Annotated in this window: 115 protein-coding genes, 6 tRNA genes and 1 pseudogene (1 of these 122 running past the window's edge); 57 read left to right on the forward strand and 65 right to left on the reverse strand. The window is 55.8% G+C overall.

Features of this window, described 5'->3' with window-relative positions; translation table 11 throughout:
- Window positions 1-387 (forward strand): transposase (locus tag H5T64_01255; protein MBC7262970.1); only part of this gene is annotated, 387 nt, incomplete at its 5' end.
- On the opposite strand, the gene H5T64_01260 is transcribed toward H5T64_01255, so the two are convergent.
- From H5T64_01260 to H5T64_01270, 3 genes are all read right to left on the reverse strand, one after another.
- The gene (locus H5T64_01260) at window positions 353-946 is read right to left on the reverse strand and encodes a CPBP family intramembrane metalloprotease (GenBank protein ID MBC7262971.1); all 594 of its coding nucleotides are present in this window, start codon (window positions 944-946) and stop codon (window positions 353-355) included. The two genes, H5T64_01255 and H5T64_01260, sit on opposite strands and share 35 nt — an antisense overlap.
- Window positions 947-1,056: 110 nt before the next feature.
- On the reverse strand, window positions 1,057-2,100 hold the full coding sequence (gene ltaE / locus H5T64_01265; GenBank protein ID MBC7262972.1) for a low-specificity L-threonine aldolase: 1,044 nt from the start codon (window positions 2,098-2,100) through the stop codon (window positions 1,057-1,059).
- 73 nt (window positions 2,101-2,173) lie between these two features.
- A complete protein-coding gene (locus tag H5T64_01270) occupies window positions 2,174-2,425 on the reverse strand; it encodes a glutaredoxin family protein (protein MBC7262973.1) in 252 nt (83 codons plus the stop codon).
- Window positions 2,426-2,619: 194 nt separating this feature from the next.
- Here H5T64_01270 and H5T64_01275 point away from each other — a divergent pair, with 194 nt between their 5' ends.
- Together H5T64_01275 and H5T64_01280 are read left to right on the forward strand one after the other, a co-directional pair.
- The gene (locus tag H5T64_01275; GenBank protein MBC7262974.1) at window positions 2,620-4,194 is read left to right on the forward strand and encodes a PAS domain S-box protein; all 1,575 of its coding nucleotides are present in this window, start codon (window positions 2,620-2,622) and stop codon (window positions 4,192-4,194) included.
- 63 nt (window positions 4,195-4,257) lie between these two features.
- Entirely contained in the window at window positions 4,258-4,971 is a 714-nt protein-coding gene (locus H5T64_01280) for a response regulator transcription factor (GenBank protein MBC7262975.1), read from the forward strand.
- A 72-nt stretch (window positions 4,972-5,043) separates the two neighbouring features.
- Here the strand turns inward: H5T64_01280 and H5T64_01285 are convergent, their stop codons facing one another.
- The 6 genes from H5T64_01285 to H5T64_01310 all read right to left on the reverse strand — a co-directional run bounded on the left by H5T64_01285 (window position 5,044) and on the right by H5T64_01310 (window position 12,151).
- A complete protein-coding gene (locus tag H5T64_01285) occupies window positions 5,044-5,838 on the reverse strand; it encodes a response regulator (protein MBC7262976.1) in 795 nt (264 codons plus the stop codon).
- 48 nt (window positions 5,839-5,886) lie between these two features.
- The gene (locus tag H5T64_01290) at window positions 5,887-6,774 is read right to left on the reverse strand and encodes a methylenetetrahydrofolate reductase (protein ID MBC7262977.1); all 888 of its coding nucleotides are present in this window, start codon (window positions 6,772-6,774) and stop codon (window positions 5,887-5,889) included.
- Entirely contained in the window at window positions 6,755-7,450 is a 696-nt protein-coding gene (locus H5T64_01295; protein ID MBC7262978.1) for a methylenetetrahydrofolate reductase C-terminal domain-containing protein, read from the reverse strand. Before H5T64_01295 ends, H5T64_01290 begins: the two co-directional genes overlap by 20 nt.
- Window positions 7,447-9,546, reverse strand: a complete 2,100-nt coding sequence (locus tag H5T64_01300; protein MBC7262979.1) for an FAD-dependent oxidoreductase — start codon at window positions 9,544-9,546, stop codon at window positions 7,447-7,449. Before H5T64_01300 ends, H5T64_01295 begins: the two co-directional genes overlap by 4 nt.
- Before the next feature lie 321 nt (window positions 9,547-9,867).
- Window positions 9,868-10,521 (reverse strand): response regulator transcription factor, encoded by a 654-nt coding sequence (locus tag H5T64_01305; GenBank protein ID MBC7262980.1) that lies wholly within the window; start codon window positions 10,519-10,521, stop codon window positions 9,868-9,870.
- Entirely contained in the window at window positions 10,490-12,151 is a 1,662-nt protein-coding gene (locus H5T64_01310) for a GAF domain-containing protein (GenBank protein ID MBC7262981.1), read from the reverse strand. The genes H5T64_01305 and H5T64_01310 overlap by 32 nt, the downstream gene beginning before the upstream one ends.
- Window positions 12,152-12,755: 604 nt before the next feature.
- Between H5T64_01310 and H5T64_01315 the strand changes: the two genes are divergently transcribed.
- The 7 genes from H5T64_01315 (at window position 12,756) to H5T64_01345 (ending at window position 17,987) form a co-directional block, all read left to right on the forward strand.
- Window positions 12,756-13,451 (forward strand): zinc metallopeptidase, encoded by a 696-nt coding sequence (locus tag H5T64_01315; GenBank protein MBC7262982.1) that lies wholly within the window; start codon window positions 12,756-12,758, stop codon window positions 13,449-13,451.
- Window positions 13,452-13,604: 153 nt separating this feature from the next.
- Window positions 13,605-14,057: an Hsp20/alpha crystallin family protein gene (locus tag H5T64_01320; GenBank protein ID MBC7262983.1), complete on the forward strand. Its 453-nt coding sequence runs from the start codon at window positions 13,605-13,607 to the stop codon at window positions 14,055-14,057.
- A 191-nt stretch (window positions 14,058-14,248) separates the two neighbouring features.
- Window positions 14,249-14,776 (forward strand): archaemetzincin family Zn-dependent metalloprotease, encoded by a 528-nt coding sequence (locus H5T64_01325; protein MBC7262984.1) that lies wholly within the window; start codon window positions 14,249-14,251, stop codon window positions 14,774-14,776.
- A gap of 16 nt (window positions 14,777-14,792) precedes the next feature.
- Complete coding sequence (gene arfB, locus H5T64_01330; GenBank protein MBC7262985.1) at window positions 14,793-15,212, forward strand: aminoacyl-tRNA hydrolase; 420 nt, start codon at window positions 14,793-14,795, stop codon at window positions 15,210-15,212.
- 5 nt (window positions 15,213-15,217) lie between these two features.
- Entirely contained in the window at window positions 15,218-17,773 is a 2,556-nt protein-coding gene (locus H5T64_01335; protein ID MBC7262986.1) for an SMC family ATPase, read from the forward strand.
- Between the two features lie 64 nt (window positions 17,774-17,837).
- A tRNA-Pro gene (locus H5T64_01340) sits at window positions 17,838-17,914 on the forward strand.
- 1 nt (window position 17,915) lies between these two features.
- A tRNA-Gly gene (locus H5T64_01345) sits at window positions 17,916-17,987 on the forward strand.
- A gap of 114 nt (window positions 17,988-18,101) precedes the next feature.
- On the opposite strand, the gene lexA is transcribed toward H5T64_01345, so the two are convergent.
- Complete coding sequence (gene lexA, locus H5T64_01350) at window positions 18,102-18,761, reverse strand: repressor LexA (protein ID MBC7262987.1); 660 nt, start codon at window positions 18,759-18,761, stop codon at window positions 18,102-18,104.
- A gap of 332 nt (window positions 18,762-19,093) precedes the next feature.
- Here lexA and H5T64_01355 point away from each other — a divergent pair, with 332 nt between their 5' ends.
- From H5T64_01355 to arcC, 7 genes are all read left to right on the forward strand, one after another.
- On the forward strand, window positions 19,094-19,843 hold the full coding sequence (locus tag H5T64_01355) for a FadR family transcriptional regulator (GenBank protein ID MBC7262988.1): 750 nt from the start codon (window positions 19,094-19,096) through the stop codon (window positions 19,841-19,843).
- Window positions 19,844-19,871: 28 nt separating this feature from the next.
- On the forward strand, window positions 19,872-20,279 hold the full coding sequence (locus H5T64_01360) for a hypothetical protein (protein ID MBC7262989.1): 408 nt from the start codon (window positions 19,872-19,874) through the stop codon (window positions 20,277-20,279).
- A complete protein-coding gene (gene pyrB, locus H5T64_01365; protein MBC7262990.1) occupies window positions 20,245-21,069 on the forward strand; it encodes an aspartate carbamoyltransferase in 825 nt (274 codons plus the stop codon). The genes H5T64_01360 and pyrB overlap by 35 nt, the downstream gene beginning before the upstream one ends.
- A 94-nt stretch (window positions 21,070-21,163) precedes the next feature.
- The gene (locus H5T64_01370) at window positions 21,164-21,577 is read left to right on the forward strand and encodes an amidohydrolase family protein (GenBank protein MBC7262991.1); all 414 of its coding nucleotides are present in this window, start codon (window positions 21,164-21,166) and stop codon (window positions 21,575-21,577) included.
- 23 nt (window positions 21,578-21,600) lie between these two features.
- On the forward strand, window positions 21,601-22,560 hold the full coding sequence (locus H5T64_01375; GenBank protein ID MBC7262992.1) for an amidohydrolase family protein: 960 nt from the start codon (window positions 21,601-21,603) through the stop codon (window positions 22,558-22,560).
- A gap of 83 nt (window positions 22,561-22,643) precedes the next feature.
- Complete coding sequence (locus H5T64_01380) at window positions 22,644-23,600, forward strand: dihydroorotate dehydrogenase (protein MBC7262993.1); 957 nt, start codon at window positions 22,644-22,646, stop codon at window positions 23,598-23,600.
- Window positions 23,601-23,714: 114 nt separating this feature from the next.
- Window positions 23,715-24,692 carry a carbamate kinase gene (gene arcC / locus H5T64_01385; GenBank protein MBC7262994.1) on the forward strand — a complete coding sequence of 326 codons (978 nt, stop codon included), beginning with the start codon at window positions 23,715-23,717 and terminating at the stop codon, window positions 24,690-24,692.
- A gap of 154 nt (window positions 24,693-24,846) precedes the next feature.
- Here the strand turns inward: arcC and H5T64_01390 are convergent.
- The 5 genes from H5T64_01390 to H5T64_01410 all read right to left on the reverse strand — a co-directional run bounded on the left by H5T64_01390 (window position 24,847) and on the right by H5T64_01410 (window position 25,727).
- Window positions 24,847-24,929: transfer RNA gene (locus tag H5T64_01390), tRNA-Leu, on the reverse strand.
- Window positions 24,930-24,973: 44 nt separating this feature from the next.
- Window positions 24,974-25,045, reverse strand: a tRNA-Cys gene (locus H5T64_01395).
- 4 nt (window positions 25,046-25,049) lie between these two features.
- A tRNA-Gly gene (locus H5T64_01400) sits at window positions 25,050-25,124 on the reverse strand.
- Window positions 25,125-25,129: 5 nt separating this feature from the next.
- Window positions 25,130-25,202 (reverse strand) — tRNA-Phe (locus tag H5T64_01405).
- Window positions 25,203-25,268: 66 nt separating this feature from the next.
- Window positions 25,269-25,727 carry an Rrf2 family transcriptional regulator gene (locus H5T64_01410; protein ID MBC7262995.1) on the reverse strand — a complete coding sequence of 153 codons (459 nt, stop codon included), beginning with the start codon at window positions 25,725-25,727 and terminating at the stop codon, window positions 25,269-25,271.
- A 211-nt stretch (window positions 25,728-25,938) separates the two neighbouring features.
- Between H5T64_01410 and H5T64_01415 the strand changes: the two genes are divergently transcribed.
- The 8 genes from H5T64_01415 (at window position 25,939) to H5T64_01450 (ending at window position 31,880) form a co-directional block, all read left to right on the forward strand.
- Window positions 25,939-26,763: a response regulator gene (locus H5T64_01415; protein ID MBC7262996.1), complete on the forward strand. Its 825-nt coding sequence runs from the start codon at window positions 25,939-25,941 to the stop codon at window positions 26,761-26,763.
- A gap of 39 nt (window positions 26,764-26,802) precedes the next feature.
- On the forward strand, window positions 26,803-27,180 hold the full coding sequence (locus tag H5T64_01420) for a response regulator (protein ID MBC7262997.1): 378 nt from the start codon (window positions 26,803-26,805) through the stop codon (window positions 27,178-27,180).
- Between the two features lie 16 nt (window positions 27,181-27,196).
- Entirely contained in the window at window positions 27,197-27,613 is a 417-nt protein-coding gene (locus H5T64_01425) for a response regulator (protein MBC7262998.1), read from the forward strand.
- Window positions 27,610-28,068 carry an NAD(P)H-dependent oxidoreductase subunit E gene (locus H5T64_01430; protein MBC7262999.1) on the forward strand — a complete coding sequence of 153 codons (459 nt, stop codon included), beginning with the start codon at window positions 27,610-27,612 and terminating at the stop codon, window positions 28,066-28,068. The genes H5T64_01425 and H5T64_01430 overlap by 4 nt, the downstream gene beginning before the upstream one ends.
- Entirely contained in the window at window positions 28,061-29,329 is a 1,269-nt protein-coding gene (nuoF, locus tag H5T64_01435; GenBank protein MBC7263000.1) for an NADH-quinone oxidoreductase subunit NuoF, read from the forward strand. The genes H5T64_01430 and nuoF (H5T64_01435) overlap by 8 nt, the downstream gene beginning before the upstream one ends.
- A 31-nt stretch (window positions 29,330-29,360) precedes the next feature.
- Entirely contained in the window at window positions 29,361-29,738 is a 378-nt protein-coding gene (locus tag H5T64_01440; GenBank protein MBC7263001.1) for a response regulator, read from the forward strand.
- 142 nt (window positions 29,739-29,880) lie between these two features.
- Window positions 29,881-30,360, forward strand: coding sequence for an ACT domain-containing protein (locus H5T64_01445; GenBank protein MBC7263002.1), 480 nt, complete (start codon window positions 29,881-29,883; stop codon window positions 30,358-30,360).
- Between the two features lie 128 nt (window positions 30,361-30,488).
- A complete protein-coding gene (locus tag H5T64_01450) occupies window positions 30,489-31,880 on the forward strand; it encodes a HAMP domain-containing histidine kinase (protein MBC7263003.1) in 1,392 nt (463 codons plus the stop codon).
- A gap of 69 nt (window positions 31,881-31,949) precedes the next feature.
- Here the strand turns inward: H5T64_01450 and H5T64_01455 are convergent, their stop codons facing one another.
- The 23 genes and pseudogenes from H5T64_01455 to uvrB form a co-directional block, all read right to left on the reverse strand.
- Entirely contained in the window at window positions 31,950-32,420 is a 471-nt protein-coding gene (locus tag H5T64_01455; GenBank protein ID MBC7263004.1) for a cyclic nucleotide-binding domain-containing protein, read from the reverse strand.
- A gap of 86 nt (window positions 32,421-32,506) precedes the next feature.
- The gene (gene hypE, locus H5T64_01460; protein ID MBC7263005.1) at window positions 32,507-33,526 is read right to left on the reverse strand and encodes a hydrogenase expression/formation protein HypE; all 1,020 of its coding nucleotides are present in this window, start codon (window positions 33,524-33,526) and stop codon (window positions 32,507-32,509) included.
- Between the two features lie 2 nt (window positions 33,527-33,528).
- A complete protein-coding gene (hypD, locus tag H5T64_01465; protein ID MBC7263006.1) occupies window positions 33,529-34,614 on the reverse strand; it encodes a hydrogenase formation protein HypD in 1,086 nt (361 codons plus the stop codon).
- The gene (locus tag H5T64_01470; GenBank protein ID MBC7263007.1) at window positions 34,601-34,855 is read right to left on the reverse strand and encodes a HypC/HybG/HupF family hydrogenase formation chaperone; all 255 of its coding nucleotides are present in this window, start codon (window positions 34,853-34,855) and stop codon (window positions 34,601-34,603) included. Before H5T64_01470 ends, hypD begins: the two co-directional genes overlap by 14 nt.
- A 1-nt stretch (window position 34,856) precedes the next feature.
- Entirely contained in the window at window positions 34,857-37,265 is a 2,409-nt protein-coding gene (hypF, locus tag H5T64_01475; protein ID MBC7263008.1) for a carbamoyltransferase HypF, read from the reverse strand.
- A 47-nt stretch (window positions 37,266-37,312) separates the two neighbouring features.
- Window positions 37,313-37,909, reverse strand: coding sequence for a molybdenum cofactor guanylyltransferase (locus H5T64_01480; protein ID MBC7263009.1), 597 nt, complete (start codon window positions 37,907-37,909; stop codon window positions 37,313-37,315).
- Between the two features lie 9 nt (window positions 37,910-37,918).
- The gene (gene fdhD, locus H5T64_01485) at window positions 37,919-38,695 is read right to left on the reverse strand and encodes a formate dehydrogenase accessory sulfurtransferase FdhD (protein MBC7263010.1); all 777 of its coding nucleotides are present in this window, start codon (window positions 38,693-38,695) and stop codon (window positions 37,919-37,921) included.
- A 126-nt stretch (window positions 38,696-38,821) separates the two neighbouring features.
- Complete coding sequence (locus H5T64_01490; protein ID MBC7263011.1) at window positions 38,822-39,598, reverse strand: formate/nitrite transporter family protein; 777 nt, start codon at window positions 39,596-39,598, stop codon at window positions 38,822-38,824.
- 242 nt (window positions 39,599-39,840) lie between these two features.
- Window positions 39,841-42,609: pseudogene (fdhF, locus tag H5T64_01495) on the reverse strand (formate dehydrogenase subunit alpha).
- Window positions 42,596-43,099 carry a hydrogenase maturation protease gene (locus H5T64_01500; GenBank protein ID MBC7263012.1) on the reverse strand — a complete coding sequence of 168 codons (504 nt, stop codon included), beginning with the start codon at window positions 43,097-43,099 and terminating at the stop codon, window positions 42,596-42,598. The pseudogene fdhF and the gene H5T64_01500 overlap by 14 nt, the downstream one beginning before the upstream one ends.
- A gap of 87 nt (window positions 43,100-43,186) precedes the next feature.
- Window positions 43,187-44,614, reverse strand: coding sequence for a Ni/Fe hydrogenase subunit alpha (locus H5T64_01505; GenBank protein MBC7263013.1), 1,428 nt, complete (start codon window positions 44,612-44,614; stop codon window positions 43,187-43,189).
- A 12-nt stretch (window positions 44,615-44,626) separates the two neighbouring features.
- Window positions 44,627-45,172, reverse strand: a complete 546-nt coding sequence (locus tag H5T64_01510; GenBank protein ID MBC7263014.1) for an NADP oxidoreductase — start codon at window positions 45,170-45,172, stop codon at window positions 44,627-44,629.
- 14 nt (window positions 45,173-45,186) lie between these two features.
- Complete coding sequence (locus H5T64_01515; GenBank protein MBC7263015.1) at window positions 45,187-46,968, reverse strand: molybdopterin-dependent oxidoreductase; 1,782 nt, start codon at window positions 46,966-46,968, stop codon at window positions 45,187-45,189.
- A 112-nt stretch (window positions 46,969-47,080) separates the two neighbouring features.
- On the reverse strand, window positions 47,081-50,131 hold the full coding sequence (gene nuoF, locus H5T64_01520) for an NADH-quinone oxidoreductase subunit NuoF (protein MBC7263016.1): 3,051 nt from the start codon (window positions 50,129-50,131) through the stop codon (window positions 47,081-47,083).
- Between the two features lie 32 nt (window positions 50,132-50,163).
- Window positions 50,164-50,535 carry a (2Fe-2S) ferredoxin domain-containing protein gene (locus tag H5T64_01525; protein MBC7263017.1) on the reverse strand — a complete coding sequence of 124 codons (372 nt, stop codon included), beginning with the start codon at window positions 50,533-50,535 and terminating at the stop codon, window positions 50,164-50,166.
- A gap of 51 nt (window positions 50,536-50,586) precedes the next feature.
- Window positions 50,587-51,138, reverse strand: a complete 552-nt coding sequence (locus H5T64_01530; GenBank protein ID MBC7263018.1) for an ATP-binding protein — start codon at window positions 51,136-51,138, stop codon at window positions 50,587-50,589.
- Entirely contained in the window at window positions 51,139-51,606 is a 468-nt protein-coding gene (gene nuoE, locus H5T64_01535) for an NADH-quinone oxidoreductase subunit NuoE (protein MBC7263019.1), read from the reverse strand.
- 20 nt (window positions 51,607-51,626) lie between these two features.
- Window positions 51,627-52,376, reverse strand: coding sequence for a PHP domain-containing protein (locus H5T64_01540; GenBank protein MBC7263020.1), 750 nt, complete (start codon window positions 52,374-52,376; stop codon window positions 51,627-51,629).
- Between the two features lie 44 nt (window positions 52,377-52,420).
- Window positions 52,421-52,765 (reverse strand): serine kinase, encoded by a 345-nt coding sequence (locus tag H5T64_01545; protein MBC7263021.1) that lies wholly within the window; start codon window positions 52,763-52,765, stop codon window positions 52,421-52,423.
- A gap of 25 nt (window positions 52,766-52,790) precedes the next feature.
- Window positions 52,791-53,636, reverse strand: a complete 846-nt coding sequence (locus tag H5T64_01550; protein MBC7263022.1) for a CBS domain-containing protein — start codon at window positions 53,634-53,636, stop codon at window positions 52,791-52,793.
- Window positions 53,637-53,801: 165 nt separating this feature from the next.
- On the reverse strand, window positions 53,802-54,203 hold the full coding sequence (locus H5T64_01555) for a hypothetical protein (protein MBC7263023.1): 402 nt from the start codon (window positions 54,201-54,203) through the stop codon (window positions 53,802-53,804).
- A gap of 329 nt (window positions 54,204-54,532) precedes the next feature.
- Entirely contained in the window at window positions 54,533-55,414 is an 882-nt protein-coding gene (locus tag H5T64_01560; protein MBC7263024.1) for a radical SAM protein, read from the reverse strand.
- Window positions 55,415-55,529: 115 nt separating this feature from the next.
- Complete coding sequence (uvrB, locus tag H5T64_01565; GenBank protein MBC7263025.1) at window positions 55,530-57,611, reverse strand: excinuclease ABC subunit UvrB; 2,082 nt, start codon at window positions 57,609-57,611, stop codon at window positions 55,530-55,532.
- Between the two features lie 202 nt (window positions 57,612-57,813).
- Here uvrB and H5T64_01570 point away from each other — a divergent pair, with 202 nt between their 5' ends.
- The 8 genes from H5T64_01570 to alr all read left to right on the forward strand — a co-directional run bounded on the left by H5T64_01570 (window position 57,814) and on the right by alr (window position 65,714).
- The gene (locus H5T64_01570; GenBank protein MBC7263026.1) at window positions 57,814-58,935 is read left to right on the forward strand and encodes a site-2 protease family protein; all 1,122 of its coding nucleotides are present in this window, start codon (window positions 57,814-57,816) and stop codon (window positions 58,933-58,935) included.
- A gap of 412 nt (window positions 58,936-59,347) precedes the next feature.
- On the forward strand, window positions 59,348-60,490 hold the full coding sequence (locus H5T64_01575) for an ABC transporter substrate-binding protein (protein ID MBC7263027.1): 1,143 nt from the start codon (window positions 59,348-59,350) through the stop codon (window positions 60,488-60,490).
- Window positions 60,491-60,628: 138 nt separating this feature from the next.
- On the forward strand, window positions 60,629-61,534 hold the full coding sequence (locus H5T64_01580; GenBank protein ID MBC7263028.1) for a branched-chain amino acid ABC transporter permease: 906 nt from the start codon (window positions 60,629-60,631) through the stop codon (window positions 61,532-61,534).
- A 10-nt stretch (window positions 61,535-61,544) separates the two neighbouring features.
- Window positions 61,545-62,504 (forward strand): branched-chain amino acid ABC transporter permease, encoded by a 960-nt coding sequence (locus H5T64_01585; protein MBC7263029.1) that lies wholly within the window; start codon window positions 61,545-61,547, stop codon window positions 62,502-62,504.
- Window positions 62,485-63,252 (forward strand): ABC transporter ATP-binding protein, encoded by a 768-nt coding sequence (locus H5T64_01590; GenBank protein ID MBC7263030.1) that lies wholly within the window; start codon window positions 62,485-62,487, stop codon window positions 63,250-63,252. Before H5T64_01585 ends, H5T64_01590 begins: the two co-directional genes overlap by 20 nt.
- On the forward strand, window positions 63,252-63,974 hold the full coding sequence (locus H5T64_01595) for an ABC transporter ATP-binding protein (protein ID MBC7263031.1): 723 nt from the start codon (window positions 63,252-63,254) through the stop codon (window positions 63,972-63,974). The genes H5T64_01590 and H5T64_01595 overlap by 1 nt, the downstream gene beginning before the upstream one ends.
- 184 nt (window positions 63,975-64,158) lie before the next feature.
- Window positions 64,159-64,515: a hypothetical protein gene (locus H5T64_01600; GenBank protein MBC7263032.1), complete on the forward strand. Its 357-nt coding sequence runs from the start codon at window positions 64,159-64,161 to the stop codon at window positions 64,513-64,515.
- A 29-nt stretch (window positions 64,516-64,544) separates the two neighbouring features.
- Window positions 64,545-65,714 (forward strand): alanine racemase, encoded by a 1,170-nt coding sequence (gene alr / locus H5T64_01605; protein MBC7263033.1) that lies wholly within the window; start codon window positions 64,545-64,547, stop codon window positions 65,712-65,714.
- 35 nt (window positions 65,715-65,749) lie between these two features.
- Here alr and H5T64_01610 read toward each other — a convergent pair whose 3' ends face one another.
- Both H5T64_01610 and H5T64_01615 read right to left on the reverse strand, forming a co-directional pair.
- Window positions 65,750-67,093 carry a hypothetical protein gene (locus H5T64_01610; protein ID MBC7263034.1) on the reverse strand — a complete coding sequence of 448 codons (1,344 nt, stop codon included), beginning with the start codon at window positions 67,091-67,093 and terminating at the stop codon, window positions 65,750-65,752.
- Between the two features lie 109 nt (window positions 67,094-67,202).
- Entirely contained in the window at window positions 67,203-68,282 is a 1,080-nt protein-coding gene (locus tag H5T64_01615) for a homoserine dehydrogenase (protein MBC7263035.1), read from the reverse strand.
- 113 nt (window positions 68,283-68,395) lie between these two features.
- Between H5T64_01615 and H5T64_01620 the strand changes: the two genes are divergently transcribed.
- A complete protein-coding gene (locus tag H5T64_01620; protein MBC7263036.1) occupies window positions 68,396-71,266 on the forward strand; it encodes a hypothetical protein in 2,871 nt (956 codons plus the stop codon).
- Window positions 71,267-71,332: 66 nt separating this feature from the next.
- On the opposite strand, the gene H5T64_01625 is transcribed toward H5T64_01620, so the two are convergent.
- The 5 genes from H5T64_01625 to H5T64_01645 all read right to left on the reverse strand — a co-directional run bounded on the left by H5T64_01625 (window position 71,333) and on the right by H5T64_01645 (window position 76,864).
- Window positions 71,333-71,962 carry a nicotinate-nucleotide adenylyltransferase gene (locus H5T64_01625; protein ID MBC7263037.1) on the reverse strand — a complete coding sequence of 210 codons (630 nt, stop codon included), beginning with the start codon at window positions 71,960-71,962 and terminating at the stop codon, window positions 71,333-71,335.
- Window positions 71,959-73,221, reverse strand: coding sequence for a GTPase ObgE (obgE, locus tag H5T64_01630; protein MBC7263038.1), 1,263 nt, complete (start codon window positions 73,219-73,221; stop codon window positions 71,959-71,961). The genes H5T64_01625 and obgE overlap by 4 nt, the downstream gene beginning before the upstream one ends.
- 125 nt (window positions 73,222-73,346) lie before the next feature.
- Window positions 73,347-73,625: a hypothetical protein gene (locus H5T64_01635; protein MBC7263039.1), complete on the reverse strand. Its 279-nt coding sequence runs from the start codon at window positions 73,623-73,625 to the stop codon at window positions 73,347-73,349.
- 93 nt (window positions 73,626-73,718) lie between these two features.
- Complete coding sequence (locus H5T64_01640; protein ID MBC7263040.1) at window positions 73,719-74,789, reverse strand: tetratricopeptide repeat protein; 1,071 nt, start codon at window positions 74,787-74,789, stop codon at window positions 73,719-73,721.
- A 47-nt stretch (window positions 74,790-74,836) separates the two neighbouring features.
- A complete protein-coding gene (locus H5T64_01645) occupies window positions 74,837-76,864 on the reverse strand; it encodes a DUF4910 domain-containing protein (protein ID MBC7263041.1) in 2,028 nt (675 codons plus the stop codon).
- On the opposite strand from H5T64_01645, the gene H5T64_01650 reads away from it, so the two are divergent.
- The 19 genes from H5T64_01650 (at window position 76,853) to H5T64_01740 (ending at window position 94,245) form a co-directional block, all read left to right on the forward strand.
- A complete protein-coding gene (locus tag H5T64_01650) occupies window positions 76,853-77,068 on the forward strand; it encodes a hypothetical protein (protein MBC7263042.1) in 216 nt (71 codons plus the stop codon). The two genes, H5T64_01645 and H5T64_01650, sit on opposite strands and share 12 nt — an antisense overlap.
- Window positions 77,007-78,677 carry a DUF5107 domain-containing protein gene (locus tag H5T64_01655; protein ID MBC7263043.1) on the forward strand — a complete coding sequence of 557 codons (1,671 nt, stop codon included), beginning with the start codon at window positions 77,007-77,009 and terminating at the stop codon, window positions 78,675-78,677. The genes H5T64_01650 and H5T64_01655 overlap by 62 nt, the downstream gene beginning before the upstream one ends.
- Window positions 78,678-78,715: 38 nt before the next feature.
- Entirely contained in the window at window positions 78,716-80,044 is a 1,329-nt protein-coding gene (locus H5T64_01660) for a tetratricopeptide repeat protein (GenBank protein MBC7263044.1), read from the forward strand.
- Between the two features lie 21 nt (window positions 80,045-80,065).
- Complete coding sequence (locus H5T64_01665; protein ID MBC7263045.1) at window positions 80,066-80,380, forward strand: DUF3467 domain-containing protein; 315 nt, start codon at window positions 80,066-80,068, stop codon at window positions 80,378-80,380.
- Window positions 80,381-80,397: 17 nt separating this feature from the next.
- Window positions 80,398-81,048 (forward strand): haloacid dehalogenase, encoded by a 651-nt coding sequence (locus H5T64_01670; protein MBC7263046.1) that lies wholly within the window; start codon window positions 80,398-80,400, stop codon window positions 81,046-81,048.
- Window positions 81,041-81,292, forward strand: coding sequence for a hypothetical protein (locus H5T64_01675; GenBank protein MBC7263047.1), 252 nt, complete (start codon window positions 81,041-81,043; stop codon window positions 81,290-81,292). Before H5T64_01670 ends, H5T64_01675 begins: the two co-directional genes overlap by 8 nt.
- Window positions 81,293-81,297: 5 nt before the next feature.
- A complete protein-coding gene (locus H5T64_01680; GenBank protein MBC7263048.1) occupies window positions 81,298-81,981 on the forward strand; it encodes a L,D-transpeptidase family protein in 684 nt (227 codons plus the stop codon).
- Window positions 81,978-82,508 carry a Dna2/Cas4 domain-containing protein gene (locus H5T64_01685; protein ID MBC7263049.1) on the forward strand — a complete coding sequence of 177 codons (531 nt, stop codon included), beginning with the start codon at window positions 81,978-81,980 and terminating at the stop codon, window positions 82,506-82,508. The genes H5T64_01680 and H5T64_01685 overlap by 4 nt, the downstream gene beginning before the upstream one ends.
- 103 nt (window positions 82,509-82,611) lie before the next feature.
- Entirely contained in the window at window positions 82,612-83,874 is a 1,263-nt protein-coding gene (locus tag H5T64_01690) for a histidine--tRNA ligase (GenBank protein MBC7263050.1), read from the forward strand.
- Complete coding sequence (locus H5T64_01695; protein ID MBC7263051.1) at window positions 83,850-84,716, forward strand: NAD(+)/NADH kinase; 867 nt, start codon at window positions 83,850-83,852, stop codon at window positions 84,714-84,716. Before H5T64_01690 ends, H5T64_01695 begins: the two co-directional genes overlap by 25 nt.
- Window positions 84,713-85,234: a hypothetical protein gene (locus tag H5T64_01700; protein MBC7263052.1), complete on the forward strand. Its 522-nt coding sequence runs from the start codon at window positions 84,713-84,715 to the stop codon at window positions 85,232-85,234. Before H5T64_01695 ends, H5T64_01700 begins: the two co-directional genes overlap by 4 nt.
- A gap of 20 nt (window positions 85,235-85,254) precedes the next feature.
- Entirely contained in the window at window positions 85,255-87,003 is a 1,749-nt protein-coding gene (gene recN / locus H5T64_01705) for a DNA repair protein RecN (protein ID MBC7263053.1), read from the forward strand.
- Window positions 87,004-87,006: 3 nt separating this feature from the next.
- A complete protein-coding gene (locus H5T64_01710; GenBank protein MBC7263054.1) occupies window positions 87,007-87,459 on the forward strand; it encodes an HIT family protein in 453 nt (150 codons plus the stop codon).
- Window positions 87,446-88,525, forward strand: a complete 1,080-nt coding sequence (locus H5T64_01715) for a M20/M25/M40 family metallo-hydrolase (protein ID MBC7263055.1) — start codon at window positions 87,446-87,448, stop codon at window positions 88,523-88,525. The genes H5T64_01710 and H5T64_01715 overlap by 14 nt, the downstream gene beginning before the upstream one ends.
- A gap of 35 nt (window positions 88,526-88,560) precedes the next feature.
- Window positions 88,561-89,430: a phosphatase PAP2 family protein gene (locus tag H5T64_01720; GenBank protein ID MBC7263056.1), complete on the forward strand. Its 870-nt coding sequence runs from the start codon at window positions 88,561-88,563 to the stop codon at window positions 89,428-89,430.
- 265 nt (window positions 89,431-89,695) lie between these two features.
- Window positions 89,696-90,247, forward strand: coding sequence for a sigma-70 family RNA polymerase sigma factor (locus H5T64_01725; GenBank protein ID MBC7263057.1), 552 nt, complete (start codon window positions 89,696-89,698; stop codon window positions 90,245-90,247).
- Window positions 90,244-91,965, forward strand: coding sequence for a hypothetical protein (locus H5T64_01730; GenBank protein ID MBC7263058.1), 1,722 nt, complete (start codon window positions 90,244-90,246; stop codon window positions 91,963-91,965). The genes H5T64_01725 and H5T64_01730 overlap by 4 nt, the downstream gene beginning before the upstream one ends.
- A gap of 29 nt (window positions 91,966-91,994) precedes the next feature.
- Window positions 91,995-92,975 (forward strand): hypothetical protein, encoded by a 981-nt coding sequence (locus H5T64_01735; GenBank protein MBC7263059.1) that lies wholly within the window; start codon window positions 91,995-91,997, stop codon window positions 92,973-92,975.
- Window positions 92,976-93,096: 121 nt separating this feature from the next.
- Window positions 93,097-94,245: a hypothetical protein gene (locus H5T64_01740; GenBank protein ID MBC7263060.1), complete on the forward strand. Its 1,149-nt coding sequence runs from the start codon at window positions 93,097-93,099 to the stop codon at window positions 94,243-94,245.
- Here the strand turns inward: H5T64_01740 and mnmG are convergent.
- The 4 genes from mnmG to H5T64_01760 all read right to left on the reverse strand — a co-directional run bounded on the left by mnmG (window position 94,238) and on the right by H5T64_01760 (window position 98,076).
- Entirely contained in the window at window positions 94,238-96,193 is a 1,956-nt protein-coding gene (mnmG, locus tag H5T64_01745; protein MBC7263061.1) for a tRNA uridine-5-carboxymethylaminomethyl(34) synthesis enzyme MnmG, read from the reverse strand. The two genes, H5T64_01740 and mnmG, sit on opposite strands and share 8 nt — an antisense overlap.
- A gap of 5 nt (window positions 96,194-96,198) precedes the next feature.
- On the reverse strand, window positions 96,199-96,792 hold the full coding sequence (locus H5T64_01750) for an NUDIX hydrolase (protein ID MBC7263062.1): 594 nt from the start codon (window positions 96,790-96,792) through the stop codon (window positions 96,199-96,201).
- A gap of 147 nt (window positions 96,793-96,939) precedes the next feature.
- Window positions 96,940-97,155 (reverse strand): cold-shock protein, encoded by a 216-nt coding sequence (locus H5T64_01755; protein ID MBC7263063.1) that lies wholly within the window; start codon window positions 97,153-97,155, stop codon window positions 96,940-96,942.
- Window positions 97,156-97,359: 204 nt separating this feature from the next.
- A complete protein-coding gene (locus tag H5T64_01760) occupies window positions 97,360-98,076 on the reverse strand; it encodes a TVP38/TMEM64 family protein (GenBank protein MBC7263064.1) in 717 nt (238 codons plus the stop codon).
- Between the two features lie 113 nt (window positions 98,077-98,189).
- Between H5T64_01760 and H5T64_01765 the strand changes: the two genes are divergently transcribed.
- The 3 genes from H5T64_01765 to H5T64_01775 all read left to right on the forward strand — a co-directional run bounded on the left by H5T64_01765 (window position 98,190) and on the right by H5T64_01775 (window position 100,853).
- Entirely contained in the window at window positions 98,190-98,933 is a 744-nt protein-coding gene (locus H5T64_01765) for a class I SAM-dependent methyltransferase (GenBank protein MBC7263065.1), read from the forward strand.
- Window positions 98,934-98,947: 14 nt separating this feature from the next.
- A complete protein-coding gene (locus H5T64_01770; GenBank protein MBC7263066.1) occupies window positions 98,948-99,610 on the forward strand; it encodes a hypothetical protein in 663 nt (220 codons plus the stop codon).
- 82 nt (window positions 99,611-99,692) lie between these two features.
- A complete protein-coding gene (locus H5T64_01775) occupies window positions 99,693-100,853 on the forward strand; it encodes a CapA family protein (protein MBC7263067.1) in 1,161 nt (386 codons plus the stop codon).
- A 6-nt stretch (window positions 100,854-100,859) separates the two neighbouring features.
- Here H5T64_01775 and H5T64_01780 read toward each other — a convergent pair whose 3' ends face one another.
- The 11 genes from H5T64_01780 to def form a co-directional block, all read right to left on the reverse strand.
- Complete coding sequence (locus H5T64_01780) at window positions 100,860-101,465, reverse strand: GNAT family N-acetyltransferase (protein ID MBC7263068.1); 606 nt, start codon at window positions 101,463-101,465, stop codon at window positions 100,860-100,862.
- Window positions 101,466-101,486: 21 nt separating this feature from the next.
- The gene (locus tag H5T64_01785) at window positions 101,487-101,984 is read right to left on the reverse strand and encodes a hypothetical protein (protein MBC7263069.1); all 498 of its coding nucleotides are present in this window, start codon (window positions 101,982-101,984) and stop codon (window positions 101,487-101,489) included.
- Between the two features lie 46 nt (window positions 101,985-102,030).
- Window positions 102,031-102,684: a glycosyltransferase family 2 protein gene (locus H5T64_01790; protein MBC7263070.1), complete on the reverse strand. Its 654-nt coding sequence runs from the start codon at window positions 102,682-102,684 to the stop codon at window positions 102,031-102,033.
- A 169-nt stretch (window positions 102,685-102,853) separates the two neighbouring features.
- Window positions 102,854-103,153 (reverse strand): hypothetical protein, encoded by a 300-nt coding sequence (locus H5T64_01795; protein ID MBC7263071.1) that lies wholly within the window; start codon window positions 103,151-103,153, stop codon window positions 102,854-102,856.
- A complete protein-coding gene (locus tag H5T64_01800; protein ID MBC7263072.1) occupies window positions 103,150-104,523 on the reverse strand; it encodes a hypothetical protein in 1,374 nt (457 codons plus the stop codon). The genes H5T64_01795 and H5T64_01800 overlap by 4 nt, the downstream gene beginning before the upstream one ends.
- A 69-nt stretch (window positions 104,524-104,592) precedes the next feature.
- On the reverse strand, window positions 104,593-104,781 hold the full coding sequence (locus tag H5T64_01805; protein ID MBC7263073.1) for a hypothetical protein: 189 nt from the start codon (window positions 104,779-104,781) through the stop codon (window positions 104,593-104,595).
- 150 nt (window positions 104,782-104,931) lie between these two features.
- Complete coding sequence (locus tag H5T64_01810) at window positions 104,932-105,873, reverse strand: ABC transporter permease (GenBank protein MBC7263074.1); 942 nt, start codon at window positions 105,871-105,873, stop codon at window positions 104,932-104,934.
- On the reverse strand, window positions 105,855-106,943 hold the full coding sequence (locus tag H5T64_01815) for an ABC transporter permease (protein ID MBC7263075.1): 1,089 nt from the start codon (window positions 106,941-106,943) through the stop codon (window positions 105,855-105,857). Before H5T64_01815 ends, H5T64_01810 begins: the two co-directional genes overlap by 19 nt.
- Entirely contained in the window at window positions 106,940-108,442 is a 1,503-nt protein-coding gene (locus tag H5T64_01820; protein MBC7263076.1) for an ABC transporter ATP-binding protein, read from the reverse strand. Before H5T64_01820 ends, H5T64_01815 begins: the two co-directional genes overlap by 4 nt.
- A gap of 135 nt (window positions 108,443-108,577) precedes the next feature.
- Window positions 108,578-109,789 (reverse strand): BMP family ABC transporter substrate-binding protein, encoded by a 1,212-nt coding sequence (locus H5T64_01825; protein ID MBC7263077.1) that lies wholly within the window; start codon window positions 109,787-109,789, stop codon window positions 108,578-108,580.
- Window positions 109,790-110,194: 405 nt separating this feature from the next.
- Window positions 110,195-110,770, reverse strand: coding sequence for a peptide deformylase (def, locus tag H5T64_01830; protein MBC7263078.1), 576 nt, complete (start codon window positions 110,768-110,770; stop codon window positions 110,195-110,197).
- A 135-nt stretch (window positions 110,771-110,905) separates the two neighbouring features.
- Here def and H5T64_01835 point away from each other — a divergent pair, with 135 nt between their 5' ends.
- Window positions 110,906-112,357 carry a hypothetical protein gene (locus H5T64_01835; GenBank protein ID MBC7263079.1) on the forward strand — a complete coding sequence of 484 codons (1,452 nt, stop codon included), beginning with the start codon at window positions 110,906-110,908 and terminating at the stop codon, window positions 112,355-112,357.
- On the opposite strand, the gene H5T64_01840 is transcribed toward H5T64_01835, so the two are convergent.
- The 5 genes from H5T64_01840 to H5T64_01860 form a co-directional block, all read right to left on the reverse strand.
- A complete protein-coding gene (locus tag H5T64_01840; protein ID MBC7263080.1) occupies window positions 112,343-113,014 on the reverse strand; it encodes a phosphoribosyltransferase in 672 nt (223 codons plus the stop codon). The genes H5T64_01835 and H5T64_01840 overlap by 15 nt on opposite strands.
- Window positions 113,015-113,087: 73 nt before the next feature.
- Window positions 113,088-113,561: a TIGR00725 family protein gene (locus H5T64_01845; GenBank protein MBC7263081.1), complete on the reverse strand. Its 474-nt coding sequence runs from the start codon at window positions 113,559-113,561 to the stop codon at window positions 113,088-113,090.
- On the reverse strand, window positions 113,558-114,148 hold the full coding sequence (gene thpR / locus H5T64_01850; GenBank protein MBC7263082.1) for an RNA 2',3'-cyclic phosphodiesterase: 591 nt from the start codon (window positions 114,146-114,148) through the stop codon (window positions 113,558-113,560). The genes H5T64_01845 and thpR overlap by 4 nt, the downstream gene beginning before the upstream one ends.
- 2 nt (window positions 114,149-114,150) lie before the next feature.
- Window positions 114,151-114,987 carry an amidohydrolase gene (locus H5T64_01855; protein ID MBC7263083.1) on the reverse strand — a complete coding sequence of 279 codons (837 nt, stop codon included), beginning with the start codon at window positions 114,985-114,987 and terminating at the stop codon, window positions 114,151-114,153.
- Between the two features lie 108 nt (window positions 114,988-115,095).
- Window positions 115,096-115,343 carry the 3' end of a polysaccharide deacetylase family protein gene (locus H5T64_01860; GenBank protein MBC7263084.1) on the reverse strand. 754 nt of this gene lie beyond the right edge of the window, so only the last 248 of its 1,002 coding nucleotides appear in the window; the start codon falls outside the window, past its right edge; its stop codon occupies window positions 115,096-115,098.

Here is a 115,343-nt window from a genome sequence, read left to right on the forward strand (position 1 = left end):
CTGATCCAAAACCACAAAGGCCATTGTGAGGAGAATGCACATGTCGAACGCTCTCACCGCACCGATGACGATGAATTCTACATCCCCAGAGCGCTTGCTATTCACAGCGAGCGGGATTTGCTCGATGAAGCCCTGGGCTATCTCTACTACTACAACAACGTGCGAGAACACTCCTCTCTGGGCTACCAAACACCCTTTGCCCACCTCAAGGAGCAACTGCCAGAGATCGATGAGAACATCAGGTTGGTCGTACCTTTTATGCTCGACAAAGTCGCCGTTGAACTAGGCCCTTGGAGTGGATACCATGTGCTGGCACAGCACCCCCTGTGCCCGCCTCTCTTTGGGGTGGCGATCACGGAAAGAGAGCTCCAAATCGCTGTAGAATAGGTGGCAGGCCCAGGAGTAAGAAATTTGCTGCTGCTTGGCAGGCTGCGCTGGCGGCTAACCCGTAGCGTTCTGCTACATAGCCGTAAATGAGGCCCAATAGCCCTGTCGCTACCATCAGGGTTAGCAGCACTGCCCAATACATTGCTGCTCCAGTGATCACGTATATGCCTTGCGCTAAGCCGAACAAGGCTGCTGCTGCGGTCAAGCCCTTCTCCCGCTGCAAGAATCCGCGGAAGAATAGCGCTTCTACAAGCGGCGTGATGAATACCGCCCTTTCAACCAATACGAACAGATCCTTTGACCCATAGAATCGCTCACCCGTTGCTCCGAAGAACGAGGGCGCAAATAGTACGAATGGAAGCCCTACCAGCGCGCCGATTGCCAGCCCCTGTATCACTTTCGATAGGCTGTAATCCACTGGCAATTGGCGGCGGTCGGCGTAGAGGAGCACCCCAGCCAATAGCACTAACCTAAGCAGTGCCAACCGCAATTGCGGATCGAAGTTCCAGGTGGCCAGACCCACACCTACAAACGCAGCGAACACCAAGTAAGGGTCCATACGCGAACTCGCTGATGAGAATGGTCCTATAGGAGGTGTTCGTTGCGAAGTCTCCGCACTCAGATCTGATAGGCGGCTTCGTCGTCCAGAGCGAGACGGGCGTTTGGCAGTCATGGCCTTATTTCTAAAACCTTTCGGGCGGCCATCAAGGTATACTCGATGTCTTCACCCTCGATGCCGTAGTGTGTCACCGCCCGTACCTTGGCCCCGCCTATGGACAACATCTTCACCCCTTCGCGAGCCAACTGCTCAACGAAAGCGGTTGCCGTCACCTTGCGGCTATGCACTTCGAAAATCACGATGTTGGTTCGTACCGTGTCGGGGTCCAAAGTGATGCCTGGCAAAGCGCTTAATCCCTCGGCCAACCGCCGCGCGTGAGCGTGGTCGTCCGCCAGTCGCTCTACCATTGTCTCTAAGGCCACTAACCCTGCGGCGGCCAAGACCCCGACTTGACGCATCCCTCCCCCCACCATCTTGCGATTCCGCCGTGCGCGCTCGATGAATTCTTGCGAGCCGCATAGTATCGACCCCACCGGGCAGGACAATCCCTTGGAGAGACAGAACATTACTGAGTCTGCGGGGGCTGCCAGGTCCTGTGCCTCGACACCCAAAGCGATTGCCGCATTGAAAATCCGTGCCCCGTCCAGATGCAAGGACAGTCCATGCCGATGGACTAACTCACCTACTGCCTGCATGTAGTCCACTGGTAAGACTGCCCCACCGCAACGATTATGCGTGTTCTCCAGGCATACCAGGCGGGAGATAGGATAATGTACATCGGGCGCACGGATGGCTGCCTCAAGGCTCTCCAGAGGCAGCGTACCATCGGGCCGGTTGGGGACAAGGCGAGGCTGTATTCCCCCCAGCGCTGCTGCGCCACCTACCTCATACATGAACGTGTGAGCCTGATCACCCATGATGACTTCATCACCGCGCCCGCAATGGGTGAGAATGGCTACTAAGTTGCCCATCGTGCCGCTGGCAACGAACAGTGCTGCCTCCTTGCCCATCCGCTGCGCTGCAACTTCCTGCAGTCGGTTGACCGTAGGGTCTTCACCGAAAACATCATCTCCCAGTTCTGCCTCGTACATAGCACGGCGCATCTCGGGTGTAGGTAGAGTGACCGTATCACTGCGCAGATCCACTACTCGCACCGTAGGCCTCCTCCAAGAATGCACTCGCAGAATAGATCCGGCTTTAGCACAACCGGCTTTCCTTGCCCATGGCTCAGGCTGTGTTCAGTAATTCCTCAATCTTCTGTGGGTTATAGCCGATGACCATCTGGCCATCGATTAAGATCACCGGCACTGATCTTTGTCCCGAGATCTCCACCATCTCACGTGCACGTTCTCGGTCTTGCAATACATCGTAATTAGTATACATAATCCCTTTGCCATCCAGCAGCGCTTTCGTCTTGGCGCACCAAGGACAGGTAGACGCGGTGTAAATAATGACTTTTTTCTGACGACCTTCGGTCATGATTGGACTCCTTTCAATGTGGGCGAAAGCGATCCCCAAGGGAGGATCTAGCGGGCGTTACTTTGAATTTTACACAGAGGTAAAAGAAAAGCAAACCACAAGGCACGAAGGAACTCTCATTGTGACATAACGTATCATTGATTGACTCGCGACCGAAAATGCGGTATCCTTTTGGTAGCGAGGGCCATCTTCAAATGGAAGACTACAGGCTGCGCCAATGTGAATATTTGCTCAGCATCAGCCGGGCGATGACCTCCAAACTGGATTTGTCGTCGCTCCTGCAACTAATCATCGAAAGCAGTGTTGAAATCCTGCGGGGGCAGGCCGGGCTCATTGCCCTGCGAGATCGCAATGGCCAGTTTCGAGTCGCTGCCAGTTATGGCCTACCTTATCACGCTATCCCCCTCTTCAGCCCTCTGCTAATTGACATTCCCTCTTATCCCTCCCTCTCGTCTGGGGGGCGATGGCACATCCCCAACCTTCGCTACAGGTTGGAGTTGGCCACGACGGCAGCAGGTATTGGCCTGCGTCAGGTTGTTGCTTTGCCTTTGAGCATTGAGGATGAACTCATTGGCGTCATTTATGTTTTCCGTGCTTTTGACACCGCCTTTTCGACCAACGATCGTAAAGTGCTGGCCAGTTTCGCTGACCAGGCAGCCATCGCCGTGCGCAATGCAAGCCTTTACCAAGCGGTAGACGAAGAGCGTCGCCGGCTTGACGCCATTCTCCGGCACAGCGCTGATGGGATCATGATTCTGGATTCGCAACGCCGCATTGAGACCATGAACCACGCTTTAGCCCGCATGACCGGCTGGCTGCCTGAAGAGGCCATTGGCCAACCTTGCCAGCGGGTCTTGGCATTGCGCAATCGTCAAGGGGTAGATCTATGCGCCTCTCAGTGTCCCTTGCGAGACGTCTACGGCCGAGAGACTCTCCACGTGGAAGGCGAGATTGTGCGCCCAGAAGGTGTTACCACCAGCGTTAGCATCACCTACACGCCCCTCTTCGATGCAAGCGGTGAATTAGTTAACATTATCGGAAACGTGCAGGACATCACCCGTTTCCGTGAGGCTGAGGAGATGAAAAGCACGTTCATCTCCGCCATCTCCCACGAGCTCAAGACCCCGGTGGCACTCATCAAAGGCTATGCGGGTACGCTGCGTCGTGAGGACGCACAATGGGATACCGCTACTTTGCGCGAGGGCTTATCTATCATTGAAGAGGAAGCCGAGCATCTGGACCATCTGATCAACAATCTCTTAGATGCCTCGCGTATTCAGGCCGGGACGCTCAAATTGCAGTTGAGTGAGGTGAACCTCTCTCAGATTGCAGCGAAAGTCGTGGAACGTTTCCAGACTCAAACCAAAATTCACCAGATCTACCTGAACTTTCCATCGGATTACCCGTTTGTCTTAGCCGACGAGGAGCGCATGCGCGAGGTGTTCGGTAATCTCCTAAGCAATGCCATCAAATACTCACCCGATGGGGGAGACATTATCGTGGGTGGCTGGGCCGACAAGAACTGGGTTTATGCTTATGTGGCCGACCAGGGCGTTGGTATTAGCGCAAAGGAACAGGCGAGATTGTTCGAACCATTTTATCGCGTGGACTCAGTGACCACCCGCCGCACACATGGAGTGGGCTTAGGACTTTTCCTGGTGCGCGCCATTGTCGAAGGTCACGGGGGACGAGTATGGGTGGAGAGTACGCCGGGGAAAGGCTCGACCTTCACCTTTATGTTACCCCGGAAAGGAACGGAGACTGGGTGAGTTTTTCCATTCGTAAAAGCGGATCTTAGGCACTGGGGAGGGGAACCTGTGGCAGAGATGAGGATATCGCCGCCTGAGAAAAAACTCGTTCTCGTGGTGGATGACGAGCCTCGCATGGTGCGCTTCGTGCGCATGAACTTGGAATTAGAAGGTTACCGCGTTAGTGAGGCGTCGAATGGTTTGGAGGCTATTAACAAGGTGCGCGAGGAGTTGCCGGATCTGGTGATCCTAGATGTGATGATGCCTGATATGGACGGTTTTGAAACGCTGGAGCGTATCCGCCAGATCTCCAGTGTCCCCGTCATCATGCTTACTGTCCGCGCTGATGAGGAGGATAAGGTGCGTGGGCTGGAGTTGGGGGCAGACGATTATGTTACCAAACCTTTCAGCCCTCGCGAACTTACCAGTCGGGTGAGAGCGGTGCTGCGACGTGCGGAAATACCTGCACCGGTTGACAAAACTGCGATCCAGATTGACGAGGACCTAACAGTAGACTTCCAACGGCGTGAGGTGATCGTGCGGGGGCAACGCGTCCACCTGCGTCCCACCGAGTATCGGCTGCTTTATCACCTGGTGAATAATGCTGGCTGGGTGATGACTCACGAGATGCTGCTCTCGAAAGTGTGGGGCTACGAATACCGTGATGATACCCAATTGCTGCGCCTCTACATCACCTATCTGCGCCAGAAAATTGAGCCCGATCCCTCCAACCCCAAGTACATTTTCAACGAGCGGGGGGTGGGGTATCGGTTTGTGGATTTTCGGAAAACGCAGTAAAGGCCCCGCACCCCACCCATTGGGTGCCGAGAAGCAGAGCCTGCCGTCTCTACACCCCCGCTTGTCCCAAGATCACGCGCTTGCTGCCAAGGATTCGTGAAAGTGCTTCCCCTTGTACACAGACCGTATCCCGTCCACGAGTTGAGAACTGGCGCCTCTTTTAGGGATAAAGCCATAGGCCCCCGCTTGCCCAGCAGCCAGCAGGTTCTCCCTGTCATCGTACTGGGTCAAGATCAGGACTTTAGCCCGAGGACATTCCTTGCTGATCTGTTTCGCTGCTTCCAGCCCACTCATTATCGGCATCACTATGTCCATCAGTACTACATCGGGGAACAACTGGAGCGTTTTCTTGACCGCCTCTTGGCCATCAGTGGCTTCTCCCACCACCTCCATATCTCTCTGAAGGGTGAGCACAGCACGAATTCCCTCTCTGACCACAGTATGGTCATCTACCACTAGGACTTTGATCCTCTCGGTCACTGTTTCCAACAGCCTTTGGATTCGGGGCACAAGCATGGCCGGCTCAATCGGCTTGGTTACATAATCTTCGGCTTCCATCTGCATCCCCTCGTCCCGCCTCCACCCTTTGACGAGCTGCTTCTCAGGAGGAGCATCAATTACTAGGAGCGGCAAGTCCTTAGTCCTGGGATCATGTTTGAGCCATTGATGGAACGCAAATGCGTCTCCACGAGGGGTGATTGTACCGAGTACAACGGCATCGAATTCTTCCCCTTTGATCACATCCTGTGCCTGCGCTTTGCTGCCAGCGGTGCTCACTCGGTAAGATCTGGCTTCTAAGGTCACCCGTAAAGCGTCCACAAATTCAGGCTCGTCATCTATGACTAAGATCCTTTGTTGGGTTTTCATGTTCATTTTCCTCCTTTGAACTGATATGACTTTGAAAAAACACGCCGTTTACAAGTCCGCTGCCTCTAAGATCTCTGGCACAACCCTCTCATTCCCCACAGCCATAATGTGTACCCCGTGACACAACTTTTCCTCTTTGATTGCTTTTATGGTCCTCGCAGCGATCTCAATCCCTTTCTGAAGGCCTTTGCCCTTTTCCACACCAGCGAACTCATCTATTATGAATTGAGGAACAATAACTCCCGGGACATTCTCATTCATATATCGGGCCATCCTTGCGGAGGCCATGACTATAATGCCTGCCAAGATCTTGACCTGAAACTGAGAGGCGAACTGCATAAATCTACGCAGGCTGTCTAAGTCATATATGCCTTGGGTCTGAAAAAATTGAGCTCCCGCAACAACCTTCTTTTCGAACTTAATGAGTTGTGGCTCAATGAAGTCTGCTGCGGGATGAACAGATGCACCTATGCAGAATTCCGGAGTGCCCTTGAGGTCGTTCCCACCCATATCTTTACCAGATTCCATAATTCTGATCATTTTCAGCAATTGCACTGAGTCTAGATCGAAGACAGGCTTTGCCTCCTTGTGATCCCCGACATCAATGGAATCGCCAGTGAGACAGAGCACATTCCGGATGCCTCGAGAGTACGCCAAGAGAAGATCTGCTTGGAGCGCCAGACGGTTGCGGTCACGGCAGGTTACCTGGAGGATCGGTTCACCACCTAGTTCCTTCACCAATAGACAGCCACCGAGTGATGGGAAGCGCATCACTGAACTCTGATGGTCCGTAACATTGATGGCGTCCACCTTATCTTTGAGCATTTCAATCAGATGAACCATCTCTGAGACGTCCGCCCCCTTAGGAGGACCGACTTCTGTGGTCACCAGGAATTTATCGGAGTTCAGTTTTTCCTCAAATAGCGATTTGGCCATTGCTCTCACCTGGTTCTACCTTGACCCTGCTCACTATTCTTCTTGGTCTAGGGATCGTTCGGAAGTTTCTGGGAGGATAATATCGGCGCATCTTCTCCAGTTGCCCTAATCTTTCCAGACGCCGGTAAATGAGGACCCAAGCACAGTCTATTTCTCTATTCGCCTCACATTTGCCGTTTTTGGTGCCGGCGCAGGGGCCATTGAGTATGCCCTTTGTACATCGAGTGATGGGACAAATACCTGCTGTTTCGTCCAACCTACAGTCCCCACAAGCGGCACACCGCTCATCCCAAATCCCCCATTCGCTGGTCATGCCCATGAAAGAGGTGTTGACCCCGGGCAGGACGGGCGTATCGGGAAAACGTTCGGCGATGGCCTGTACTCCTATACCACATCCTAACGAAAGGACGGCATCTACCTCTGAGATCCTGTCTGCAACCAGGTCGAGAAACTCGAAATCGCACTGGCGTTTCACCGTGTATTCCACGAAATCGTGAACATTGGTCCCGCTTCTGGCCTGGGCAACCTGCAACGCGCCATGGAGAAAAGAGACCTCTCGTTCACCACCGGCACCGCAAACGGTCATACACGTGCCACAACCGAGGATTAGCACCTTCTCATAAGGTGCAATCATCTGCCCTATTTCTTCCAGCGGTTTCTGCTCTGCGACGATCAAATTCTCACCTCCTGCTTTATTGCTGCCGCCAAGCAAAGTCTGCCTATCTGCGCGGTAAAGTGATCCATCGCCATGACGGGGTCCTCATCCGTGGTTCGAAGGTGAAAAGTCTGCAGGCGCTCCGGTTCCAGGCCGAGTTGAATCAGCGCCTTTCTGACCTTCTCCACCCGCCGCAGTACCCAGAAGGCAGTGTTTTCCCGAGCACATTGCTCTCCGCACCCGGCAACGAAGACACCTTCCGCACCCATTTCAAAGGCGCGCAGTAGATGTTCTTCTTCCACCTTGGCTACACAGAGAACGGGTACTATCCAGATGCCGGCTTTCGCTTCCCTCCATAAACCAGCGAGCGCGCCTGTCCCAAAAAGCCCGTATTGGCAACAAAAACCTATGATCAGGGGTCTGTGCATCGTCTGCGCTGCAGACCGAAGGGCGTGATCCAATTCCTCGGCGATATGCCGCCGATCATGGGGTTTCCGTAAGATAAGAACTTTGGCTGGACATTGGGCAACGCATGTGCCACAGGCTAGACATTGGTCAGCAGGTATGTGCACCGTGCCGCCTTCATCCAGATAGGGCACGTGATAAGGGCAGGCTCGCAGGCAGGTGAGGCAAGTGGCACATCTGTCTTGGGATAGGATCTTTGCACCCATACCGCAACGCAAGCATCTTCTGGCCTCAGCGACCGCGGCTTCCCAGTTGTAGATCAATTCTACGGGCTGGAAGTTCCTCACCCTCGTTTCTGGAGTGAGCAGTGGCGGATCGAGTCGGCCAACCTTTTTAATCATCTCCACGGTTTTTGGCAGAAGATCACCACTCAGGGTTTCTTTTGTTTCTCTTTCGAGTGATGGGTATTTATGTTGGAGAAATTCGTCAATGCGAAAAGCGGCTTGTCTGCCGGTTGCTAAAGCCTGGGTCACGGTGGCTGGTCCGGTTACGGCATCTCCTCCTGCGAAAACCCCCTTCCGATTGGTGAGGAGCGTGACAGGGTCAATCTGTATGGTGCTGCCCCTGCCGATGCGGAGACGAAAATCATCAGGGATCTGGGGAGCCTGTCCGATTGCTGTGATCACTGTGTCGAATTCCATGTCAAATTCACTGTCTTGGATTGGCACTGGCCGTGGCCTGCCACTTGCATCCGGTTCGCCGAGCATCAAGCGTATGCAAGTTACTCGTAATTGTTTGTTCTCCCGTGCTATCTTGGTTGGCGTCACAAGGAAAAGGATCTTCACTCCCTCTTGTGCAGCCTGTTCCACTTCTGTTGGATCCGCGGGCATTTCTGCTTGGCTGCGACGGTAGAGGACCTTGACCTCGTTCGCGCCTAATCGAAGCGCGGTGCGGGCTGCATCTATGGCGACGTTGCCCCCACCTACCACCGCAACCCTTGGTCCCACCGAAGGTTTGAGTCCAAGATTAACTTCGCGTAGGAAGGTGGCCCCATCCACTACTCCAGGACTATCCTCTCCTTCGATGCCCATTCGGAGGCTTTGATGAGCGCCCACGGTGATGAAAATCGCCTTGTAGCCCATCTCAAAAAGCAGGTCCAGTGACACCACCCGGGTGTTTGTCCTGATTTCGACCCCCATTTGAATGAGCCGTTGGACTTCAGTATCCAGTACGTGGCGGGGAAGGCGGTATTGAGGGATGCCGACCCGTAACATGCCACCCAACTGCGAGTGGGCCTCGAAGATAGTGACTGCATAGCCCAGTTTTCTCAGATAATAGGCTGCGGCCAAACCTGCCGGCCCAGATCCCACGACAGCGACCTTTTCGTCATGGGTGGTGGTAGCCACCTCGGAGATCATTCTGTCGCCACCGAATTCAACAGCGAATCTCTTGAGTGCCCGGATGGCGACTGGCTTATCCACCTGTCCGCGTCGGCACGCGTCTTCACAAGGATGGGTGCACACGTAAGCACAGATAGAAGGGAAAGGGTTACCGTCCCGGATAACCTGCAGCGCTTCCATCACTCGCCCTTGAGCAATTAAGTCCACATATTCCCTGATTTCCATGTGTAGGGGGCAAGCGGTTTGGCAGGGCGGTATTAGGGTATCGTCCGTTGAGACCTTTTTGGCGGTATACGCGTCTGTTAGATGCATTTATCGCTCCTCGTCTTGCACTGGAGGAATATTGCACACCTTCGCTTGCCGGATAGCACAACCTCCATCCATCGCGCGGGCTCTTGTGCATTTCAAAAGGGCGAAAATGTCTCTACAAACTTCAAATGAGGGAACTCAACCATATAATAAGGGATCTTGTGATTCCCAGAAACGGGTTTTCCCCTGGAAATAGGAGAATGGAAACCCTGAATCCTACTGGAATAGGCTCCATTTCGGGGTGTGAAAGACCCGATCAAGATGTGAGAGGGATTTTATGAAGGGAATACTACAGGAGTAGGGCCAAAAGGATTGTTTTCGTTCCTACAAGGTCACGATGCCTTTGCGAATAGCATATCGGATGAGGTCCGCCTTGCGGTGGATATCCAATTTGGCCATTAGGCTGGTTCGGTATCCTTCCACTGTTTTGGGGCTGAGGACCAAGATATCTGCTATCTCGCGGGTAGTGCGTCCCTCAGCGATGAGTTTGAGCACTTCCCTTTCTCTGTCTGTCAACTGTTGGTAAGGATCATCCTTTTCCCACAGGGCTGCTCTCTGCTGATAGCCTTCGACAAAAACTCTGGCTGCTGAGGGGGAAAGGAAAGAATCCCCACGGTAAACAGCGCGGATCCCTAGAGCAAGTTCTGAAGATGCCGCCAGTTTACTAATGAAGCCCCGCGCCCCAGCCTCAATCATAGCGAAAATATGCTCTTGATCATCGTACTGCGTCAATGCTAATACTTTGGTATTTGGAAACTCCTTGTGTATCCTGCGCATCGCTTCTATACCGCTGATCATTGGCATGGCGATATCCATGAGCACTACATCTGGTAGAAGTTGCCTCACCTTCTCCAGGGCTTCCTTTCCATTGGATGCTTCGCCCACTATCTCTATGTCAGCAACGAGTGCAAGCAGAGAACAGATGCCATCTCGCACGATAGTGTGATCATCTACTACCAACACCCTTATTTTCCGCATCTGTTGTGCTCCCAATTAATGGAACCTCCGCGATGATCTTTGTCCCACGCCCCGGTTGCGACTGAACCGAGCAGGTGCCACCCACCAGGGTTACCCGTTCCTTCATGCTGAACAAGCCCACGCCTCGGCCTGTCTTTTCCACCTTGGTGATTTCCTGAACGTCAAAACCTTTGCCATCATCTTCAATGCGTAATACGCATCTCTGGGCGTCACACTCCAGGTCTATGAAGACGTTTTTCGCCTCCGAATGTTTTAGGATATTGTTTATGGCTTCCTGGGTGATGCGGAAAAGCGCTACTTCGATTTCTGATGGCAAACGCTCTCCTCCTCGGGCTTGCATAGATGCATTGATTCCCACGGGCTGAAGCCATGTCTCCACATAGCGCCGAATCGCTGGGAGGAGACCGAGTGTATCCAACAAAGTAGGACGGAGGTCGTTGATGAGTTTGTTGATCTCCAGACTGGCCTGCACCGCCAGGGAATGGGTCTTTTTCAACCCCTCCTTGATCCTGGCGTCTTTGATATCGCTCATCTCGGTCATCTCCATAATTGCTTGGAGATTCAGGGCTAACCCAGTGAGAGTCTGGCTGGTTTCGTCGTGTAGTTCGCGGGCGATCCTCTTTCGCTCTTCCTCTTGTGCCGTAAGGGCGTATTGAAGCAGCCTTTGGTATCTTTCTGTAGCATTGCTCAAACGTTCATATAGCCTGGCTTGTTCAATGGCCGTACCGAGTTGGTAACCGATTAAGTCCAAGAGGTACATATCCTCAGTGGCAAATTGACCTGGCATGTGGCTGGCGATATTCATTACACCTACTACTTTATTCTTTGCTCTTAGTGGGACACTGACAAACCCCTTCAGGCCTTCGGCACTCACGAGGTCGAGACGCGCTGCGCGAGGGTCTTCAGAGATGTCTCTTACCAAAATGGGTTCCCCGGTTTGGGCTACCTTCCCCGCTATTCCCTCCCCCAGGCCGAGTTGCATTTCCTCGACGTATTTCGCTGACAGGCCCCGTTGCACTTGGTAACGTAGTTTCTGAGTGCGTTCATCCAAGAGCAGGATCCCCCCGATCGTTCCGTTAACGATCTCCAGAACAGCATCTAGGGCCACATTCAGGACGGCGTCCAAATGTTGTAGCCCACTCACAGCGCTTGAGATGCGATTCAGGGCTAACAGTTGGTGGTGCCGTCTTAGGATCTCCCTTTCCAGTTCTCTTTCTGCCGAGACATCCCTTCGCATCTCGATCAGGGCATTAATACCACCGTCACATCCCTTGAGCGGGTACATGGTGAGTTGAACGTACTTACCAAGGGTGTCGGCGGCTAAGGTACGGGAGGGATGAACAAGCCGGGTCTGTTTACCGGTCTCCATTACTTTTCTGAGAGGACAGTCCCACAGGGGTGCGCCGCAAGGCCTATCTCTACCCTCGAGAATCTCATAGCAGTACCTGCCCAATGGCGATGGGGTATCTTCGGGTAGCCTGCGACGCGCGGCAGAGTTCACAAACAGGATGTGATATCCGCTGTCCACAATAAAAACTTCGTCCTCCAGGTTATCTATTACTTCTTGCAGGCCGATTCCCAACCCTGAAGACTTTACGACAGATTGATCGGTATCTTTGCTATGGCGCATCTCACTACCTCCACTCGCGTCACTTCGCGCTTTCATACGTTGCGAACGAGAACGTCCTTCGTTGGAATGCAGAATTCACGACGTATTAAAGCGAACAGGGCAAGCAATAACACACAATCCGCCCAAAATTATATATTATCCCGCGTCCAGGGGCAAAAGATTTCTTTGTTGTTCGCCCTTATACTCCATAGCATTCCATTATAGTTCTAGCGCTCTTCATATGATAGTCTAACACATCGCGAGTATAAGATAGGGTACACGTTTCATTCGGGGAAGTAAGACTATGTCACATATCTGTGCGAATTGCGGCATACCCATACATTGGCAACCCACTTTGGTAGATGGCATCGCCTATTGTTGCGTGGGCTGTGCTGGAGGTGGTCCTTGTACGTGCGACTACAGCCATTTGCCACAGTGGGGCGATTCTGCCTCCCTTATTCAGATACGCCAGACGCGCACCATCATTCGTCTTGAGAGCAGTCCCGAAGGAGAGGAGAATGAGCGTCACTGACGGCTGTTTCAGTTTTGTTTTTCCGCATCAGTTGGTATAAAATAAATCTAAGCATCATTGTTCGAAGTATCAGCCGGAGGAGGTGCAAAAGATATGTTCTGGTTTGACCCGATGTATCTGGTTTTCGCCTTGCCTGCACTTTTGTTGGCATTCTACGCCCAGATAAAGGTACAATCCGCTTACAACACGTATTTGCGCATCCAGAATCGCCGTGGTATCACAGGTCTGCAGGCAGCGCAACAGTTACTCCTTGCCAACGGCTTGGGGCACGTCAACATTGAAGGTGTGCCTGGCCAGTTGACCGATCACTACGACCCGCGCAGCGATACGTTGCGACTGAGCGAGCCCATTGCTCGCGGTAGTTCGGTGGCAGCCCTGGGTGTCGTGGCCCACGAAATTGGTCATGCTTTGCAGGACAATCAGCAATATATGCCCATGCGTCTGCGCACAGGCCTGGTGCCCATAGTGAACGTAGGGTCTTGGTTGGGCCCGATCATCTTTTTCCTAGGCCTGCTGATGCAGATAGACAGTATCGCTTGGTTGGGCCTGGTCCTGTTCGCTGGGGCTGCCTTCTTTGCCGTTCTCACTTTGCCCATTGAACTGAATGCCAGCCAGCGGGCCATGCGGATGCTGACGACAAGCGGGTTAGTCGTGGATGCAGAGGAGGCGCGCGGGGCGCGGGCTGTGCTCGACGCCGCCGCTCTCACCTATGTTGCTGCCGTAGCCCAGGCAATCTCTACGCTGCTGTACTATAGTTTCTTACTGTTGAGTGGGCGGCGTCGGCGCTAAGCCAACTAAGGGACCGCGTTGTTCCTCATGTGCTTTTGCAAACCCACGAACACGTCTAATACAACTCTAATGTTGCTCTTGTGCTAATCTAACAACGATTGTGTATATTTGCAGGCGGAAAGATAACCCGTTGTTAGAAAGGAGGGATGTGCTATGTCGAGCCTGATCAGATGGGAACCTTTTAGCGAATTAATGAGTCTTCGAGAGGCTATGGACCGCCTTTTCGAGGAGAGCTTCGTCCGCCCGCGCGCAGATTGGCTACAGCCATTGTGGGGAGGGACCCTGGCGGTGGATATGTACGAGACGAAAGACGAAGTCGTCGTCTCCACGGCCGTACCCGGGGTCAAGCCAGAGGATATTGACATCACCATCACGGGCGACACCCTGACCATCCGGGGTGAGACCAAGATGGAAGAGAAGGTGGAGAAAGAGAATTACATCCGCCAGGAGCGACGTTATGGTGCCTTTTCCCGGTCCCTCACTCTGCCAGCGGGTGTGGTGGCCGACAAGGCCCAGGCTCACTTCGAGAATGGCGTGCTGACCCTGCGGATTCCGAAAGCCGAGGAGGCCAAGCCGAAGACCATCAAGGTCCAAGCCAAGAAGTAAGTTCGCTCATCTCAACGGGGGAGGTCAGAAGACCTCCCCCGTTGATTTTTGGCTGCTTAGAAAGAGGCATGCGTATCGATTGACATGCACTCGAAGGCGAGAGTATAATGTAAGTGTCCCGATTCTCGAACGGAAGATGGCAGCCTGTCAAACTTATCTTCGAGTTTTGGGAAGGATGCACAAGCGGTGTGATGGAGCGTATCAGTCTTGTCCCCATCGGCGAGATCGAACAGGAAGTATTGATGGTCCTGGCAGCCGCACTGCCCAGGACTTTTGGCTGGCCCTACATCCTTGAGCTGCCCCTACCTGCTCCGGACTATGCCTTCGACCACCGCCGGGGCCAGTATCGCGTCGAACCAATCCTCGACCGGCTGAGGGCGCTGCCACTCGAGTCGGCACGAGTACTGGGTGTGGTGAATGTGGATCTTTATACACCAGGCCTCAACTTCATTTTCGGACAAGCCACGATGGGTGGCCGTGATGCTCTGATCGCTTTGCCACGTCTGCGCCCGACTTTCTACGGATTGCCAGACGACCCAGTCTTATATCACGAGAGGGTGGTGAAGGAAGCAGTGCATGAATTGGGGCACACTTTCGGATTGCCACATTGTCCCGATGTCCTGTGCGTGATGCACTTCTCGAACACCCTATCTGATACGGATACGAAGGGAAAGGAGTTCTGTGTCCATTGCCGACGACGGCTTATCGGCCGAATCTAATCGTCGCGACGATACTCTGCCTGGGCCCAGCGTAGTCATTCCATTATCAGAGTTGCACTACCGCTTCTCACACAGCAGTGGACCGGGCGGTCAGCATGTAAACCGCACTGCCACGCGAGTGGAACTCTTATTCGATGTCCGTAACTCTCCCAGCCTGGATGAGCAGCAACGCGAACGCGTCCTGACAACATTGGCCTCATACATAGACAAAGACGGCGTCCTACACCTTGCATCATCGGCTTCTCGCAGCCAGTTGCGCAACCGCGAGGAGGTCACGGTGCGGTTCATGACGCTGATACGCCGTGCTCTGCGTTTGCCCAAACGGCGCCGACCGACGAGACCGACTCGGGAATCTCGGGAGAGGCGGTTGGCGGCCAAACGGCGCCGGAGCCAGATTAAGCAGGAGAGAACACAGCGCGTTAGGTACGAGGAGTAAATGGTATGATTCCCTTGAAACTGAAACTTCGCAATTTTATGTGTTATCGCGGTGACATCGAACCCTTAGATTTCGAAGGCATCCATCTGGCTGTGTTGACCGGCGACAACGGCCACGGCAAGTCGGCTCTTCTGGATGCCATGACTTGGGCATTGTGGGGCAAATCCCGCGCCCGCCACGATGATGACCTAGTTTCCCTGGGCGAGACGGAAATGGCAGTCCAGTTTGATTTCCTGCTGGGCAATAACCATTACCGCGTCGTCCGCAAGCGCGATAAGGCAAAAGGCGGCCACTCATCGCTTGAGTTCCAAGTGCGAGCCAACGGCCATTTCCGCTCTATCAGCGAAGCCACGCTCCGTGCTACACAAGAGAGGATCACGTCCACCCTTCGTATGGACTATGATACCTTCATCAACTCCGCTTTTCTGGTACAGGGGCGGGCGGATGAGTTTACACTGCGCCCACCCGCGGAGCGAAAACGCGTGTTGGCGGAAATCTTGGGCCTGGGCCTATATGACGTGTACGAAGAACGAGCCAAAGAGCGAGCGCGGGCCTGTTTGGAGCAGGAACGGCAGTTCGAAGCACTGATTGAGAGTACGGATCGAGAACTGGCAAAGCGCCCCCAGTATGAGGAGGAGCTAACTCGAGCCGAGGCGGAGGTGGCATCTCTCAACGCTAAGGTTAAGGAGGGGGAATCGGTGCTCTCCGAGATCCGGGAGCGAGTCCAAGAGTTGGAACTGAAACGCATGCAACTATCTGAGTTGGAGAAGCGTCTGGCAGAAGGCGAGCGGAGCCTACGAGAAGCCCAGCAAGCGGTTGCGGAGCACGAAGAGCGCGTCATAGCCTATGAGACTGCTTTGGCGCGTCGGGAGGAGATTGAAGCAGGCTACGCAACCTGGCACCGTGCTCGGCAAGTGGATGAAGACATGGGTCGGAAACTCTCGCAGTTGGTAGCGCTCAATGAAGAGAAAAACCGCTTGGAAAGAGTCATCGCCGAGGCTCGGAATCGGCTGGAAATAGAACAGCGCCTATTGGCTGAAAAAAAGGCTGCGCTTGAGCAACAAGAGGCCGCACTCCCTGAACTGGAGATCAGGCTAGCCGAGGCTCAGGCTGAAATAGCACGCCTGGAGGCTCTGAATGTCGAGCGCGAGGGATTGTTACGCCGTATCCAGGAACTGAACAGCGAAGTGGTGGCCCTGAAAGCAGCCAACGCACAATTGAAAGAGGAAATGCAATCTTTGAAAGAGCGGCTCGGATTATTAGAAGTCGCCAAAGCGAAATGTCCTCTCTGTGGACAAGATCTGGCGGAGCAGGATCGAATACGCCTGGTCGACGAGTTCAAAACCGAGGGCAAACAGAAGGGCGGCCTATATCGGGAGAACTTGGCGCGCCTTCAAGAACTGGGTGAGCAAACGGAAACTCTGAAGGACCGGGTAGCCGAGATCGAGCACGCGTTGCGGGATCAAGCGGTCGCTCAGGGGCGTGCTGCGATGGCACAAAAGGCAGTGGATGACGCTAAGGCCGCAGTTCGAGAACTAGTCGGTATCCGGGCGACCTTGGCCGCGCTTGGGGAGCGACTGGCGGCAGGAGACTATGCGATGGAGGAACAAGCCCGCTTAGCACAGGTGATGGCGCAAGTGGCGGCGGTGGGCTACGATGCGACTGTTCATGAGCGTGCACGTCAGCAGAGGGAAGAATACGCTCCATTTGAGACCTTGCAGGCTGAATTGGAGGCGGCGATCCGGTTACTGGAGACAGAGCGCGTGGCGTTGGAGAATGCACGGCGGCGTGTCGAACGGGAAACAGAGATTATGGCTGCTGAACGAGCGCGGGCGGATGAATTGCGGGCGGCTTTAGCCGAGCAACCCCAGGTTGTTTCGCGGTTACAGGCCGAAACGGAAACGCTGGAGGGTCTACGGACACAAGAAGCCAAAGCCCGGCTTGTCCTGGGTGCGGCACAACAGAAGCTAGACTATGCCGAACATCTGGAAAAGGAGCGGGAGAAATATCTTCAGGAGCACCAGCACGTCGCCAAAGAGCGATCTATCTACGAGGAACTGCGATCTGCCTTCAGCAAACGTGGCCTACAAGCGATGATTATCGAGAGCGCTCTGCCCGAGATCGAGGATGAGGCCAATGCTCTGTTGAGCCGTATGACCGAAGGGCGCATGAGCGTCCGTCTGGAGACACAACGAGAGGCCAAGACGGGCGACACTCCCATAGAGACCCTCGATATCATTATCTCGGATGAGTATGGGCCCCGGGGCTACGAAATGTATTCGGGGGGCGAGGCTTTCCGCGTCGATTTCGCTATCCGCATTGCTTTGAGCAGGCTGCTGGCTCGCCGCGCTGGGGCTCAACTCCAGACCCTCATCATTGATGAGGGCTTTGGCAGCCAGGATGCTCAGGGTCGAGAGCGTTTGGTGGAAGCGATCAAGTCCATAGAACAAGATTTCGCGCGTATTCTGGTGGTCACCCATATCGATGAATTAAAAGATGCGTTCCCCGTGCGCATTGATGTGTTCAAAACGCCAGCGGGCTCGCGATTTAGCATCAATTAGTTCGTGCGGGGACATAGTTTTGACCAAATCGATGAAAATGCTTTATACTATTAATACAAGGTATCGGGGCGTGGCGCAGACCGGTAGCGCGCAGCGTTTGGGACGCTGAAGTCGGAGGTTCAAGTCCTCTCGCCCCGACCAAGCGGGTGTAGCTCAGTGGTAGAGCTCCTGCCTTCCAAGCAGGCTGTCGCGGGTTCAAATCCCGTCGCCCGCTCTAATACAAATGGCCCACCTAAACCAAGGTGGGCCATTGTGTTGCCTCTGAATCTCATTCTAACGTTTGCAAAGGGGCTTGGTCATGATTCAATGGGTCACGAGGAGTTCTCCATCAGGTAAGATGGCGAACAACCATTACGACCTTGCCCTGGACCTCGAGATCACCAGCGTGCACAAAGATCGGTTGCACAGTTGGGTTCTCTGGCTGTAAACGTACCCGGTCCTTACCTTCGCGGAAGTAGCGCTTGAGCGTAGTTTCGCCACTGCTTTTGATCCATGCCGCTACCATATCGCCATTGCGCGGCTCCGCGTCCCGCAACATGACTACAATATCACCATCATTAATGAGTGCGTCGATCATAGAGTCACCTTTCACCTTGAGCGCAAAAAGCCTGCGGGGGTCTCCGACAAATTCGGGCATGAGTTCGCGAGTCAGCGTAACGGACTCATCTGAATCGAACATGGGGAAATCAGGATCGGGCAGTGGTACAGGGCTGTTGGCAACGATCACACCGGATATTGGCAAACGCACACAAGGCAGGTTCTCCTCTCCCTGGCGTTGCACTTTCAAGATAATGCCCCGGGCGATGTCCCGCATTCGCTCAATGTAACCTTTGCGCTCCAGGGTGTCCAAATGGTGCTTGACTACTGAGGTAGATGAAATATCGAGCGCCTCGGCGATCTCGCGGATAGTTGGCGGGAACTCGTGTTCTTTAGCGTATTCAAACAGGAAATCCAGGATTCGCTTCTGGCGAGGGGATAATTCTTCCATATCCGCTCCTTCGTCTCTAGTAGATGCACAGATGACGAACAAATCGGTGAATTTATTTATATTTTGACTTGGGCATCTATCCAGAAGTATAGCACAAGTGTTCTAATTTGTCAAATTGAGATGGACACAAATGAAAAATGTAGCGGCGATTTGACAAAAACGGCGATATATGGTATCCTAGACCTGTCTGACAGGTAGACGACTAAACAGGCAGACATCTTCCGATGGTCAATCTGTCTGCTTGACATCGCGTCGAACAGATGAAGCGGACGATGTTGTCGTGAAAGGCACGTAGGGCAAGCCCAAAGAAGTCTTTTTGCAACCTCGGAACAATGGAGCAGAGGAAGAGCCCACAATTAAACTTTTTGAAGGTAGGGCCAATTCGCCTTTTCGAGCAGGTTGCCGAGCAGATTCGCGCTCTCATAGTTGAGGGACATCTGCAACCAGGGGATAAACTGCCCAGTGAGTTGGAGCTCAGCGAAGCACTCGGTGTCAGCCGGGCGTCTATCCGTGAGGCATTGCGTGCGTTAGAGTCGAAAGGGTTAATTGAAGTTAGATCTGGGGCGGGTGCGTTTGTCGCATCACGCCCCTTTTCGTTGTTCTCCGCCTCGAGCGAAGCCGTCGAGTGGCTGATAAAACAGCGCGAGTCATTGCTGCAACTCCTTGAAGTCCGAGAAAGCGTGGAAGGCTTAACGGCCTCTTTGGCAGCAGCCTCTGTGTCCAGCGAATTGCTGGAAAAATTGGGTCAGGTTGTTCGAGAGCAGGAAAAATTGTCGGGGACACTGTCTGCTCTCGATCGGCAGGTCGAGTTAGACATCCGTTTTCACGAACTCATCGCTGAGGCGAGTGGTAATACCATAGCAGAAGAGATCGTGGATGCGATTGTGGCCCGTTTTTGCGATAGCAACCGTGCAATACTGTATCTTAACAAGGGAAACCTCGAGAAGACCATAACGGAACATCGTCGCGTCATCGAGGCCCTGGCTTCTGGAGATCGCGTCAAAGCCGAGGCCGCTATGCGCGCCCACATAGCCAGGGTGCGAGCAGACATCGAAAAAGTAGAGCAGGAATCGGAACAGTAATCAGTTGAAGCATGGAGGACAGGAGGTCATGACTTCTAAGACGGAGATTCGGACGATCAGCAAAATCGTAGATTCAATTGGGTTCCAGGGTCACAGCCTGATCTCCATTAATGATCTTTCCAACGATCAAATCTACGGCCTCTTTGAGTTGGGTCGGCTCCTGGAGCCTTGGAACCGTTCTGGCATTCATTTGTTGACTGGCAACGTGATGGCCACCCTTTTCTTTCAGCCCAGCACGCGGACGAGAATGAGTTTTGAGACGGCGATGCACCGGCTGGGCGGCGCCGTCATCACCGAGACCACGCCTCTTATCTCCTCATCAATCGCCAAGGAAGAGAGCCTGGCAGATATGTTGAAAGTGGTCTCCAAGTATGCTAACGTGATCGTGATCCGGCACCCGAATGCCGACGAGGCAATGTGTGAGTCACGTAAATAACGCGACCCTTTTCTACGAACCCTCCACTCGAACCAGACTCTCATTTGAAAGCGCTATGCTGCGACTCGGTGGTCAGGTGCTTTCTGTAGCCGAAGCCACGGCCTCAAGTAGTGCTGCCAAAGGAGAAACCCTCTACGACACGGGCAAGATGATCGAGAGCTATGCCGATGTTGCGGTTATTCGGCATCCCCGGAAGGGAAGCGCCGCAGAGCTGGCCGAAGGCGCCAGTATCCCGGTCATCAACGCTGGCGATGGCGCAGGCCAGCACCCTACGCAGGCCCTGCTGGACCTCTACACGATACGGAAAGAGAAGGGCAGGCTCGAGGGTTTGACAGTGGCGCTTGCCGGTGACCTAAAGTATGGTCGCACCGTCCATTCCCTGGCGCCATTACTGGCATACTTCGGTACGCGTCTCTTCTTTGTTGCGCCGCCAGAACTGGCGATGCCAGCGGAGATCACCGCCGGGTTGCGTGAGCGAGGTGTCGAAGTCGTGGAGACGAGTGATTTGAGTGATGCAGTGCGTGTGAGTGACGTACTGTATATGACGCGCCTGCAGAAGGAACGTTTTACTGATCTTGCTCAGTATGAGGCACTGAAGGGTTCATATATCGTGAATAGAGAGGTGATCGACCGTGCCAAGCCTGGGTTGACCGTGATGCACCCTCTGCCGCGGGTAGATGAGATCGCGCCAGAAGTGGATAGTTATCCCGGTGCTGCATATTTCCGTCAGGCCGCCAACGGTGTGCCGGTCCGCATGGCCTTGTTGGCTTTGGTTACTGGTCAAGCATGAGAAAGGTTCTCGTCGTCTTGCTGGGTTCCGAACCAACGTGCTGAACGGGGCCCGGTCCACCCTAGAGGTGCGGTGGCAGACGTGAGTTGGAGCAGTGAAAGTGGAGAAGGTGGATTTAGTAGTCAGATCAGGAAAAATCGTCCGCTCAGATGGCATTTTCGAGGCAGGGATAGCGGTTAAGGATGGGAAGATCGTCGCTATCGGGGAAGATTATTTGCTCCCTAAAGCCAGCCAAACGATAGATGCCAAAGGCAAATTTGTGCTGGCGGGTGTGATTGACCCCCACGTGCACATGAGAGAGCCTGGGATTGTGGAAAGGGAGGATTGGATCACAGGCACCATGGCTGCTGCCGCAGGAGGGGTTACCACTGTGTTGGATCACCCCAATACTATACCCCCGGTGAACTGTGCCAGAAATTTGCTAGCCAAAAAAGAACTAGTTGCTGGCAAAGCACTGGTTGATTTTGTCTATTTGGTGGGAATGGCGCTACGAGCATTGAGAACATAGCGGAGCAGGCTGAAGCCGGAGCAGTGGCCTTCAAAACTTTCCTGTGGCCTTATCCTGACCGCAAAGACGAGTTCGAGGGCCTTACGTGCACCGATGATGATACCCTCCTCGACATTTTTGAGGAGGTGTCAAAGACAGGCCTGATCCAGTCTTTGCATGCAGAGAGCAAGCCCATTGTGGATCATTACACCAAAAAACTCGTTCGCGCAGGCCGCAGAAAGCCTATAGACCATGAAGACTCCAGGCCGGTTTTAGCAGAAGTGGAAGCCGTTTCTCGAGTCGTGCTTTTCGCTATCGAAACCGGAGTGAGGCTTAACATCCCTCACATCAGCAGCGGATCAGCTGCAGCAATAGTGAGAGAGGCAAAAAAGAGGGGTTATCGGAATATCACTGCCGAAACATGCCCTCAATATCTTTGTTTGACCAAAGAGCGCATGTTGGAGGTAGGGCCTTATGCTAAAGTGAATCCTCCTCTCCGCTCTCGAGAGGAGCAAGAAAAACTCTGGGAGTGTCTGCTGGACGGTACGATTGATACCATAGGCAGCGATCACGCCCCCCTTTTGCCAGAGCACAAAGAGAGAGGGTGGGAAGATATTTTTGCTGCACCGGCCGGTAGTGCGGCGGTGGAATTTTCTCTACCAGTGATGCTCACCGCAGTTCATCAAGGCCGAATCGACCTGCAAACTCTCACCAAACTAATGTCTGAAAACGTGGCCAAACTCTACGGACTGTACCCACAGAAGGGAGTCATTCAGGTTGGCTCCGACGCCGATTTAGTTATCGTGGACATGGGAAGAGAAATGACCATCGACCGACGCAGGGCACAGACCAAACAAAAAGATGCTGCACGCATGTTCGATGGCTGGCGTGTAGTGGGTGTCCCAATTATGACCATTGTCCGAGGTGCTGTGGTCATGTGTGATGGGGAGATAGTGGGTAGGCCTGGGTACGGCAAATTTATCTCTCCTTTGAAAGCGAGGTGAATCCCCGGGCTATGCCTGTTTTTCCCCATCCAGAGAGCGCAGTTTGACCGGTGGGTTACCAGATTTCTGACTAGAAGATGGCTGTGACCGCGTGTTGTGCATCTAATCGAAAGCGATTTCGCGACGTCTTGGCTATTCGTAACCCGGTTATACTTGGCTCTGGGCCTCCTGGTCACAGTGCCAAAGGTCTTGTTCGATATGGCCAGTATGCCGGAGCTGTGGTAAGCAAATCAATCACTTTCCTGCCACGGAAGGGCAATCCCCATCCCCGTGTTGTCAGTCTAGGGAATTTTGGGCTAATCAATTGGGAGAACCTTCCGAACCCGGGCTACAAGCGATTTGCCGATGAATTGCGCGCTGCTAAGGCCCAGTGCAAGTGTCCAGTTATTGCTTCATTGGGCCCTTCTCACAATATAGACGAACTCAGGACGATGGCTTTGAGCTTCGAAGAGGCGGGCGCTGATGCATTAGAGTTGAACTTTAAATGGGGCTTCGACCCGAATACCGGTCAAACTCGGTATAACATGCAGGCTGGCAAAGAGGGCTTTGAGAGCACCTCCATTTTTGAGATCATTGTAACGCTGAAGAAAGCAGTGTCTATACCCATCATTGCCAAACTCGCGGCCTTGGCTGGCGATCTCGTGAATAACGCCAAGGCGGCAGAATCGGCAGGTGCTGATGCGATTACCGCTATCAATACCATTTTCCCGGCGATGAAAATAGATATCACGCGGCAAAAACCAGCTCTCTCCACCTGTTTCGGTGGCTTATCTGGTAAGTCAATACTACCCTTATCCGTGGCTACAGTGTATAGGATCTACGAAGCAGTGAATATACCGATCATTGGCTGCGGCGGTGTGACTTCTGGAGAGGATGCCCTAGAGATGATTATGGCCGGGGCGGATGCCGTTCAAATTTGCACTGCCGCGATGGTGGAGGGCCCCTCTGTTTTCCGGCGCATCAACGATGAAATAAATACGTTAGTGAAGGGGATAGGGTTCGGTTCCGTGAATGAGTGCCGCGGGGTGGCACATCTCTAAATACGCGCAATGGCTGCTGTGAGATTTCTCTCAGGAGCTGGCATTATTGGCCTATATTGGCCAATCGAAATGGAATAATCTATCAATACAATTAACAATTAAGGAGGTTGGACAATGAGGTTACTGATAGCTTTGGGCGGTAACGCGATAAAGCAAGCTCACGAGCAAGGCACCGCGGAGGAACAATTCAGGAACTGCGGGGTAACCACCAGATTCATTGCTGAGATTGTCGGCAGAATGGAAGAGGATGACCGGCTGATCATAACCCATGGCAATGGTCCGCAAGCAGGCAACCTTTTGGTGCAGCAAGAGATGAGCAAGGGTGTCGTACCCCCTCAGACGATGGACATCGTTGGAGCGATGACCCAAGGGCAGATAGGTTATATGCTTCAGCAGACGCTGATGAATTACCTGAAAGATAAAGGTTTGGATGTGCCTGTGTGCGCGGTAGTGAATCAAGTGTTGGTGAGTGGGGATGACCAGGAGTTCATTGGCGAAGCGGCTTCGAAGCCTGTGGGGAACTTTTTCACCGAGGAGGAAGCCAAGAGACTTAAGCAAGAGCATCCGGAGTACATCATAAAGAAAGTCAAACCGAATGGGGAGAGAGTTTGGAGGAGGACAGTACCATCTCCCGATCCAATAGCCAACGTGGAGAGCGAAGCGATCAAGCGGATGGTGGATGCAGGCATCGTTGTCATTGCATCCGGGGGTGGGGGGATACCAGTGGTGTTAGATGAGAGAGGTCACTATCAGGGTGTGGAGGCGGTGATAGATAAAGACCTGGCCGGAGAGCGATTAGCGGAGGTGGTCAATGCGGACGTCTTCCTGATTTTGACCGATGTGGAGAAGGTGAAGTTGAACTTTGGCAAGCCTGATGAGAGGGAGATAGACCGGATGACGATATCGGAGGCCAAGAGATATCTGGCAGAGGGGCATTTTCTTGCCGGGAGCATGGGGCCCAAGGTCAAGGCGTGTATAAGGTTCTTAGAGTGGGGTGGGGAGACGGCGATCATAACCTCATTGGATAAGGCAATCGATGCTTTGGAGGGCAGGACTGGTACCAGGATTGTGCGAGATCGCGTTAAGAATTGAGGCGTGGTAGAGGCCTTTGCATGGCTCGATAGAGGCAGGGTTTGGACATATTAGTGCAAAAGAAAAGGGTCTCCTGCAATGGGAGACCCTTTATGCTATTTACACAAACTGGTTGTGAGACAAATGTCTGCAATTGGCGTGCAACCTATTGTAGTGGGGCGGGAGGGATTCGAACCCTCATGGAGTTGCCTCCAGCGGATTTTAAGTCCGCAGCGTCTGCCGTTTCGCCACCGCCCCAAAATGAAAAGAGCAGCCTCGCTACCAGCCCCAAAAACATACAGAGGCGACGATCGGATTTGAACCGATGATCGGGGTTTTGCAGACCCCTGCCTTAGCCACTTGGCTACGTCGCCCCACTGGAGCGGAAGACGGGATTCGAACCCGCGCCCCTCTCCTTGGCAAGGAGATGCTCTACCGCTGAGCCACTTCCGCCCATATGCCGAGGCCCAGAATTGAACTGGGGACACCTTGATTTTCAGTCAAGTGCTCTACCATCTGAGCTACCTCGGCTATCCCATTAGCTGCTTGTATTAATTTTATACGATGTTCGGGATATTGTCAAAATTAGCGCGGCGCTCACGACTGGCTACCCTGTGCAGCCCGAGCCTCTCTGGCTTTGTGCAAGGCGAGGGATTCGCTTGCCAGCATACTGAATGTAGTCCCATCCAGTGTTTCCAACAACTGTGTTTGGGCTGTTTTCAGTACTCGCGCGACGGCGCAGGTTTCCACGCGCGGGCATCCCTCCTGAATGTTCAGACACCGGCTCAGTGAAATCGGGCCCTGCAACGCTTCGATGACCTGGCGCAGTGTGATCTCACAAGCGGGCCGCGCCAAAGAGAATCCTCCTTTCACACCCCGATGTGAGTGAACCAGACCCCCTTTGGCTAGATCCTGAAAGATCTTGGCCAAGTAACTTTCTGGTATATCCTGGCTTTTGGCGATTTCATGGAGCAAAGTTACCTTCTCAAACGGCTGCGTAGCCAGATACAAGATGCCAAGTATGCCGTAGTCTATCCCCCGGGTTATTTTCACAATCTGGACCTCCCTTTGCGTGCGAGAAATTTGTTCCCGCTGAGATTGTAATGCAAGAATACCGAGAACACAAGCGCAATGTGCTCTCTTAACGCGCCGTGAACCAGAGGGCCTATGGACGAATTCCATCATATTTTCACATGAACTTGACGAAATTCGTGATCTGTGGTATAATTACTAACGAAAGGAGCGGAAATTACCTTTGGGATATGCGATGGATGCGATAGACCGCCAAATCATCGCCTTGCTGCAAACGGACGGACGTATGTCCAACGTGGACATCGCGCGCACCATTGGCGTCGCAGAGGCTACCGTGCGCAAGCGGATTGACCGCTTGCTGAGCGAGGGCCTAGTGCGTGTTGTGGCCATGCCAGCCGTAGATAGATTGGGCTTGGAAGTCGAAACAGTCATCATGCTCAAAGTCGATCTTGGACAAGTTGCCCGCATTGGCGAACAATTGGCAGCCATGAAAGAGGTGCGGTCCGTCAAATATACCACTGGCGAATACGACATTATCCTAGAGGCAGTTTTCCCTTCCGATGAGGATTTGCTCCGATTTTTGACCAGCCGCCTTGCCAGAATACAAGGCATCCGAGCCACTGCTACCTCTCACGTCTTGAAGAATGTCAAACAATCTAGCGACTGGATACTGCCGCGGGAAGGCCCTCCCCTCATCCTGATTGTGGATGATGACCCGGATTTCGTCGAGGCCAGCCGGATCGTGTTAGAGACCGCCGGTTATCAAGTCATCTCGGCGACCAGTGGAGAACAAGGGTTGCGTGCAATGCGCCAGGCACGGCCAGATCTTGTGATCCTCGACGTGATGATGAGCGGTATTTTGGATGGGCTTGACGCCAGCATGCGGATGAAAACAGAACGTGACCTTAGAAGAACGCCAGTATTGATGATCTCTTCTATTACCACTTCTGATTACGCTGCGATGTTCCCCACTGATGAATACGTTCCGGTCGAGAACTTTCTCTCTAAGCCAGTGAGCCCCAACCAGTTGTTGGCAGAGGTCAAGCGGCTATTGGAATAGCAGTAGGAGTTACATCCCACATTTCTACAAGGAGGTGATATGGCCAAAATCTTAGTGGTTGACGACGATCCAGATTTCGTGGAAATCACGAGAACGATTCTAGAGGCGAACGGCTATGAGGTGAGTACGGCGGCCAACGGCGATCAGGCACTCAACTCGATGCGCAAAGATGTCCCAGATCTGGTGCTGCTGGACGTGATGATGTCCACCCTACTGGATGGGCTTAATTTGAGCCACGTCATGAGCGGAGATCCTGTGCTCAAACAAGTGCCGATCATTATGGTCTCTTCTATCACCGATAGCCCACATGCAGGCATGTTCCCTACAGATGAGTACATACCCATTGATGCTTGGATCTCCAAACCCGTCCAACCCGATGATCTTCTGAAGAAAGTTGCGCAGTACATCAAGAAGTAGCCGAGGAGCCGACCCAATGCCCCCTGTAGGTAAAATCCTAGTGGTGGACGACGACCCAGACTTTGTGGAGTACACGCGCATTGTGCTCGAGTCCCAAGGGTATCAGGTGCAAACTGCTGCCACGGCTGAACTGGCTCTTCAGATGATGCGCGAAGACAAGCCAGACGTCGTGCTCCTCGATGTGATGATTTCCTATGTGTTGGACGGCTTGAATGTCACGCGGCGAATGCGTGATGACCCAAATCTCAGAGATGTGCCTGTGATCATGATCTCGGCGATCGTGAGCAGAGAGGAGGCAGGGCTATTTCCGACAGATGAGTATCTATCTGTGGATGCATTCCTGACCAAACCCATTGACCCAGCTGATCTGCTGAAGCAAGTGGACAGGCTAATCCAACGCCGCAACAACGGCGGGACAAAAAAGGAGGGATGATGGAACCAGAAGTTAGGGTGGCCGATCCGGCCAGACGTTCTATGCTGTTGACTGCTCTTTACATAGCCCAAGAACAATATGGCTACTTGACCAGAGATGCCATCGAACGTGTAGCCAACCGGTTGGGGCTTCCTTTGACCGAAGTGTATTCGATGGCCAGTTTCTACACCTTGTACCGCACCCAACCCACGGGACGCTACGTACTGCAGGTCTGCGAAGGACTCTCGTGCCACTTGGTGGGTGGCGCGGAACGACTGGTTGATTACCTGCGCAAGAAACTCGGCATCGAAGTTGGTGAGACAACCAAAGATGGTCTATTCACGCTGCAGACTGTGCAATGCCTGGCCTCCTGCGGTACGTCTCCGGCCATGCGCGTGAACGACGCGCTCTACGAAAACATGACTGCAGAGAAAGTGGATGAATTAATCGAGACGCTAAGGGGGTACCATGTTTGAGAAAGTTTTGACGCGTAATTTTGGCTTGCCCCGGTCGGAAACCATTGATGTCTACATAGCCAATGGCGGCTACCAGGCTCTCCCCAAGGTGCTGCGCGAGTACACACCGGAGCAGGTGATCGAGATCGTTACCGCTTCGGGATTGCGCGGCCGCGGCGGTGCTGGCTTCCCGGCGGGCAGAAAGTGGAGTTTTATGCCCAAGGATCCAGACATCGAGAAATACGTCTGTGTAAACACAGATGAGGGAGAGCCCGGCACGTTCAAAGACCGCGAACTGGTGGAGAAAGACCCCCATCAAATTATCGAGGGCGTGATTATCGCCAGTTATGCGGTCGGCGCCCACCGCGCCTTTGTTTATATCCGCGGGGAATTCTTCCTTGGCGTAAAGCGCTGGATTAAGGCCATTGATGATGCCTACGCCAAGGGTTTCCTGGGCAAGAATATCTTGGGTAGTGGCTTTTCCTTAGATCTATCTGTGCACCGCGGCGCTGGCGCTTACATTTGCGGTGAAGAAACTGCCCTGATCGAATCGTTGGAGGGCAAACGTGGTGAGCCCCGGAAGAAGCCACCTTACCCTGCAAGCGTGGGCTTGTGGGGCAAACCGACCCTGGTGCACAATGTAGAGACGTTGGCCAATGTCCCCCATATCATCAACCGGGGTGCTAAATGGTATACCAGCATGGGCACACCTAAGAGCACTGGCCCCAAGATTTTCTGCGTTAGCGGGCATGTCAGGAACCGCGGCATATTCGAACTGCCACTTGGAGTACCCTTGAGGGAGATCATTTACGAGCATGCTGGTGGGATGGCTTTCGACAAAAAGTTGAAAGCCATCATCCCTGGCGGTGCTTCCACGCCTATGCTCACGCCGGACCAGATAGATATCACTATGGATTTTGAATCGCTGGAGGCGGCCGGAAGTATGCTTGGGACCGGGGCGATCATTGTTATGAATGAAGATACTTGCATGGTGGATGTGGCGCGGCGGTTGATGCATTTCTTCGCCCACGAGTCCTGTGGACGTTGCACGCCTTGCCGAGTGGGCACACATCACATGCTGAGTATTCTGGAGCGCCTGGAGCATGGCGAAGGCAAGCCAGAGGATATGGAGAGCTTGGAGGAAATCGCCCGAGGCATGCGGGGCCTGACTTTTTGTCCGATGGGAGATGCGGCAGCAAACCCAATTCTGAGTGGGCTGAAACTCTTCCGGGATGAATATGAATATCATGTCAAACAAAAACGCTGCGCTGTCGCGGCATAGTGAAAAGGTGACCTGTGGTGAGGAGGAAGATATGGCAAAGATTCTAATTGTGGATGATGACCCAGATTTTGTGGAAGCCACGCGTATGACTCTGGAAGCCAATGGTTACCAGGTGATCAGCGCTGGCAGCGGAGATGAGGGCCTGGCCAAAGTGAAAGCAGAAGCACCAGACTTGGTGATCCTGGATGTGATCATGTCATCGGTGTTAGATGGCTTGAGCATGAGCCAGCGCATGCAGGAGAACCCAGAGCATAAGAGAATCCCTATTTTGATGGTTACCTCTATTGCCAACACGGACTACGCAGCGCTGTTCCCGACTGACGAATACATTAGCATCGATGGCTTTCTCTCTAAGCCAGTGCCACCGGCTGTCTTGTTGCAACGCGTTGCGGAACTGTTGGGTCGGTAAAATCCAAGATCCTCCCGCAGGTTTCGTCTCCAGAACTTCGCCCTGCGGGAGGATCGGACTACCACGGGAACGCATTTGGATTCACTACTGCAGTACACCAGTGAGCGTTGTTTTGTTTGATGGTGAGTAGGAGGATAGTGATATGCCCAAACCGAAAATCAAAGCCGGCGGTATAATTCGCAATGAACATCTGGCTAAAATAGGCGTTTTTTCTGCCCCTGACCGATGTGGCCTGGCCTGTGATGTGCTACGCGCTCTCGGGGATCGAGAAATCAACGTTGAATTCATCGTCCAATGTACTGACCTGGCAAATAACAGCCATATTGTCTTGTGCGTACGGGAAGATGTGCTCGATGCAGCTCTCGCTGCACTCAAGCCTGTGCAAGCCACGGTAAGGGCACAGGACATCGTCAGCCAGCGCAACATGGCTGTCATTTCCATCTTTGGCCCCGATTTCCGAGAGCGGCCCGCCATAGCAGCGGCAGTTTTTGAGGCCATGGCTTCCGTAGGGATCAACATCATAGCGATCAGCACCTCCATTTCTACGGTCTCGTGCCTCATTGATGGCGATAAGGTGGACGATGCCGTAGTGGCCTTACGGGATCACTTCGAACTCCCTTGAACTGCGCTTGGAGTCACTGGTCAGGATTCTTTGTCTGTAACATCTGACTCTTGAATCTCACGCTTTCACATATTCAACCTGAGGGTATTAAAAGGCTGTGCCTGAATCGGCAAGGGAAGGGGCTGGACATGGCTGACGTGTTGCATACACCTACCGAGCAAGAATTAAGGGATCGGACAGACTGGCTGATCCGTGCCCGTTGGCTTGTGGCTTCTGGTGAACTTTTCGTTGTCTTGGTGGCGAACTACCTCTTGCCCGAAACTTTGCCGATGCTCTCCCTTCTGGCCACGATAGCGAGCCTTTGTATATGCAACACCATTTTCACCTTTTACTCCCAGCAGTTACGCTCCGTGAGCGCCTCTTCCCAGCATTACGTTCGCTTCACTCACTTTCAACTCACATTCGACATTCTATTTCTGACGATCTTCCTGCATTTCTTCGGCGGATTAGAAACGCCTTTCTTCATTTTCTATCTCATCTACGTAGTCATCGCTAGCATCCTCTTGCCCAACAAGACCGCTTTCATCTATGCAGGTTTAGTCAGCCTGTTCTATCTCGCCTTGCTCATTTTGGAGTGGCGGGGCTTGATCCCTCACTACAACCTGGCTGGGTTCCGCATCCCGATACGATTCCAACAGCCCATTCACATCTTCACTGCCGTCTTCACCTTGGCCGCCACCGCTTTCCCGACCGCGTATTTCGCCTCCAACATCGTGGCTCGGTTAAACGAAAGGGAAAAGGAGTTGATCGAAGCCAACCTATCCTGTGAGACGAGAGCCCAGGAACTGGCGGAACTGAACGCCCGACTAGAGAGATTGGAAAAGGATAGGTCCCAGTTCATTCGCTTGGTCACGCACGAACTACGAGCCCCTGTGGCTGCCATCCAAAGCTATCTTCGACTGATCCTGGAGGGTTACGTTCCACCCGAGAAGCAACGAGAAATCATCGAGAAATCGGAGCGGCGGGCGCTGGAGCAATTGGCTCTGATTAGCGACCTGCTGGACCTGGCACGATTGCAAGAGCGGCGGGAAGAGGAACGTAAAGTCGAACTAGTGGATGTAGCCGAGGTCTTGCAGGGTGTCACAGACTTAATGCAGGCCCGCGCCGAGGAAAAGGACCTTCTGTTCACAGTGCAGATAGACCCTGGTGTGCCACCAGTACAGGCTAACCTCGAGCATGTTAAGCAACTGTGGACAAACCTCATTAGCAATGCCATCAAGTACACCGAACCCGGCGGCATCGTAGTGGTTAGCCTATCGCAAAATCCCAATTATGTGGTGGGAATGGTGCGTGATACAGGTATTGGCATGACCCCAGAACAGTTGGCGCATATTTTCGAGGAGTTCTACCGCACGGATGAGGCGAAGGCAATGGAGCGCCAGGGTACTGGTCTGGGCCTTTCTATCGTCAAACGCATTGTGGAAACGTACGGTGGAAGAATCTGGGTGGAGTCAGAAAAGGGTAAAGGCAGCAAGTTCAGTTTTGCCTTGCCCAAGGCACCGTCACGAAAGGGTATATAGTCCAAACAGGGAAGACAGCTATCCACCAGTGGATGGTCGTTTTTTCCTCAATACTAGAATACTAGCCCTCTACAACGCACCCATCACGCGATCCAATTTTAAGCCTTTGGCTTGTCTCAATCGCTTGCTGATTACTTCTGCCAGTTTCTTCATCACTACAAATCCGATGTGACTGTCCTGTTCCATTAACCCGTTCATGGCTTTGCCCTCAATGGCGATGAGGCGAACATCGCTGATGCAACGGGCAGAGGCAGTAAGTCGGCGCGGCCTCACCAGTGCTGACCAGCCGATTACATCACCCGGTTGGTCTACCACAATCGTAGTATCCTGGCAGGCATCCGGCTGGGGGCAAACCTCGTATTCCAGGCTCACCTTGCCTTCTTGGAGGATATACAGCATATTGGCTTCTTCACCCTTGCTGAAAATATACGCTCCTTTGGCGTGATGTTCCTCGCGGCACAAGGGGATTATTTTCTGCAAGTCTTCGTCTCCCAACTCGGAGAATAACTCACTTGCTCGCAATGTCTCAATCTTGACCATTGTGTCTCCTCATTAGATATCAGGCTGATGCTTTAGCGCGCCGTATTCTACCTCACCGGCTACTCTCAGGCAATTCCATGTTTCATTCAACAGATTCGTGGCAGTTGCGCACCGGTGAGCATCTCCAAAACCCGATGGGCACCGAGGGTAGTGCGTAACACGACGCGCCTGGGGTGCGCCGAGGTGACGCGGCCGATCACCGCGGCCTGCTGGCCGTACTGGTGTCCGTGCATTGCTGCCAGGACAGAGTCTTCGGCTGGGGGCGGCACGATGGCTACCAATTTGCCCTCATTGGCGACATAAAGTGGGTCCAGTCCGAGCAACTCGCAGGCAGCCTTTACGCCCTCCGGTACTGGTATACAGGCTTCTTCTATCTCAATCCCTACCTGGCTCTGGGTGGCAAGTTCATTGAGCGTTGTTGCCAAGCCACCGCGTGTGGGATCGCGCAGACAATGGATGCGAGCGTCTGCTTTTAACATTGCGTCTACGAGGCCGTTCAGCGGGGCGCAATCGCTGTTCAGGGGGAATGAGAAACGCAATCCTTCACGCTGGCTGAGAATAGCCAGGCCGTGAGCCCCAATAGGTCCGCTGAGAATGACCACGTCACCTGGCTGCGCGTTGGCTCCGGAGATGGAAATCCCCGCTGGTAGCACACCTATCCCTGCCGTGTTAATAAAGAGCGAATCGGCGCTACCTCGATCCACGACTTTGGTGTCGCCAGCGATAATCTCTACACCAGCCTCGCGCGCTGTCTGAGCCATGGAAACCACCACCCGCTCCAGATCCACCAGTGGCAAGCCCTCCTCCAGAATGAAGCCCGCCGTCAGATAGAGTGGCTGTGCGCCTACCATTGCCAAGTCGTTAACCGTGCCACAAACGGCGAGTCTGCCAATGTCCCCACCAGGAAAAAAGATCGGTTGGACCACATAACAGTCGGTGGTCAGTGCTAGTCGCGTTTCGGTGGACGCGGTCAAAGCCCAAACCGCTGCGTCATCTTGTCTATCAAGCCATGGATTTCGGAAGTGCTTGACAAATACAGCGCGGATCAAGTCGTGGGTGAGTTTACCCCCGCTACCATGAGCCAGGAGGATAGTATCCTGAGACATCTTCATGCCTCGCCATACTGCGCGTAAGCCGCACAGGCTCCCTCGCTGGAGACCATACATGGTCCGACGGGATGCTCCGGCGTGCAAGCCCCATCGAAAAGGGGACACTCTGGCGGTTCGACAACCCCCCGCAATACTTCACCACAAAGGCACCCCCTCGGTTCCAGACTCGAGTGGACGGCGACTGGGAATCGGCGTGTGGCATCGAATGCGGCGTATTCGCTGCGGAGTGACAAGCCGCTATCGGTCACAGAGCCAAGGCCACGCCATTCTGCTGCACTCACCTGAAAGACCTGCTGCATCATTTGTTGGGCTACAAGATTGCCCTCCGGACGCACGCTGCGCCTGTAGGCATTGCTTACTGCAGGTGCGCCGCGTTCAACCATATCTACTAAGGCGTAAACCGCTTGCAGGATATCTAACGGCTCGAAGCCAGCGATGGCACAGGGAATACCATAATCACGGGGTAAGAAATGCCAGGCGTTTGAGCCGATAACTGTGGTGACGTGCCCCGGACCGATGATGCCAGAAAGTTGCACCTCGCCTGCCTCTAAGATTGCTTTCATCGCCGGAGGAGTCAGTTTGTGTAGCGAGAAGATGGAGAAGTTGTCTAAGCCTTCGGCCTGGGCCTGTAAGACCGCTGCCGCCACTGTCGGAGCGGTGGTTTCAAACCCTATGGCCAGGAAAATCACCTGGCGGTCGGGGTTCGCTCGTGCGATGGATAGAGCGTCCAGGGTAGAATAGACCATACGTACATCTGCGCCTTGTGCTTTGGCGTCTTGCAGGCTGCCCTGGCTACCCGGCACGCGCATCATATCGCCAAACGTGGTCAGGATCAGATCTGGTAAGTGGGCCATGGCGATAGCCCTGTCCAGATCGGTGCTGGCCGTAACACAAACGGGACAGCCGGGGCCGGAAAGCAGTCGAATGGAGGGCGGCAATAATTGCCGCAGGCCGAACTTGAGAATCGCATGCGTATGTCCACCACAGAACTCCATCAAGCGGATGGGACGTGAGGAACGGTTGTGGATGGAGGTCAGCAATCGCTGTACTGCGCCTGGGTCTCGGAATTCATCAATGTATTTCACCGTTTTGCTCTTCTCGTTCGCGTGCTGTGAATTCCTCCAGTTCCTGGAACAATCTCAGCGTCTCTCGTGCCTCCTGCTCGTCGAGAACATTGATGGCGAACCCAGTGTGTATCAGCACATAATCACCAACGCTAACTTCGGGGGTGAGCACCACGCTGATTCTGCGGCGCACGCCACTGAGATCCACTTCTGCTTCCTGTCCTTCAATAGATAAAACCCGTGCGGGTACAGCCAGACACATCTTATATATCACCTCGGCTGGAAAAGTGGGCGATCAGAGCCTGACCGAGTGACAGCCCTCCATCGTTGCAGGGCACCTGACGATGTAAGAGGACATGGAACCCTTGGGCTCCGAGTGCATTTACGGTGAGGCGGAGTAGTTGCCGGTTTTGAAAACACCCGCCGGAAAGTGCCACGTTGTTTAGCCCCCTCTCGTCACGCATCCGTTGGCACATCTTGACGATCATCTGCGTCACCGTGTTGTGAAAGGCGGCGCTGATTTCAGATGAGGATTTACTTGCTTTTACTGCTTGGACGAGCGCTTCCCATAGCGGTTCGAGGCGCACGATATACGTTCCTCTGTCATAATCAATGGCGAAGGGGTATGAATCGGACTTCTGGATATCACCGGCAATCATCTCTAACTCTGTGGCTGCCTGTGCCTCATAGGTCGCCTCCGGACAGATGCCAAGTAACGCGCTCACAGCGTCGAACAACCGTCCGCAGGAGGAGGTCAGAGGTGTGTTGATGCCCTGCTCTACCATCTGTTGCACAACCCCGATTTCCTCGGCGGGAACCGAAGCGACAAATGGCAGGTCGTGAATTTCACCGAGGCACTGGTACATATAGGCAAGAGCCGTGCGGTACGGCTTATGGATTGCCGCATCTCCCCCAGGTAAAGGCAGGTATTGTAAGTGCCCGTAACGCTCGAACGAGTGATAGTCTGCAATCAGGAACTCGCCGCCCCAGATATGCCCATCGCTTCCGTAGCCTGTTCCATCCAGTGCCACACCGATGACTGGGCCAGCAGTCGGCTGCCAATCGTTGTCAGCCAGACAACTGGCGATGTGGGCATGATGGTGCTGAATCGCGAAAAGGGGTAAGTTTTCCTTTTGCGCTCGCTCTTGGGCGTAGCGCGTTGCCAGATAGTCGGGATGCATGTCGCAGGCGATCGCCGCTGGTTTGGCCCGAAACAAGTGTTCGTATAGGGCTACAGTGGCTTCAAAATGGGCCAGTGTCTCCATGTTCTCCAGGTCGCCGATGTGTTGGCTGATGAATGCGTAGCGATCTCGGGTCAGGCAAAATGTGTTCTTCAATTCGGCACCGCAGGCCAGGATGCGCCCCAGCGGGAAAGCCAACCGTACAGGCGATGGGGCGTACCCTCTGGCTCGACGCAACGGTTGTGGCTGGTCAGCCAGTGGCACAAACCACACGCTGTCATCGTAACGGGCATAGATATCTCGGTTATGCAATAAGAAAGCGTCGGCGAGCGGGCTCAGCCGGCGAATGGCCTCTTCATTATCTTTGGCTATGGGTTCCTCAGATAAGTTCCCACTGGTCATCACCAGAGGCCGGCCTACTTCCTGCAATAAAAGGTGGTGCAAGGGAGTGTACGGGAGCATCACGCCCAGATAGCGGTTGTTTGGGGCCACGGCCCGAGCCACTGTCGAACCATCACGCCAACGCAGGAGCACAATCGGGCTGGCTGGCGAGGTGAGTAAGGCGGCTTCTTCCGGGGTAACCCAACAGTGCCGTTGTACTTCGTCCATCGTAGCCATCATCACCGCTAACGGCTTGTGAGGACGGCGTTTGCGCTCACGCAGGCGTTTGACTGCTATTTCGTTGGTTGCATCGCAGGCCAGATGGAACCCTCCGAGACCTTTCAGGGCGATGATAGCCCCATTCTCGAGCAGGCTACTTACCTGGCGGATGACGGCGCTGTCGTCAAAATTCGTAGTAACGACTCCAGTCGCTGTTGACGCAGATGGAGCGACCGAAGCCGCCGTCGTGGACCGTGTATTGTCCACTAACCATAGGTGCGGGCCGCATACTGGGCAGGCGTTGGGTTGCGTGTGAAAACGACGGTTGGTCGGGTCGTCATATTCAGCCTGGCAGATGGGGCACATATGGAATTCGCGCATAGTCGTCTTCGGGCGATCATACGGGATGTCCTCGATAATGGTGAAGCGTGGCCCACAGTTAGTACAGTTAATGAACGGGTACGCATAGCGCCGGTCCTGAGGGTCGAATAACTCGCGCAGGCAGTCGGTGCAAGTAGCGATATCCGGTGATACCAGTTGGTAGGCATCTGCCTGGGGCAGACTCGGCAGGATAACGAAAGACTCGTGGCCGTTGGGTGATACCTCTGTGATGGAAATGGTCTCGATGTGTGCCCGCGGTGGTGCTTGAGATGTCAAGGCATGGACGAAAGCGTCCAGAGCATGCCCGGAGCCCTCCACCTCGATCTCCACACCTGCCGACGTGTTGCGCACCCAGCCGCGCAGACCGTGTCCGATCGCCAGGTTATACACAAAGGGGCGGAACCCCACGCCCTGGACGACACCGGTGATCTCGATGCGCTTCGCATTATATTGACATAATGGTATAGTTACAATCTCTCGGGTTTTCACTTTTTTGTCTTCTGTTGTCATTTCCGTAACTACTTTGTGCCCCGGCAATTCCGCTAACTCTTAGTTTTCTATGATTGGCTGTGCAGTAACCTTTTGGCCATTTCTAAATCTTCCGCAGTGTTGATGTTAAAGAAAGAGAGATGCTTAGGATCAAGAGTATCTACTTCGCTCTCCGTAACATATCGCACCCTCACCTCGGGGAAAAAACTCACAATGCGCCGTTCTCCAGAGCGTAGCAACTTCTCGATTGGCCGCATACACGCTTTGCTGTAAACGGCGTGCAGTGGCTCTGTCTTGCCGTAGGTGCTCGGGATCACCACATCGAAATCGGCGGACAATAGAATTATATACCGCAGGAGCGGTAGGTTCAACAAGGGCATGTCGCAGGCCACAAACAGTCCTCGCTCATAGCGCATCGCCCGCAAACCGGTATAGATGCCACCCAGAGGACCTGTGTCTGGATAAGCATCTGGGATACTGCGAGCCCGCATCCCTGCGAATTCTGGTCTTGCGTTCGCCACCACCAAGAGGTCATCGCTCAAGGCGCTCATAGTATTGAGGATGCGCTCCAGCAGCCACTCACCATCTATCTTGAGCAGGGCTTTGTCCACGCCCAGACGCTGACTCTTTCCACCCGCTAGCACTACTGCGCTGACTTTCAGCATAATCTCTTCTCAAGGTGTACTCTGGAGTTCCTGGGGATTAAGGTTTTGCCCGAGCGTCTCCAGAATTCCAGATATACGATGAGGATGTGTGTAGACGGTGAACCTGTCGCCTCTGGCAAAGCAGACGAGCGTTACCCCAGACCTATCAGCCAACAATATCCCTGCGTCTGTTGAAGCCGCTTTAGATATGATAATCGGGACGCCCGCGTTGGCAACTTTGGCGATCATACCTGCTGGTTGCCTGCCGGTGCAGCCGATGACGCATCTGGAGAGATCTATGTCATGGAGGAGAGCAAAACCTACCACCTTGTCAATAGTATTGTGTCTTCCAATATCACTGCTGCGCGCAACCAACTCTCCGCCTTGGAAAAGTACAGAGCAGTGGACGCCGCCTGTCTTCTTCCAGATCTCCGACTCGATCTGTCCGATGATTCTGAATACATCTTCCTGCTCAATGACGAGGGGTGAGTGTACAACCCTGGGCAACCCCCTTACGCCAATACAACCCGAAGACCTGAGTTCGTAGTCAACTTCTATCTCGGTTGGTGCATACACCCTTATGTCGTTTGCAAAGACGCGGACCTCGGTAATGTCTTGGGCTAGCCCCTCACACACCACAAACCCTGCCCCTAACTCTTCTAGTTGATCAGGGCTAGCAACGATCTGGGCAAGCGGTGCGTCGTTCAGGTATAAGCGAAAAGTGTCTTCAGTGCAGACTACATCCTTGAACGGTGTGATTGTATTCCCCTTTACTTGAATGGCCGCATGTCCTTCGTAGAGCCTCATCCATTTGCCTCCTGGGATCTCTCTCCGAGTCTCCACAATTATACTGCTATCAGGGAAATAGCAAGCGTGTGGCACAATGCCACACCCTTGCTACCGTCCCTAATAACGGAGCGATCAAGAACTTCCTTACTTCAGGCCGTATAACCACCAGTAGATGGTGCCTACGAAAAAGCCGCCCCCAATGATATTTCCGATGGTCACCGGCAGGAGGTTGGCTACGAAGAAGTTGACCCAGTTCGCCTGGGTTGCCCCGTAGAAAATGCCCAGCGGGATGAAATACATGTTGGCGATGCTGTGCTCAAAGCCGATGGCCACGAAGGCCATGATTGGGAACCAGATGCCCAGGATCTTGCCAGCGATATCCTCCGCAGAGACAGCCAACCAGACTGCCAGGCAGACCAGCCAGTTGCAACCGATGCCCCGCCAGAGCGCTTGGGCAAACGTGAGGGCTACCTTGCTGTCGGCAATCCCCCTTACACCGGTCAAGAACGGGTCCTTGGCAAAAATACCGCCGGCGTAACACAAGTAGGCCAGGAAGATAGAGCCAATGAGGTTGCCAATGTAAACAAGCACCCAGTTCCTGGCTAGTCCTGACCACTTAGAAACGCCCTTGTAGCAACCTGGGGGCACGAGGGCGGTGTTGCCGGTGAAGAGTTCCGAACCGGCGATGATCACAAGCATCAGGCCGACCGGGAAGGTGCCACCAAAGACCAACTTGGATAGCCCTACTAACTCGGGGGCCGTGATGCCTTTGCCGGTGGCGATGGCCACCGTGCCGCCGAAGGCGATGTAAGCGCCGGCCAAGAAACCAAGCACTAACAGTCTAAGTGGTTCGGTTTCGGTCTTGGCCTGGGAGATGGCGCATGCCGCCTCGACGATTTCAGCGGGTTTTTTGAAGCTCATTTTGATTCCCTCCTTTTTGCTAGATTATTTATAAAGCGAAATGGCTTCAAAACGCACTTCGTGCCTTATATCACTTCTCTGTGGAATGAACGCCATACACTTCCACACGAATATGCTCTTCTACCCGAAATTGACGCCCCTGCTGGGCACCCAAGAGACCAGAGCATCTCACTTTGTGCTCTGACCGTAAGTTACAGCAGTGGGAGCGAAATATTTCATTTCTCGCTCCCACTGCTATTGTCTCATGCCTTCTCGATGCGGACAGCCGCCACCTTATACTCTGGGATTTTTGACACCGGATCTAGCGCAGCGATAGTCAGCAGGTTCGCTGCGGCTTCACGGAAGTGGAAGGTCATGAACACCACCCCTGGATCCGGTCGGTCAACCACCTCCGCCTTGGCTACGACTTCGCCACGGCGTGAAGTGACTCGCACTAGATCACCGTCCACAATACCCAATCTCTCGGCATCCCTGGGGTTGATCTCCACTGTGCCCTCAGGATAGAGCTGGTTCAGGCCGGGGATACGGCGGGTGATGGTACCGCTGTGATAGTGATACAGCACGCGCCCTGTGGTCAGCACGAGGGGATATTTCTTATCTGGCACTTCCTTCGCTGGTGCCCACTCTACCGCGTGGAACTTGCCCAGTCCGCGTGAGAATTTGCCCACATGCAAAATTGGCGTGCCCGGATGATCGGGAGCGGGACAAGGCCACTGTAATCCGACCTGCTCAATCCGATCATAGGTGATGCCCCCGTAACTTGGCGTCACAGCGTTGATTTCAGCCATGATCTCGCGTGGGTGTGTGTAGTCCCAACTGGCGAACTTTGCCTTCGATCTATCTATGCCCAGACGCGCTTCGACTCGCTTGGCTAAATCACAGATGATCTGCCAGTCGGGGCGGGCGTTGCCTATGGGCTCGATGGCCTTGCGTACCCGCTGTACACGGCGTTCCGTGTTGGTGAAAGTGCCATCTTTCTCGGCGAAGGACACCCCAGGCAACACTACGTCGGCCAATTCCGCGGTCTCGCTCATGAAGATTTCCTGTACCACCAGAAAATCCAGACTTTGCAGGCATTTGCGGACGTGGTTGATGTCGGGATCGGTCATCATCGGGTTCTCGCCGAGGACGAACAAGGCTTTAATGTCGCCGGCCTCGGCAGCATTGATCATCTCCACGACAGTGAGGCCAGGCTCTGTAGATGCGGTGCTGCCCCATGCTTCTTTGAACTTGGCTTGTGCTGCTTCATCTGCAACCCTCTGATATCCGGGGTAAAAGTTCGGCAAGCAGCCCATGTCACAGGCACCTTACACATTGTTTTGGCCGCGCAGGGGGTTCACTCCACCCCCAGGCACCCCCATGTTGCCAAGGAGCATTTGCAAATTGGCCGTAGAGAGCACATTCTGGTGCCCTTTGGTGTGTTGGGTGATACCCATAGCGTAGATCAGTGCCCCAGGGCGGTTAACCGCGAGCAGTCGTGCCGCCTTGCGGACATCATCCGCTGGCACGCCAGTGATCTCTTCCGCATATTCTGGCGTGTACTTCTCCAGAACTGTCTTGAGTTCTTCAAAGCCTTCTGTGCGGTTGGCTACGAACTCTTTATCGTACAGATCCTCGGCGATCAACACATGCATGATGCCGTTCAGTAGGGCAATATCAGATCCCGGCTTATGCTTAAGGTGAAGGACGGCGACGTCGGCCAGTGGAATATCGCGTGGATCGGCCAAGATCAACTTGGCTCCGTTACGCGCCGCCTGTCGGAGGCGCATGCCAATCACCGGATGTTGCTCCGTGGTGTTAGAACCGATTACCAAATAGGACTTTGCTTGGGTGGTAATATCCTCAATGGAGTTCGTCATAGCACCCGAACCGAACGCGGCGGCCAGACCGGTCACCGTGGAGGAGTGTCAAAGACGAGCGCAGTGGTCAACGTTGTTCGTCCCCAGCACCGCTCGAGTGAACTTCTGGAGGAGATAATTCTCCTCGTTGGTGCATTTGGCGGAACTGAGGACGGCGATAGCGTCGCCACCATGCTTTTTCTTAGTCTCTGCGATTTTCTCAGCCACCAGGTCTAGAGCCTCGTCCCAAGAGGCTTCGACGAACTTCCCGTTTCGTTTGATCAGCGGGGCTACTAACCGATCGGGATGATTCACAAAATCGTAGCCGAACCGGCCCTTCACACAAGTCCAGCCGTGATTGACAGGAGCATCCCAATAGGACGTTACCCGAATGATTTTGCCGTCCCTTACGTTGAGGTCAAACTGGCAACCGACGCCGCAATAGCCACAAGTAGTGGTAACCTTTTTCATTTCCCAAGTGCGTCCCAGTCCTTTAGCGCCTTTAGGTGAAAGGGCACCCGTGGGACATACTTCCACACACATGCCACAGAATTCACAAGGTGAGTCCTCAAGATAGCCATCTTTTGCTGTACCAGGTTTGGCCCGGAAGCCACGATACAGCATTGAAATGGCCTCAACACCGTTGATGTAACTGCAAGCGCGCACACAGGCCTGGCATACCACACATTTATTGTAGTCTCGCTCAATGAAAGGGTTGGGGTCGCTGATAGGATAGTGATGCTCCTCACCCCGATAGGGCGACTCTTTGATGCCCAACTCATAGGCGAGATCCTAAAGCGTGCAGTTGCCCGCCTTCTCGCAAGTCATGCAGTCGAGCGGATGGTCTGAAAGCAATAATTCCAAAACAAAGCGGCGCAGCGCCACGATACCGGGGGTATGCGTCTTAATGCGTATACCTTCTGCCACGGGATAGGTACATGAGGTCTGAAAGGATGTAACATAGGTGGTCTCAGTGGTCCCATCAGCGTTTTGCTTGACACGAGGAATCCCTACTTCCACCAAACAGAGGCGACACGCTCCAATATCAGGCAGAGCAGGATGATGACACAGGGTGGGGATCTTGATTCCCATGGCGGTGGCTGCTTTAAGGATTGTGTTACCCTCTTCCACTTCCACTGCCCGGTCATCGATTGTGAATCTAATCAGTGGCATCGATCTCCTCCCGCTTTGTCAGTTGTAAGATCTGTTCAACCGCTGGTTGCACCAGCGTCTCAGTGGCCGTAGAAAGGCCACGGTGGAAATCGAACTCGTAACCCCGGATAGACACAATGTGGCCCGTAGGCTTTCGATGGTGGAGTGCATCGAGCAACGCAAGGAGCATCGCTGGATTCATGTGGTGGGTGAACGCAGACGCGGCATATTCCGGCAGCACGTGCGCGCAATGCAGATCATCCAGGTCTTCGCGGATGTGTGCATCCACGAAGACGATTTGATCGTAGTCCACCAGCAGGTCCACCAATTCGGGCGATAATTGCATGAGAAAAACAGAATCTGTCTGAGCGCCGAGTGCTTCTAAGCCCGTTTCGTCTTCATGCAGAATCTCTTGCCCCAGGCGCTGGCGCAGGCTGTTGATCGCATAGTATGCAACGCCATCATCGGCGCGGTCCAGATTGCCGTAGCCAATGACCAGGGAGCGAGGCATCAGACCCCCACCAAAGTGACAAAGAGGGCAAGGGAGCGAACCGGTTTATGTTCGCCCCCTTGCGTTGGGCTCGTCCAGGCTGTTACACTAACGAGCGATGCGATCCAGCACAGTGCCATCGGCTGCCACCAGGGTGATCTCCAGCGGCATTTGGCCGATAGCGTGGGTGGAGCATGAGAGGCATGGATCGTAGCAGCGGATCGCTGCTTCCACTCGGTTGAGCATACCTTCGGTGAGTTTCGTGCCGTCCACACAGGCCTTGGCCACCATCCCTGCGGATGTGTGCATAGCCCAGTTGTTGTTGCCCGTGGCTACGATGAGGTTCACCCTAGTCAATAGGCCGTTCTCGTCGGTGTCATAGTCGTGGAAGAGGGTCCCTCTGGGGGCCTCGATCACGCCCACTCCGTGGCCAGTTACCTTTGTTCCGGGATAAGCGCGCACGTCGGTGGACATGATATCTGGATCATCCAGCAACTCGCCGATGTGCTCCAAAGCGTAGAGAGCTTCGATCAGTCGGGCATAGTGGTAGTACAGGGAGCCCTCCACTGGCTTGCCGTTATTGATTTTCTTGAATTGCCGGAATTCTTCATCGGCCAGGGGTGTGCCGATCTTGTCCACAACGTTCAGACGTCCCAATGGGCCCACCCGATATGCTCCTTGTGGCCACCCTAATTTGCGGTAATAGGGGAACTTTAGGAAGGACCAGGGTTCCACGTGTTCGGCTACGTACTCTAAGTAGTCGTTTGGCTTGAATTGTGCGAGCAACTTGCCTTGGGCATCCCTAACGCGGATCTCACCGTCGTAGAGTTGAAGCCCGCCTTCCTTATCCACCAGACCCATGTAGTTAGATGGGAAGGAGGCGAAAGTATTTGCTAGTTCCTTGTTAGCCTCCAGCCAGCCCTTGGCGATACCAATCGCCTCTTGGACGTAGCTGACCATGGTCTCGCGTTCGGCGGCGATCTCATCGCGGTCCTTTGCACTGAGTGGCGCGCTTACCCCACCGGGGACGGCGAAGTAAGGATGCACGCGCTTCCGGCCAAGCCGCTCGATGATCTGCTGCCCGTAGCGGCGTAGGTTCACCGCTTTCAGAGCCAGTTCGGGGTTTGCCTTGATGATTCCAAATACATTCCGGGTAGCCGGATCGGCGTCAAACCCGAAGACTAGATCGGGTGCAGCCAAGTGGAAGAAATGCATGCAATGCGACTGTACCACTTGACCCATGTGCATCAGTTCCCGCAGCAGTTTGGCCGGACGTGGCGGCTCTACACCGGCCACGCCGTCGCAGGCTTTGGCTGAGGCCAAATGGTGGCTGACCGGACAGATGCCGCAGATGCGCTGGGTGATTTGCGTCATCTCGAAATATGGGCGGCCTTCGCTAAATTTCTCCACCCCGCGAAACTCGTCCACGTGGAAGAAAGTCTGCTGTACTTTGCCCTTGTCGTCCAAATGGATCGTGACCCGCGCATGTCCCTCAATGCGCGTCACTGGTTCGATGGTTATTTTTTGAGCACCCATAGTGTTCTCCTCTTAGTCATACTTGAAATGCTCAGGTGGCAGAATCACAGGCATGCGTCCCGCGAGCAACTCTGAAAGCGCGTAGAAAAGGGCGTCTGCACTGGGTGGGCAACCGGGGATGAAAAGATCCACCTTTACCACCTTATCAACGCCTGTAACTACATCCAGCGGCATTCCGAGTTCTGGTGAATCGGGAATGACGCCGTCCACAACGCTCTCAGCCTCTAAGTAAGCGCGCTTTAACGCCGCTTCGGTGCCAACCAGATTGCGCGAGGCGACAATGCCACCAAAGGTAGCGCAGTCACCCACTGCGATGAGGATTTTGCAGCGTTCACGCATTCTCTTGGCCACCTCAACATTGTGCGTGTTACTGATCGCACCGGTGAGGATGCCAACGGTTACGCCGTCTTCTGGCGGATGCTTTAGGTCTGTGACCGGGCTTGATGTGAATTCCACCGCTTCCAGCAACTGGACAATGCGTTCGTCAATGTCCAGTAACGACATGTGACATCCTGCACAGGCGGCTAGCCAATCCGTGGCGACTTTGACTTTTGCCATCGTGGGTTCTCCTTTCACTCAAGTTCCCGGGCTGCACGAGCCGAGATCTCGTCGAGGGTGCCGAAACTCTTGCCCAGTTTCCCTGCCAGCAGGGAGAGGATCTCCCAGTCTGGCTTTGCTTCTCCCTTGGGTTCGACTGCCTTATTGACCTGCTGCACACGACCCTCTATGTTCGTCAGGGTGCCTTCTCGCTCTGACCAGATAGCCATGGGCAGCACTACGTCTGCCTTCTTGGTCAGGGGCGATTCATAACTAGTCTGCACAACGACAAATGCATTGGGGCCGAATTGTTTGAGCATATCCTTGCCGTCCCAATCCTGCTCGCCGACGAGGACAAACACTGTTTCGGCGGAGGATGGATCGAACCCGTTGCTCAACCCGAAGGCCGCGGCAGCGTATGTATTCACGCCGGGTTCAAGCGCGATGAAGACGGCCTTTTCACCCAACTTCCCTAACGCTTTGATGGTCTTATCTGTGATAGCGGGACCATACAGAACCACTGGATGCACGGCACGCTCTGCTAGTTCTACAGCCTTATTGACCTCGTCCATCTTCAAGTGCATGGAGGCGAATGGAGCAAGGCCATTGTCCTTGCTGTCCACTATGATCAGCCGTGCCCCTTTATCGACAGCGCGCTTGACGAGAAAAGAAGCAACCGGCTGGTCTTTAGCGGGATCTGCACTAACCACAAGGATGATATCACTCGTGGTGACATCTGCGAGTGAGCCTCCTGACTTCTCCGACAACTTCGTTGCAACCCCGTTGAGCAGGCCAATGTTGGTGACCCTCAATTCCTCACGGAACAACTTGCCCAGTAGGTATAGCGCCTCGTTGGTAGCGTTGGTTGTGGTTAATACGCCCAGATTCTTGCCTTTGGTGCTACGAATTTGCTCGGCAAGTGCTTCCAAGGCTGTGTCCCAATCCGTCTCCTTTAACTTGCCGTTTTGCCGGAGCAAGGGTTTGGTTACACGCTGGCGCTCATCGTAGAGCGGGTTGAAGCGCCCTGCCTGGCAAAGTAGCCCTGCGTTCACAGGGGCGTCCCAATCCCCTTCGATGCGCAAGACGTTGCCACCGCGCGTTACGATCTCCATACCGCAGCCGATACTGCACTGGCTGCAGACGCTCTTAATGTGCTCCGTCTCGACATCACGCCCCATAAAGGCACTGCGTTTGTCAACCAGAGCGCCGGTGGGACACACTTGCAAACAGGTGCCGCAAGAGACACAGGACGATTGGCCGAAGGGAACGTTCATATCGGCGTGGATCATGGACTCTGCACCACGTTGCCGTACGCCCAAGGTGTGATTCGCCACCAGTTCACTGCAGGCGCGCACGCATCGTCTGCATAGAATGCAACGGTTGTGATCCATAAGGAAATAAGCACGTGTCGCATCCACAGGGAACCGCTTTGTGTAGGTAGGATAAACCCAGTGGTCAACGCCGTAGCGGTACCCCAGAGACTGCAATTCGCAGTCCCCGCTCATCTCACAGTACATGCAGTAGTGGTTTCGCTCCGAAAAAAGCAGGTCGAGAACGAATTTTCGTGCTTGAACCACCTGTGGGGACTCGGTCTGCACCTCCATTCCCTCTGTAACGGGGAATGTACATGCCGTCTGCAAAGTGCGTTGTCCCTTGATCTCTACGAGACACATTCGGCAAGCACCGATTGGGGCCAGAGCAGGGTGGTGACAAAGAGTCGGGATGTCAATCCCTGCCCCCTGTGCGGCCTCAAGAACGGTGCTGCCGGCCGGCGCACTGACCTTTTGGCCGTTGATTGTGATATTGACCATTGCCATCTCAGAGCCCAGCCTCCTTTCTAAGTTTTATTTTAGGTTATCTTTTGGCTGGGGAAAAGTCGCCATTGACATCTCCCCTACCCTGTGCGCCATATTCCGTTGTTTTCGGAGCCTAAAACTCTTCCAGGTCGCAGCGCAGACAGCGCTTGGCTTCCTCACGCGCTATTTCCTCGCTGAATCCCAACTCGATCTCGTGGAAATTCTTGACCCGCTCCGGCGGTGCCTGAGTTGGCATCTCAGGCCGTTTCGCCTCAGCATACTCTTCGCGGTTATAGGTCAGTTCAACCGTGCGATAGGCCAGCCATTCTTCTTTGGATTGTGGGTGGCCATCCTGCAAGTATTCATCCACCGCCATGGCCACCTTGTTGCCTTGTGCTACTGCCTCGATCACGGTTGCAGGACCCAGCACCGCGTCGCCAGCAGCGAAGGCACCCGGCCGCGAGGTATCCAGTTTCCTGCCCACCTTGAACGTGGAATCGCGGTTCACCTCTGGGCTATCACCGTTCAGGCACGACAAATCGGGTGACTGCCCAATGGCCGGAATGACGATATCCACGTCCATGACATACCCTGCTCCTTCGATGGGCACTGGCCGGCGTCTCCCGCTCTTGTCGAATTCGCCCAATTCCTGTGGTTGTAGTTCCAGCCCCGTGACTTTCGTGTCTCCTAAGACGCGGATGGGATTGGTCAGGAAATGGAACTGGACGCCCTCTTCTTCCGCCTCTCGTACTTCAAGGTCTTGCGCCGGCATCTCCGCCCGTGTGCGGCGGTAGATGATGTGCACTTCGGAGGCGCCCAGACGGAGGGCTGTCCGCGCAGCATCGATGGCGGAGTTACCCCCGCCAACCACAGCCACGCGTTTGCCTTTCATCTTGGGTGGCTTACCGAGCGCTACATCCTTCAGGAACGCGGTAGCGTGCATGACCCCGCTCAAGTCTTCGCCAGGCACACCCAGTCGGCGGCTGCTGTGCGCACCGATCGCCAGGATGACCGCGTGATAGCCCATTTTATCAAATAACTCATCCAAAGTAAAGTCTTTGCCTAACGCCGTGTTCAATACGATCTCCACGCCGGCGCGCTTGATGTGGTCGATCTCGGCGTTGAGCACATCGCGTGGCAGGCGGTATTCTGGAATGCCTAAAGCCATCCACCCGCCGGCAACGGGTGCTGCTTCGTAGACGGTTACTTTGTAGCCCCATTGTGCCAGGCGCAAAGCCGCTGTCAGGCCGGCTGGCCCTGCGCCTACGATGGCAACCTTCTCCGTCTTGGCTTCTTCGTTGCGTGGCGGTATCCATGGGTTCATAATCTCATGATCTGCCATGAAGCGCTTCAATTGGCGGATGGCTACTGGCTGATCCAGTTCGCCGCGACGGCAGCGCCGCTCGCAGAAGGCTGGACAAATGCGCCCGCAGATCAGGGCAAATGGGTTGCGCTGGCGATGTACTTCGAGCCCTTCGGCGTATTTGCCCTGGCTGATCAGGGCCACATAACTGGGGACATCCACGCCTGCAGGGCAGGCATTGGTGCACGGTGCTCTGACCAGCGCTTTGCACACCCCGGCCGGACAGCGCTTGTCTAAGATATGTGCCTCGAACTCCTCGCGGAAATAGCGCAACGCGGCTTTTACCGGACCTGGGGTGAGTTGGCCCAGCGCGCACAACGAAGCCGATTCCATGCCCTGTGCGATTTGTTGGATGGTGTCCAGGTCCTGCATCGTTCCTTTGCCTTCCGTGATGCGAGTCAGCACTTCCAACAGGCGCTTACCGCCAACTCGGCAGGGCACACATTTGCCACAGGATTCGGCCGTAGCAAAGTCCAGGAAGAATTTGGCGAACTCGACCATGCAGGTAGTCTCATCTACCACGATCATGCCGCCGGAACCCATCACTGCGCCCACTTCCTTGAGCGAGTCAAAATCTACTGGCACATTGAGCGCTTCGACGCCCAGGCAGCCGCCCAATGGGCCACCGGTCTGCACGGCCTTGAATTTCTTGCCGTCGGGGACTCCCCCACCGATGTCAAAGATGATTTCGCCCAACGTGATGCCCATCGGCACCTCGACCAAGCCGGTGTTATTGATCTTGCCCGTTAAGGCAAAGATGGCTGTTCCGGTGCTGCGCGGTGTGCCGATGCTGCTGAACCAATCTGCACCTTTGAGGATGATTTGCGGTACATTGGCGTAACTCTTGACGTTGTTGATATTGCTGGGCTTACCCCACAGGCCGGAGACAGCGGGGAAGGGTGGCCTGGGGCGAGGCTCACCACGGCGACCCTCAATGGATGCCATCAGGGCCGTTTCCTCTCCGCAGACGAAAGCGCCGGCGCCCTCTTTCAGTGTCAGGTGGAAAGTATGTCCGCTTCCCAAGATGTTTTCGCCCAGCAATCCGTATTCGTGGCACTGCTCAATCGCCATCTTGATGCGCTTAATGGCCAGAGGATACTCGGCACGGCAATAAATGTAGCCCTGATGCGCACCGATGGCATAACTGGCAATGATCATCCCCTCAATGACACTGTGGGGGTCTCCCTCCAGTATGCTGCGGTCCATAAATGCACCGGGGTCCCCTTCGTCCGCGTTGCAAATGAGGTACTTCGGCTCGCCTCGTGCTTTGCGGCAGAACTCCCATTTCAGACCGGTGAGGAAGCCTGCCCCGCCGCGCCCGCGTAAGCCAGACCGTTTGACCTCCTCAATAACTTGGTCTGGGGTCATCTCCGATAGCGCCTTGCTCAGCGCGGCATAGCCGTCTCGGGCGATGTACTCATCAATGCTTTCGGGGTTGATCAGTCCACAGTTGCGCAGTGTGATGCGCAACTGCTTCCCGTAGAAGGGTATGTCCTTGTAGAAGGGTACCGATTGGTGGGAGAATGGCTCTTTGTAAGTGAGGCGGGGGACGACCCTGCCCTTCACCAGCGTTTCTTCTACGAGGTGTGGTACATCCGAGGCTTGCACCTGGCAGTAGAAAATACCCTCTGGGTAAATGATCATAACGGGGCCCATCGCACAGAAGCCACGGCAGCCGGTTTGCACCAGTCGTACCTCGCCATCCAGCCCACGGCGTTTGATCTCCTCGGCTAAGGCCTCGAAAACCGCCGGGGATTTCGATGCTGTACAGCCCGTGCCGCCACAGACGAGCACGTTGGCTCTATATAAAGGTTCCGCCATTGAGATCCTCCTCGGGATACGAAGATATTTTTCTATTGTTCGCTGGTGGGCAGCCGACCTACTACCCACTCTTGCACTACATTGCCTTTGATTAAATGCTCCTCAATGAGCCGGGGCACCATATCTGGTTTGACGTTTCCGTACGTGATGCGTGGCTTGCCTGCCTGTTCGATATCCACCAACGGTTCTTTGACGCACATGCCAATGCATCCGACGGTGGTGACGTGGGCTTCGATCTCACGCTTCTTGAGTTCCTCAAGGATGGCGTGCATCGTCTCACGTGCTCCGGCAGCGATGCCGCAGGTGCCCATGCCGACGGTGATCTTGGTGCCTGTCTCCAGCCGTACCTTGAGGTCTTTTTGTGCTTCTTCGCGCAGTTTCTTTAGATCTTCTAAGGTCTTCAGTCTCGGCATTGAACAGCCTCCTCTGTGGATATATTTTCCGCAGCGAATTGGTTATGGCCTGGGCCTATGCAGGCTCGCCAGCCCCTCAGCCAGCGTGGATTCCAGCCACTGCCTTATCAGTGGATGCGAGAGGGGCACTGTGCCCAATTCGCGGCGCACTTCTGCTGTGTCCAGTTCAAACGTCCGACCATCCACAACGTGCTTGTAGCGGATGTCTACTGCCTGTTCCGAGAGAACCACTGCCATTATGCTTGTGACGATATCGCCCAGCGGTGCGCGGTCAATGTGACTGTGTTGGAAAGTAGCCGTTACCTTCGTTCCTACCCCGGGCTTGGATTGTACCTGGAGATTGCCATTGCACTGTTGGGCTGCTGCCGCGAAGAGCGGCAATCCCAGACCGACGTGCCTGGTGGTACGTGTGGTAACGAAGGGGTCTAATACCCTCTGGGCGAACTCCTCATCCATGCCGCGCCCATTGTCTTGAATTGTGATCTTTAGGATATCGTTCTTCGTGTCCTCCTCGATGAGCAACTCAATGCGAGTTGCTCCCGCCTCCACCGAATTTTCCAGTGCATCGAGGATATGTAGGGAAAGTTCGCGCACTTAATGCAAATCTCTCACGATTTCGGTCATTCTTTCAGGGACCAGGTGTCCAACGACTTCGTTGTCCACCATCGCCGTAGGGGCCAGACCGCAAGATCCCAAACAGTAAACGACTTCATATGTTACCCGATAATCCGGCGTCGTTTCTCCGGCCTTAATGCCCAAGTCGTTTTCGACAGTCCTGATGATTTTGGCCGCGCCACGCACGTGGCAAGCGGTGCCGTCGCATTGACGGATGATGTGTTTGCCGCGCCTGGTCAGGTAGAATTGGGCATAGAAAGTTACCACGCCATACACCTGGCTCAATGGTACTCTCATGCGCTCAGAAATACGTTTCAGTACCTCGGCCGGCAGGTACCCGTAGATTTCTTGCGCCCGTTGCAACACGGGGATTACCGCTCCCTTCTGCGTTTGGAACTCTTCGAATATTGGCTCCAAACGACTGAGGTCCAAGGTTTCTTCAGCCACCTTGCCATATCCTCCTTGATCTAATGTGAATTGGCGAGTACTTTTACTTTTCGACCATTCTGACGGCGAAAGGCCATCGAGATCTCCGTGAGGGTGGGCTCCTCAAGGGTAAATATGGTCCTGTCGCTTATCTCACTCAGACGGTGTGCATCGCCAGAACAGATGAACGAATGTGCCGCGAGTGATGGGTGTCGGCGCTGTATCTCCTCCACGCTGGTGTTACGCGTTATCTCCATAGCGGCGAAATGAACACCCGGTGGGACGAACCCCAGGTTCGCCAATAGACTGTAAGACGGACGATCTATATGTGCTGCGATGCAGAGCCCTTTCCGTTCCTCGACGCCTGAAACCACCTCTTCCACGGAGAGGGAAGTGGAGGTTGCCAGCAGCCTATCATTGTAACGGACAAAATCACCTGTGGCGTCCACTACAAACTGCGGGCCAAAAACTTCTGCCTTGTTTTTCAACATGGGCAGGTGAGCATATATCACTGCTTGCCAATCCAGCGCCCGCTCCACGGTATCAAAAAGACAAAGCAGATGAACCTCTTCTTTAGTTTGGACTTCCATACCTGGCAACACAGTCAGATCGAGTCCACACGCAGCCTCGATAACCGAGGCGACATTCTCTGCCGAGTTGTGATCGGTGATCGCAATGATGCCAAGGGCCAGTTCCCGTGCTTGCCGAACGATCAGAGGCGGTATCATTTCCACCTCGGCGCAAGCGGATAAAACTGTGTGCACATGCAGATCGGCTAGATAAGGTCTCAAGGCTCGTGTGTCATGCTCCAACTCTCATATATTTGCCCACAGGTCTATTCTGTGCCTTGGATTCCCAACCGGCTCAATTGGCCCACAATGGTGAACGTTGTGCGCGGCGTGGTAAGTATAGGGATCCCCTGCTCATTTGCCTTCTGCAATGTAGCGGCATCCGGAGATACCCCTTCGGTCACAATAATACCGGCTAGTTCGAGGAGTGCAGCCACAGCGACGATGTTGACATGCGACTGCAGGGTGACCCATACATTGCCCTTGCGCGCCTTGGCCATGACACAACTGAGCAGGTCAGAGGCATACCCACCTGTTACCTCTGTGTCCAAGTTCTCACTCGCCGTCTGCACGGAAAGAGACAGCGCCTTTGCGATTTCACCTATTGTCATCGTGTTCCCTCGTGGTTACACAGCATCACAGATTGATCAGGATCTCCAGGCGGGTTCCCACCCCAACTTTTGATTCCAGATGCATCTCGTCCGCACAGGCCTGGATGTTGTTTAACCCCATCCCTGCGCCAAAGCCCAGTTCGCGGATCCAATCCGGGGCAGTAGAATAGCCCGGCTGCAGTGCTTTCTCGATGTCGGGGATGCCGGGGCCACTATCCACCGCGACGATCCTGATCCTTTCTGGCTGGATTTCGGCGATGAGTTCCCCGCCTTTGGTGGTGTGAAGGACCAGGTTCGTCTCCGCCTCATAACTGGCCACGGCGATGCGACGCACTACAGCGGGCTTCGCTCCCAGTCGTTCCAAGGCGCGCTTTAACTTGCTGGCAGCCTCTCCACAGCCCACAAAGTCTAAAGGCTTTACCTTGTAGCGCAAAATCAGGCCGGTCTGGTCAGATGTGATGTCCTCAAAAATGTGGCTGGCCCGATAGCGATGGATTTCCTCTTCGTGATAATCAACTTCCAATTGGCGAAGTAAGCCACGCGCGATATCTCCCTGCGTCACTATACCAACCAACTTTCCGTGCCGATTGACTACGGGGAGCCGTCCGAAACCGAAGCGAGCGAATTTATTCAGTGCCTGGACGACGGACTCATCAGCAAACACCGTTTGCACTTCAGTGCTCATTTTCTCGCCGACGGTAGCGTCTATATCGCCAGATTCGAGGGCTTTTATCAGGTCTTCGATGCTGATGATGCCAACTAGTTCGCCATCTCGCAGCACTGGGGTACCTGAAATGCGGTTGACCCGGAGCACCTCCTTCAACTGACGCATCGAATCGTCGGGAGATACGGTGATGACTTTCTTCGTCATGACCTGCTCAATCTTCAGTTCATATACCAGTTCTTGGAGCTTGGTTACTTCTCGGCTTGACTCGGTTGTTAACGTGCTTCTTGGTTCTTGACTGTTCGTGACCACTGTCGTGAGCTCATTCTCTTGCCCAGGGACTAAGGTGATTCCGATTCGATGAACGATGGGCTACATGCCGCATGACGAAGGAGGATCATCGAGCCAGGTGCCTGCCGTCAACGGGAACAAACCACAACTTGGGAGTCCGGCCTGGTATAGTCGGCCACAGGTTTCGTACATCGTGTACTTGGAAGCGAGCAGTGGAATACCCTTCTCTTTGGCCAAAGCGATGGTCTCTGCAGGGGGCAATTTGCCGCGCACGAAAACGATGGCCACGATGCCCGCCATTTCGGCGGTGCGCACAACCTGCGGGTTAGTCAAGCCGGTCATGAGCAAGGTGCCGGCATGGGTAAAAGCCAGGACGTCACTCATTAGGTCGGCACCACAGGCCATTTTCGCCTCGATGGAGAGATCAATCTCTGGCCAAAGTACCTTACCTTCGATGATTTGCAAAACCTCTCGTAAGGTCATGACATCGATTCACTTTGAAGCCGATCACGGCATCGCCAAACAGCCACAAGGGGCCTTGCGAACCATTCGTCTGCGGAGACTTACAGGTGATGGAGGGAAGAATCCTGTAGCAGGTTCTAGACCCCTTGCCCGCTTGAGCAACCCCTCACTGCCCACAACCCCGTGCGTGCAGGCGGTTCCCGATGGCAATCTCTATTGTCCATTTCGAAAGGGTATGATAACTTTTACAAAGCGGCAGGATATTATCATATTTTGGTATCCTTGTCAAATATTTTGTGCGCGGCTAAAAAGTGCCGCGGGCGGCAGAACCAGCCAGCGGAAGGATCCCGTTACTCTACGCATTCCTGCATCCAACCGTGTTCCAGGCCAACGTCTAAGGCAATCTCCACAGCCTCTTCATACTCTTCTGGCGTGATCTTTCGACCCAGCACCGGGTCGCCAACTGCCTTGTGGGCCGGGAAATACTGGTCCATGAGGCTGATGTGCACTCGGGGCGATAGTTCCTCCGCGATCCAGCGCAACACTTCACCTGTCCCGGCCAGTCTCTCGGGCAGCACCATGTGGCGGATGATCATCCCTCGCTGGGCGATGCCGTCGCTATCCACGACCAACTCCTCGCCCACCTGCCGGAACAGTTCCTTTAGTGCGGCGCGGTTGGCGGCTACGTAGCCTTTGAAGCGCGAGAGACGGTGGGCAATAGCATCGCTGGCGTACTTAGCATCAGGCAAATAGATGTCTATAACGTTTTCTAATAAGCGCAGGGTCTCGACACTCTCGTAGCCGCTGGAATTGTAAACCAAAGGGAGGGAGAAGCCTCGTGGCACAGCGTAGAGTAGCGCAGCCAGGATCGCCGGTACGAAATGAGTGGGCGTTACGAAATTGATGTTATGGCAGCCGCGCTTCTGTAGTTCGAGCATCATCTCCGCCAAGCGCTCGACGGTGACCTGCTGACCGACGCCCAGCTGGCTAATGGGGTAGTTCTGACAGAACAGGCAACGCGCGGTACAGCCGGTGAAGAAAATCGTGCCCGAACCTCGTGTGCCGCTAATTGGCGGCTCTTCCCAAGGATGGACGTTCCAGGAAGCGACTACGGGCTCGGCTCCCATGCGACAGAAACCATGTTGGCCGGCCAGCCGATTCACGCCACAATCGCGGGGACAGAGATCGCAAGCAGACAACCGTTCGCGTGCGATCCGAGCCCGTTCTGCCAATTCCCCTGTTCTCGCGAGGGCCAAGTAACTTGGCCGCCATTCACGGCTCCCCAGGGTTAACGTATCGAACCCCTTTCGTCGCAATCATTTCTTCTTACAGCGAGGACTATCCAGTTCACCGTCGTGATCTGCGCATTCTCCCTTGTGCAGGGGACATCACACCAGTCGCGCGTGTGCCACTCTCCCACCGCTGTGCTCGCACTCGCTCCCACTCCGGGACTTGCTTATCTTCTAAGGTCTGGCGCAACTCGAAAATTTGATCTCGCAAGAGGGCTGCTTTCTCGAACTCGAGGTTGGCAGCGGCGGTTTTCATTTGTTTTTCTAATTCGCGGATCAGGTGGTACAGTTCCTCCTTAGGAATGCCCGCCCCAACGCGATATTCGGCCTGTTCCTCGGCAGCCACACGTAGCCGGTCGGTCAGATCGCGCACCTCCTTCACGATACTGGCGGGCACGATACCGTGCTCTTGGTTGTAAGCCACCTGGATTTGACGGCGGCGGTTGGTCTCTTCAATAGCTCTTTTCATGGACTCGGTCATGGTATCAGCGTAAAGGATCACTTGCCCGTGGATGTGCCGCGCCGCACGGCCCATGGTCTGAATGAGCGAGCCCTCCGAGCGCAAGAAGCCCTCTTTGTCCGCATCCAAGATGGCAACCAGTGAGACTTCGGGCAGGTCAAGTCCCTCACGCAGCAGGTTGATGCCCACCACCACATCGTAAACACCGGTGCGCAGGTCGCGTAAGATCTCCACTCGTTCTAATGTCTCGATTTCCGAATGCAAGTAGTGCACCTTAACGCCCATCTCTTGGAGATAATCAGCCAGATCCTCGGCCATACGCTTCGTTAGGGTGGTCACCAGGACGCGCTCGCCACGCTGTACGCGTAGGCTGATCTCGTGGAGAAGGTTGTCTATCTGACCTTTGGTGGGGCGCACAATCACTTCTGGGTCCACCAGACCAGTGGGCCGGATAATTTGCTCTACCACCTGGGCAGAATGTTTGAGTTCATAAGGGCCGGGAGTGGCGGAGGTGTAAATCACCTGGCGAATGTGTTTCTCGAATTCGCTGAAGGTGAGCGGGCGGTTGTCGAGGGCGGAGGGCAGGCGGAAACCATATTCCACCAACACTTCTTTGCGTGACCGGTCGCCGTTGTACATGCCCCTCACCTGCGGAATGGTCATGTGCGACTCGTCCACAACGAGCAAATAGTCCTCGGGGAAATAGTCCAGCAATGTCCAAGGTTGTTGGCCCTTCTCCCGCTGAGATAGATGGCGCGAGTAGTTCTCGATGCCAGGACAGTATCCTACTTCACGCAGCATCTCCATGTCGTAACGAGTGCGTTGCTCCAGGCGTTGGGCTTCCAGCAGTTTGCCCTGGTCTCGCAGTTCCTTCAGCCGTTCCTCTAATTCCTTCTCGATACGCTCCAGGGCGATGTACAATCGCTCCTGGTTGGTGATGAAGTGTTTAGCAGGGAAGATTTGGATTCGCTCCTGTTCGGTCAGTATCTCGCCGGTGAGCGGGTCAATCTCCGTGATGCGTTGCACCTCATCGCCCCAGAATTCAATGCGGAAAGCGGTATCCTCGTAGGCAGGGAAAACGTCCACTGTGTCACCGCGAACGCGGAAACGACCACGCCCGAAATCCACGTCATTGCGCTGATAGAAAATCTCGGTCAGATGCCGTAACACGCGGTCGCGGCGGTGCGTTTCACCTACGGCCAATTTGACGGTGTCCTGACCATATTCGTCAGGTGATCCGATACTGTAGATACAAGATACGCTGGCCACAATAATCACATCGCGGCGCGTGAGCAGGGAAGAGGTAGCCGCCAGACGAAGTTTATCGATTTCCTCGTTGATGCTGGCGTCTTTTTCGATATAAGTATCGGTGCGCGGCAGGTAGGCTTCGGGTTGATAGTAGTCGTAATAACTGACAAAGTACTCCACGGCATTGTGGGGGAAGAACTCGCGGAACTCACTGTAGAGTTGTGCGGCCAGCGTTTTATTGTGACACAGGACGAGCGTAGGGCGTTGCACCTGTGCGATGACGTTGGCGATCACGTAAGTCTTGCCGGATCCGGTTACTCCGAGCAACGTCTGATGCTTGTATCCCCGGCGCAAGCCCTCCACCAATTTGGCGATAGCCTGAGGTTGATCGCCGGTAGGCTTGAAATCTGACACTAATTTGAACTCGGGCATAGGCCTCTCTTGCACATACAAATAATAAGGCGTTAGGTGCTTTCATAGTAATTATACTATCTTTTGCACTTAGTGTCCAGAACAGGCGTTCGGCAAGGTTAAGGGAAACACTTTCTTGGCAAGCCCAACGCCAAAGCCTTTGCCAGATGGGGCTTTTGTACTCCTCAGAAAATGCAGTAGAATAAATTTAGAAGGAGATGTTATGGCCAATCATTGGATCAGCGAGGATCTCGTCTCGCGTCTGAAAGCAGCATTGGGTGATATCTTCGCCGTGGAGGATACCACAATAGGGCAGCAACCAGAGGCTCCGATCCGATTCCGTGGCCGGTTGCTTGTGCCATCTGAACAAGCCTTTGCGCTGATTTCGTCGCGGTTTCGGGAACTGGGATACACTCCCATCTTGCGCCGCGCCGATGGGCAAGATGTGATCTTCGCTGTGCATGGCGTACCCGAACAATCAACGGTCTTCAGCCCAGTGGGCGCATTGCTATTTGTTTTGACGCTACTATCGGTTTGGTTTGTGGGAATGACCTGGAATGCGCCTCCTGAGGCTCAAGATCTTGCTGGTATCTTCCGCTACCCACTTAGTGGACTACCGCATTTAATCACCCTGATGACCATCCTCGTTGGCCACGAACTAGGTCACTATTTCGTGGCCCGACACTTCGGTCTGCCGGTGACATTGCCTTACTTCATACCCCTGCCCGTACCACCTTTCGGGACAATGGGCGCAGTGATCCGCATGAAATCACCACCGCCCAATAAGCGGGTTATGTTGGCAGTTGGTGCGGCGGGCCCACTAACCGGTATCCTGCTGGCAATACCCCTGCTACTGATCGGCCTTTTGAGGTCACAGGTCCAGCCTCTCCCGACTGAGGGGGGATATTACATGGAGGGCAACTCTATCCTGTACCTCGTGCTCAAGTTCCTGGTATTTGGGCGGGTATTGCCCAGTGCTACAGAGGACGTTTTCATTCACCCGATCGCCTTCGCTGCCTGGGGTGGCATCTTGGTCACGTCGTTGAACCTGTTGCCGGCCGGGCAGTTAGATGGTGGACACATTGCCTACGCTCTTTTTGGCAAGCGAGCGCGCCAGGTAACTTGGCTGGCTTTAGGGCTGAGTCTGGTGCTCTCATTGTTGTGGAGAGGGTGGTTGTTGTGGGCAGCGCTTATCTTACTCCTTGGGCAGCGCCACGCCGTGCCACTGGATGACATCACACCTCTGTCTGCGCGGGAGAAGGTCTTCGCTGCTTTCATGTTATTGGTGTTCCTGTTGGTTTTCACGCCGGTGCCACTGGTGATAGTGGCGGAAAGCACTGTTTGACAAAATCTACTTTTCACACTATTATAATAACCAGACAATTTATTCGCGAGTTTGTCTCAAAAAAATCTCTATAGCCTAGTTCGAAGAGTTTTCGGCCGTTGAGGGAAAATTAACAGACCGGGTGGGTCGGAATGGCCAGAGTGCCTAGCCAAAAGCAACGGGCGACCTGGTGGACGATGGCGTGTAACTCAGTGGAAACTGTTGACATTAGGGTGTATTTACCCTGGTGGTGTAGTCCTGCGTGCGGACTCAGACATCACCAGGGTTTTTGATTTGGTTTTGGGTGTTCCACAACGATCCTCGCATCTCTGGTGTAAATGAGCGACTTTTCCGAAGGAGGTGATGTGTAGTAGGGCCAATCTCTTTTGGGTCTATGGGCGAAACTTTTGTGAAACAAGAGGAGGGAGATCCCATGTACAAGAGAGTTATGCTGTTGCTATTGGTTCTGACCCTGGTAGGGGCGCTTGGTGCGTGTGCTCCCGCGGCCCCGGCTGAGATCAAGATCGGCGTCAATGCCGAACTCACCGGCGGTATCCCCGTTATCGGCGCTTCTTGCAAGAATGCGGCGGAGATGGCCGTGAAGGAAGTGAATGATGCTGGCGGCCTGGAGGTTGGTGGCAAGAAGTACAAGATCGTGTTGCTGGTCGAGGACAACGAGGATAAGGCCGAGTCGGCGGCAGCAGTAGCCCAAAAATTGAACACCGCCGGGGTCCTGGTACATATTGGCGCGAACGCCAGCCGCAACGCCATCCCTGCCTCGACTGTCTGTGAAGACGCCAAATTGCCCATGATCAGCCCCTGGTCCACCAACCCCAAAACTACAGCCGGCAAGAAATACGTCTTCCGGGCCTGCTTCATTGACGATTTCCAGGGAGTGGTAGCCGCCAAGTTCGCCATCAACGATCTGAAAGCCAATACCGCCGCTGTTCTCTACGACGTGGCCAGTGAGTACAACAAGGGCATCGCCGAGGTCTTCAAGAAGACTTTCGAGGAGGCGGGCAAAAAGGTAGTGGCTTTCGAGACCTATACCACTGGCGACAAAGATTTCTCCGCCCAATTGACCAAGATCAAAGCCTCCGGTGCCGATGTCTTATTCCTGCCCAACTACTACAGTGAAGTGCCACTGCAGGTGCAACAAGCCCATAAACTGGGGTACACCGGCACCATCTTCGGCAGCGATAGCTGGGGCAACCTGGAAATCATTGACCTCTGCGGCGCCGATTGTGAGGGTCTCTTCTTCACCACCCACTATGCTCCAGACATTGCTACGCCCAAGGCGCAGAAATTCATTAAGGCCTACGAAGCGACCTATGGCAAGACCCCCGACGACGTGGCCGCTCTAACCTACGACGCCTTTGGGTTGGCTTTCCAGGCCATCCAGGCGGCAGGCAAGATTGACCGCGAGGCGGTGCGCGACGCGTTGGCCAGCATCACCAAGTATGAGGGCGTCACCGGGACAATGGAATTCAGGGGCACCGGCGATCCGGTGAAGAGCGCGGTGATCATTCAGATCAAGGGCGGTAAATTCACATATTACACCTCTGCCGCCCCATGATCTTCGCTGTGAAGCCCGGCGTTTCACCCTGAAGGGTAAACAAGGTTAGGTGGGTTTCGTGGAAACGAAACCCGCCTAACCCCATTTTGAATCCTCAAGGAACAGTTGCAGGGAATATACGAAGACAGGAGATTCCAAGTGCAATTTATCATCCAACAAGTATTGAATGCTCTGCAATTAGGCAGTGTGTATGCGCTCATCGCTTTGGGCTATACCATGGTCTATGGCATCCTGCGCATGATCAACTTCGCTCACGGCGACATTTTCATGGTGAGCACCTACTTGGGCTTCTTCGCTGCTTCATTTTTGCTAGGGCGGGCGTTGCATTTACCTGCGGCTTTCACTTTTGTACTAACTTTGGTTCTGGCTATGATTGGCACCTCGCTTTTGGCAGTACTCATCGAGCGGGTAGCCTACAAGCCACTCCGCCAGGCCCCGCGAATCTCGGCGGTGATCACAGCCCTGGGCGTAGGTTTGGTTTTGGAGAACACGACCTTAGCTACTATCGGCCCGGAGCCGCGTATCTTACCACAGGTAATCCCAGTGATTAACCTCAACATTGCTGGAGTAGCCGTCTCCAGCATCCAGATAGTGATCCTGGTTATCTCTGCTATCGTGATGTTCGTCTTAGACACCATAGTGCGAAAGACGATGACTGGCATGGCTATGCGCGCTATTTCCTTTGATAAGACAGTGGTCCCTTTGATGGGCGTGCCCATGGATCGCATTATCTCCATCACTTTCGCACTGGGTTCTTCGATGGCCGCGATTGGTGGAGTCCTCTATGGCATCGCCTACATGATAGACCCTTATATGGGCATCCGCATTGGCTGGTGGGCCTTCATTTCTGCGGTGGTGGGAGGCATCGGCAATATCCGCGGGGCTATGGTTGGCGGCTATATATTGGGGTTCGTGGAGATCTTCGTGGCCGCCTTTTTCCCCTCCACTTACCGTGACTTTGTGGTCTTTGCTTTGCTCTTGGCTCTCCTGGTGTTCAAGCCCACAGGGATCATGGGTGTGCCGGTAGTGCAACAAAAAGTGTAGGATAGAGACTATGAAAAGACGTTGGCTAATTGCACTGGTCCTGGTGTTAATCTTTGCACTGTCCATCTTGCTCCCCCATTTTGGAATCCTGAACCTGTATCTACAGCAGGTGATTATGTATGTGGGGATTAACATCATTCTCACCATCAGCCTGAACCTGGTGAACGGTTATATGGGGGAGTTTTCGGTGGGTCATGCTGGGTTTATGGCCATTGGCGCTTACGTCTCTTCGCTGCTGACTGTGCTTGTTTTTCCCAAGCCCTGGGGGCCGTTTGTGTTCCCATTGGTATTAGTCCTGGGTGGTCTCGCTGCGGCATTGGCGGGTTTGATCGTGGCTTTTCCCTCCTTCAAAACGCGCGGCGATTACTTGGCTATCGTTACCCTGGCTTTTAACATGATCATCAAGAGCGTGCTGGAGAATATTGATGCGATCGGAGGCCCCCGTGGCTTTATGGGCATGAGCAAGTTGACCAACGTAGCGTGGGTCTATGTCTGGGTGCTCATCACCATTTTCGCCATCCGCAATTTCATATTCTCCAGTTACGGGCGGGGTATCCTTTCCATCCGCGAGGATGAAGTAGCCGCGGAGTTAGTCAGCGTGAACACGCGCCAAGCCAAGATCCTAGCCTTTGTCATCTCATCCTTCTTCGCCGGGATTGCCGGTGGACTCTTTGCCCACGTGCTGCAGTTCATCAACCCACGCAGTTTCACTATCCTGAAATCCACCGACGTTTTGGTGATGGTCTATCTGGGCGGTATTGGCAGCATCACCGGTTCCATATTGGGCGCTTCCATATATACGGTTCTGCTGGAGTTACTGCGGCCATTGCAGGTCTGGCGCTGGGTGGTAGGGCCACTTTTGCTCGTCATCCTGATGATCACGCGTCCGCGGGGTATTTTTGGACTGCGCGAGGCACGTGTGCTTATCCCTGCGGAGGAGGTGGGGGCAGATGCCGCTGCTACAAGTTAAAAGCCTCAGCCACTATTTTGGTGGACTGAAGGCAGTCTCAAATTTCAACCTCAACTTGGAGCCTGGGGAACTGGTGGGTATCATCGGCCCCAACGGGGCGGGTAAAACCACGGTTTTTAACCTGATTACCGGCGTCTACCGACCTACTGAAGGACAGATATTTTTCAACGGGCACAATTTGGTGGGGCTACAACCCCACGAGATTATCAACAAGGGCATTGCCCGCACCTTCCAAACCATCCGCTTATTCAAAGACCTGAGCGTTCTGGATAACGTGCGCATCGCCTGTTACTCCAAGGTTCAGTATACCCCTTGGGCCTCCTTCCTCCGCACCAGGGACTTTCGCGCAGAGGAACAGAGAATCCGAGAGGAATCACTGCGTCTTTTGGATATCTTCAATCTGAGCGGTTATGCTCATGCCCAGGCCAAGAACCTGCCTTATGGGGAGCAGCGGCGCTTGGAGATCGCTCGGGCTCTGGCGACCAAACCCAGACTCCTGCTGTTAGACGAACCAGCCGCAGGGATGAACCCAGGGGAAATCAAGCGTTTGATGGAACTCATACAGTGGATTCGCCGTGAGTTTGATCTAACCATTATCCTGATCGAACATCAGATGCGGGTGGTCATGGGCATTTGTGAACGCATTCAAGTGCTGGACTTTGGCGAGACCATTGCTGAAGGCAAGCCCAAAGAAATCCAAAACCATCCCCGTGTGCTGGAAGCCTATCTCGGAAAGGGGGTGGCATGATGACCTTAGATGCGCCCTTGCTGGCGGTCCAGGATCTGGTCGTCTCCTATGGGAATATCAGGGCCCTGCGTGGTATCTCTTTCGAAGTGCATGAGGGGGAGATTGTGACCCTCATCGGGGCCAACGGTGCGGGCAAATCCACTACTTTGCGGGCCATCTCGGGGCTCGTTCCTATCGAGAGCGGCAGTATTACGTTTAACGGCAAAGACTTGCGAGCCTATCCCCCTCACCGTATCGTCGAGTTGGGCATCTCCCACGCGCCGGAGGGCCGAGGCATTTTCGGCAACTTGACGGTGATGGAGAACCTCAAACTGGCCACTTATGCCCGCAAAGACAAGGATGAGATCAACAAAGACTACCGGCGCGTCTTCGACCTCTTCCCGCGATTGGAGGAGCGCAAGAACCAGATCGCAGGGACGCTCTCCGGCGGCGAGCAACAAATGCTCGCCATGGGCCGTGCTCTCATGACCCGTGGTCGTTTGATGCTCTTGGACGAGCCTTCCATGGGCCTGGCTCCCATCTTGGTGCAGGAAATCTTCCGCATTTTGCGGGAGATCAACCAGTCAGGCACGACCATCTTGTTGGTCGAGCAAAACGCACACATGGCTTTACAGGTAGCCACCCGTGGCTACGTCTTGGAGACGGGCACCATCACGCTTCAGGGCCCGACACAAGAACTGGTGAGCAATCCCAAGGTGAAGGAGGCGTATCTGGGAGGATAACCGGGAGATAATGCAGGGTGCAGTGTGGCTGGGCAGTGGGTGGGAAAGATCGGCCTTAACAAAGTGCCTGATTGCAGTCGTTATTTCATTGGTAGTGAGCAACGCTTGCGTTGTCTCCCGAACACCCGAACTTTCGCTTTCACCCAAACGAATCCACTTGGAGGAGACTACGAGGGAGGAAAGCGTGGACTCCCGGGAGATTTTCCTTATCTGGGAGGACCTAGCAGGGGCGGGTGTGGAGTTTCAGTTGTCTCTCGTGCGCCCCCTCACTTATCTCCATTTCCGTGTTCCTCAGGCAGCGGACTTCTGGGTTCAGTGTCGGCAACTCGATGGCGATTTGGAGTTATCCCTTGGCTATCTCAATGATGAGCAAGAAAAAGACCACAAGATTCGACCCCATTTCTGGAAAACAGCAAGCCGAGCAGAACTCTTGATTGACGCAACTTGGAAACAAGACGTTTACTATGTGCTGGATGCCAAGGCGGAGATCCTGCCAGAAATGCCTTGGGTGCTTGTCGTACAAGTCTATGGGAGCCGGTAAGCCGGCGGTAATTTCGAAGGAGGAAGGGGTTGCACAACGAGATTACTTGGGCGGAAATAGACCTAGACGCTATTGCCCACAATGCCCGTCAGTTAAAAAAATACGTGGGTGAGCGGACTGAGTTGATGGCGGTTGTCAAAGCGAATGCGTACGGTCATGGCGCTGTGCCTGCGGCTCGGGCGGCTTTGGAGGGTGGTGCGTCGCGTTTAGCCGTCGCTCGCGTGGACGAGGGACTCCAATTGCGGTCTGGCGGGATCGCTGCGCCCATCCTGGTGATGGGCTATGCCATACCGCCGCAGGCGGGGGACATCGTCCGCCATCGCCTCACCCCAACGGTGAACACACTGGAACTGGCGCAGGCCCTTTCCGCCGAGGTGGCCCAGCAAAAGGCTGCTCCCCTGCCCGTTCATCTGAAAGTGGATACAGGTCTGGGCCGTTTTGGCCTTTTGCCGGGCGAAGTCCTGGATTTCGCGCGGGCGCTCGTGTCTTTGCCCGGCCTTTTCCTAGAAGGCTTCTGGACTCACTTCGCTTGTGCCGATGAGGCGGATAAATCGTACACTTACCAGCAGTTTGCGTTGTATTGTCAGGTGGCACGGCAGTTGGAGGAAGCAGGCATTGCCATTCCCATTAAGCACGTGGCCAATAGTGCAGCTACACTGAGCCTCCCCGAGATGCACCTGGATATGGTGCGCTGTGGCATCACTATCTATGGTCTGCGTCCCTCCGAAGAAGTGAAAATGGTGGTCCCCGTACGCCCCGCGATGACCATTAAAAGCCATGTGGCGCGGGTGCGCACTCTGCCAGCGGGCTCTGGCATCAGTTACAACCGCACGTATGTAACTGCAAGACCGACACCGGTGGCCTTGGTGCCCATAGGATATGGCGATGGGTACCGCCGCGGTCTGTCTAACAAAGGTGCGGTACTCATCCACGGCCAGCGCGTCCCAATCATCGGGCGAGTGTGCATGGATCAATTTATGGTGGACGTGAGCGCCATCCCGGATGTTCAACAAAATGATGAGGTGGTGGTGCTGGGGCGTCAGGGCGAAGAGGAGATCAACGCCGAGGAAATCGGTGCACTGGTGGGTACCAACAATTATGAGACAGTAGCTGCTCTCCTGCCAAGGGTCCCGCGAGTGTATCTGCGCGAGGGCCAAGTAGTTGGCAGGCAAACTATAGTGCAGACATCTTACGGCTGAAGCCGAGAGAGACCCTAATATCTCGGCCTAGATGATCATCTCGCTTCCATCGCCAGATAATTCACCATCCGCCCGTCGGCGGTGAAAACGCCACAGGGGCAACCCTCTGGCCCCACGTACACGCCGCGTTTCGCCACGGGCAGAAAAACGACGTACTCCCCCTCGCCCCCGCTGCGCGCGGCCTTGGCCTCTGTCTGCTGCCAGGCAGGGCCTGCCATGCGCAGTGGAACGTATGCGCTGTACGGCACTGCATAATCTACCTGGAGGAAATGCACGTCCAACGGCATCGAAGCGTTGTAGATGGCGTCTAAGATGCTATTGCTGCAATCCCCGCGGGTGAAACAATCGTTGTAAGGCATCCCGGCCGGGATCACCAGTTCCGGCGGAGTTACTTTATTGCTGCCGACCAACACGTCCAGATACTCAGCGATGGACTGGTCCGCATCCAGCCAAGCGATTTGCAGTGGGAAAGCCCCGGAGAAGGTCAGGTCGGCGCCGAGTTGGTTCTGACCGGGCGTCAAGCGCACAGTACCGCCGACGGGACGCGGACGATTGGCCGGTTCGGCGTGGTAAGGGTCGCCAGGCGATGGTGGGTAGACGATGTAGACATAATTAGCCTCAGGTGGAGCCTCGAAGCGCACCCGGTCGTGCCGCGGACCATAACGCGCTAGTAACTGATTCATCAGCGGCTGGAATGCGCCCACATTACCTTCCCTGATGTAAGTCTGCCAGCGTTTAGAAACTGAACCCAAATAACGCACGGTTGGGCGGTCGGATAGGCGGAAGGTAAACACGCCCGTGAGAGTAGGGTAATCGCCTACGAGGTGCAAATCGCTGCCCATATTGGCGGGAATGCGCACGCCATCGAAGCCGAATTGGAGGGCGAATTCTGTCCGCGGATAGCGCTGCCAAGTATATGGCCCGGCCGTGGGAGGACGCAGATCGGCCGGGGTGATGTAACCGGCCAGAAGCGAACGCGTGACGTCTTTTCCGTTGGCGTAGATGCGTAGCCAAGATTCAGGTGCGGCGCTGCCTATGTGGTCATAGACCGGCATCTGTCCCAAGCCACCAAACTGGGTGATGGGCCGACCGTCAAACCAGGATGGATACGTAACGCGCCCGTAAATGGTGGCTTGGATAGTGAAAGTGTCGCCGTTTGTCGTGCTGGAATCGAACACCACGATGCCGTTATTTCCATAGGAGATAATGCCACCGCGCAGAATATCGTCGGGCACCTGGCCCACCAGATCGGTGATGTTGAGGGCGCGGGGTTCGAGCCAGGCAGGTGTCTGGGCCTCCGCTGGGACCGGAAAGCCAGTGGTTAGAACCAGAGGGATTAGAACTGCGAGCCATAGACGGAGTGCATTGTAATTGGGCATCGGTTTCCTCAACGAGTTTTAGATTGCGAATTTGAGATTGTGCCTCGTGAGTGAGGCTCTGATCTCCGTGTGTTGCTCCTGGTAGTCCCTTCAGTCATTTCCATGCGCATTAGCGGTAAAGATTGATAACATCGCGCAACACCGCCGCGCAGGTGGCCCCAGGCCCTTCCTCCTCGATGGTAGATGTGATCACGCCCATCGTATCGGTATAATATACCACTCCCATACCCCACTTGCCAAACCCCGCCAGAGGGTGCCGGTGCTCCAGAGCCTGTGGGCTTACGCGAAGTCTGTAACCACTGTGCTCTCGCTCTGCTGTGGCCACAAGGCGGATGATTCGCCCCTCCTCGGAGGCACGGCGTAGGTCTTCCAGCGAGAGGGCGCGGATACCAGTGACTTCTACGTCGGCCAGCGTGGCTGGAACACCCAGCACTGCATTGGCCACGATCACCAGTTTATTGGCTGCATCCCAGCCATCTATGTCCAGCGACGGATCCGCCTCCGCAATACCGGCTTTCTGGGCCTCGTGTACTGCCTCATCGAAGCCCAGCCCTTCTTCTAACATCCGGGTCAAGATGTAGGTGGTAGTGCTGTTGAAACATCCCTCCACGCGCTCTACCGTGGCACCGACTAAATCACGACTACCGATATTGAGCACCGGACAGCCTCCCGCAACGGTGGCGCTGAAGGCGATGCGTCGCCCATGGTCGGCAGCCATTTTCATCAGGCGCGAGTAGGCGAGTACGAGAGGGCCTTTGTTAGCAGTTACCACGTCCATGTCATGCTTCAGAGCGGTCTCAATGCAACCCAGGCCCGGCTGTCCATCGCGGAGGTTCACTGGCGAGGCCTCGATGAGCAGGTCGGCTGCGGCCTGGCGCACGAGCTCTATTGCTGGGAGGCCAGGATGGCCGCACTCGGGATATGCGGCGATGCCTCGTCTAGTCTTTTTGAGGCTGAGGATGGTCTCGAGATCCAGGCCCTCTGCACGCCAGGCAGCGCCAGAGGTGTCGGCTGCGCCGACGACGGTGATCTCCAATCCGTAACGGTGGCGCAGCACACTGCCTTTATCTCGCAGGAGTTTGAGAAACCCGCGTCCGATGTTGCCTAGACCAATCAGAATGGTGGGTATCTTTTGGGTTTCCACAAAGATATTATACCGTAAAATCCTCGGAAAGGCAAAATCGGCCAATCCCTTTCTCTTCGTGCTCCACCTCCAACTTGACGCCCCCAATGCTCACGAAGTATATTCATGCCGACCGTGATTCATCCCTAATCTCACACCGAATAGATGGAGACTGCCCTATGCCCTGCACCTGGATCCTTCTTTCCCACACCCACTGGGACCGCGAGTGGTACGAACCCTTTCAAGTTTATCGTCTGTGGCTCGTGCGGATGATGGACACGCTCCTCGATCTCCTTGAAAGCGATGCTCGTTTCGTTCATTTCACCCTCGACGGCCAGACGATTATCCTCCGCGATTATCTGGAGATCCGTCCTGAACAGGAGGCTGCCTTGCAGCGGCTCATCCGCCAGGGACGGCTCCTCATCGGTCCCTGGTACACTCTCCCCGACTTCAACCTGGTCAGCGGAGAATCCATTATTCGCAACCTCCTGTTGGGCGACCGCATCTGCCACGATTTCGGAGCCAAAATGAACGTGGGCTACATCCCCGATCCCTTTGGGCAGATCAGCCAAATGCCGCAGATCCTTCGCGGCTTCGGCATAGACACTGCCATCTTCCGCCGCGGCTTGGACGATCACCCGCTCGAACTGGTCTGGGAAAGCCCCGATGGCAGCGCCGTGCTGGTCTCTTACTTGCGCGATGGCTATGACAACGCCGCCAACCTGCCGGTTCGCAGCGCTGAGGAATTCCTGCATGCGATCCGTCGCGCTGCCAAGAGCCTGGCCCCGTACTCAGCCACCGGGGTTCTCCTCCTGATGAATGGCTCCGACCACCTCTGGCCCCAGCCCGAGATACCCAATCGCCTGGTCGAGGTCCGTCGCTCTCTGGGCGAGGCGGAACTTATCCATGGCACACTGCCCCAGTACATCGAGATGGTGAAAGAGCGGCTGGGTTGGTCCGAGGGAGAGAAGGATCTGCACAGCCTGGCATTGCCGCGTATCAGCGGTGAGTTGCGCTCGCCCAAGAGACATCATCTACTGCCAGGCGTGCTCTCCACGCGGATGTGGATCAAACAGCGCAACGTGGAGTGTCAGACGCTTCTGGAGAAGTGGGTGGAGCCGACCATTGCCTTCGCGCGTTGGGTGACAGGTGAGGACCGTGGCGATGCATCTCTGGCCTGGCAGGCATGGACCTATCTGCTCCAGAATCAGGCCCACGACTCGGTATGCGGGTGTGGCGTGGACGCCGCCCACGCCGATATGGTGGGCCGTTATGACTGGGTCGAGCAGATCGGCGGGCGGCTGGTGGCGGAAAACCTAGTCCGCCTCGCCTCGGCGATAGACACGATGGTTCTTCTCACGGACGACGAGCAAGAGACCGGCAGGCCCGCTCGCGCCCTCGTGGTCTTGAATCCCCTCTCCCATCACCGCACCGACGTCGTCACCACGGAAGTGCAAGTGCCCGGCAGTTTAAGTCGCTTCGTGCTGCGTGATGCCCAGGGGAACGCAGTACCCTATCAAGTCTTGGGTGTGCGGGATGGTGACCTTATGTCCCTTGATCTGGATGCGGATACTCTGCGCGGGGCACTGGCAATGGTGCGAGGGGGCCAGGTGATGGGCCTCGCTGTGCAAGAAGTACGTGCCATCCGCGAGGGCGATCAGGTGAAAGTGGATATCAGCTTGGCGGCGAATATGGAACCCGATATGGCGGAAGTGGAGGCCGGGATAGCGACTATACAAGCCCTGCTGTCGGAGGAGCAGGTGTGTCTTTACCATGTTCAAGCCCATCTGGCGACGACCGTGGCTTTCTGCTTTGTCGCCCATGACGTGCCACCTCACGGTTACGCTACCTACGCGCTGGTGCCTGGTGAACCGGCGGACAAGCCCGTTCCCGCCGATTGCAGTCAAAGTGCGATCGAGAACGAATTTTACCTATTGCGGGCGGAACCCGATGGTACTTTTACTCTGGTGGACAAGAACACGCTGGAAGAATACCCATCTCTGAACCGTTTTGTGGATGGCGGTGACCGCGGTGACGAGTATAACTACTGTGCCCCTCCGTCAGACACCGTTGTGGACGCACCCGTCGCGCCGCCGATCATCGAGGTGTTGGAATGCGGCCCAGTCCGCTGGCGGATACAGATGAAGATGGCGTACCGCCTGCCAGCGCGGCTTGCGGAAGGGCGTGAGCGGCGGTCTGATGAAATGGTAGAGATACCCATTGTTACCATTGCGACGCTCTACTCCGGCGTACCGCGGGTGGACTTCGAGGCGCGGGTGACGAACTGCGCCGAGGACCATCGACTGCGGGTTCATTTTCCCACTGGGCTCATAGCGGAGACCTCCTGGGCAGAGAGCACGTTCGATGTGGTGAGCCGGGGCCTGACCTTGCCTGCCCACACCGAGAACTGGATGGAGCAACCCGTGCCCACCCATCCTCAGCAGAACTTTGTGGACGTGACCGATGGCCTTCAGGGCTTCGCTCTCCTCAATCGCGGGCTGCCGGAGTACGAGGCGATACGCAACCCCGATGGGACGGTGACCTTGGCCCTAACCCTCCTGCGCTGCGTAGGCTGGCTTTCCCGCGATGATATGGCTTGTCGGGTGGGACATGCCGGCCCGGCGCTGGAAACCCCCGGTGCCCAGTGCCTTGGTGAACACGTTTTCCACTATGCGGTTGCTTTGCACCCCGGAGATTGGTCAGCCGTATTGCCCCAGGCTCACGCCTTCAACGCGCCTCTCCGTGCCATCGGCTCCGATATCCACGACGGTGACCTGCCGCCCAGCCTGCCTCTCGTGGAAGTGACCCCAGAATCCGTCATCGTAACCGCCATCAAACTGCCGGAGCAGGGGGATGGCCTGATCGTGCGGCTGCATAACGCCGCAGCGCAGCCAATGGAGGCGACATTACGCCTCTGGCGAGTGCCGCGTGCAGCGGCAATGGTGAGCCTGAGCGAAGAGCACGTGGCCGACTTGACTGTGGGCTGGCGGGGCGACATCCATGTGCCGCTGTGTCCCCGTGGCTTGGCGACGGTGCGCGTCAGGTTTTAAGGGTAGCAAACGAGCGGTGGAGTAGGGCGCTGTAAGGGTTGATCTCGCCAAGTCAATCCTTTGGTCTTATGCTCGCAATCGCCTCGGCAGATAAAGCCGATGCTCGCGAATGTAAGCCTCCACCTCGGGCGGTGTCTGATAGGTGATGGATTGACCCTCACGCACGCGGCGCCGCAAATCCACCGCGGCGATGCCCACCTCTGGCGAATGCAGGAGGATGGTCCGAGCCGTGATGCCTGGCAGGTGGGTTTCCAGGGCTTCTAAGTCGGCGCGATGACCCGGGCGCGGTGCCACGACAAGGTGACATAACCTAATGATTTCCTCGGGCTGATGCCACCGCAGCAAGTCAGCCAGAGAATCCGCGCCGATGATGAAATAAAGGTCCGCCCGCGGTCCCCATGCTTCTTGCAACAAACGCAGGGTATCTACCGTGTAGGAGGGAGCGGGCCGTTCCAGGTCCACCCGTGACAGTTCGAAATGTGGGTTGGAGGCGATGGCTAGTTCCACCATACGGACGCGGTGATGGGCAGGGGCGGAGGAATGAGGCTGCTTCAGCGGCGAGCGGCGCGCCGGGACAAACAATACCCGCTCCAATCCCAATGTGGCGCGCGCGTCCTCAGCGATGATCAGATGCCCGTAATGGATGGGGTCGAACGTGCCCCCCAGCACCCCAATGCGACGCTGTTCCTCGCTCATTCTTGCCATTCCAATTCCGTGCCCCCGATCCAGACGGTGTCGCCCGGCTGGATGCCCCGCTCTTCCAATGCTTGCCAGATACCCATCGCCTTGAGGATGCGCTGAAACCGGGCTACTGCCTCGTCATTGTTCCAATCCGTCATAGCGGCGATGCGCTCGATCCTCTTGCCGGAAACGCGGTAACCGCCGTTCTCCGTGGAGATGGTGAAACTCTGGTCCTCCATCGCCGATGCTGGGCGGAGAATGACCATTTCTTCCACCGGCTCCGGTTCGGGCAACTCGGCCAGGGTGCGTTCCACGATGCGCAAGAGGTCGCGCACGCCTTCGCCAGTGATGGCAGAGATGGCGTGGCTGGTCACCCCTCGCGCCGCCATTGCCTCCTGAATGCGCGGCCAAACCTCCCGCGCGCTTGGCAAATCCATCTTGTTGAGCACTATGATCTGGGGCCGCTCAGCCAGAGTCTGGTCGAACAGTGCCATTTCCTTGTTGATGGCCTCGTAGTCGGCCAGCGGATCTTGGGATGCGCCGTCCAGCAGATGGATGAGCAGCCGCGTGCGCTCGATATGACGCAGGAACCTGTCGCCCAGGCCGCGACCCTGATGTGCCCCCTCGATGAGGCCGGGGAGATCAGCCACCACGAAGTCCCGCCTCTCGCCGTGCACCACGCCCAGATTGGGGATCAGTGTGGTGAAGGGGTAATCGGCGATTTTTGGGCGGGCAGCGCTGATAACCGAGAGCAGGGTGGACTTGCCAGCGTTGGGCACGCCAATGATGCCCACCTCGGCGATGAGCCTGAGTTCCAGCGTGAGCCAGCGTTCCTGACCGGGCTCGCCCTTCTCGGCGATGCGAGGGGCCTGGTTGGTCGGCGTGGCAAAGGATGCGTTGCCACGACCCCCTCGTCCACCTTTGGCTACCAGGACCTTCTGTCCGTCTGCCACCAGATCGGCCAGCAATTCTCCGCTCTCTGCATCCCGCACCACGGTGCCCAGGGGCACCTCTATGAGGACGTCCTCGCCTCGCGCGCCGTGCTGGTCTTTGCCACGCCCGTGCTCACCGCGCCCGGCTTTGAAGTGTCGTTTCTTCTCAAAGGCGAGCAGCGTGTTCAGATGCCGGCTGGCCACGATGTACACATCACCGCCCGCCCCACCATTGCCCCCATTGGGCCCGCCCAGAGGCACGTATTTCTCGCGCCGGAAACTGACGCACCCGTTACCACCGTCTCCGGCACGCACATGGATTTTCGCCTCATCGAAGAACACGGTCTGCCACCTCGATCTGGCAGTTATTATACCGCGCGGGTAAGAGTGCAGCAACTCTCACACGGGGCAATGGCTTTTTGGAGATGTGTGTAAGGATGAGGGCAGCGATTTGCCCCCCATCCTGGCTATCTCGGCGTTGGTGTGGGATGGGAAGGGGAGGGGAGCGGAGGAGGTGCGGGGGCAATCTCCAGGGTTGGGGTGGAGGTGGGGACAGGTAGCGTCGGCGGCAATGAGGGTTTGGCGGTTGGGCTGGCGGGCACCATAGTTGGGGAGACTGTGGGACGCGGCTGTCTTTGGCGCGGCTGATAGATCATGAACAAACCGCTGCATATCATGCTCAGCACAACGATGGCGCTGATCACCCAAAAGATGATTTGGCTTGTGTTCCCTTTCCGACGAGCCACAACTACCTCCTTATCCTGAGAGTGGTGACTTCATATCGTTCGTTTGCTAAGGCGTAGGAGAGCATTTACAGTTTTCGCTCGCAGGGGCGTTCCCTACAGACGCCCCCGACAGTAATCCAGGCCCTGTAGCGCGGGCTGCGAATTGGGATCCAATTCCAACGCCGCCTCGAACCACGGGATCGCCTTCTCACACTGATCCGTGTAGGCATAGGAGAGCCCCAATTCGTAATAGTACTCGATGGAGATCGCACCCAAGGAAATGGCTTTTTCGAATTGCGGGATGGCCTCTTCATAGCGGCGACGCACGTAATGACACCAGCCCAGGTGACCATAGGCGTGCCCGTAGTCCGGCGCAACTTGGATGGCCCGCTCGAATTGCGCGGCGGCCATGTCGTAATCGCCCTGGTCGAAGTACACCAACCCTAAACTATCCAGCGGAATGGGGTCGCGAGGGTCCACCTCGCTGGCTTTCCTGAACTGCTCGCTGGCCATCTCGTAATCCCCCAAGATCCGCCAGTTGCGCCCCAGGCTCACGTATAGGAAACTGAGATTGGGTTGCAGGGCAACGGCCCGCTCGTACTCGTCAATCGCTTGGTTGTATTTCCCCTGGCGTTCCAGCACGTAAGCCAGATTGCGTCGCACGTAGAAATCGTTCTCGTCTAATTGGACGGCGTATTCCGCGGTTTCTTGGGCGCGCTGCCATTCACCCTTGTCGGCATACACCTCAGCCAGGCAGGCGTAACCCAGGGCGTATGTCCTGTCCAACTCGGTAGCCCGCAGGCAGGCGCGCATGGCTTCATCGTAGCGCCCTGCCCAGTCCAATACGATGCCCAGAATGGCCTGATTCTCCGGATTTTCGGCATCTATCTCCACCGCTCGCTGTGCCACATTCACTGCTTCGCTGTAGCGCCCACGCAGGGCCAGCAACCGCCCCCAACGGGCGTAGGCGGTGGCATTGCTGGGGTCGAGTTCGGCGGCGCGCTGGTATTCGGCCAGCGCCTCGTCCACTTTGCCTTGGCTGAAGTAATCATCACCCATTGCTAAGTGAGCAGCGCTGCTCAACTCCGTCGGGGTCGGCGTTTGCTGTGGTTTCCCGAGGTTCAGCACGAGATCTGGCTGGAAATGCCAGACGTAGATCCCTGCTGCCAAGGCCACGATTGCCATCAGTGCGCCCCAGGGTCGGCGCTGTCTCCGCGGTCCCAAATACATATTCACCCTCGGATCGTGGTGAATCCCAGTCGGGTGGTCATCTCAAAGTACTTCACCGCCACTTCTGGATCGCGCATCCCGGACTCCAACTCTGCCAAATCCATGGCTTCCAAGAGGGTGCGTCTGCCATCACACCAGTATGTTAGTAGTGTTGGCAGCACTCGGATTGTCTGGCGATGGCTCTCGCCCAACTCGAACCAAGCCTCACGCTCTTCGGTGGAAAGACGACCCAACTCACCCGTGAGGGAGATGGGGCCGGGATACTTACGCCGCACGATCATCGTGGCGGCTTTCACCTCCCACTCATCTGGCTCTCGTTTCGGTGCAGGCGGTAGCCCGCTGAGTCCAAGATCAGCGGCACGGCGCTGCATGACCTCGCGGGCGCGTTCGATTTCATGGCGCGTGAAGCACCGAGCCTCGTTTGCCAGGTCAGTGACCAGCCAGTCCTCATCCGGTGCCAGCCGTGTCAATGTCGCCAAGGCCTCGCATTCGCGATCGAGGAGAAACCCGATCTCCCGGTCCAATTTCTCCAACTGGCTGGCGAGGGCGAACTCCTCTTTTGCAGCGAGTGCCTCAGCCACAATATCCTGAACACGTCGCGCCACCCGTGCCTTGTACCGTGCGACCATCTCTGTGCCCAGCCAGATGGCTTCATTTCGTCCAGCGCAGGCCAGGAAATAAGCATACGTGGCGGCCAGAATCCCCACAATGGCGAGCATCTCTGGAGAGGTCTTGTCGGGCGTGTCCTCCGAAGTGTGATAGAACTTGTCTGGCCACTGGATGAGCATGGGCATGGGCACACCCACCGTTGGGTCAGAGAAAATGTAGTGGTCGCTGCCGCCCGAGAAAGGCGTTACGGCATGGCGAAAGAGGGCGTAGCCGCCCGTGCCGGTGTGGCTTTCGGCCTGGGTGAGCAACGACTCACGGATGCGCTCAAGGAGGTCGGGGGCAAACGACGGCAGTGACATAGGCGGTTGCTCGATAAGGAAACTGCTGCCGCAAAGATCCTGGTTCTGGCCCACCATATCGAGATTGATCCCGGCGATAAGGCGGTGGAGGTCTTTCTCTTGGGTGGCGAGGTAGGCATAAGTCCCCGTCATCTCCGGCACCCAGAGGAAACGGATGCTCCGAGCGGGGCGCGGGAGTGTGCCCTGCTCGATCAGTTTGGTCAAGACACGGGCTATCTCCAGTGCCGCGCCACTGCCAGAGGCATTGTCATTGGCCGATGGCTGAGGGTGGCACAAGTGGGCTACCACTACAATCTCCTCGTCCCCTTCGCCTGGCACCAGGGCAGTCACCACCTCCGTCTGCCCCTCCCAGAAGCGGCTCTCGATATTGGCGCGCACCTTCACTGGTGGCTCACCTTTGCGCCGGCGTTCTTTGATTAAGGCACGCAAACTCTCGCCTTGGCGAGGGCTGAGAACGAAGCCCAGGCATTCTTTGTCCCCAGGGCCATACCAGAAAGAGGTGTACTGGCGGGCATCGGGGAGATCCATTCGCTCGCGGACGGGGGGCGTGGATCGCATCCCGTCGAAAAGGATGCCCGCGGCGCCGCGTTTCTCTATTGCAAACCACCGTACCCGCTCTACATCCCCGCTGGTAAGTACCATTTTGCCGCGCACATCCAGACCTTGGTAATCCTCGTCCTTCGTGCCATCTTCCAACAGAACGACTTCGGCCTCGAGATTTTTTACCGCGCGGCTGCGCTGTATCAACGAGGTTTTGAGCGAGGCGAAATCGGCTAAGCGGGTCCTTTTTTCTTCCGGTTCGATGAGATCGAGCGTGGCCTCGGTTGCTTCCCATTCCTGAAACATCCGAGAAGTCCAATAGCGCGCCTTTGCTGAAGCGGGGAAACTGAGCACTTCTGCATCCACGCCGGCCGCGCTCAATTGGGCCAGGCAATATTCCGCGGCGGCACGGAAGCCGGGGCTAGCCTGGATACGGTGATGCTGGCTAATGGCAGCCACATGTTCCTTGGCTCGCAGGCCGGAGAATTCATCGCGGATGACTTTGAGGATGTGTTCAAACATGGGACTCCTTTTCTGGCGATTCGCGGCAGCAATTATATCATATTCTTGGACCAGATGCAATGGGAACCAGTGCTCGTGCAGTGGCGTCTTGTCTCAGAAGCAGTATTCGACATCACCATCAAAAACCGCTATAATCTGACCGATGAGACGCACCGCTGCTATCTGGTTATTCTTGTTGCTGGCGCTTGCCGTTGGCTGTGCTAGTGGCTCCACACCCGAACCCACCTTCGCTCCCACTCCTACCCGGGCTTTCGCTCGTCTTCGAATCGCCACAAAGCTGGATGGAGCGCGGGTTATCGTGGACGGCAAACCGCTTGGGGTCACGCCTCTGACGGTGGAACTCCCGGCTGGGAAACATGCTCTCACCGTGCAGGCAGAGGGTTATGCGCCTCTGGAGCGTACCGTGGTGATGCGCGAGGGCGAGGAAGTGCGCATCGAAGAGGATATGGTGGATATCGCTGCCCCCGAATTGACTGTGAGCCATATGCCAGAAAAGGTGGTATGGGGCGCGACAATAGATTTCACAGCCAGTGCGCAGGACAACACCGGGGTTATCAGGATGGCATTGGCGGTGGATGGGAGAACAGTGACGCAGACGGCGGGCGGGCTTTTGACGTATCACCTAAACACAGAGGATCTGACACCTGGTACACATCGAATTGAAATTAGCGCCCAGGATGAGGCAGGAAACGCGGGTCGTACCACATTCGATTTGCAGGTGATGGCACCAGCCACGCCTACTCCTGAGGAAAGGATTGTGACCCAGAGGGTGCGCACCTATACGACCACAATTCAGATACCCACCTACCCCTTCCGCGACTATCTGCGCGAGTCGCACGACGACACAAACAATGTAACTGTGCTGTGGTTGGATCGGTCGTCCTATGAAGCCTCCGCGCCAAGCCCCGTCCTGCAGTCTTATCGTGCGGTGGTGTTGGAAAGCGATCTGCTGAGATTAACTTTCTTGCCAGACTTAGGTGGGCGGCTCTACCAATGTGTTCTCAAGCCCACGGGGCAGAACATCTTCTACCAAAATCCCGTGATCAAGCCTTCTTTCTTTGGCCCTTTGGAACGCGAGAGGAACTGGTGGCTGGCGGCTGGGGGGATGGAATGGGCGTTGCCCGTGAACGAACACGGCTACGAGTGGGGTGTGCCTTGGTCTTATCAAGTCGTAGAGCGGGCTGACCAGGTCAGCATTATCTTACGAAATAGCGAGGATAATGACCGCCTCCAAGCACAGGTTACCGTTACGCTGTCTGCAGGAGAACCTGCTTTTACCCTCCGCTTACGCTTGACCAACCCAACCGATCACCCCATCCGCTGCCAATTCTGGGTGAACGCCATGCTCACCTTAGGTTCCCCGCATGTGACCGGCAACACCGAGTTCATTTTGCCCGGGCGTCAGGCCATCGTACACAGCACGGGTGACCGCGCTCTGCCAGGCGAGCACGGCATCTTGTCCTGGCCTGAACACGAGGGACGCGACCTCTCGTGGTACCGCAACTGGAACCAGTGGCTCGGCTTGTTCATTACCGATTTGACCGCTGATACCGTCGCCGCTTACAATCATGATGCCGGTTTGGGTTTCGTGCGCCGCTTCCCACCCGACCTGGTCCCAGGCGTCAAGTTCTTCGCCTTCGGTCGCGATTTCGTTGATCGCAGTTATACTGATGACGGCTCAGACTACTTCGAACTCTGGGGCGGCCCCTGCCGGACTTTCTGGCCAGAGGACGATATCACCCTTGGCCCAGGCCAGGTGGTGGAATGGACCGAGGTGTGGACGATCGTGCGCGACCGCGCGCAGATACCGTGAAGAACTGTTCGCCATATATTAAACATACAGGAGAATACATGCACTGCGAAGTATGCGGCACTCGACTGCCCGAGGGCGCACTGGTTTGCCCCTACTGTGGCTACGAGATGAGGACAGAACAAAGAAATGACCAGCCCTCGCTGACTCCCCCGCTCGTTGCCGAACCGGTCGGCGAGGAAGAGGTACAAACGGCCCCAAGACGTGGATGCGGCCGGTGGGCTATGCTATTGGGTTTGGTGGTCGGCTTCTCGTTGCTTCTCGTGGTCGGCCTGGGTATTGTCGGAGTGTACCAGGGCCTCCAGGACCGCAATCGCACCAACCGCACCGCCGCCGCAGCCCACTATGATAAGGGTCTGGCTGCTATGGCGCAGGGAAACTACGAATTGGCTGAGGCTGAATTTGAACTCGCCGTGAGCCTGAACCCTGGTCATAGCGAAGCGGCTGCCAAGTTAGTCGAAGTTCGCGCTTTGCTCCAGGGAAGCCCTACTCCTACTCCGGGGCTGCTGGGCGAACGCCTCATCACCCTGTACAATGAGGCCCGCCAAGCATATAACCGGCAGGACTGGGGTGTGGTTATCAACCGGCTCGAGGAAATCGTCAGCCTAGACCCTGCCTTTGAGCGGGATGAGGTGCGGAGTCTATTATTCGACGCTTATCGGGCCAGTGGACTTCAGTTGGTAGGGGAGGATCGCCTGGAAGAGGCCATCCGCTATTTTGACCAGGCCCTGCAACTGCGACCAGGCGACCTGGATGTATTGACCCAGAGACAACTCGCTTCCCTGTATTTGACGGGCTTGAGTTACTGGGGGGCGGACTGGGAGCGCGCCATCGAGGCGTTCCGTACCCTATATAGCATTCAACCACAATACAAGGATGCCCGACAGCGTTTGATAGACGCCTACGTCGCCCACGGCGATGTACTCGCCACCAAGGGCGATTATTGCAAGGCTCGCGATCAATATCAGCAGGCCCTGGACATTGCTCCAGATCCCCGTATCACTGCCAAACGCGACGATGCGGCCACTCAATGCGCTTCTGGTACTCCTCCCCCAGGTACACCAGGACCCAGCGGCTACTTTGTCGGCCGTCTGGTCAGATATGAGGCAGTGGAAGAAGGCAAGATCTATGTGCGTGGTAGGGTCTTGGATGAGAAAGGGAACCCTATTCCCGGCGTTCGGGTAGGTATCTCCGCTTTCGATTGGTCAGCCCCACCCGCCACAACCAATTACGAGGGCATCTATGCCTTCGATGGGCTGGCGAATGAGATCACGTTCACACTGACCTTGGTGGACTTGCCGCACGTACCTTTCGATGTGCATACGTATTTCGGCAAACTGGTGTGGGTGGATTTCCAGCGTCAGCCTTAAGGAAAAGAGAGGAGAACTGAAATGAGCAAACCTGAGCAATCTGAGATGCGTCCAATGCAGTTGAACGTGGAACTGCCAGGCGATCTAGAATCCATTTACGCCAATCTGGCGTTGATCACTCATTCCGCCTCCGAGATCGTGATTGATTTCGCTCGAATGATGCCCAACGTGCCCAAAGCGAAGATATACGCTCGCATAGTGATGACGCCGATGAATGCCAAACTCTTGCTGAAGGCTCTGAGTGATAATCTCAGCAAGTTTGAGGAGAAGTTTGGCGAGATCAAGACGCCCGACAAGGGATTTGAAGTGGAACGCCCGATGGGCTTCAAACATTGATCTGAAGGCAAACAAGAATGAGTAGACTACAAGACATTGTGGAGCGTATCCGTGCCGATTTCGAAGCCCGCAATGCGGCTCGCGATCAGGCTCTGATCCGTTCACGGGAACTGACTCGTCACTGTGCTAACGCCATTCGTGCTACCCACCGCGGCGATTTTGCCGCTGCCCAGGCGCTACTGAACACGGCAGCAAAGGAAGCGGCGGTCATGGCTGCGGACTTAGAGGATTACCCAGACTTGTATTATGCCGGATACACCCAAGATGCGCTGAAGGAGTACGTAGAAGCAAGCGTCACTTACGCCGTCATCCATGGGGAACCACTGCCCTCGCCAGAAGAACTCCGCGTCGAATACCCTGCCTATCTCAATGGCTTAGCCGAGGCGTCAAGCGAGTTGCGCCGGCATACATTGGACTTGATACGCCACGGCGAAGCCTCTCAGGGTGAACGCATCTTGGAGGTGATGGAAGACATCTACGCCGAATTGATCACCATTGATTATCCTGACGCCATTACCGGAGGCTTGCGTCGCACCACAGACCAACTGCGCGCCGTTCTCGAGCGCACCCGTGGTGATCTGACCCTCTCCATACGTCAAGAGGCTATGCGCCAGGCATTGCAAGACTTCGAGAGCCGGATGATGCCTGGAGGCGGGCCAGATGAGTAGGAATGTGATTATTCGAGCCAGCGAATTGGGGCGCTACGATTACTGTGCTCGTAGTTGGTGGCTGGAACGGGTGCGGGGGTACGCCCCAGAGAACATCGAGGACTTGCAGGCTGGCGAATCGGCTCACCTAGCCCATGGGGAGACGGTCATCCGCTACCATTTTGTGCAGCGCTTGGCCTACGCGATCCTGTTGCTAGCCGGACTGGCCGCGCTTTTGCTGCTTTTTCTTTCAATGCGAGGCTAAGCGTCATGTCTTCCAGTACACGCGGGATTATCCTGGCTTGTTGCACTGTGCTAGTCCTGATGGGTTGCACCACGGTATCACTCACGCCTGATCCAGGCCAACCCACGATCCCAACATCTGCGACAGCAGTGACCCCTGCGATATCCGCGACGCCGGTTCCCCTGACCGCCACAGCCAGCCCAACGATCCGCGTCGCTCCTCCCCAACCAACGTTTACTATAACCCGCGTTCCTCCGACATCCACTGCCTCTCCCACCCTATCGCCAACGCCTTATCCGAAATCCGTTATAGTGAATCAGGATGAGCAGCAGATGTACATTTACGAGAATGGGGTGCAGGTACGAGTCCTGCCATGCAGTACGGGGCTTCCGGACAACGAGGAAACTAGGACTCCTGCCTGGGAAGGAACGGTAGGCAAGTACTGGGGTACGTTCTCATCGTTTGGCACCACGCAAGACGAGGGTTGGTTCCTCTTCAAGCACCATGGCAGTATCCTGATACATGGCGCTCCCTACACTCTTGACGAGGATGGAAATAAGGTGTACCAGGACTTGGATGCCCTCGGCGTGCGGCCTATATCCCACGGGTGCATTCGCCTTCACCCTGACGATGCACGTTGGTTCACCCAATGGGGTCCTGAAGGGGCGCATATCGTAATTATGCCCTGGACGGGAGGAAGTAGTCAGTGAATCTAGCAGGCTGGGCGTTTCTATCCTCTGTTCTCCTACTTGCTCTGGGGTTGGCACTGTTGTGGTTGGCTCATCGGCAGCGTGAGAGAACGGGTCTCCCCGCGGGCGAGGTGGTTTACTCAGACACGGGGGCGCGCCATCGGGTGGAGCGCCCTTTGTTCTCACGAAGGTATCGTCTCAGCGGCAAGCCAGATTATTTGGTGTTGCAAGGCGATGCGGTGATCCCCGTGGAAGTGAAGCCCAAACGCACTGCCACATCACCTTACTCGTCCGACGTGTTGCAACTGGCAGCCTATGGCCTCCTGGTGGAGGAGAATTACGGTCAAGCATCCCCCTACGGCATCGTCTCTTATGCCAACGCCTCGTTCCGCGTGCCGTTCACGCCCGAATTGCGTCAAAGACTATTCGATACCTTGGCAGCCCTGCGCGCCGATTTGCATGCCCAAGACGTGGAACCCAGTCACAACTCGCCTCAACGTTGCCTGCGCTGTGGGCACCGTGGGCATTGTGAGAAGAGGCTGGCATAGCCTGACTCGAACATACGTTCGCCAGTTGGACAACTCATCCAAAAGTGATTATAATAAGTCTTAAGCCGCCTTGAACGGCGAATCTAACACCTCGTCGAGGTCAATCGTGTACAAAGCACCGCGTGGCACGCAGGATATCCTGCCGGAAGAATACCCTTATTGGCGTCATGTCACAGATCGGATTCACCATGTGTGTCAGTTGCATGGGTGGGAGCAGTTCGACGTCCCTCTCTTCGAAGAGACGGCCCTCTTCACTCGCGGCATCGGCGAGGCCACGGATATCGTGGAGAAGGAGATGTACTCCTTCAAAGACCGAGGGGGCACAGAATTGACCCTGCGTCCGGAATTCACTGCTGGGGTGGTGCGTGCGTATCTGGAGAATGGTTTGCACACCAGACCCCAGCCAGTGAAACTGTACTCCATTGGTCCCATCTTCCGTTATGAGCGCCCCCAGGCTGGTCGCTACCGCCAGAGCACACAATGGAATGTGGAAGCCATCGGAGAGCAGGATGCTGCCTTGGATGTGGAGACGATGGGCGTGGCCTGGTACCTCTACGAGGACCTGGGCTTCAGGGGACTTTCCTTCCAAATCAATAGCATTGGCTGCCCAGTCTGCCGGCCAACCTATAGCCGAGTGTTGGTGGAATACTACCGACGACACGAAAAAAGGCTCTGCGACGATTGCAAACGTCGGCTGTACACCAATCCCATGCGGCTATTGGATTGCAAGAACGAAGGTTGCCAGCCTATCATCGAGGATGCTCCGCACAGTGCTGACTACCTGTGTGACGAATGTCGGGCTCACTATGCGGAACTCCGGCGCTATTTGGATCTGCTGAAGCGACCTTACACCGAGAACCATCGCCTGGTGCGTGGCCTAGACTATTATACCAAGACGGTTTTCGAAGTGTGGGCGGAGGGCATTGGTGCTCAGGGAGCGCTGTGCGGTGGTGGTCGCTACGATGGCTTAGCCGAGGCGATTGGAGGCCCACATACCCCTGGCGTTGGTTTCGCTGCAGGCGTGGAGCGCATCATCTTGCTCTTAAAAGCCCAGCGCATCGCTCCGCCGCCCCTGCCGAAGCCTTTGGTTTGGGTGGCCTATACTGGCAAGGAAACCAAAGATGCTGCGCTGATGCTCCTGACCGATCTGCGCAGGAATGGCATCGGCGCTGTACTGACTTTCGGCGATCGCAGTCTGAAAGCCCAACTAAAAACCGCTGACAAAGCGGGCGTCGCTTACACCGTTATCCTGGGTGAGGGCGAAATAGCGAGAGGTGAAGTGATTGTCCGCCACATGGCCGCCGGCGAGCAGGTGACCATGTCGTTGTCGGAGATCCCCAAATGGCTAAAGGCGCGCGCACAATGAAGCATCCGACGAAAACGGTTGTAAAGAAAATCGGCATCCTGCACCATCCCAAACTGGAAGCATCCCAGAAACTGGCGGAGGAGATCAGAGCCTTGCTGGCTGATAATGGGATAGATGTCCACTGCGGATCGGCTTGGAATGAGGGCGAAATCCACAGTTGTGCCGAGGATGCGGAACTCCTGATCACCTTGGGTGGCGATGGGACGATCGTGCGTGCGGCTCGTATTGCTGCACCGCTGGGTGTGCCTATCTTGAGCGTTAACATGGGGCGGCTTGGCTTCTTGGCCGAACTACAGCCCTGGGAAGTGCACGACAAACTCCCCACTGTGCTGGACGGTCATTATTGGCTGGAGGAACGTTTGATGCTCCGCGCCGAATTACGCCGTGGGAAAAAATCCATAGGGAGTTATGAGGCTCTGAATGATATAGTGGTCAGTCGGGCCGCGGTCGCACGAGTGATTCGGGTGTCCACTATGGTGAATGGCGAGTATCTCATCACCTATGTCGCTGATGGCGTCATCGTGGCTACTCCCACTGGCTCAACTGCTTATGCCCTGGCTGCAGGTGGTCCTATTATAGACCCCAGCCTGCGCTGCCTGCTGGTGAAGCCGATTGCTGCTCATCTCACCATTGCCCAAGCGCTGGTTCTCCCACCTACGTGCGAGGTAGCATTGGACGTCTCGACTGAGTATGGCGCGCTGTTCACCGTGGATGGGCAAAAAGACGCCCCGCTAGAGGACGGTGACATTGTAATGGTTCGCGCCAGTGAGCACTCGTGCCATTTGGTCAGGCTTCGTCCCCCCAACTATTTCTATGCGACTCTGTTGGATAGGCTACGATGACGGGCGAAAACAACGTCATGTATTGCGCCAACCACCCGGATATCGAAACGCTCTTGCGCTGCAGTAAGTGCGGCAAACCTATCTGCACCCGGTGTGGGATACGCACGCCAGTGGGAGTGCGCTGCCGCGAATGCGCCAACTTGCAGCGCTCGCCGATGTACATCGTTGGCCCCAGCGACCTCTTACGTGCTACCGTCGTCGCCCTGCCTTGTTCTCTCCTGGCGGGTTTTGTGATGAGCCAAGTGAACCTGCTCTTCGGCTTTTTCATTGGGCCTGTTGCAGGTGGCAGTATTGCTGAACTCGTTAGCCGCATCACACACGGCAAGCGGGGTGTGGAGATACAGATTTTGGTCAGCGCCTGCATTATTTTGGGTGCCCTGGTGCCTGCGCTCTATTTGACGGGTGTTTTGTTCAACCGTTCAGCCCTGACTGGGTCGAGGCTGTTCGCACTTGTCTATCGGGTCAATGTAGTTTATCTCGTCTTAAGCGTTGGAGCAGCAATTGCGCGGCTCCGTTAGATCGTGGAGGTGATCGGTCTTTGCTCGAGGAGTTGAGCATCTCGAATTTCGCGATCATTGACAACTTGCAACTGACTTTTGCGCCCGGATTTAATGTGCTCACGGGTGAAACCGGTGCAGGTAAGTCTATCATCATTGATGCCGTTAGCATGCTGCTCGGCGGGCGGGCGGACTCCACTTTCATCCGTTCTGGCACCGAGGGTGCGCGCATAGAGGGCGTCTTTCGCTTGCCTGAGGCCGTGCGCCGCGAGATCGGCCCATTGTTGAGCGAGGGGGGGCTGGAAGGCGAGGATGATACGCTCATTCTGGCCCGCGAGATCAAGGCCAGTGGGCGCAACATCTGCCGCGTGAACAACCGCCCTGTTACATTATCCTTCCTGGAGCAGATTGGCCAAAGATTGGTGGACATCCATGGTCAGAGTGAGCACCTATCGCTCCTGCGTGTGCGGAATCACCTCATCTTCCTGGACCGCTATGCGGGGTTGGAGGAGCAACGCGCCGAATTGGCAACGGTCGTCCAAGCCCTGCGCGCCGTGCGCGAGGAATTGCATGGCCTCATCCGAGACGAGCGAGAATTGGCCCGACGCGTGGACCTCTTGGAGTTCCAAGTCAAAGAGATTGAGTCTGCACGCCTGGACCCGAACGAGGAGGAAGAGATCGCCCGTGAGCGCAACCTCCTAGTGAACGCAGAGAAACTGGCCGGCCTGTGCGCGGATGCCTATCGCCGATTGAATGAAGGCGAAGAGGAGCAGCTCTCCATCATAGACAATTTGGCAGAGGTGATTCGTGATATTGGTGCACTGGAGAAGTTAGACCCAACGAGAGCTTCCTATCGCGCTACAGCCGAGGAAGCGCTGTACCAACTGGAAGAATTGGCCCGCTCCCTGCGGGATTACCAAGAGAGCATTGAGTTCGACCCGCATCGTTTGCGCCAGTTAGAAGAACGGCTCGACCTGCTTTATAACCTCAAGCGCAAATACGGCGACTCTGTGGCGGAGGTCATTGCCTATGGTCAGCGCGCCCGGGCGGAACTCGAGGCCATTACCCATCACGAGGAACGCATTGCGGAACTGCGGGAGAAAGAGACCCATTTGCTCAACCAGATCGCAGTGTTGGGCCAGGCACTCTCCAAGGCTCGTCGTGAAGCCGCCGCCGAACTGGAGGCCGCGGTGGAGCGCGAATTGGGTGATTTGAATATGGCCCGCGCACAGTTCAAAGTTTCCATCGAGTGGGTGGAGGCACCTGATGGAGTGGCCATAGGAGGGAAGACCTATCGCTTCGACGCCACAGGTCTGGACCACGTGGAATTTCTCATCTCTCCGAATGTTGGCGAGCCACCCAAACCGCTGGTCAAGATCGCATCGGGTGGTGAGACTTCGCGTCTGATGTTAGCGATGAAAACTGTGCTTTGCCGTGCCGACCAAGTGCCCACTCTCATCTTCGATGAGATTGATCAGGGCATTGGGGGGCGAACGGGCTCCGTTGTGGGTCGCAAACTCTGGAATCTGACGGAGGGTCATCAAGTGTTCTGTGTTACCCACCTGCCTCAACTGGCTGCTTATGGCGATGTCCACTTCCGGATCTATAAACAAGTCGTCGGCGAGCGCACCGTTACCCTTGTGGATATATTGGACGACGAGGCCCGTATCTCGGAATTGGGTGCCATGCTTGGCGGCCCGGATAGCGAGGCCACTCGCCGCAGTGCTGCTGAACTATACGAAGAGGGAAAGCGCTTTCGCCCTCAGCGAGCCAGCGTTCACCAGGAGTAGCCCGTGGATTGCGTGTTTTGTGCCATTGTCGCGGGTCAGGCCCCGGCTGCGATTATCTACCAGGATGAGCACACGATGGCCTTTATGGACATCAATCCCGTTGCCGAGGGTCATGCCTTAGTGATCCCCAAGGTCCATGTCCAGGACATCTATGAGATAGATGTGCAGACCGCGGCAGCGGTTATGCACACTGTGGTGAAGGTGGCCCGGGCTATCGGAATGACCCTGAGGCCGGATGGCATTAACCTTTTTCAGGCCAATGGGCGGGCTGCTAATCAATCTGTTCTTCATTTCCATGTGCATGTTATCCCCCGGCGCTGGGATGACGGCATCCGCCCACCCTGGCGCCTGAAACCCGGTGATTGGAATGCGATCACGCAAACAGCCGCTGCCATCCGTACCCAACTTATCTCTAATGAATGTTCCCGCCCGGGAGGTGCCTATGATCAACGTTGACCGCATGGTCGGCACGTTTCTGGAGTTAGTGCAAATAGATAGCCCCAGTGGTGAGGAGGAGGTCATCAGCCGACATCTGGTCTCATCGCTGGCCAGCCTGGGTTTGGCCGTGCAGCGAGATGCAATGAACAATGTGATCGCCCGGTTACCAGGTGTGGGCAAACCGATTCTGGTCAATGCCCACATGGATACTGTTACGCCAGGACGTGGCGTGAAGCCTCTCATCCGAGATGGCGTGGTGTACAGTGATGGCACCACCGTTTTGGGTGCCGACGACAAAGGGGGCCTGGCTGTGGCCATTGAAGTCCTCCGTGTGATCTTGGAGAACAAGTTGGACCACCACCCTGTGGAGATCGCGTTTACGGTCGCAGAGGAAACGGGGCTAAACGGTGCGAAGAGTTTAGACCTGCAGCAGTTTGCCGCCTGCATTGGAGTGGGCCTGGATGCAGGGGGTGGACCGGGCACCATCATCGTTTCGGCACCTTCTCATGATAGGATATACGCCACTATCATCGGCAAGGCTGCCCATGCCGGAGCACACCCTGAGGAAGGCATCAACGCCATCCGTGTGGCGGCCGAGGCCATTGCTGCTATGCCCTTGGGTCGCATAGACACGGAAACCACGGCAAATGTGGGTGTCATCCATGGGGGCCAGGCAACCAATATCGTGCCGGAGCGGGTGGAGATCCAAGCCGAAGCCCGCAGCCGCGATGAGGATAAACTCAAGGCCCAGACGCAGAGCATGATGTCGGCGCTGAAAGAGGCGGCACGACGTCATAATGCCAAAGTAGACCTTCAAGTTGAGCGAGAATATTGCGCTTATACCCTCGCTGAGCAAGATGAGATTATCCAACGGCTTTCTGCTGCCTGCCGTCAAGTTGGCGTTGAGCCGTTGCTTCTGCCCAGCGGTGGGGGAAGTGATGCCAACATCTTCAACGCGGCGGGCATCCAGGTCGCCAACATCGGCTTGGGTATGACCCAAGAGCATACCACTGCCGAATGCATTGCCATCGCTGACATGGTGGCGTGTGCCCGGATTTTATTGGCTTGTCTGACGGCGCCCTAATAAAAGCAGGCTGCCAACACATTCAGGAGGTAACAATGGATGCCCTAATCCCCTGGGGTCTGGAGATTATCCGAGCCTTTCAGTCTATGGGTAATAGCACCGTAGATGCTTTCTTCAAAGCGGTGACTTTTCTTGGTGACGAGAAATTCTATCTGCTTGTACTACCGCTGCTGTACTGGTCTATCAACAAGGGCATCGGCGTGCGCCTGGGGTTCCTTTACCTTTATTCGAGTTATATCAGCACCGTGCTCAAAAACGTCTTCGCGATAGCCCGCCCCAGCCCTTCGGTAGTGGAGGTCAAGGTCGAGGCCGAGGGCTACGCTTTCCCTAGTGGCCACGCCCAGACTACCGCGACCGTTTGGGGCTACTTGGCGACGCAATTTCGCCGCAGGTGGTTCTGGCTCGTTACAGCACTGGCTATTGTACTCGTTGGCTTGTCTCGCATCTACCTCGGCGTTCACTACCCGCAAGATGTGATCGGTGGCATAGCGATCGCAATTCTGCTTATCGTGGCCTACAATTGGGGTGTTCAAGCGTACAGTGCACGTATCGCTGCGTGGCCATTGATTGCCAAATTAACGCTGGTCACCGTGTTGCCTATTCTGCTATTCATCCTCCGCCCAGAGAAAGATTCAGCGGCGGCGATGGGGGCAGGCTGGGGTCTGGGTATAGGCATAGTGCTAGACGCGGAGTATTTGCGTTTCCGTTCGGATGGGGCGGTAGGCAAGCGGGTCATCCGCTTTCTGGCGGGTATGGTGGTCACGCTGTTGATCTATTTTGGCCTGAGCGCTGTACTAGGCAGTGCTCTCTATTTGCGTGCCCTCCGCTATGGGCTCATTGGCCTCTGGGTTAGTTTTGGTGCGCCATGGTTCTTTATCCGACTCGGTCTAGCGAATACCTTGTGAAGGGATGGAGCTGCCGCTTCGTTATTCTCTCCACACACCTTTCATTACTCCTGCCCCATTCTTCCAGCCCGTGCTTTCTTGGACGCTCTTTTTTGGTACCTTGAGCGCTGAGATAGGAAAAAGCAGTTGTGAATCGGAGTTATTTGACAAATGCCATCCCTTAGCGATATAGTGGTGCTGATATTGAGCACATCTTCTTAGTTCTTCGCAGTTGCGTATCTTTTGTGGAGTGGTGACGTCATCAAGGAAGGAGACGGTCGGCGGCATGAGTTCGAGCGATGAGCAGTCATTGCTCGAGAGGGTGCGTCAGTACGACGAAACAGCCATCGCGGAGATCTACGACCGCTACTCGTCGAGAATCTACAACTACATATTGCATCGTCTCGGCGATGCTGCCTTGGCTGAAGACTTGACCGCCACAGTCTTCGTACACATGTTGAAAGCCATACGCACCTCCACGGCGTGGCGTGTGTCTTTCTCAGGCTGGTTATATCGCATTGCTCATAATCTGGTAGTAGATCACTACCGCAGCCGCCCCCAAGGAGAAGAACTGACTCTGGATGAGCGGTTGATCGCGTCAGAAAGTGACCCCGCCCACTCGATTGACCAAAGTTTGGCCATGCAGCAGTTACGGTGGGCGTTGGGCTACCTGACTGAAGATCAAAGCCAGGTGATAGTACTCAAATTCATAGAGGGGTTAAGTAATGCCGAGGTGGCATACATCCTCGGCAAATCCGAGGGAGCAGTGAAGTCCCTTCAGTTCCGGGCATTAGCAGCCCTCCGGCGTCTGATGAGCACGGACGAGATAGCGGGATGAGCAAGAAACTAGCGTTCATCCTAGACGAGTGTCTGGGGCAATTGAATAGAGGTGAGAGTGTAGAAGCGTGTCTGAGGCGATATCCCCACTATGCAGCCGAATTGGAGCCTCTCCTGCGGCAGTATCTCTCCATTCGCGATATCCCGCAGGTGCGCACGCCGCCGCCTCGCTCCCCTGATGCCGTGCAATTGGGTAGGGCACGCGTCTTGGCTGAGGCCAGACGACTGCGCGCTGCGTTGCCTTCTCGCCCGCCGTCTCTGACCGAACGGATCCAGCAATTCTGGACACCTCTCGTGCAGCGCGGGCTGGCCAGTTCTGCTGTGGTCCTCGTATTGGTCATCGCCCTCTTGGCCGGAGGGTCCGTGATGGCATCGGCAAATAGCCTGCCCGGGGACCCGCTTTATGGCGTCAAGCGCATTAGTCAGGAGGTCCAGCTTGCGCTTACCCTCAATTCTGAGGCGAAAGCACAACTCCGACAGCGTCTGGACGAACAACGACGGCAAGAAGCGCTTGCCGTGACCCAGGTGGGCCGCATTGTTACCGTGGATTTCGGTGGTGTTGTGGAGAGCATGGGGGACGGCGTCTGGGTAGTCAGTGGTCTGAAGATTTACCTCGGCACCGACGCGGTCATCGTAGGTGAGGTGGCCGTTGGCGACCGAATACAGGTTCGTGCCGTGACCCAGGCGGATAGGACGTTGCGGGCCATTCGGATACAGCGAGAGGTAGAGCCGATAGTCGTTGTGCCTACCGCCTCGCCAACGATAACTGCCACAGTCACGCCGCTTGCACCGACTCAGACGCCTACCGAAAAATCGCAAGCCAAGGAGCACGTGGTAACCGCGACCGCCACAGTCACGTCTATGCCTACTGCCACAGCCACCGTTCCCACTCCTACACGGACGCTCACATTGCCTCCCACAGCAACTGCCACTCCTGCGCCACCCACCGACACTCCGACACCGCCCAGGGAAATGAAAGTGCGGTTCTCAGGCATCATTACGGCGATGGAGGGTGATCTATGGGTGATTTCCGGGCAGACGATACGCGTTACCGCTGAGACAGTGATTGATGAAAGTGCCGCACGCGCAGCAATTGGTGCCTGGGCCCAGGTTACAGCGGTGGGAGAGTCTGGGAATATCCTGCGGGCGCTGAAAATCATCATCGAGCGCGCCAGCGAGCGCGTCGAATTCCAGGGCATCATCCAAAGTATTGGCGCTAATTCCTGGGTTGTGGGTGATCAGACCGTCCGCATTGATGCGAGCACAGTAATCGAAGGCTCGCCAGAAGTCGGTTCCTTGGCGATAGTGAAAGGTATTCGGCTGGGCCCCAGTGAGGTGTTAGCGCGAGAGATCAAAGTTCAAGTTCCGCAGGTTGTCGAATTCGAGGGTATCATTACCAGCATCCAGGGCAACGAGTGGGTAGTAGATAACATCCGAGTCTTGATAGATAATCAGACCATCATTGAGGGTGAACCCCGGATCGGGTGCCGGGCCGAAGTGCGAGGCCTGCTGCGGCCGGATGGCAGTGTCCAGGCAACCCGTATCCGAGTGGTGGAACCTGCTGCTACGCCCACGCCCACTACAACCTCTGTCCCTGAGTGCACAGCGACGCCGACAGCGACGCTAGAAGTCTCTGCGATCCATTCACCTACTCCAGAGGCAACTGAGACCGAGGTGGGTTTAGGGGCAGCTGTGCATCTATCTGAACGGACCGAGTAAAGGGAAGCATCTCGGGAGGGATTGTTACCATGAAGAAATCTCTACTCCAGGATGGAGCACGTGTATCCTGCGCTTTATTGTTGCTGATACTGACCGCGTCCCTGCTTCACAGAACTAAGGCGGCATTCGCTGACCCCGTGCTATCTCCGACACCATCCATCGTGTACAATTTAGGCGTGCGGTTAGAGGGCCCCATCTGGGAAAAGGACGGAGATGAATGGAGGATCGGGGCCTATGTTGTACAAGTTGACCAAGATGCATGGATAGATGAAAGCGGGGGCCGCGCAGATCTCTATGCGTACGTCCAAGTGCTTGCCATAAAGGGGGCAGACGGCTCATTGCGGGCTCGGAGTATTAAAGTTATGAAGCCTACCCAGGCTCCTGCCCACGGTGTGGAGTTCGCTGGACTGATCCAACAAGTTAAAGAGGGGCATTTGATAGTCAGCGACAATATCGTGTGGATGACAAGTGACACCGTTGTAGAAGGAGTCCCCGAAGTGGGCAACCTGGCGGAGGTGAAAGCAATTTTCCGCATCTACAACGTAGTCCTGGCCTGGAAAGTAACGGTGCGGACGCCTGAGGAGCACGCTGCCCTGGTAGAATTCGAAGGCCCCATTGAATCCATTGATGATGTTACCTGGGTGATCTCTGGTGTAGTGGTCACTATTGGCACACAGACCATCGTCCAGGGTGAGCCTCGAGTAGGATATACTGCCGAGGTACAAGGTACGCTTCAACCAGACAACACTGTCTTGGCTAGGCTCATCGTAGTCAAGGAGACCAGCCCGCAAACTGAAGTGGAGTTCGCAGGCATCATCGAGAGCATGAGTGCTAACCAATGGGTTGTGAATGGCATCGCCTTTACTGTCACCCCCGATACCTTTATTGACGAGTCAAAAGGCGTTGCCAGCGTAGGTATGTGGGCATATGTCACAGCCCTGCGCCACGAAGATGCCTCGTTGGTCGCCACGCGAATTCGGATTGACCGAGCCACCGCTACCGGAATGTAGGCTTTGGCTCCTCAAGACCCGTCCAGTGTCCGGCGCTGCAGGCTAGCGCAGGAGGTAAGGATGGGTTTGTTTGTCATGCCTGCAATGGAATGACCACACGCTCCCGGGAAGGGGATTGTCTTTGTTGCGCATAGGGTTGGTGGCATTGCTCGTGGCATGTATTTTCATCACCTGTCCCATAGCCCACGCTACGGGGCCTACCAACGTTCACCTGGAAATCCACCCCACCAATGTTTCGAACTCACCCCAGATCTCCCGCAGCCCATCCATAGCCGTTGATAGCCATGGGATCATCCACATCGCTTGGGAAGAGGGCATTCCATCTCAAATCTACTACAGTTACAACGCTGGCAGCGGATGGGCCGTCCCTCAACGAGTCACTACAGGCGAGCAGCCAGCCATTGCTGTGGACCCAAGGGATGTAGTGCATCTGGTCTTCGTGAACGAGATTTTCGGGAACTACAATGTCCGCTACGTTCGGCGGACAGACAGCGGCTGGACTATCCCCGTGATTGTAGCCAGCACATCCGGCATTTCCAGCGCACCAGACCTGGCAGCAGGCGATGGGGGCATGCTCTACGCCGTCTGGACTGACAACACTCCTGGCTATAATGTGATCTATTACGCCGAATATTCGGGGACGATTTGGATGAACTGGTACCCTATCCCCAGTGCGCGGGGCAGCGTGCCGGCCGTTTTCTACCGGCAGGGCATCGTTCATGTCGTGTGGCAGGATCGCGACACTCCCGCAGATCCCTACGAGATCTACTACACTCAGAAGAGTGAAGGTGGATGGACGGTGCCTGAGAATCTCTCCGATACGCCGTCACAGCAGTCCATCATTGCGGATTTGGCCGTCGATTCCTCAGGACGAGCGCATGTGGGATGGCAAGAGCAATTATCAGGGATTTACAACATCTACTATACCCGTGGTACGCCCGGCCGCTGGACTGCACCGGAGAATATCTCCGGCTCGACTTCAGATGCGGCTCTGCCCGCGATCACCGCTGATGCAGAAGAAGACATCCATGTGGTTTGGGATGAATCTGTTTGGCTGAAATATCGGCACTTTTCGGCGCCGGTCGCGTCGTGGGGGCCCGTTGTGGGTTTGTGGGGAACAGAAGGCATCGCCGACGCGACTATCGCCCTGGGTCGAGATCAGGTCCCGCGGGTTGCGTGGGCGCAACGAGACCCGGGAGGCGATTGGGAAGTCTACGAATCTCCCCTGGCCTATTGGCTGTGGATGCCACAGGTGTTTTGTACTAGGTAGTCTTAGCGGCCGCGCCCCCTCGCCTTTTCAGGTGCACCAATAGCACCGAGATATCTGCTGGATTGACACCCTGAATACGGGATGCCTGGCCCACGGTTGCTGGCCGAAAGCGGTTCAGTTTCTCCCGCGCCTCGTTGCGTAAGCCCACTATCTCCGTGTAATCAAAATCCTCTGGGATGCGCCATTCCTCCAGCCTGCGCATCCGCTCCACTTCGTGTTGTTGTCGCTCGATGTATCCAGCGTACTTCGCCTCGATGATTACCTCCTCTATCACGTCAGCAGGCAGGCCCTCGCCCGGGCTCAGGGCACGGATAACCTCGTAGTCTGCATCCGGTTGGCGAAGGTATTGCAGCGCATTGACCGCTTTGTCCGGTGCCTGCAGGCCCAATTCGAGGAGTCGGGTTACGTCCTCAGGCGATGGATTGAGCCAGGTATTTGCCAGGCGGGTCAACTCGCGTTTCACAGCCTCTTGACGAGCCTGCACTGCTTGGTAGCGCTCTTGGGGCACCAATCCCACTTGATATCCGATCGGTGTCAGGCGTAGATCGGCGTTATCCTGGCGCAGTAACAAACGATGCTCGGCGCGACTGGTCATGATACGGTAGGGCTCGTCAATGTCTCGGGTTACCAGGTCGTCAATCATCACCCCGATGTAAGCCTGGTCACGGCGCAGGATGAGGGGCTCACGCCCTTGGAGGTAGCGGGCGGCATTGATCCCCGCGATCAGCCCCTGCGCCGCTGCTTCTTCATAGCCTGAGGTCCCATTGATCTGTCCAGCGTGGAAAAGCCCCCCAACATGCTTGGTCTCTAGGCTGGCCTTCAACTGGCCGGAAGGAACATAGTCGTACTCGATTGCATAACCTGCGCGAGTGATACGGGCGTCGCGCAAGGCAGGAATCGAATGTAGCATCTCCCGCTGCACATCCTCGGGCAGGCTGGTGAACATTCCCTGTACGTAAACCTCGGTAGTGGCAAAGCCCTCCGGCTCCAGAAAAAGTTGATGCGACGTTTTGTCTGGGAAGCGGACGATCTTCTCCTCGATGGAGGGGCAATATCGTGGCCCAGCGCCGGCAATGAAACCCGAGGCAATGGGCGAACGCGAGAGGTTTTCGCGCACAATGCGGTGGGTTTCTTCATTGGTATAGACGAGGTAACAGGGGAGTTGGGGGCGCCAGGACGTGCGATGTGGTTGTGGGTAAATTGGATTTGGCGGAGGGAACGGCACAGTGGGCACCGTTTCGCCACGCGCGGCCAAAGCCACATGCTCGAAACTGAAGTAGAGTGGCTCATCGCTCCCTACCTGGGGGGTAGTCTGGGAGAAGTCTATAGTGCGGGCATCTATGCGGGGTGGCGTATTCGTCTGGAGGCGACCTAGGGTGAAACCGAGTTCCTCCAGTGACGCCGAAAGGCCCACCGCCGGGAATTCTCCTGCCCGGCCAGCAGGGAAGGCGACTTCGCCACTCAGGATACGACCGCGCAAGAAAGTACCCGTGGTCAACACCACCGCTCGGGCTCGGTAAGTCTCGCCAGCTCGGGTGATGACCCCTGTTACATAGTCTCCCTGTACCGTGAGTTTCTCCACCAGATCCTGCTTTAGGTCCAGGTTGGGCGTATTCTCTAACGTATGCTTCATGTTGAGCGAATAGAGGCGCTTGTCAGCCTGGGCGCGGAGGGCGCGCACCGCCGGACCCTTAGAAACGTTCAGCAGGCGGATTTGGATGAAGGTGCGGTCTATGGCCCGGCCCATCTCACCGCCTAAGGCATCAATCTCTCGCACCAAATGCCCCTTGCCGGGCCCACCGATGCTCGGGTTGCACGGCATCTGGGCGATCAAGTCTAGGTTCATGGTCAGAAGCAGTGTGCGGCAGCCCATCCTCGCGGATGCCAATGCCGCCTCGCATCCGGCGTGACCTGCTCCCACCACGATGACATCGTATTCGCCACCCAGACCCATCAGGCTGATCCTTCCCGTTCCTCTTCGGGCCAATGTCTTGCTGCTACACGGTGCGCAACCGCCCGAAAGCGGCCCCAATCTCGCCAGCGACCAGACAATGATTCCAGTTGCTCCGCTATCGCAGTAAGATCCGCGAGCGGTACCTCTCGATACTCGGTGATGCGCTCTCCTTTGTCTTGTGCCGACACGGCTTGCTCCGACGAGGCCACAACGAAAAGATAGGAGACGAAGGGCAACCTGTCTCCTTGACACAGGAAATCATAGGTTACCAAAGCCAAAAAGCGTTGCACCGTTACAAGTAAGCCTGTTTCCTCCGTTGCTTCGCGGTGCAGGGCGGATAGTATAGATTCGCCATGCCGAATCCCGCCACTGGGGACGCGGTAGATGCCCAGCGGGTAGAAGTCTTTGCGATGCAGGAGCACTTTATCGCTTTTTCTCAAGAGAAAGAAGACCACTTCGCCGCGGTGTTCCCGGGTCCTTTCCTTCCAATATGCCAGCGTCTCGGCCGCGACGTCCAAGTAATGATGTTCCCGCCAGGGCTGACCGTACTTTGCGGACAGCGCTGCTATCTCGCGCTCATCAATGTGTGCCACATTCATTCTCCTATACGATTATAGCCTAACTTGTGAAGGCACAAGAAAACCCCCTCGCTATGGAGGGGGTTTCGGAATGCGGTGCCACTGCTGCAGAACTCGGTGCCAGGGGCGCGCGAGTCCGTAGTTCAGTGCGACCAGCGCTTCCTAGCCCAATTTGACCACATTCGCGGCCTGTGGGCCCTTCGGGCTATCCTCGATGGTGAACTCTACTCGCTCACCTTGTTCGAGGTTGCGGAATCCTTCTCCAGCGATGGCCGAGTAATGGACGAACACGTCCTCCGTCCCGTTCTCGGGCTGGATGAATCCGTAGCCCTTCACGCGGCTGAACCATTTGACAGTGCCAACGGTTCGCTCTGCCATTTTCCTGGTACCTCCTTCGTGCTTTCCAGCATGGGTTTGTATCAATCTGGCCTATAGGCCAGGGGAACTCGCTACAGATCCATTTCTGAGCAAAGAAAAAGCCGCCAAGGCCCCTGCACATGCCTTCGCGGGCATGTTCGACTTAAAAGATGCCATACATGCTATACTCACCTGATTCTATACTACAACAGAATCCCTTAATTGTCAAAAATCACCCTGGGCGCAGTTGGAGCCCCGTCCCCTTCTCGATAATAGCCGGAACATCGCTTCCTCGATGCGCTGCTGGTATTGCCAGAATAGTATTGCTCCCACCGCGCTCCCCACCCCTATTACCGCCCACTGCGCCGTCGAAAATCCTCCCATCCCAGCGCCAATCAAGTTCGACACTGCTAACCCTGGCAATCGTCCCACGAGCGATGCCAATACCAGGCTGGGTAGGGGCAGCGAAGTGAGCCCCGCCGCATAGCAAGCCACGTCGTCGGGCAGGAAGGGCAGGAGGAATACCAGAAAGAAGAAAGCCAGTCCGCGTTCCCGCGCCCCCTCATCTATCCGCGACAAAATGTCAGGGTTCACCAACCGTTCTACCAGTGGGCGACCGAGGATTCGGGCTAGGAGAAAAGCCAAAAGTGATCCCAGCGTGTTGCCGATGGTGCTGTAAAGCGTCCCCCAGAGCGGGCCAAAAAAGTAGCCACTGGTCAAGCCTAGTATCTGGCCGGGGAGGGGAGCCAGGAGTATTTGGGCCACCTGCAAGGCGATGAGCACCAACGGCGAGTAAGGGCGGTACCTGGACAGAAGGAGACGGAGTGGTTCAGGATCGCGGAACAGAACCGGGAATTGCCTGCCCCAAAGAGCAAACGGCACGATCAGCGCCGCGAGGATGATGCCTGCCAGGATGACAGTCCACGCCCTTTTTTGATCCATCTCACAGCCCCCTCATTACAGTATAAAGTATTCGGATGGGGGCGCAAAACCACTTTGTCTCATCACCGCGTCGCCATTTTGTCCGCGCCGCCAGCGAGGATATAATCCGAATTATGACCATCTACGATCGTTACGCAGAGGTCTATGACCGTTCCGGGCAGATCGCCTTCAGCCTGAAGATGATCCCGTACTTGGACGCGCTCCTGGCCCGCCACAATTTCACAGGCCACACCGTCCTCGACTTGGCCTGTGGGACCGGCACCGTGGCGTTGGCTTTCGCCCGGCGCGGGTTAAAGGTGTATGGTGTGGATGCCTCGGAGAAGATGTTGGCTCAAGCACAATCCAAGATGCGTGACACGGGCCTCCACATCATCCTCAGCCAGCAAGATATGCGCTCCTTCGCCTTGCCACAGCCAGTTGACCTTGTCACGTGTCTATACGATAGTCTGAATTATTTGCTCAGTTTTGACGACCTGCTGGCTACGTTCGGCCGGGTGTCGGCAACGATGCTCCCCGGAGCCCTTTTCCTCTTCGATATGAACACCGAGCACACCTTGCGCGAGGTGTGGGACAACAATGTCTTCTACATCAATGACGATGACCTCTCCATCATCCTGCGTAGCACCTACGATGAGGCCGCCCGCCAATCCCACGTCCAGGTAATCGGCTTCATCAGGGTGGGCGACAAATACGAGCGTTTCGAAGAGTGGCACACCGAGGTGGCTTACTCCGAAGAGGAAGTCGAAAGGGCGTTGCGCGAGCAGGGCCTGGAAGTGGAAGCGAAGTACGAATGCTTCACCTTCGACCCGCCGCCAGGCGAAACTTCCAAGCGCATTATGTGGGTGGCGCGAAAATAATAATGAGGAGATAAGTGGCATTGTTATACGCGTTGGGAATGATCGCAGCCTTGGGCTACTGGCTACAGCGGCTCCGCTTCCTGACCCTGAAATTACACCGGTGGGTGCCCATCGGCCTCGTAGCAATCATCGCGCTCTCTGCCTGGCGGGGCTGGCAACGGGGATTTGGGTGGCCCGAGACAGTGGCCATCGCTATCTGCAGCGTGATGCTGGCGCTCTTAAGTATGGCCCGGGCCAGGCGCTTCGTTGTCTTTCGCCGCTGCGACAATCCGGCGGTGTCAGATGTCAAGGAACTGGCAACCGAGGAGAAGGCGTTTATGCGCGCCACCGGTTACTTTGAGGTGGGAGGGAAACGGCGTTATCTTGTTGAGGCGCCCGCCGTCTTTTGGACGACGGAGATGGACGAACACATCGTGGCGGCAAAGGTAACTGGCGTGAATCTGCTGGGAGTGCTGCACTCGCCGTTGGATGAAGTGGGTTGGTGGTACTTGTTTTTGGTGCCGCGAACGGTGCGCAGCATTTCGGCAGGACGATTGTACTTTGGGTTTGGTGCGCGGCCAGCCATCGAAGTGCGGTTCCAGGGTCAGAAGGCTGAGGAATCGCTGGTTTTGTCATTCAACGACAGCTCGGTGCAGAAGCGATTGTTGCGAGAATTACAGGCGCGGGCTGGGCTGTGAAAGCGGTTGCCTGCCGCAAGGGAATCTCTTGGCCGAGATGGTAGGCTGACCGTGCAGGGCTCTGGATACAAGAGGATCTGCGGTGAAGCAGAGGCACTGGAGCATAGGCCAAATCGCGATAGTAGCAGTAGTAGCCCTGCTGGCAGCAGGCCTGTGGGGCGTGTTTGGCCAAGCAAACAGCGTATCACTGCCACCGCGACCCACTATGACCAAACCTCCACCGCAGTTCACGCCCATGCCTTTGCCGACATCCACGCCACTCTTCCTCACCTCCAACCCAATGCCTCCTCTAACCCTCGACGATGTTTTCCCACCCCGCGACCTCTCCGCTTGGCCCTTGGACCCTGCGCGGCTGCGCACCCTCATTGCTACTGGCGACGTGATCCCTGCCCGCTACACAGATGCCATCATCCGCTCCCGAGGGGACGATTTCCTTTACCCGGTGTCTGCCACGAGTGAAATCCTATCAGCCGGTGATCTGACCATAATCAATTTGGAAGCCCCCCTCATAGCGAGCTGTCCTTATCATACCTCTGGGTTCGTCTTCTGTGGGCGTCCCGGCTTCACGGTTGCGCTTCAAGCCGCCGGAGTAGACGTAGCCACACTGGAGAACAACCACATCGGCAACTACGGACATTCGGGCATTTCGGAAACCACGGAACATTTGCGGGCCGCGGGAATCGCCTGGGTGGATCGAAACACGCCCGCTGTGGTGAACGTGAGGGGCCTTCGTTTTGGCCTTCTGGCTTTCAATGGAATCGGGGAGCGCATAGACCGTGAGGCCATGACCACCGAGATCCAAACGCTGCGGCCTCAGGTGGATGTCTTGGTGGTGGCCTTCCACTGGGGCGCTGAATACGTCTCACTGCCCCAGTCCACACCGGGCATCGCCGACGATGACCCGGTCGAGATCGCCCACCTGGCCGTAGATGCCGGCGCCGATCTCATCATCGGTAATCATCCCCACTGGGTACAGGCTGTGGAACTGCATAAAGGGAAACTCATCGTCTATGCTCACGGGAACTTCATCTTCGACCAGATGTGGAGCTACGAGACCAGGGTGGGTGTGATTGGTCGCTATACCTTTTACGATCATGTCTTGGTGAGAGCAGAATTTATCCCCGTATTGATTGAGAACTATGCCCAACCAGTACCCTTGGTCGGAGAGGAGGCCCAGGCAGTCCTGGATAAGATGAAAGCGGCCAGCGGGGAACTGGCGCAGAGGGTAACCTCACATCCATAGGGGTGTTTAATCTTTTCTCTCGCGGCGCTTGATCCAATCCGCCCGGTCCAGTTTCATCTCGTAGAAAAGGACCTCGTTAACACCCCCATGGCGGCGGAAGAAGCGGCGGACGTCGCGGTAACGGTCGTCGGCCAGGAAATCCAGGTGTGCGTCGAAGCCTATGTCGCGGTAGCGCATGCCGATGCGTTGGAAGCCGCAGTGCTCGTAGCAGCGCACGGCACGGCGGTTGGGTGCGGCGACGTCCAGGTAGAGAGTGCGGAAGCCCAATGTCTCGAAAAAGTGGGGCAGGAACGTCTCGATGGCATCGGTGCCATAGCCCTGGCCCACCCACTGAGCCCCGAACCCGATCCCCAGCCGTGCGGAGGTCTGTCCCTCGATTTCACGCAGCGACATACGACCGATGAGTTGGCCGGAGCAGTCTTCAATGGCATATAGACGGCGGGTGGGGTCATTGGCATATGAGGTGAACCAGACATCGCCGCCGATGGTATACGGCAATTGGACATCCCATAGAGCGTAGAGTGGGTCATCAAAAGGTGCCCATTCCTCCATGCGGTTCAGGTCCTCGCGCACCATATCGCGGATCACAACCCGGCGACCAACCAACCGCATTCCTCACCCCTTCTGGCTGCCCTATTCTCCAGGCATCAGAGGACAACCCGTCCGCTCTTTTACTACGTTCGCGAATTTCTTAAATTTGGCGATGTCGGTCGTTGTATACAAAGCGAAAGACTGTGAATCGCCTGTGCCTTGGATGAAGATCAAAGGGTCGCCCATCAAATTCGTCACTATGATCACACGATAGGCCGTTACCGAGCCCAGGGCAGTGTCCAGTTGCACATCGGGCCCGTAAGTAGCGAAGACCCGCGGCGCACTCCCGAACTCGGTTCGAAAACGTCGGTCTGTGTAAAAGACCCCGGTGTTCACATTCACTGCCTTGATTAACTCATCCAATACTTGGTGAATGGATGAGAATGACGTGCTGGCGGGTGAAAACTCTCGCACCTCCGAGTCAAAGAAGACCCGCACCTCCTGCGGCTTCGGCCCACTAACGGGCTTATGGTCGCAGGCTCCTAATGCCAAGGCCACTGCCATCACCAGCAGTACCGCGATCCACTTTGTCTTGTGCATGCCTTTCTCCTTCCGAAGTTCGGGGTCCATTTCATCGCTCACCAGGCTATTCATCCAGTCTGGCGAAGCGATATTTGATCAGTGTCTGCAACGCGGGCGGGCCGTCTTTCAGAGGGTTCAGTTTCTTGGCCTGGCGTGGGTGATACCAGATGGGTACCTCGGCGATGCGATAGCCTTTCCGCAGCAATTTGGCCGTGATCTCTGGCTCGATCTGGAACCGGCTGGGACGCAATTTCAAGCCCCGCAGGATTTCCAGCGGCATCATCTTGTAACAGGTTTCCATATCCGAGAGGTGGCTGCCGTATAGGAGATTGGTTACCCAGGTCAGAAAGCGATTGCCCCAGCGGGTGGTGGTCTTTTGGCTTGAGAGGTCGCGTGCGCCATATACTGCATCGCAATCGCCCTGTTGGAGCCGAGCCAGCAGTTTGGGATAATCCCGAGGGTCATATTCGAGATCGGCATCCTGGATGATGGCCACATCGCCAGTGGCGTGGGCGATGGCAGTGACAATGGCTGCGCCCTTGCCCTGGTTCACCCCGTGACGCACCAAGATCATATCAGGACCCACCAAATCCTGGAGTATCTCCCAGGTGCGGTCGGTGGAACAATCGTCCACTACCACCAGTTGTTTACGCAGCGGGATCTCGCGCACTCGCCGCACCAGTTCGGCGACATGTTCCTCTTCATTGTACACCGGCATCAGCACAGAAAGAATGAGGTTCTCGTCCAATTTGTCCTCTCGTGGGGCATACGCGAAGTCTCAAACTCAAGATGATTGTACCGTAAGCGAGGGTTGTTGTCAATCTGAACCACTGCTTAGAAAGGGTATGAAGACGCAAGGGGCGGGTTCCAAACCCGCCCCTTATACTTTACCACCCGTAGTTTTTCAGCACAATCGGCAGGCGAACGTGATATGGGCCGGTCACGGGTGGAATTTCTTCCCCAATCCAGAAGCCGCCGCTCAGAGAGTAGGCGCCGCCGCTCATCCGGCCTGCATCTGGCTGGCCAATCGTGCCGCCCAGGAGATAGGGCCCACCGCTGCTGAAAGTGTAACCACCGCCGTCCACCGTCCACCAAGACAGATCATAAGTGTCGGCCAGGGCGACGGAGGCCAGCGTGAGGAAGATGGTGATAGCAACAGCAAACCCAAGGAGACGGTGCTTGCTCATTGCTCATCCTCCAATGTCAGCGCCATTGGCTCCATGCGCACGTCCTCATAGCCCGCCCGCTTGGCCACGATGCGGTAATCGAAGGCGATGTTGGCCTTGCCCTCCGCATCCCTCACCTCGAAGGAGGTGGGCGTCTTGTTGGCTACGTAAAGGGAAGCCCAGCCATCCACAGGAGTGAGGAAGACGTGGTAGCCGACTTCCAAGTTGACCGTCGCGGCGAAGACGGGGTCGATCTCCACGATGGCCACGCCATCCTGCAGTTGGGCCGAGCCGAAGTCCTCGAACCAGACGCCGGTGCTCTCGATGGCGTACATCTTGCGCGTCCCGTACTCGCCCGCCGCCACCACTGCCGACTTGGCGCCGCTGGCGGTCATGTTACCGGCCTCGTCCACCCAGAAGACCCTGGTATTCACCCCATTGTAGATACCGAAAGTACTAGTTGAATTGTTGTCCTCGTCCAGATGGAGGTGATACTCGTCGTTGCTGAAAAGCAGGATATCGCTGTTAGGATAGGCAGGATCGGAGTAGATGCGACCGTCGTCATTGGCGCTTGAGGTCCCGCCCAGCACCAGATCCGCATCCGCGTTCGCGTAGCCCCGGCAATAGAGGCCGACGCCGCCAGTGGCTGCGTTCTCAAAGTAGCCTCCGTAACCATCGGGGGATTGGGCTTTCCCATAGACAGCCTTGGTCGTGCCAGTGACGGCGCTGGCTAGACCCATTACCCCGGTGCCAGAAGAGCCAGCCGATGTTCCGTACACGCCGACGGCACTTGTACTGTACCCATATACTCCCCACGTCCCAGCGCCATAGACACCGAGGGGGTAGAATATGGGTGGCCATATGCTAGCAATGTAGATGGTGCCTAAATGACCAATGGCATCCCCCGCTCGACCAGTAACAGCCGGTGCTGTGCCACTGATGACCGCTCCTGGTCGTAGGCTGAGGGCATAGGGGGCGGCGGTCAGCGCCTGGCGCGGGGTGAGCGTAGTGTAACTCCCGCTCCCTGCCGGAGAACGCACCGCGATCTGGAGCCAGCGGGCGTCGCCTTGGAAGGCCGTCGCCCCGAAGTCCAGGTCGGGAATAGTGAACACGCCATTGGTCACGTTCACGTTGGTCTTGGTCTGGGTAGTGCCGATCTGTGTGCCGCCCGCGGCCGCATCCCACAGGCTGAACTGGATGTCAGCGGTGCCGTTGACAGGGTTGCCGTCCTTGATCAGCCGACCCTGGTAGGTAAAAGCCGTGCCCACCGGTGTGGCTAAGGTTGTGGCCTCGCCCTGGGGCACAGGTGCCTGGGCCTGGCTCAGCCCCACCGCTAAAATCAGCAGCAGGGCCAGGCAGAGACCTACTCCGAAAAACATGCGCGTTTTCATTTTTCCCTCCTAGGAAATTTTTCTGGCGTGGGGATGCCAGCCCGCCCCACTTGGCCTGTTAAGAAATCTCTAACAGCCTGGGGGCTGGCCCAGGCGGAAAGACGCTATGCCCTTGATGTGACAAACGAAAAGGCAGCGCTTCCGTTCCGAGCGAAAACGCTGCCTAAACTCACCTGCCAGGCCTGACTTGGCCAACGTTGGCACTACCTTATTCTCGCGGACATAGGATGGGGCGTGGTGCGAATCCGGGTCTTCCACGCTCAATCTCCTCTTCACAAAACGATCCACAACGTATTGTTGTCTGCACGTCTCCGGCGCTTGGTCTGCTAGTCTTATTGTACTCCTCACCAGGAGATTGTGTCAATCATACTAATATGGACAATATGGACTCGCTCCGGCGAAATCCTGCTAACGCTCTTCTCTCATATATGGTTGCATCAACGCCGCTGGGGCCCCAATCCGCTTGCGCATTGCCTCGCCAGCGCTGATCAGTAGGACCAGAATGGTGAAGATAAACGGCAGCATATTCAACAGATTGGGCGAGATGCCCAGGGGCTGCAAGCGGTACTGCAAGACCCGCACCCCGCCGAACAGGTAAGCCCCCAACAGAGCGCGCAGGGGGTCCCACATGGCGAAAATGGTCAGGGCAATGACAATCCAGCCGGCGCCAGCGGTCATACCCTCGATCCAGGCGGTAGTATAGACCACCGAAAGGTAGGCGCCCCCCACACCCGCCATCAGGCCGCCAAAGAAGACCGCCAGATAGCGGACTCGGAAGACGTTGACACCCAGCGCGTCGGCAGTGGCGGGACTCTCGCCCACCGAGCGCAGGGTGATGCCCCAGCGGGTTTTGTACATGATAAACCACAGAACCGGCACCAGAACGATGGCCAGGTACACGAGGGGGTCGTAACGGAAGAATAGCGGTCCGATGATGGGCAGATCGCTCAGCCCTGGCACTGCCAGCGGCGCGAACCGCGTGCGGGGCGGCATGCCGATGTACCGCTTGCCCACCAAACCACTCAGACCCAACCCCAGCATCGTCAGGGCCAGACCCGATACCACCTGATTGACACGCAGGGTGATGCTGGCGAAAGCATGTACCAAAGCCAGGAGCCCTCCCACCAGTGCCGCCGCGGCCACGCCCAGCCATATATTGCCGGTGCTGTGCGTGACACCGAAAGCGGTAACTGCTCCCACGATCATCATGCCTTCCACGCCCAAGTTCAGAACCCCGGATCGTTCGGCGGTGACCTCGCCCAGAGTGCCAAATAGGAGTGGGGTTCCAGCCGGGATGGCGGCTCTCAGTACCAAGAGTATGAAGTCCCACATTATGTCTTGCGCCTCCATTCCAAGCGGATCTGATAGCGAGTGAGCATCTCACCCCCGAGCACAAACAACAGAATCACGCCATTGAAAATATACATAGTGGCCACCGGCAACCCCAATGCGACCTGGATAGCATCTCCCCCCACGAGCAGGCCACCGAGCAAGAGCGCAGTCAAGATGACCGCTAGTGGGTTAAGCCGGGCTAACCAGGCAACGATGATGGCCGTGAAACCATAGCCAGGTGAAACACCCTGCGGATAGCGCAGGCGGTAGTGGATTCCGGCGACCTCCCCTACTCCAGCCAGCCCGGCCAATCCCCCGCTGAGCAACATCACTAATAACACCGTTGTGAGGTAGTTCATACCAGCGTAGCGGGCTGCCTCGGGGTTCTCACCAGTGACGCGGATCTCAAACCCCCATTTCGTTCGCTGTATCAGGATGTAAGCCAATACTGCCAATACCACGGCCAGGATGAGGGTGGGGTAGTGGATTCGAGTGGGCAACAGGCGCGGGAGTTGAGCCGAAGGCGAGAACTTGTCTGTGTAGGGGAATCCCATTTCCTTGGCTCCCTTCCAGGGGCCATATACCAGGTAGTTCACCAGTTCGCTGGCGATGTACACCATCATCAGGCTGCTGAGCACTTCATCCACCCGGAAACGGGCCTTTAGCAGGGCTGGGATCATGGCCCACAGTGCACCCCCAATGAAACCGACTGCGAACATACTGGGCAAGAGGAGCCAGGCTGGCCAGTTCGGACGAGCCAGGGCCAGCCCAGTCGCACATATTGCCCCCACCAGCAACTGCCCTTCGGCACCGATGTTATAAACCCGGGCCCGAAAGGCGATGGTCAATCCTACTCCAACTAACATCAGTGGGATCGCTTTGACTACAGTCTCGGAAAGCCCGTACAGGCTGCCAAATGCCCCGCGGAAGATGCGTTGATAGGCCACGATTGGATTCACACCCAGGGCGCGAAAGAGCACAGCAATGACTGCCAGCGCCAATAACAGAGATAAGGCCAATGTCAGATATTCCAGCCCGCGAGGGACAGCCAATCGCTTTTCGAGCCTGAGAGATAGCCAGCCTTTCATACCACCTCCGGCACGGACATTTTCTTTGCGCCGGCCATCATTAGACCAATTGTCTCCAGGTCGGCCTGGTCGGCCGGCAAAATCCCCATGATCTGCCCCTCGAACATCACGGCAATACGATCGCTCAATTGCAACACTTCTTCCAGATCCTCGGAAACCAATAGCACTGCGGTCCCCTGGTCGCGTTGTGCCAGGAGAAGTTGGCGGATGTACTCAGTGGCGCCCACATCCAAACCACTCGTGGGGTGTGCCGCGACCAGCAACGTGGGAGTGTGAGAAGTTTCGCGGGCTAGAATCACCCGCTGGATGTTGCCGCCAGAGAGCAATTTGACCGGCGTCTTCAGGCTGGGAGTGGCTACCGAATACTGGGCAACCAGATGGTCTGCATACTCGTTGATGGCGCCATAATCAAGAAATGCCCCCTGGGTGAAGGGCGCTTGGCAATAATTCCTCAGAATGAGGTTTTCGGCTACACTCAGGCTGGGGACCAATCCGATCAGCCGCTCACCCGGGATATAGCAAACGCCGCGCTCGATCAACGCTCGTGGCGGCTGATTGGTTACTTCCTGCTCCTGGATGAAGACACGACCCTGCGTGCTGGGGCGCAGGCCCACCAGAGCCTCGACCAATTCCCGTTGGCCGTTGCCAGCCACTCCTGCGATGCCCAAGATCTCGCCCGCTGCGATAGTAAAAGAGACGTCCCGGACAGCCGGCAATCCTCTGTCATTTAAGGCGTGCAAACCCTTCACCCGTAGCACGGTCTGACCCACTGGGGCCGGCCTTTTCTCCAGGCGGAAGAGGACTTCTCTCCCAACCATCAATCGGGCAAGGCTGGGCTTATCTGCCTCGGCGGTTTTCAGGGTGGCCACCACTTTTCCCTGCCGAAGCACCGTTACACGGTCGCTGATGTCGAAGACCTCATCCAACTTATGGGTGATGAAAATGACCGTGTGCCCCTCGGCTGCCATGCGGCGGATGACACCGAGTAATTCATCGATTTCGCCGGGGGTGAGCATGGAAGTAGGCTCGTCCAGGATCAAGATTTCCGCGCCGCGATAGAGCGCCTTGATGATCTCCACTCGCTGTTGCTCGCCAGATGAGAGTTGCCAGATACGCGCTTCGGGGTCCACGTGCAGGCCGTACTTCTTGGAGAACTCTTCCAATTTGCGCCGGGCTGCCCGGTCTGGGAAGAAGAAATCTCCAGGTAACCCGAGGATCACGTTCTCAGCCACTGTGTGAGTGGACACCAGCCGATATTGCTGGTGGACCATCCCGATGCCCAAACGAATAGCATCCCGCGGCGAGCGGATCGTCACCCGACGCCCTTTGATATAGATATCCCCTTCATCGGGGCGATAGATGCCGTATAGGATATTCATCAAGGTGGTTTTGCCAGCGCCATTTTCTCCCAGTAAAGCGTGGACTTCGCCAACCCGTGCCTCAAAAGAAATATGGTCATTTGCGAGCACACCGGGAAAACGCTTGACAATGCCATGCATCGCCACTGCGACGTCACTTCCGGCTTGATCAGACACCCAAAATCTCCTTCTTGGCTATCAGATATGGAGCAGGGGACACTTGGCCAGTGCCCCCTGCTTCCTAGTTCCTAATTATCTGTCGTTGGCTACCCTCGGCTAGCGTGGAATGGTGCCGACATTACCCTCCACAAACCAATCGATTGTAGTTAACTCGCCCAGGGAAAGCCGCTGACCGGCCTTGACTCGCTCCACCCCGTCCTGATCCTTGATCGGACCGGTGAATGGATCGAACAGCATCGCCGGATCTTTCATCTGCTCGATGCGCTTCATCACCAAGTCGTACACACTTAACTCACCGAGCAGGGGTTCTGTGACCTTCACGGCCTTTAGCGCATCCACGAATTTGGGATTGATGGCATGTTCGAACGCGCCTCCTAGTTTGGCTGCTCCTTCGCGTATGAGCCACCAGTAATCTACGTTTTCCAGGTTCTTGTTGGTGTAGATACCGAGGTACACTTTGGCCAGGATGTCTTCGTAGATAATGCCCCAGTCCACCAACTGGCCGCTCACGCAAGAGTCTGGGCCAAACTTCTCCATGGGGCTGTAGTGGCTGAAGGTGTACACCGGCTGACCCTTCTGCGTATATTCCTGACCCACCTGAAGCACTGTCGGCGAGTCCTCGGTGAAGGCAAGTACATCAGCGCCAGCGGCGATCAGGGCCTCGGCTGCCTCTCGGGCTTTGGCCGGGTCATACCAGGCGAACAGCCAGCGCACATCTACGGTGGCATTCGGGTTCACCTCGCGGACGCCCAGGGTGAAGGCATTGATGTGTCGTACCACCTCGGGGATCGGGTGGGCCGCCACATAGCCGATTTTGCCGCTCTTGGTCAGAGCGCCAGCCATCAGGCCGTTCAGGTAGTACAACTGATAGAAGTCAGCCATGTAGGTGCCCAGGTTGGGTGCCCGCTTGAAACCGGAACAGTGGAAGAAGATCTTGTCCGGATATTTCTGAGCCGCTGCGACGGTGCCGTCCATGAACCCGAAACTGGTCGTGAAGACCACGTCGCATTTCTCCTCGACAATGAAGCGATCCAAGAACCGCTCCACATCTGCTTCGGGCACGGCTTCAGCGTAGACCGTTTCCAGCCAGGGGAATTTATCTTCCACGTAAAGGCGACCTTGCTCGTGAGCGTGTGTCCAGCCATAGTCACCAATGGGGCCGACATAGATGAACCCTGCTTTGATTTTCCTCTCCACCGGGACCTCACGGGTGACCTCTACTACCCGAGTGACCTCTTTCACAGGCGCTGGCGCAGCAGTTGGTGTTGCCGCCGGGGCGCAGGCAGTGGCAACAATGATGAGAAGCATTACGATTTTCCACAAATTATGCTTGGTAAGCATCCTTTCACTCCTCCTTTTGGGGTCAGATTAAAGGTTGGGCAGTGAAATCGCCCAGAAAAGCAGAAGCCCACACCTGGGCCTCCCACATGCCATCCAAGGACCCCGCCGCTGTCTGGCGGGCGCGGTCATACCGTACAGGAATGTCTTGGAGGGCACACGATTTGTGGATGTGAGTCGACCACCCCCTCTCTTCAGGATAATCCTCGTCTTATTAGAGCCGGGTGTCAACGCAGGAGTGTATATCACCTACATTATACCATGACATATAGCCCCTGTCAACGATTTGGCGCTGGCGTGCTCATGATAATCCCTGCCACTTAACCTGGACTTCGTCCTACACCACCTCCGCTTTGAGTTCGCATCCCGCTATACCTACAGCCGTTCCTTTGTTTCCGTTGTCGCACTGGGAGCAGGGGGGCCTTGCCTTGCGGCTTCCACACGGCGCAGTTTGTCGGGACTCGCCACACGATCCAAAAACAGGATGCCATCCAGATGGTCAATCTCATGCTGGAAGGCGCGGGCAAGGAGACCATCGGCTTCGATGCGCACGCCCTTGCCTTTCAGGTTTTGTCCCCTTACCGTGACCCGGCTCGCCCGTGCTACGCTGCCTACGTAGCCAGGCACCGAGAGACATCCCTCTTCCATTTCCTCTTCTCCAGAGGCGTGGGTTATCTCGGGATTGCAGACGACGTAAATCTTACCGGGCTTTCTGGGTTGAGCTGCGAGTTCACCCTCGTTCACCTCTTCGTTCTCAGGCGGCATTTCGATGACGATCAACCGCTGTAAAACGCCGATTTGAGGTGCAGCCAGGCCGAGACCATTGGCTGCGCGCATCGTTTCCAGCATATCGTCCGCTAACTTCTGTAGCGCCCCATCAAATTGGCGCACTTTCTTAGATTTTTTTCGTAGGATGGGGTTTTCGACCACCAATATATTCTTAACAGCCATTTTTCCCTTCCAATATTAAACAGGAACTATCTTGCGATTATAGGCACGTTCTCGGTTCTGTCAAAGACGTTGACGCCGTAGAGATAATAGGGTATGATGGGGCTCGTTTATGGATATCCACACCGGAGGAGGATAATGACGCGCAAAGTCATAGCGGCAACACTCATCGCAGGGCTTTGTTTAACGGGCTTAGCCCAGGTGGCACTGGCCGAAGACTCCACAGGCCTAGTGCCCGGCGGATTCGATTTCAATATCGCAAATGTGTTAGCCTGGCTGGCCCCAATAGGACTGATATTGCTTGCTATCGGAGCCTGTGCACCAGAGCAAGCCGAAGAGGTGGCTACTACAGGTTTCGTGGCGTTGGGGATGGCAGCGGTGATTTACTTGATTTGGGGATTTGCCCTTCAGTTCGGCGGCGTGGGTTTGATTTCCAGTGAGCCGGGCTTGGAACGTCTTACGGCCGAATGGTCGCCCTTGGACGTGGAATGGGGGCTAGGCTGGGGTATGATTGGCTTGCGCGGGTTCTTGCTGCTGGGCCAGAGTGACACTCCGGGTGCTTATGGGCTATTCTTCTCACACCTGCCGTGGGTCGTCTCCGCGTCCCTCATCCCGTTGCTGGCGGTGGCAGGGCGACTCAGGCGCTGGCAAAGTGCTCTGGCAGTGCTCCTGACGGCAGGGCTAATCTACCCGCTTTTCGGCAATTGGATCTGGGGTGGTGGCTGGTTGGCAAACCTGGGACGCAACCTCAGCTTAGGTCATGGAACAGTGGACATGGCTGGAGCAGGGGGCATTCATTTGTTGGGCGCACTCTTGTCTACCATGGCACTTGGCTTGTGGGTGCCGAGGAGAGAATCGCTGCTCAGACCAGCCCGGATGCCGCCCGTCCATTTCCCATTATTCATGATCCTCGGCGCGCTTTGCTCGCTGATAGGCTTTATGGCGCTCTCTTTGAGTACTCCGTGGTCGCTACCCACACTGTCTGCCAGCATTATTGTCAATAATCTGATCTTGGCAGCGGCGGGTGGAGCGCTTGCTTCGGCGAGTTACGCCTGGTTTGTTGCCAAACAGGCGAACGCGCTTATGACAGCGCGTGGTATGGTGGCTGGACTGGTGGCAGCCAGTGGTGGATGCGGATTGATGCCCGGCTGGGTGGCACTGGTTTTAGGAGTAATTGCAGGATTGCTTGTGCCCCCGGCGGTCTATCTCGTCGAGCGAATCTTGCGCTGGGATGATCGCACGGCTTCTATTGCTACACACGGGATTCCGGGCGTGATCGGGATGTTGGCCGTAGGCATATTGGCGGATGGGCGATGGGGTGCGGGTTGGAACGGGGTCGGCGTGACCGAGTATTTGGGCGTCCCCGGACAAGGCGTTTCTGGCTTCTTAACTGCGGTCGGCTACCAACCCGGTGGGCCGGAGCAATTCTACGCCCAAGTGGTGGGTGTGGTGGCGCTTCTGGTCTTGGCCTGCGGTCTGCCGTGGTTGATAGCGAAGGGACTGGAGTTAGTCGAGCGCGTCCAGCAAGGGCCCGCCCTAGAGGGTGAAGCGAGCAAACAATCCAAGTCAGCATCCTCAGGAGGGCGCTGACTCGCCGCATGGTTTCTGCCTCTTCCGCGCCGATTCCAGCAGTTGCACCACCTCGCGGTCTGATGTCTGATCGAAATCGTCGTAGAAAGCACCCACCGCCCAGAACAGGGTTGCCGCGTGAAGGCAGACCACGCGGTCGCACTCATTCTCTAGCATGGCGATGGTCTCTACCGGGCCTACAGGGACGGCCAAGATCAGTTCTTTTGGCTCTCGCTTTCTCAGAGCGCGCAGACTGACTAAAACCGTCGCCCCGGTGGCTATGCCATCATCCACTAGTACTACGCGCTGATTTTCCAGCGGCACTATCTCCCCCTCTGGATGATAGACGTTCATCCGCCGCTCGATTTCATCCCTCTGTCGCTTGACCTCTGCGTCGATGTAATCTCGGTCAGCCCCTACGTGCTGGGCCAGCATCTCGTCTATCCAGACAGTACCATCGCTGGTCACCGCTCCAATGGCTAGTTCAGGGTTATAAGGCGCACCGATTTTGCGCGCGATATACACATCCAGCGGCACATCCAGTGCAGTGGCGACCTCATAAGCGACTACCACACCACCTCGTGGGATGCCAAGGACCACCGTGTCCTTCGTGCCGCGCAGATAGGATAGTGCTTTCGCCAACTGCTGCCCAGCCTCGCGACGATTTCGAAAGTGCATTAGTCGTCCTCCTCGGAATTGCTCCCTTCATTGAGGGAAGGCCGCTCTCCAGCCTGCCAGCGCGTGCGTGTTTTCACCTTTCCGCCAGCGCGAGTGCTAGTTCTACAGCCTCAGTGGGTGTGTTCACGTAGAGAATGCCCCCGTCACGTTGCCCTTTCTTGGATAACTCCCAGGTTTCCAGACCTATCACTGGCCGGCCCATTTTGAGAGCCAGCGCGATCTCCGAGAGAGTGCCATACTCCCCGCCAACGGCGATGACCGCCTGGGCCGAGCGCACCACCAGGACGTTGCGAGCCTCGCCCATTCCGGTGGGAATCGGGATGTCCACGTAGGGATTGGCTTCATCCACTGACTCGCCGGGTAGGATGCCCACAGTGGTTCCCCCAGCGCTTTTGGCCCCTCGGCAAGCAGCCTCCATCACGCCGCCGCGCCCACCGCAAACGAGTACTGCCCCCCTCTTCGCCAACCCTCGCCCTACAGCCTCGGCCAGGGAGGCCAGTTCTGGTCCGCAAACTGCGCTGCCGACTACAGCGACGAACGTTTTCACCGTATCTCCCGCAATTCTGCCGCGAACAGGCGTGTGTAGACCGCACCGGTTGGCCGCAGGTCACTGCGCATTAGGCTCACTTGGCGTACGGTCATGCGCGCAGACTCAGTGCAAGGTGTCCTCTCCACCAACGCACCTAAGGCAGCCCGCTCGGCCTTGCTCACATCCTTCCGCACCCGCGCCAGGGTCAAGTGGGGTTTGAAAGGGCGGTCTTCGGGCCTGAAGCCCAACGCGGCCAATTGTTGCTCCACATCGTGTTGCAACGACTGCAGGGACTCCAGATCGCCGGCGAGCCCTACCCAGACCACGTTGGGCTGGCGCGTGTTAGGAAAACAACCTAGGCCACCCAATTCTATGTCAAAAGGAGTGTGACCTGTGCAACCACGCTCGATAGCGGCCTGGATTTCAGCCAGGCGATTGAGGCCCACATTGCCCAGAAACTGTAGCGTGAGATGAATGCTCTCTGGAGCCACCCACCGGCCGATCTGTGCCTCCTTGTTCGCTTTGAGTGTGGCTTGCATCCGTCTGAGAGCAGCGCAGAGATCATCACTGAGTTCAATCGCTACGAATGTGCGTATTTGCTCCATAGTTACTCTCCTAACAAACGACGTGCATTCTCGCCCAAGATATTGATGAGCATTGTTTCGGACAGACCGACCTCCTTTAGATGACGGAGGAAACGCCTTTGCCCGATCAATGGGTAGTCGGTCGCAAATAAGATTTTTGGGCCAACCACTTCAGCCAAGAGACGGAAGATACGATCATCGTAGAGATAGAGAGAAGCCGCCGTGTCGTAGTAAACGTGGCGTAGAGTATTGCGCACCTCGGGCATGAGTTCATAAAAGGGCAGACCCCCACCCCAGTGAGCGTAGATGATAGTGATTTCGGGGAACCGCCTGGCGAAGGCATACGCGGCCTCCGGCCGGACGCTGCCCTTCCCTGCATACACGTGGCCTACCGGCTCGCTGGTGTGTATGAGGAGGGGTAAACCGAGCGCCCGGCAGGTCTCTGCAAGGGGAGCCATCACCTCCTCGTCATCGAGGGCGTAGCCACCGGCATCAGGCATCAGCTCACCTACCCCACGCAGTCCGGCGGCGCATCGCTCGACTTCATGGACAGACTCTGGCGCACAGGGGTTGACCACCGCAAAGCCATACAGCCGCCCGGGGTAGCGGGCCACGGCCTCCAACACGTAATCGTTGGCGACCCGGCACAAGCCCGTATCCACGAAGGGGAAGCCAAAGGTCACGGCCGCATGGATGCCCGCCTCTTCCATAGAGGCCACTAATTCCTCCGCTGTCACCATCTGGGCTCGCGGACTGCTGTACAGTAACCTGAACCAGTCATCGCGAAAGAGGTAGCGGTCACGTTCCCGGATGAGTTCGGGCGGAAAGATGTGAGTGTGAAAATCAATGATGGTGCCCATGATCTTTGTCGTAGCGCACGCAAGGGCGGATATCAAGCGGTATTGGCTACAAAATCAATGCTCGTACAAGAACGGCGACATTTGAACAGCCAAGTAGTCTGCAATGATCTATTGGTTCATCCAAAAAGTAATCCACTCATCCAAGTCCTCGACGGTATACCTCCCGCGCACCCGAATGCGCTTTAGTTGGAAGAGATGGTCTGAATCGTGCAGAGCCCCTTGGGCCACTGTTACTGCGCCCCAATAGTTCGCCGAGTGCAACACCTGGACAGTTTGCTCGTCGCTCTTACCCGAGGGGTAGCAGAAAAAGCGCACTGGCTTATGCAAGCGGGCCTCGATAGCCTCTTTGGGCCGAA

This window comes from Chloroflexota bacterium, assembly GCA_014360825.1.
Taxonomy (GTDB): domain Bacteria; phylum Chloroflexota; class Anaerolineae; order UBA2200; family JACIWT01; genus JACIWT01.

Bases quoted from the DNA above. Each gene is read 5' to 3' on its own strand.
- H5T64_01500 (MBC7263012.1), bottom strand. From the start codon at position 43,099: ATGCCTCGCTCCCTGGTCATTGGCTACGGCAATCTGGACCGCGCCGAT.
- fdhD (MBC7263010.1), bottom strand. From the start codon at position 38,695: ATGAGGCTCTACGAAGGACATGCGGCCATTCAAGTAAAGGGGAATACA.
- nuoF (MBC7263016.1), bottom strand. From the start codon at position 50,131: ATGGCGGAACCTTTATATAGAGCCAACGTGCTCGTCTGTGGCGGCACG.
- H5T64_01510 (MBC7263014.1), bottom strand. From the start codon at position 45,172: ATGGCAAAAGTCAAAGTCGCCACGGATTGGCTAGCCGCCTGTGCAGGA.
- H5T64_01575 (MBC7263027.1), top strand. From the start codon at position 59,348: ATGTACAAGAGAGTTATGCTGTTGCTATTGGTTCTGACCCTGGTAGGG.
- H5T64_01470 (MBC7263007.1), bottom strand. From the start codon at position 34,855: ATGTGTCTGGCTGTACCCGCACGGGTTTTATCTATTGAAGGACAGGAA.
- H5T64_01680 (MBC7263048.1), top strand. From the start codon at position 81,298: ATGTCTTCCAGTACACGCGGGATTATCCTGGCTTGTTGCACTGTGCTA.
- uvrB (MBC7263025.1), bottom strand. From the start codon at position 57,611: ATGCCCGAGTTCAAATTAGTGTCAGATTTCAAGCCTACCGGCGATCAA.
- H5T64_01625 (MBC7263037.1), bottom strand. From the start codon at position 71,962: ATGAGCGAGGAACAGCGTCGCATTGGGGTGCTGGGGGGCACGTTCGAC.
- H5T64_01275 (MBC7262974.1), top strand. From the start codon at position 2,620: ATGGAAGACTACAGGCTGCGCCAATGTGAATATTTGCTCAGCATCAGC.
- H5T64_01800 (MBC7263072.1), bottom strand. From the start codon at position 104,523: ATGAAAACGCGCATGTTTTTCGGAGTAGGTCTCTGCCTGGCCCTGCTG.
- H5T64_01725 (MBC7263057.1), top strand. From the start codon at position 89,696: ATGAGTTCGAGCGATGAGCAGTCATTGCTCGAGAGGGTGCGTCAGTAC.
- H5T64_01300 (MBC7262979.1), bottom strand. From the start codon at position 9,546: ATGCATCTAACAGACGCGTATACCGCCAAAAAGGTCTCAACGGACGAT.
- H5T64_01320 (MBC7262983.1), top strand. From the start codon at position 13,605: ATGTCGAGCCTGATCAGATGGGAACCTTTTAGCGAATTAATGAGTCTT.
- H5T64_01640 (MBC7263040.1), bottom strand. From the start codon at position 74,789: ATGGCAATCGTGGCCTTGGCAGCAGGGATCTACGTCTGGCATTTCCAG.
- H5T64_01545 (MBC7263021.1), bottom strand. From the start codon at position 52,765: ATGACAATAGGTGAAATCGCAAAGGCGCTGTCTCTTTCCGTGCAGACG.
- H5T64_01665 (MBC7263045.1), top strand. From the start codon at position 80,066: ATGAGCAAACCTGAGCAATCTGAGATGCGTCCAATGCAGTTGAACGTG.
- H5T64_01720 (MBC7263056.1), top strand. From the start codon at position 88,561: ATGGATGCCCTAATCCCCTGGGGTCTGGAGATTATCCGAGCCTTTCAG.
- H5T64_01585 (MBC7263029.1), top strand. From the start codon at position 61,545: ATGAAAAGACGTTGGCTAATTGCACTGGTCCTGGTGTTAATCTTTGCA.
- H5T64_01730 (MBC7263058.1), top strand. From the start codon at position 90,244: ATGAGCAAGAAACTAGCGTTCATCCTAGACGAGTGTCTGGGGCAATTG.
- H5T64_01490 (MBC7263011.1), bottom strand. From the start codon at position 39,598: ATGAGCTTCAAAAAACCCGCTGAAATCGTCGAGGCGGCATGCGCCATC.
- H5T64_01755 (MBC7263063.1), bottom strand. From the start codon at position 97,155: ATGGCAGAGCGAACCGTTGGCACTGTCAAATGGTTCAGCCGCGTGAAG.
- pyrB (MBC7262990.1), top strand. From the start codon at position 20,245: ATGCCGACGAGGCAATGTGTGAGTCACGTAAATAACGCGACCCTTTTC.
- H5T64_01840 (MBC7263080.1), bottom strand. From the start codon at position 113,014: ATGCACTTTCGAAATCGTCGCGAGGCTGGGCAGCAGTTGGCGAAAGCA.
- H5T64_01785 (MBC7263069.1), bottom strand. From the start codon at position 101,984: ATGCACAAGACAAAGTGGATCGCGGTACTGCTGGTGATGGCAGTGGCC.
- H5T64_01715 (MBC7263055.1), top strand. From the start codon at position 87,446: ATGATCAACGTTGACCGCATGGTCGGCACGTTTCTGGAGTTAGTGCAA.
- H5T64_01445 (MBC7263002.1), top strand. From the start codon at position 29,881: ATGCCCAAACCGAAAATCAAAGCCGGCGGTATAATTCGCAATGAACAT.
- H5T64_01425 (MBC7262998.1), top strand. From the start codon at position 27,197: ATGCCCCCTGTAGGTAAAATCCTAGTGGTGGACGACGACCCAGACTTT.
- H5T64_01555 (MBC7263023.1), bottom strand. From the start codon at position 54,203: ATGACCTTACGAGAGGTTTTGCAAATCATCGAAGGTAAGGTACTTTGG.
- H5T64_01550 (MBC7263022.1), bottom strand. From the start codon at position 53,636: ATGACGAAGAAAGTCATCACCGTATCTCCCGACGATTCGATGCGTCAG.
- H5T64_01440 (MBC7263001.1), top strand. From the start codon at position 29,361: ATGGCAAAGATTCTAATTGTGGATGATGACCCAGATTTTGTGGAAGCC.
- H5T64_01765 (MBC7263065.1), top strand. From the start codon at position 98,190: ATGACCATCTACGATCGTTACGCAGAGGTCTATGACCGTTCCGGGCAG.
- lexA (MBC7262987.1), bottom strand. From the start codon at position 18,761: ATGGAAGAATTATCCCCTCGCCAGAAGCGAATCCTGGATTTCCTGTTT.
- H5T64_01610 (MBC7263034.1), bottom strand. From the start codon at position 67,093: ATGCCCAATTACAATGCACTCCGTCTATGGCTCGCAGTTCTAATCCCT.
- hypE (MBC7263005.1), bottom strand. From the start codon at position 33,526: ATGTCTCAGGATACTATCCTCCTGGCTCATGGTAGCGGGGGTAAACTC.
- H5T64_01790 (MBC7263070.1), bottom strand. From the start codon at position 102,684: ATGCCGGTGTACAATGAAGAGGAACATGTCGCCGAACTGGTGCGGCGA.
- H5T64_01695 (MBC7263051.1), top strand. From the start codon at position 83,850: ATGGCTAAAGGCGCGCGCACAATGAAGCATCCGACGAAAACGGTTGTA.
- H5T64_01430 (MBC7262999.1), top strand. From the start codon at position 27,610: ATGATGGAACCAGAAGTTAGGGTGGCCGATCCGGCCAGACGTTCTATG.
- def (MBC7263078.1), bottom strand. From the start codon at position 110,770: ATGGCTGTTAAGAATATATTGGTGGTCGAAAACCCCATCCTACGAAAA.
- H5T64_01305 (MBC7262980.1), bottom strand. From the start codon at position 10,521: ATGCGGAAAATAAGGGTGTTGGTAGTAGATGATCACACTATCGTGCGA.
- H5T64_01570 (MBC7263026.1), top strand. From the start codon at position 57,814: ATGGCCAATCATTGGATCAGCGAGGATCTCGTCTCGCGTCTGAAAGCA.
- H5T64_01325 (MBC7262984.1), top strand. From the start codon at position 14,249: ATGGAGCGTATCAGTCTTGTCCCCATCGGCGAGATCGAACAGGAAGTA.
- H5T64_01450 (MBC7263003.1), top strand. From the start codon at position 30,489: ATGGCTGACGTGTTGCATACACCTACCGAGCAAGAATTAAGGGATCGG.
- H5T64_01270 (MBC7262973.1), bottom strand. From the start codon at position 2,425: ATGACCGAAGGTCGTCAGAAAAAAGTCATTATTTACACCGCGTCTACC.
- H5T64_01335 (MBC7262986.1), top strand. From the start codon at position 15,218: ATGATTCCCTTGAAACTGAAACTTCGCAATTTTATGTGTTATCGCGGT.
- H5T64_01355 (MBC7262988.1), top strand. From the start codon at position 19,094: ATGGAGCAGAGGAAGAGCCCACAATTAAACTTTTTGAAGGTAGGGCCA.
- H5T64_01515 (MBC7263015.1), bottom strand. From the start codon at position 46,968: ATGGCAATGGTCAATATCACAATCAACGGCCAAAAGGTCAGTGCGCCG.
- arcC (MBC7262994.1), top strand. From the start codon at position 23,715: ATGAGGTTACTGATAGCTTTGGGCGGTAACGCGATAAAGCAAGCTCAC.
- H5T64_01820 (MBC7263076.1), bottom strand. From the start codon at position 108,442: ATGCATGGCATTGTCAAGCGTTTTCCCGGTGTGCTCGCAAATGACCAT.
- H5T64_01810 (MBC7263074.1), bottom strand. From the start codon at position 105,873: ATGGAGGCGCAAGACATAATGTGGGACTTCATACTCTTGGTACTGAGA.
- H5T64_01760 (MBC7263064.1), bottom strand. From the start codon at position 98,076: ATGGATCAAAAAAGGGCGTGGACTGTCATCCTGGCAGGCATCATCCTC.
- H5T64_01290 (MBC7262977.1), bottom strand. From the start codon at position 6,774: ATGGCCAAATCGCTATTTGAGGAAAAACTGAACTCCGATAAATTCCTG.
- H5T64_01505 (MBC7263013.1), bottom strand. From the start codon at position 44,614: ATGGGTGCTCAAAAAATAACCATCGAACCAGTGACGCGCATTGAGGGA.
- H5T64_01655 (MBC7263043.1), top strand. From the start codon at position 77,007: ATGAGACGCACCGCTGCTATCTGGTTATTCTTGTTGCTGGCGCTTGCC.
- H5T64_01825 (MBC7263077.1), bottom strand. From the start codon at position 109,789: ATGCTTCTCATCATTGTTGCCACTGCCTGCGCCCCGGCGGCAACACCA.
- H5T64_01415 (MBC7262996.1), top strand. From the start codon at position 25,939: ATGGATGCGATAGACCGCCAAATCATCGCCTTGCTGCAAACGGACGGA.
- nuoF (MBC7263000.1), top strand. From the start codon at position 28,061: ATGTTTGAGAAAGTTTTGACGCGTAATTTTGGCTTGCCCCGGTCGGAA.
- H5T64_01620 (MBC7263036.1), top strand. From the start codon at position 68,396: ATGCCCTGCACCTGGATCCTTCTTTCCCACACCCACTGGGACCGCGAG.
- H5T64_01645 (MBC7263041.1), bottom strand. From the start codon at position 76,864: ATGTTTGAACACATCCTCAAAGTCATCCGCGATGAATTCTCCGGCCTG.
- H5T64_01660 (MBC7263044.1), top strand. From the start codon at position 78,716: ATGCACTGCGAAGTATGCGGCACTCGACTGCCCGAGGGCGCACTGGTT.
- H5T64_01700 (MBC7263052.1), top strand. From the start codon at position 84,713: ATGACGGGCGAAAACAACGTCATGTATTGCGCCAACCACCCGGATATC.
- H5T64_01420 (MBC7262997.1), top strand. From the start codon at position 26,803: ATGGCCAAAATCTTAGTGGTTGACGACGATCCAGATTTCGTGGAAATC.
- H5T64_01285 (MBC7262976.1), bottom strand. From the start codon at position 5,838: ATGAAAACCCAACAAAGGATCTTAGTCATAGATGACGAGCCTGAATTT.
- H5T64_01795 (MBC7263071.1), bottom strand. From the start codon at position 103,153: ATGAGCAAGCACCGTCTCCTTGGGTTTGCTGTTGCTATCACCATCTTC.
- H5T64_01360 (MBC7262989.1), top strand. From the start codon at position 19,872: ATGACTTCTAAGACGGAGATTCGGACGATCAGCAAAATCGTAGATTCA.
- H5T64_01455 (MBC7263004.1), bottom strand. From the start codon at position 32,420: ATGGTCAAGATTGAGACATTGCGAGCAAGTGAGTTATTCTCCGAGTTG.
- hypF (MBC7263008.1), bottom strand. From the start codon at position 37,265: ATGACAACAGAAGACAAAAAAGTGAAAACCCGAGAGATTGTAACTATA.
- H5T64_01735 (MBC7263059.1), top strand. From the start codon at position 91,995: ATGAAGAAATCTCTACTCCAGGATGGAGCACGTGTATCCTGCGCTTTA.
- H5T64_01480 (MBC7263009.1), bottom strand. From the start codon at position 37,909: ATGCTGAAAGTCAGCGCAGTAGTGCTAGCGGGTGGAAAGAGTCAGCGT.
- H5T64_01675 (MBC7263047.1), top strand. From the start codon at position 81,041: ATGAGTAGGAATGTGATTATTCGAGCCAGCGAATTGGGGCGCTACGAT.
- H5T64_01595 (MBC7263031.1), top strand. From the start codon at position 63,252: ATGACCTTAGATGCGCCCTTGCTGGCGGTCCAGGATCTGGTCGTCTCC.
- H5T64_01670 (MBC7263046.1), top strand. From the start codon at position 80,398: ATGAGTAGACTACAAGACATTGTGGAGCGTATCCGTGCCGATTTCGAA.
- H5T64_01815 (MBC7263075.1), bottom strand. From the start codon at position 106,943: ATGAAAGGCTGGCTATCTCTCAGGCTCGAAAAGCGATTGGCTGTCCCT.
- H5T64_01835 (MBC7263079.1), top strand. From the start codon at position 110,906: ATGACGCGCAAAGTCATAGCGGCAACACTCATCGCAGGGCTTTGTTTA.
- thpR (MBC7263082.1), bottom strand. From the start codon at position 114,148: ATGGAGCAAATACGCACATTCGTAGCGATTGAACTCAGTGATGATCTC.
- H5T64_01590 (MBC7263030.1), top strand. From the start codon at position 62,485: ATGCCGCTGCTACAAGTTAAAAGCCTCAGCCACTATTTTGGTGGACTG.
- H5T64_01310 (MBC7262981.1), bottom strand. From the start codon at position 12,151: ATGCGCCATAGCAAAGATACCGATCAATCTGTCGTAAAGTCTTCAGGG.
- H5T64_01780 (MBC7263068.1), bottom strand. From the start codon at position 101,465: ATGCGGTTGGTTGGTCGCCGGGTTGTGATCCGCGATATGGTGCGCGAG.
- H5T64_01855 (MBC7263083.1), bottom strand. From the start codon at position 114,987: ATGGGCACCATCATTGATTTTCACACTCACATCTTTCCGCCCGAACTC.
- H5T64_01260 (MBC7262971.1), bottom strand. From the start codon at position 946: ATGGACCCTTACTTGGTGTTCGCTGCGTTTGTAGGTGTGGGTCTGGCC.
- H5T64_01315 (MBC7262982.1), top strand. From the start codon at position 12,756: ATGTTCTGGTTTGACCCGATGTATCTGGTTTTCGCCTTGCCTGCACTT.